Raw genomic sequence first — 115,343 nt, 5'->3', positions numbered from 1 at the left:
TGTTTCCACACCTGCATATACAGGTATGGTAGTACATGATGAACACAGAGAGGATGACGTCCATGTATAGGTACCCAGGGCAGGGATCCAGCCAGAGTTCCCAATGGTCCCCACAAAGCCCGTATTGGTCTGCACAAAGTCCCTATCAGCCGGCACAGCAAGATTACTATCGTCCCCCTTACAGACGCAGATTTTGTCCGGACCATTGTCGCCGCTGCCCCCCGGAATGCTGCCGTCGTCGTCGATACTGATCGGACAGGAAACAGCTCGAAACTTATGCATTTCTATTCTTTGCTCATCGGCCGATAGCAGCGATCGGGGAACGGCCATCTTTTCTCTTCAATGAAAAATTGCTGTCTTCCATCTGGAGAAGAAGGGAACGGACTGTTTTGAAACGTAAACCGATCATCATCGCAGTGACCGGCAGTGCAGGCAAAACGACGACGAAAGAAATGATCGCCTCCATCCTGCGGAGGAAATGGCCCGTCTACAAGTCTCCCGCCAACCGCAATCTCATGGTGCACACCCGTGCTCATGCCCGCCGCATACGGCCGACCCATAAGGCTGCGGTCCTCGAATACCGCATTCCCAGGCGGGGCAACCTCCGTCAGCACTGCCGCATCTTCCAACCGTCAATCGGCATCATAACCAATATCGGTACGGCCCATCTCGGCCATTTTGGCGGCTCCCAGCGCCGACTGGCGATGGCCAAATCGGAGCTGATCCGCCATATGAAGCCACACGGCATCATTTTCCTCAATGCCGATTGTCCCTACACTCGCCAATTCGGCAAGCAGCCATATCGCGGCCGTTTTCGAGGAAGAATCATTACCGTGGGGATCAAACGCCGCGCGATGTATGCCGCACGCAACATTCGCCATACCCCATCCGGCTTGACCTTTACCTGTGTTCTAAATGGGGTGAACGTCTCCTTTTCCATCCCCATCCCGGGGACGCATAATATCATAAACGCCTTGCTGGCTATCGCAGTCTGCCATCAACTCGGACTTGCCGCCCAGGACATTCAGTCCGGACTTCTCAACTATCCCCGCCCCAAGCGGCGTCTGACGGTGACCCGGCATCGCCATCAGATTACCGTCATCGACGATACTTACAGCGCCAATCCCTCGGCTGTAATGGCCGCGCTGAATGTGCTGAGGCAGATCGGGGCTGGGCTCGATGCTGGAGCTCGGCAAGTATACGCGAAAGGGACACGCTCTCGTCGGCCGTTACGCCTCGAGAAAACGCCTTCACGCACTCTATCTCCTCGGCCCTTCCACGAGATTTACGTACCGGGCGGCCATCCGCTCCGGCCTCTCCAAAAAGAGGGTCAGATATTGCAAGAGCCTTCTGCAGCTTCACCGGTTATTGGCCAAAAACCTGACGCCCCACTCCACCATCCTCGTGAAAGGCTCACACCGGCTTCACATGAATCGAACCTCCCGATTTTTGCGAAGGCTCGCCAACCGTATGCCAGACGTGCTGGCCCCGAACCCGTGCCAATCTATCATGCCGAAGGCTCTGCACCTTTTATGGAAAATGTGCATGCGTCTTCCGGTTTTACGCCGCAAGAGGCGGATTACTCCGCGCCGCTGAGCACGGAGCCCGACTTTGTACCGGCCGTCGAGCTGTTACCTGACGAGACGAACGAAACTTCTCCCTGAACGGCCACAACCCTTCCTCATTGAAGGGTTGTTTTTCGTTTTGGCGGGAAAGACATCTTTGGTATGATGGAGAGAAAGGAGCGTGGTTAGATGGACAAATCATTTTATTATCAAGTCGACCAGCAGCAGGTTGAGGAATACCGGAAGATCCTGGATGTAATGAAAATCCCCTACACCATCGAACCCCCCGTGGCTTTGCTCAGGGATGGGGCCGATCGGTATACCATCGTCTTTCCCAGCATGTCAGGCAGATTGTATGAGATGGTGCGCAAGCTGTTTCGCGGAGACGGTACGGCTTATCCCGGGTAGGTCCCGTCTTCCGCAAAAAAACCCTTCGACGGTTTCCCGCCAAAGGGCCAGATCCATTTGCTTATTTGTTATCTACGTTGATAAAGGGCGTGGCTCCCCCCGTAACGTTCGGAAGTTTGCCGTCCCAGCGGCGGATCGCTTCCAACTGCGCTTCGATCTGTCTCAGCTGGATCAGCTCGGGCGTCACTTCCTGCTTTTGCAGGCGCAGCGCTTCGGCCTGGGCCTGGGCTTTCGTTATTTCCTGCTCTTTCTCGATCTTGATCCGCTCCAGATCCAGCTTGGATTTGAGCGCTTGCTGCTCCGCTACCTGCTTCGCTTCGATCGCCCGGTCAAACTCTTCGCTGAATTTGAATTCACGGATGTTGATTTCATCCAAGATAATATAGTAGGAAGAGAGCTTAGCGGCGAGCACCTCTTTTACCTTGGTGCTTACTTCGGAGCGCTTGGAGATCAGCTCTTCCGCCGTGTACTGTGCGGTGACGGCCTTCAGGGCCTCCGCTATCGCCGGATCGACAATCCGCGTGGCGTAATCCATTCCTACTTCTTGATACAGCTTGTTTACACTGTTGGCGTCCAGATGATGGTTGACGGCAATCGTGGTCGCAACCGTCTGTAAATCGCGGGAGGCTGAGGTCTGGCTGGTCTCCGATTTCTGCACCCGCACTTCCATCGGCACCACTGTCTGAATAAACGGGATACGGAAATGAAGACCTTCTTCAAAGACCTGTGGCTGAACGGCCCCCAATTGCAGAACGACACCACGATGGCCTGCCTGAATAATCGTGACAGATTGAAACACGAGAAAACCGACAAGAAGAGCTAGAACAATGGTAATGATCGCTTTGGGCGTCCCCATTTTGGGATTTAATTTGGTTACATTTTGAGTTTCCATTCTCGTCTCCTTTTCATTTTCTGATCCTCATGTCTTTATACGCTCCTCCATCCTTTTCGTTTCAAAATTTCTGAATCTTACTGAATGGTAAAAAAAAGACCGCCCAGGTCCGGGCGGCTGAGGGGTAGTGTTGTGATGCGACGTTACCCTCTAGACAGGAGAAAGCTTGTCCAATGTTACAAATTTGCATGAAAACAGTCATATTTCCTTAGGGAATGGCCGCTCTTGGGAAACCACAAGATGCTCTATGCTTACATCTGCACTAGGAAGATTTGCCTGAATAACAAGACGCCTGCTCGCACACTGTAAATCGTTGAGGAGGTGAAATCCCCATGGCGGATCAAAAGCGAGAGCAGCGCCCCGGCGCAGGGCATGATCAGGTGCACACGGTCAAATCTACGCTGGATGAGAGCGAGATTGACAAGCGGCATGAATACCAGATGTTTCCCACCCCGGACCAGGGCGAAGCAGCCGAAGAGAGCAGAAAGCTGGAGATCTGAAAGTCCGTCACCTTCACGATTGTGGAGGTGTTTTTCATGCTGCTCGTTCTACCGCAGCACGTACTCGGCGAGCACACTTTGTACCGCGTAAATGTTCAGGCTTTTTGTAAACTGCTTTTGAATCGGCTCCGCTTTTCCCGAGACCCAGATTTTCAGTTCGGCGTCCAGGTCAAAGTGACCGGCCGTCTCAATGCTGAAATGAGTGATGCTTTTGTACGGAATCGAATGGTACTCCACTTTTTTGCCGGTTATCCCTTGGCGATCGACCAGAATCAGGCGCTTATTCGTAAAGATAAACAGATCACGGATCAATTTATAGGCGGCTTCCACCTGTTCGGTTTTGGCCAAAACATGTCCAAACTCTTTCTGCACCTCGGCCGTATTCATTTCCGACGCATTTCCCAGAAAGCCATCGAAAATCCCCATATTACCCGCTCCTCCTTGCTATATGGCCGGTTGCCATCCGTCCATACATACGTTTTTATCCATGCTTCTATGCTAAGGTTTTTCCAAAATTAACCAAAAGAGATCTCGCCGTCGATCGAGCGTCTTGCTGTCGACCCAAAATGCGTGGTGGCACGTCCTTTTGAGGTAGAGGGGGCAACGCGGTCGCTTCGCCACAATCACCGGAGTCGACGGGGCAGACTATGTTTTTCGGGCTCACGCAAATCTGCTTCCATTATATCAGAATTTCCAATACTGCCTGTAAATTCTTGTGGTGCCAGATCCCCCTTGCAAAGAGGGGAAGAGCCGTATCCGCGTCGCGCGACGAATTCCATCTCCTCGTAGCAAGAAAAAATAGCGGCTCGAAGTGGACGAGAGGAAAAGATGCCGCATAACCTCGCGGGGGAAACGGACATAATATCCGTAATCATCCATACAAAGGAGTGAATGGAATGAACCGCTTTTTGCTAAAGCTGGTCTTGAACGGCATCGTTTTAATCCCGCTACTATACTGGTTTACGGAGATCACCATCTGGCAAAGCATCCTCGCCTCCGTGGGCTTGACCATTATCGCCTATTTTATCGGCGACCAATTTATTTTGCGCGCGTCGAATAATTTGGTGGCCACCATCTCGGACGCGATTTTGGCGGCTGTCTACCTGTGGGCGGTGGCGGTCATTTTCAATTGGGATCTCAATCTGGGCGAAATTCTGTTTACGGTAGCCATCCTCGGTATCGCGGAGTTTTTCTTCCACCGCATTCTGGGCAGAATCGACCAGCCCGACCGACAAAATACCTGATCCCGAGAATAACCTGATCAGGCGAAAGGCTTCTCTCCCGTACAGCCATCGGACTGTACCGGCGGGAAGTCTTTCTCTATTTCCGCAGCCATGTACGCCAAGCAAAAAACAGCAGCAGATAGATAATCAGCACGACCAGAAACGTAACCCCTCTCTCCCCGATCGTACCGTCAGCGAACAAAATCGGACCCAGCCCAAAGAACGTCACCAATGCGACGACGATGATCATCAGAACGTACCCAATCCCTCTTTTCATCGGAAATACCACTCTCGCTTCCTCTTCGATTTAACTGGACCATCCCGTACCCGCCCTGTTGCCCATCCATGCACATATGGAATGACCCTTCCGTACCTCATACGGGAAGGGTCTGGTGAAAGCCATTTTTCGTGTCGGTTGTCGCTGCCATTGTCGCTTCCAGCGCACTAATAGCCGTCTGATTTATGTCCCATCTTCTCTGCTTGTTCCATCGCCTGGTCTGATGCCGCCGAGCTGGTATGCGCCTGCATGTCCTGCTTCGCTTTTTCCAGCCCTTCGCGCACGCGTCTGCCGTACTCGGGATCGGCTTTCGTAAAATACTCCACCATCTTTTCCTGAATCTGAGGCTGACAGATCTTCAGCGCGTCCACGAGATTGGCGATCAATTCATTTTTCTCTACTTCGTCAAAAGCGCGATAGGTCTCGCCTGCCTGGGCAAAATCATTGGCGCGTTCGATTTTTTGCCGCACCAGCCGGGCCTCGTAATACGGCTCGTGATCCTTTCCGCGCTTGGGGGCTTCGGTCAGTCCACCCAGTGTCGACGGTTCATAATCGACGTGGGGATTTTGTCCCGGTGCCATGTCGACTCGGTACTCCATCTGCCCGCCCCGTTGATTGGTCGCCACATGCTTTTTCGGCGCATTGATCGGCAGCTGCAGATAATTGGTTCCGACACGGTACCGCTGGGTATCGGAATAGGAGAAGGTGCGCCCCTGCAGCAGCTTGTCATCGGAGAAGTCCAAACCATCCACGAGCACACCTGTGCCAAATGCCGCTTGCTCCACTTCGGCAAAGTCGTTCTCCGGATTTTTGTTCAACACCATCTTTCCGACGGGCAGGAAGGGAAACTGCTTGGGATCCCACAGCTTGGTCGGGTCGAGCGGATCGTAATCCAGTTCGGGATGCTCACCGTCGCTCATGATCTGGACCAAGAGCTCCCATTCCGGATAATTTCCTTGTTCAATCGCTTTGTAGAGATCCTGGGTGGCGTGATTATAGTTGGTCGCCTGAATTTGGTTTGCCTCTTTTTGCAGCAGATTCCGGATTCCCTGCTTCGGCTCCCAGTGGTATTTGACCAGCACCGCCTCGCCATCCTGATTGACCCATTTGTAGGTGTTCACGCCCGACCCTTGCATTTGCCGATAGTTGGCGGGAATACCCCACGGGGAGAACAAAAAGGTGATCATATGGGTCGCTTCAGGCGACTGGCTGACGAAATCAAACATCCGCTCCGGATCAGGCAGATTGGTGACCGGGTCCGGTTTGAAGGCGTGCACCATGTCCGGAAATTTTAACGGATCCCGGATAAAGAAAATCTTCAAATTGTTTCCGACCAGATCCCAGTTTCCATCCTCGGTATAAAATTTCACGGCAAAGCCGCGCGGATCACGGAGCGTTTCCGGAGAATGCGCGCCGCCAATCACCGTGGAAAAACGAACGAAGACAGGGGTTCGCTTGCCTGCCTCCTGAAAGAGCTTGGCCCTGGTATATTTGGACACCGGCTCGTCACCCACTTTTCCGTAGGCTTCAAAATAGCCGTGCGCTCCTGCGCCTCTGGCGTGCACGACCCTCTCGGGAATCCGCTCGCGGTCAAAATGGGAGATTTTCTCCAGGAAGTGGTAGTTCTCCAAGGTCGTGGGTCCTCTGTTTCCCACCGTCCGCACATTTTGATTGTCCGTGATGAGATGACCTTGCCGGTTGGTCAGGGTGTTTTCGTTCTCCCCTTCGGCAAAACGCTTGTCATGCGAGCCTCCGACGCCGGTAACGGCTGTCCCGTCCTCATTTCTGTTGACATCCATGCGTAAGCGACCTCCATCCCTTTCTTTTCGCTTCTAGATTGTCCATCGGTCTGCCCTGCTATGCAGAAATTGCCAAGGATAGAGGCAGGGGCAGAGGTGCAGCACCGACGATTTGCCCAGCCGTTTCCACTGTGTCGATCCCTCGTCCCGTGTTAGAATAAAAGACTTGCCGAACAGATGTCGGCAGGAATCTTATAAAAATCAAGGAGGTCGTATGGCAAAGAAATCGAAGCTCGTAAAACAACAGCGCCAGCCGAAATTTAGCGTTCGCGCTTATACCCGCTGTGAGCGATGCGGTCGTCCCCACTCGGTGCTTCGTAAATTCAAGCTGTGCCGGATCTGTTTCCGCGAGCTGGCCTACCTGGGACCAATCCCTGGTGTGAAAAAAGCCAGCTGGTAAAGGGATGATTGGTCAGTGGATGAATGGTCCGCAGAGAGTGTTCCAGATGAATAACCGTTCTGCCAGACAGAACGTGAACCGATAGAGATTGTACGTGCAGCACCCGTTTTGGGTGCTTTTTCTTTTGCGCTTGCCCCTCTACTTCGTCCCTAATCGGTATAATACCAGAGAGCCAGAAGTGAAAAGAGGAGCACTGCCAGAGAAGCCGCTAGCAACTTCCATTTGTCCTCTCTTTCACTATGCAGCCAACGGCCAAATAAAATGAAACTTAGCGCAAAAAGTGAAAAAAGGACGATATTCATGAGTATAAAGATATGCATAGTCCCACCCCGCTTGCCATGAAGTAGATCCGCTCCCTGTTTTCCACTATTTTCCTCACACTTCTTTCTGCAGAACTCTCCGATATCCTGCAACCGAGAACATGACATCACACACGCGCGACACGTATGGACGTGCGCTGTTCGAAGACATTCAAAAGCAACCGAACCCGTTTGCCAAAAAGGGAACGAGCGAGCGGATCGCCACGCTACTATCTCTGCTTATCATCGGATTCTCGCTTGCGGGATTGGTGGCAGGTGTGTACGGACTTATCAAGTGGAACAACAGTCCTCTGATCATTTTCATTTGTGTGTTGATTCTATTGATATCATGGCTGTCACGTCCACGTCCCAACCGATTATCCAAGCAGGTAATGAGTCTTGCTGCTGCTAGCCATCCTCAGATACACAAAATTTTTAACCATATTGCAAAAGAGATGGGAATTGACCAACCTATCCAGTATGCTCTTTCCCCCAATTTTGAGGCATATATCACGGAAATCGGTTGGCGTAGAACACCAGTCGTTGTCATCGGTTATCCCCTCTTCTTTGCATGTACGGCCGAAGAAATGACTGCTCTTGTTGCCCATGAATTGGCACATTGCCGAAACAGAGACATCAGGCGAAGCGGATGGGTCGCCCATGCCTGTCGCATTCTCATTAACTGGAGTGACATGTTGAATCCTGACAAGCATGAAAACGAATCGGGCTTATTGCATCTCATCACCAATGGGATCATGCGAATCCTCTTTTGGATTCCCTACAGTCTGTTATATCTCCTCATCCATCTCTTTTGGAATCAAAGTCAGCGGGCTGAATACGAGGCGGATCGTATAGCTGCGCAACTTGCGGGGAGTGATGCGATGATCTCGATGCTACAGACCGTTCACCTCGATCATGTGTATAAAATGGTCGTGGGAAAACTCACTCTGCAAAAACAAAACGCTAACATGTGGGAACGCTTGCTTGACACGTTTTCATCGGTGCCGGAAAAAGAAAAAACGAGAATCCTGCGAATCCTGGAAAAAAGCGACATGAGCTTGGATACCACCCATCCTTCTACCTTTTTGAGGATCGCCATGATACGACAGGATCCACACCGTCCTTTGTACCAGATTTCGAAAGAAGATTACGAACGGATGTGCTCCGAAATCAATACTCCCGCCATAGAGAAAATGGAGCATCGGATCATAGAGACCTACCGCGCTCAATATTTGTCTGGATAGTAAACATTCGCTAGCCCGTGCTGCCATTTCCATGGCGAAGAGAATCGTTTGGCTCCCTTCGAGGGGGCTTTTCTATTTTATCGTAATTGGCGCCAGTCTCTCCCACGCATCACCTCTGGGCTAATCCCTGTATAACATATGGTCAAAAAGTGATTCTCTAGGGGATGAAAATGATCAATGACTCTTCACTAACGCAAGCACAGATGATTTCTTACATCAGAAATGGGTTACCCAAAACGTCCACTCCCAAAAACATCGTGATTGTAGGAGCAGGCATGGCAGGACTTGTTTCGGCCAGCTTGCTTAAAGAAGCCGGACATCAAGTAACGATCCTTGAAGCCTCCGAACGGGTTGGAGGCAGGGTACTCACGCTTCGTTCTCCTTTCGGTCATGGCCAGTACATGGAGGCTGGCGCGATGCGGATACCCAGCACCCACCCTCTCACGATGGAGTACATCTCCAAATTTCGTCTCCCTCTCAGCGAGTTTATAAATTTTACGCCAAATGATATTTTTTACGTTAATGGCGTCAAGACACGTCGGTGGATATATGAAAGATTTTATTTTGCAAGACCCAGAGAAGCATTGGCCGATGATCATCAAAAAGCGTATGATCAATATTCGATGGAACTTTTTATGCGAAACAACCCTGTAGGCCCGTCATTATCTCCAGCAGCGGTCAATTTGATCAATGTACTCACCGGTTTCGAAGGATTTCCGGAGCTTTCCTTCCTCGAGATTCTCGGCTCCCTCTACTCGGTTTTACGAAATAACCGGTGGTTTTGATAAACTTCCGAACGCCTTTCTTCCGTATTTACACAAAAATATTAGGAAGGCTATTCGTCAGCTTCATTACGTATCCTCGACGAAAATAGGTGTTCAATTTTCGCGCAGATTCTGGGAAGAACATGGTTTATATGGGGGCCAAAGTGTTACAGATTTACCCATTCGGCTTTCTTATTACCCTAGTCATCGCTACGGGGACCAAGGCGGAGTTGTCTTGGCTAGCTATACATGGGAAGATGACGCTTTGCCTTGGATTAGCATGTCCAAGGAAGAACAAGTGATGATGGTGCTTAAAGAGATGTCACGCATATTCGGTGATGTTGTGTACAAAACCTTTGTCACTGGATATGCTCATAATTGGGCGCTTCACCCGTTTTCCGCAGGAGCCTTTAGCTTGTTCAAACCGTTACAAGAAACGAATATAGGCCCATACATTTCTACTCCAGAAGGCAGAGTTCATTTTGCAGGCGAACATGCTTCTGATGAGCATGGGTGGATTCAGGGGGCAATTCAATCCGCCATTCGTGTCGCACATGAGATCAATGTAATATGCCCCTGATCAGTCCAACCCAAGCCGTAATCGATGTGGGAGGCTTTTCTTGTAATCGCCGTTATTCATTTCTATTTCTTTCCCTTACCGAAGGGAAATCGCATCAATGAATCGAACAAATATTGAAAAAAATAACGAAAGGCTGTGTACCTGATGCCCACCATTGACATTACGATTGGCCCCTTAGAAGAAAATCAAAAACGTCAGATAGCCAAGGGTTTTTCAAAAGTGCTGACGGATAACGGAATCCCCGAAGAAGCGATCACGATCCTGTTCAGACATGTCACAGGCCAGGACGTGCGAAAGGTGGAGGCTATTTCCCGTATTGGCCGGAAAAAGATAATTCTAGCGAGAAGTGAGGGAAGTCAGTTACCCTCACTTCTTTTGCGATTACCGACTTCTGTTCATATTTTGTAAAATTCTGTTAGGAGCGCGTTGTCCAGTTGTGATACAATATCCAAAAAGTTTAAGGAGTTATGCATGCCCGATATCCAACACCTTCTGCAAGAAAATGAGATGGCATATGAAATCATCAAGCACCGTAAACCGATTCGTTCAGCCAAAGAAGGGGCTGTATATTTCGGGATCGAACTTGGTCAAACAGCGCCAATTTTCATTTTGGAAACCGAGAATGGGTGCGACTTTATCGTAAATATTCTAGGAATAGGTGAACCTTTATGAACGACTTTCGTCAACACCAGAAACCAAAAGTAGTAACTCTATGTGGTTCAACAAAATTCAAGAAACAATTCCGAGAAGCAGAAGCGAACTTGACCCTGAAAGGCAGAATTGTGCTTAGTTTAGGTTTTTTCGAGCAAAGCGATCATATTGAAGTAACCGAAGAACAAGTTCAACTCTTTGAATGGCTTCACTTTCACAAAATCGATATGTCAGACGAGATCTTTGTTATCAATGTAGACGGGTACATTGGCGAAAGCACCAGAAAAGAAATTGAATACGCTACGCAACGGGGTAAGAGAGTAACCTATCTTGAGCCGATGATTTAAGAGTAAACCTATCACATATGGCCATCCCTAAGCTGAATCGGGTTTCACCAATCTCCTTCCAAGGAAATAGATTCCTTGGTGGCTCAAAACAAGCGATACCAGGATGTTCCATTATACATGCTAGGACGATTTAGGATAACCTGGTAATACTGAAGAAATTTCTTGGTTTTGGGGCTGGTCAAAATGAAAAATATGTATAAACTCCTCATTTTTTCACTAGTCATTCATCTATTGGTCTTATTATGTATATACGCTGTGGAGAAGTACGAAGAATCTAAGGTAATTCAAGAGCTCAATATGGAGTATGTAGCTACGCAAAAGGAGAATCCTGAAGCCTATGTCGTGTATTTCTTCTTCTCCTCACCTGAAGATGAGAAAGAGATCTATACATATTTCGTCATTACGATTCCTGCTGCGATGGGGATGTTTGTTTTGTTTAGAAAGCTACGTCAATTATGATTCGTTCAATTGCGGCTTCTCTAGCTGAATTCGCTACTATCGAGCTTATTCCAAACATTGAATGGAGAGATCATTGTGAAAAATTTAGACCGATACAAAGCCTTTATTGATGATCTAGTGAAGCTGCGCCCATGTGTAGAATCTGTTTGGGTTCAAGAAAATGCTTGGCCGAGGCTGCCGCAGAACGAGCCGATCAATCAGCTTTTGGACGTTCTCACTTCGGAACAAAAAAGCATTCTCTCCGCGATGCTGCAACAAGCTCGGGACGGAGGCATTCACGACACTCTTGCATACCTAAATGAGCGTATCACACTAGATGGTCTGCAAATTGTTGTTCAAGGCTCTGAGCTTCCAGTAGAGCCTTTTGATACCGAATTACACTACGACTGGGTATGTCGTACTCAAGGCGATGAGTGGCCAGATAATAAGTGATCGCTTTTACTGCTGTGACACTCCTTCTTGACGCTGGAGGAGCTCAAAAAAAGAAAAATAGCCTCCATTATCAAGGCTTTTTTATAGAGAGGATTGGTTATTACCCACTTGCCAGTCACCTCTTTCACCTAAGCGGGATCTGAAATTTCCTCAATGCACTCCGGGACATCGTTCTTAGGGCTACCCACCATCGCCGATACCGGATATGCCCTCATCTGTTCCGCATCATAAGGAACGAGCAGGGATTGCAGCAGCTCAGCGTCAAAGGTATCGCGGTCCAGCCAGATCGCTTCATCCTCCGGTCCGCGCAAAATAACCGGCATCCGATCGTGTATGTCTCTTACGACCTCATTGGGTCGAGTGGTGATAATCGTGCATGTGTGCAGCTTTTGACCGTCCGGCCTCGTCCACGTATCATACAGGCCAGCAAAAGCAAACAGCCCCTCGCTTTTCATCATGATGCGCATCGGTTGCTTACCCTTCTGCGTTTGCCGCCATTCATAAAAGCTGTCAGCCGGAATCATGCATCGTTTGCGGGCAAATAGATTCCGGAAGGCTGGCTTCTCGGTCAATGTCTCCGCCCTCGCGTTTATCATCTTATAGCCGATCTTCTCGTCTGATGCCCAAGATGGAACGAGACCCCATTTTAGTTTGCCAATCCGCCGCTTTCCTTTATCCGCTATAATGGCGGGAATCATCTGGCCGGGGGCAACGTTGTATCGTGGCTCGAGGTGAAATGCTATCTCATCGAGAATAAAGCGCTCCATCATTTTCACCGGGTCGGTGATGATCGTAAAACGTCCGCACATCGTTATCCCTCCTATCCTCATCTTATCCGATACAGAGATAAAATGAAAACGTGACTATCTCGACTCTCCCCCCTATTATCCTGCAGAAGTAGAGTAGAAAACTGAAACTTTTGGGCGACCATATGGTCGCCTTACTCATTTCAGCTCCCCCTCATCAAACCGTACGTGAGGTTTTCCCTCATACGGCTTTCCGATGCTCTTCTTTCTTTGGCATTCGGTAGTCCTCTCCGGCAAGTTTCACCAATGATCCCCGTGTGGCTTTCATTACCTCCCCGACCCTGGAATGCTTGTTTCGCACATTCCTTTTCTTGTTAACGAATAGCGTCAGCCTTTCTATTACATACCAATCAATTTTGTTTAACCATCTTGCTGCTATAGTTGAAATTGAATAGTAGTTCTTGAATCCCTTAAGCTTTCGATTAAGCCCTTGTACCACCTCATGCAGCGGCCAGTACAACTTGCTGCGCGGTTCGGTGTACATCTTAATTTTCCGTCTCATTTCTTTCATTGCTTTCTTGCTTGGAATATGTGACATGACATATATCCTTTTTCCACCTTTAATGAGAACGGGAAATTTTCGATGATGAAAACCGAGGAAGTCAAAGCCTGCGGTGTTGTCCCAGATATTGATCAATCGAGACTTTTCCTTGCTAAGAGTCAGGTCAAGTTTGCTCATAATGGCCTTTATAACCTGAATGCTTTCCAAGGCATCCTTTTTCGTCTTGCACATGACCACGAAATCATCGGCGTATCGAACTAATTTGCCAAGATGAGAAAATTGTTTCTCCCAGATTGTATCCATGTAGTTGAGGTAAATGTTCGCAAGCAGCGGCGAAATTACTCCTCCTTGCGGAGTTCCCCAATCCGTTTCATGGAACTGTACACCTTCCATGACACCTGCTTGCAGCCATTTTCGAATCAGTTTTAGTACTCTGCGGTCCGAAATCCTTTGCTCAACCAGTTTCATCAGCTTCTCCTGATTGATGTTGTCAAAGTACCCCTTGATGTCTACATCAACTACCCAATATGCCTGTTTGCTCGCTTTTCTGATTTGTGCAATCGCCTGGTGGGCATTTCGTTTCGGTCGGAATCCATATGAGCAATCTTTAAAGTCCGCCTCGAAAATTGGCTCAATGACCATTTTGGTTGCCATTTGGACAACTCGATCTCGTATCGTCGGGATGCCAAGCGGTCTTTGCTTCCCATCCGCTTTTGGAATGTACGTGCGTCGAACTGGTGCCGGATGGTACCGTTTTCTCTTTAGGTCGAGGTAGATTTCATTGAGGAATTTACTCTCTCCGTATTCATGTACAATTCTTTCGATTGTCTGTCCGTCCACTCCGCCGCTTCCTTTGTTGGCACGCACTCTGCGCCATGCTTCGGCGAGGATGTCAGGACGATACACCTTGTCATACAGAGCATGAAATCGCCGTTTTGGATTTTCCTTGGCACAAAGATATAGGGTTGTCCAAAGTTGTCGAGCTTTTGCATCGGTGTAGTTAGCAAGTTTACTTGCATTCACTCACTCTTACCTCCTTTCAACCCGTGAACAAAGCAGGGCTCCTTTCCTCCATGGAGTTTTGTTGTCTCCACTTCTCTGGTACTATGAGCCCCTCCGACTCCCTCTCTGCCGTCCACCACTTCCCTTACGGTTATAGGTTTCCGCTTTACACTCCGACGGAGTGTGCAAAGTAGGGTCTCCCCAGTTCCGTTCCTTACTTTCTCAGCATACCGTTCCCCTTACCCCGAGAGGTTCTTGAGTGCTGCGATCCAAGTTCTACACACCTTCCGTGGCCTTCGCCCACTTCCCCCAGGCTCGGCTCCTCCTTGTCCATCTTACAATGGTCTTTCTTAACGAGGCGGCAGGATTCACTTTATGTTACGGTCTGCTGATTTGCTTGCACCCTTTCGGGTTACTTTGTCACAGGGCTTCAACCTTAGGATCACTCCACCAGTTGCCTGTCAGCTACGAGGCGACTTGGCTCTTACCTCGGTTGGACTTTCACCAACTAGCAATTAACGGCTTGCTGGGCACGCAAAAAGAAAAAACCTTGATTTCTCAAGGTTTCTACGGTCTAGAAATATGGAGCGGGTGATGGGAATCGAACCCACGCCGCTAGCTTGGGAAGCTAGAGTTCTACCATTGAACTACACCCGCATAAGCGCCTGTCCGCCCTTCCACAGAAAAACCGATCGGCGCTTTTTTAATCTATCACAGAAAAAAATCTCTTGTCAATACGTCATGTCAGCCGGATAACAATCATTTTTCACTGCTCTCCAGCTGATGCAAAATCTTCTCCGCCCACTGATGAAAGACAGGAAGGGCGCGCACGACATCCGGGAATACCAGCTCTTCTTCGCACTGGTAGTCGGGGAAATCGGTGATCTTGTTTCGCCGAATGCGCACTCCATCCCCCTCACACCGGATCTCCAAAAAATACGGAACGGCATCGTCCAATCCGTACTGGTTCTCCAGGAATTCGTAGCTGCGCACCCATTCGAGGATTCTTACTTCATTCGGACGCAAGCGAAGCACTTGCTCCAATGACATGATGGTTTCATTTCCGTAGTAATGCAAAGAGTCTCATTCCTTTTTCGACGACTGGCTGACACAGGTCATGCATCAGATCGAGGACAGCACCTCGCGCAGCTCCTTGACAATCACCTGCTGATAGCCGGTGCCTTCTCCGTACTGAGCCAGCATCTCTGCCCGCGCTACCTTGATTTTTTCTTCATAGTCCGGTGCAGTGCGATCCGGATTCTGCTCTTTGAAAGCCGTCATGACTGCCTGGACGTGCTTGGGACGCGGGCCCCACTTGGCCAATACATGGCCGCCTGTATCCGCGAAAATGACGACGGGGATGGCGCGGCCGCCCATGGTGAGGAATTGATCCATCAAATCCAGATGCTCTTCCATGATCATGATCTCGACAGGCATCTCCGTCTCTTCCAACGCGCGGAGAACGACAGGCACATTGCGCACGACATCTCCGCACCAATCTGCCGCCAAAATCAAGCAGCGCAGATCGTCGCGGTGGCGCAGCGACGCAAAAAACTGGCGATCTTCCTCGCTCTCCCAGGAGAACTTTTGATACCAGTCCTGAAAAGCCTCCTGGTTCTTCGTCATTCCCTGGATAAAATCTTGCGGCTTTACGCCTTTTCGAAATTTTTCCGCTACATTTGCAGACATTTTCTTCCCTCCACTGGATAGGTTTTGATCGTTTGATTCACCACTGCCCTCTGAAAATCCTTTTTGCAGCGGCGAATGTCGGCACTTTCGCACCGCATGCTCGGGCGGTAGGGGCCATCGTTACTCCCCTGCATCCTGCCCATCTTGGCTAGGCTGGCTTTCCTTCTCCTGCTTGCTTGCCGATTCGGCCTGGGCCAGCTCCATCATTTTTTGCAGCAGGATATGCTGCGGCATGTGCATCAGCCGCTCAAGCGGAACCTGCAGCGCTTCTGCCAGCTTGACAGCCGTCTCCGGAGAAATGGCGAGTGGTCTCATGGACGGACATCTCCCTTTTTGATGTATGTACCTAGTATAATATAGCACTGTCCCCCTTGCCAGATGCGTGGAGATCGGCGTTTGCACAAAAACAAGGCATATCCATCTCTGGATGTGCCTTGTTGTGTTAGGGATCATTCAATCCATGTATATCCATCGTAAGTCTGGTGCGGGACCGAGTGGCTGGCGATGGCTGGCAAGCAGCTGGAAAGCAGCCGGAGAGCCGCCGTTTATCGTTCGCTGCGGGGTTTGGTCAATATGCAGGGCACGCCAAAGCCAATCGCCCCAGGCTGGGCCATTTTCTCCACGTACTCCATTCCCCTCGAACAAGGCTGCTTGCATACCAAGCACGTCCCCGACGTGACGATTTTTAGATTGACCTGATGAGGGTGCTGCTTGGACTCTTTCTTCAATCTCCCTTTTTTTGGCTTGGACACTTCGATCCCCCCTCTGCCTGAATGTCGGAATATCATATGTAGGTGAGGGGGATATGTCCGTAGGCAGCGGCACAAAACGACCATCTCTCCGCAAATTGGGCCAGGACGTTTCGCATATTCGTTTTTCCATTTTCTCCATGCTATAATTATCTGTATGTTTTGAAGAGAGCTGCTCCGCTATGGCAGTGGAAATCAATGAGGGAGAGCCATGTATTCGACTAGAACAGAACGTCTAAGAGCCAAGCGGCGTCGAACCCGGAAATTGTTGACGTTGCTGTTGTCCACCATCGTTTTTACCCTTGCCGTGCTCGCTGCCTGTCTCCTCTATATCATGGGAAAAGGCATCTGGAGCAACGAAGCCAAGCCACCCAACCAACCCGTCCAGCAAGAGCCGGATGCTGCCATCACCCCGCCATCCGTGGTCCATCTCTCCTTTGTCGGAGACATGATCTTCTCCGGCCACGTCGAGGCAAGACTCATGGAAAATGGCTTCGACTTCCCGTATGCCCATGTATACCGACTGTTTCAACAGGATGATTACACGATCGCCAATCTGGAGACGCCCATCACCGAAAACGGGAAAACTGCCGCCAATAAGCAGTACGTCTTCAAGGCGGCTCCGGAAGTGGCGCCCGCGATGAAGCGCGCAGGAATCGATCTGGTCAATCTGGCCAACAATCACAGCATGGATCACGGAGAAAGCGGACTTTTGGACACATTCCGCATCCTGGATGAACATGAGCTTCGCTATATGGGTGCCGGGCGCGATGCCGAGCAGGCCTATGCGCCCGTCTACGTCGAGCGCAACGGGATCCGCCTGGCATTTTTCGGCTTTAGCCGGGTGGTCCCGGAGGTGAGCTGGTATGCAGGCAATAACAAGCCGGGCATCGCCGCCTCCTACGACCCGAGCAAAGCTGTGGACGCGATCAAGCGCGCTCGCAATCAAGCCGATCTGATCATCGTCGTGGTCCATTGGGGCAAAGAGCGGGAAGATTACCCGGTCGATCATCAGATCGAGCTGTCCCGATCCTACATCGAGGCCGGCGCCGATCTCGTGGTTGGCGGCCATCCCCATGTCCTGCAAGGGTTTGAAGCCTACCGGAATAAATGGATTGCCTACAGCCTCGGGAACTTTATCTTTACCCGCTCCCATGAGCCGAAGACGTGGGAAACGATGATCCTGCAGGCCTCCTGCACCAAGGACGGCGACTGCCAGCTCAGGATGCTCCCCCATCACGCGGAGTTGGGCCAGGCGGTTCCCATGGATGAGGAAAACGGGCAGAACCTGATCAAACGGATCGAATCGCTGTCCAAAGACGTGCGCATCCTGCCGGACGGCCGCGTCACATCTGTTCCAAGCGAGCGCGACTGACTCGCCGTAGATCGGTAACGAATGAAAATACTGACAGTTCTTTTTAATTAAAAGTGGTAGCCAGGTGTTTTATTCCTGACTACCACTTTTAATTTCCACTTAGATACCGAAATCAATTTTGTACTCCGTAACAAAACCGTATTCTCTACCGCAGCGGTCCTTTGTCTTCCAGCAATTTTTTCAGTTCGGCTTCCAGATACTTCGCGTCGACCATTCCGATGATCTTCTTCCGCACGATACCCTGTTTATCTACGAGGTAGGTGGTGGGGAATGCCTGAACCCAATAGCGACTCGCTACCTGTCCGGTCAGGTCCATGGGAATGGGAAAAGTCAGCTCGTACTGCTTGACAAATGCCGCGGCACTCTCCGGGCTGTCGCTGCTGGTGACGTTGATGCCATAGAAGTCGATTTGCAGCCCGTACTTTTCATGCAGCTTGCGAAGGTCTGGCGCTTCCATTTTACAAGGACCGCACCAGGATGCCCAAAAATTGATGAGCAGCGGCTTCCCCCGCTTGCCGCTTACTTCATAGGTTTGCTGATCCAATCCTTTAAGCGAGAAATGAGGAGCTTCGAAGCCAACCTCCGGCTTTTGCTCCGCCACGACGGCACGCGTCTCCTGGGACGGCTGCCAGATCGCGGCTCCTGCGAGGATGATGACTAGGACGGCGACGACAAATCTGTTCATGGGCTCACCTCGTCTTAGAATCCGGTAAAGCCGCCGTACATTCTGATCAGGACCTGGGTGATGTCTGTCATCTTGTCGGTGTAGAGCAAGACGCCAAACAGGATCATCAGAGCACCGCCCAGCTTCATCAGCTTGTCAGAGTATTTCATGATCGCTTTGACTTTGCTGATAAAAAAGGTCATGACGAAGAAGGGAATGGCAAAGCCGGCGGTATAGGCGAGTGTGTAGGTAAGCGCTCTTCCCGGATCGTTGACGCCGAGAATAATAATGCCGGATAAAATCGGCCCTACGCAAGGAGTCCAGCCGGCTGCATAGGTGATGCCTACCAGTGTTGAGCCTGTATACCCCAATGGCCGTGATTTCAAATCGATTTTCCACGTCTTCATCATCCAGTCCATCTTAAATACCTGCAGCATTACCAGACCGATGATCACTAGTAATATGCCCCCCAACTGGCGGATCAAATCCTTTTGGGATGCAAAAAGCGAACCCAGCCAGGAGGTTGAGAGTCCGAGCGCGATGAAAACGATAGAAAACCCGAGGATAAAAAACAGCGTGTGAAGCAGTGCCTGCCGCTGGAAAACGGCTCTGCCCTTTTTGATCTCATCCATCGTAATCCCGGTAATGTAAGAGACAAATGACGGATACAGGGGCAGACAACAGGGGGAAATAAACGATAAAAAACCCGCGCCAAAGGCTAGAAATACGGATAGATTTCCACTCATAGATACCTCCGAGGGGTAATGGTACTTCTATTGTACCGAAACTTCCCGCCCGTCAAAAGCGAATCGGGCACTTTGTCTAAAAACGTTACCATTTTGTTTACATAATAATTGTTATGTAATCTATTGGCGCAGTCCATTTCCAATCCGGTGCATCCCGATTCGGTTTTACCCGCATTTCCTGAGAAAGTGTGCTCACGCCTGGGAAATCGGCAGCCTGACTTCAAAGCGCGCTCCCCCGAGTTGCGAGGAGTTTTCCGCAAAGATCTCTCCGCCGTGGTCGAGGATGATTCTTTGCGTCGTCGACAGGCCGAGGCCCGTCCCATCCGGCTTGGTCGTATAGAACGGAACGAACAAATTTTTCAGCACCTGCTCCTCCAGACCCGGACCATCATCCTCTACGGTCAGTACGACCTGATTAATCGATGCGTATACGGTGATCCGCACCATCGTGCCTTTTGTCGCCAAGGCTTCCATCGCATTCTTGAGAATATTCAGAACTACTTGTTTAATACGCGCCCGATACCCGTAGATGTACCACTCTTCTCCCGACCATTTCAATTCGAGCCGGATGCCGCGCCGATTGGATTCCGGCTCCAGCAGACGGATCACCCCCAGCACCTCGTCCATGATCAGGAAGCGCTCGGCATTCATCTTGTCGTCCCGATAGCGTGCCAGGACCAGAACATCATTCAGCAGGCCGTCGATCCGTTCGATTTCTGTCAAAATCACGGAAAAATAAGAGCTGTTCTCAGGGGTTTCCGACTGTTCCTTCAACAATTGGATAAACCCTTTTATGGAGGTCAGCGGATTGCGGATTTCATGGGCCATCCCGGCCGCCAGCTGCCCGACCGCAGCGAGTGCCTCCCGCTTGCTCAGTTCATCATCATATCGTTTGCTGTCCGTGATATTGCGCATCACGGAAATGGCGCCCCACAAATCGCCCTTGTGATAGATCGGACTGGTGCTGACGGTGGTCAGCGTCCCGTTGATCTCCGCCACATAATGACCAGACTGTCCCCGTTCGATCACCCACTGGACAAACCTTTCATTTTCCCGCGGACGGAATATCTCGTCGATGTGCTTGCCGATGATTTGCGCGCGATCCACCTGTTGCAGTTCGGCGAAAGAATAGTTGGCTTCGACGATGCGCAGATGGCGATCAATGATCAAGACGGCGATATCCGTGGATTGGAGCACGAGCTGCACCAGTTCCTGCTCGGCTACCTGGGAAAAGCGTTCTTTCGTCGATTCATCCTGAAGCTCTAGCTGTTTACGCTGTGTTTCCTCCTCCTCGAAGATGTGAACAAACACATCCATCAGGGCATCCACCAGTTCGTACAGGTCCAATTGAATCTGGTACAGCTCCAGTCGCTCTTCCTCGGTAAAAATCAAACGATGGCCATCCCGCCTGATTTGTTCAATCAGGGTGTCGCGACACAGGCGCACTCGTTCCAGCACACAGTCAAGGGGGATTCCCTGTTTGGCGCGAAACCGGGCAATTTCTGTGGTCTGTTCCACAGCTCTTTCTCGAGAGCCTGTCTCCATAAAGTCGACAAGGCTTAGGATGAACGTTTCCAATAGAGACAGAGTGTAAGAACGTTCTTCTAAAATCATGGCAGATATCCGATTATGATCCGATAATAAGTCATAGGCTTTAGCTGCCAGTCCAGGGGCCAGACTGGTTAAGTGCTTGCGTATTCTCTTTTTCACTCTACTGGCTCCTTTGTCTCTTTTCATTTATTGGAAAAACATTCATATATATTTATTCCATAAACATGCGAGAATGTAAAGCGGCGTGACCATCCCCTTTCGGAGCCATTCACGCCGCTGACTGATTCCCTTATTCGCTCAAGAGACGAAGCCCGTTTTCGATTAATTGCCGCTGCTCCGGAAGCTTCTCCATGAGCGCTTCCAGAGATGTGACGAGTCGGCTCTGTTCGCTCTCCGTCCCCTCTTCCGCTCGCAGAAGTTCCAGAATCTCCAGGCGAATCAACCAATCCTCCTGATAGGAGGCATCGACCTCGCCGATGATGGCAGCCAGCTCATGTTGTACCTGATCCCGCTCCTGCGATTCCTCGCGAAGCTGCCGAACTCGCTGATACAGCTGATGCAGTCTGAGCAGCTCAGGGGAATAGCTGGGCATTTTGGCCGTGATGGCCGATGGTCTGTGCGTCCCCGTCGCAAATGCTTCCCTGTCTGCGGCGCCGGCAAAGACGGAGACGATCCGCTCCCCGACGGCCATGTCAAAAACCCCCCATTCCGCCTGGAACAGCACCTGATCCCGATAGGTTACCGTGCACGGGTCGAATCCGATCAGCACGACCTTGCCGCGCTCACGCTGAATATAGTGGACAATCCCTTCCACGTGAACACCCGAAGCGAAGGCGAGGGTGCATCTCTGTCCTGGGGAAATCCCGTACTCCCGCAGTTTTTCATCTGAAAACAACTCCAACGGCTCCGCCTCTCCCGCCAAACGACCGATCGGCGAGCCGAATCCCTCGCGGTGGTATTCCTTGCCGTGTCCGGGCAGTTCTTTGTCCGAAACGGCCAAAGCGGTTGGGCCGGAGGTTTTGAGATAGATGGCTTCCCCTGTCTCATCAAATACCAGCTCCGATAAAATACCGCTCACCTGAAGGCCCGAACTGTAGACGGACGTCGTGGTCTGCGGCATCTGGCTGGCCTGAATCAAGCTCTTGGTACCGCCGACGGTTACGGCCATGCGCTTGGCGTACTCCTCAACCGCATCGATCAGCTCCTGAAAATTTTTGCAGACAAACAGCTGCGGCTGCGGCTTGGTGATGTCATAGTCCGTGGCGATGCAGGCTTCCAGCGAAAAAGGTATTTTCTTTACGTCCTCTTTCATACAGCTGATGCTCTCGCCGACGGATGAGAGTAGCCCTGCTCCGTATATGCGTGGATTCTCACAATCCCCGATCAAGCCGTACTCGACCGTCCACCAGTAGAGGCGGGCCAGTTCATTCGCCTCGGAGACCCGGTGCACCGCCTGCGCTTTGCGTTCCAACTCCTCTTCGGCCTGGCGAATCACGTCCTCGGTCGAATCCGGATCTTCCTTGACGATCGACAGATAGCGAATGGCTTCATATAGCTCATAGTCTTCCCGGGAGGACAGCGCCTTCGAGCCAATCTCGCCAAATCGCTTCAAGAACATGCGATACGTCTCGTCGAGAATGATCGGCGCGTGGCCGGCTGCTTCGTGAATGATGTCGGGCGCAGGGGTGTAGGCGATGTGATCATACTGTCGTATATCGCAGGCGATCGGCAGAATCTGGTGTGCTTGAAAATCGAAAAAGGCGACGGCAGGGATGAAACCGTCGATGGTCACAGCGCCCCAGCCTATCTTTGACAAGCATTCGTTCATCTCCCGGATATTGGGGATGCGCTCCACACTGATGCCGGAGAGACGCAATCCCTCCAGATACGCAGAATGCGCCCTCGTGCCCAGATAATGATGGTTTTGACGCATCACATATCGCCAGACCGCATGATCAACCGGCGTGTATTTGTCGTAATCCTGATCGACGACGAACTCACGCAGATGAACAGGCACCTGGACTAGTGAAAAATCAGGTTCTACGCGACTCATACTCACTGCCCCCTAAAAAGGATAGTAACCATGTAAGCGTTTTCTTTTGCTCACCCTATCATATCATGAATTGGTAACAATTTGTGAAAAAATGTTTATCGCGCAACTTATCTGAAAACAAAAAAGGCACTCGCCTGCTTGAATCGCAAACGAATGCCAAGCGTTTAGCTGGATGCTTTGACGTGGTAGGTGCGAAGTTCCGACTTCACGGGACTATTGGGATTGCTGCCTGCATGGGAACGCTTGAAAGCCTCGCTCTGGGTCCAGTTGACGTAGTCCTGCTCGCTTGTCCACTTGGTAAACACCGTGTATTCATCGCCTTCGGTCGGCGCGAGAAAGAGAAATTCGAGGAATCCCGGCACTTCTTTCATCCGCTCTCCGCCCTGGCTGAACGCCCGCTCCAGATGCTCGCGATAATCTGCTGGCACCGTTAAACGATTCATTGATACATACATTTTTATCCACTTCCTTTTTCGTCATGATTTTTTTCGATTCTATGATTCCCGCCTGCGGTTCACCTGCTGTTCGAGCATGATCTCCATCAGCAGCACGTCCTGCAGCGGATCACGCGGATCAGTCGTCAGGAGAGACGCGACAGCGGCAATCGAACAACGTACGGCATGGTACGAGTAAAAGGCATCTCGCTCATCGTCATTGGACAACGAGAGATCGGATATGTCCTGTATCGGATAGGGAAAGTCAGCTTCCACGCCAGCTCTGTCGAGCACGACGAGAGCCTGCTTGATTGCCAGGAGAGCCGCGCTTACACTGATGCCGTATTCCTGGCGCACCTCATCCCACACCTGAAAAGCAGACCGCTCCACGCGCTCCTGATTGGGCCGGGTAATGATCCCGGATTTCCTGCCTTCCTTGAGCAGCCAGTCAACCAGAATATCCTCCCGCGGCGGAAAGGCAAATACCTGCAGTTTGAGCTCCAACTCGGTCGGATGATCCTTGGCAAAACGGGCATGGGCCAGCGACATTTCATAGCGCCGTGACGGATGGCCCGGCACGGTAACAAAGACGGTCTCCTGCCGGATGGCCGCCACCTGCAGCTTGGTGCGGGCAGGGATGCGGGCTTGCGGCGCCTTTTCCCTGCGGATATTGCCCGGTATCAGCTCCGTGCCAAACAGATGATACTCCAGCGGGGAATCAATCCAGGGTATGGGCTCGCGCGCAGAGATTTCATACAAGCCGTTAAACGTGATCCATTCGCTCGGTCTCCTCTGAAATCGCACCAGAACCGCATGTCTTTCCTCCTCCGGAGAGACCATTTCCGCATCGGGATGCGCGGCGGACGGTGCCAGCCGCCTATGTTCCACCAGCGCACAATCTTGCAGCTCCAAACGCTCCAACAGCTCTCGTTTGCTCACCCATTCATAGCCAATCCGATAGTTGCGTTGTTTCATCTGTTTCACCTCTCATACCAGGTACAGCCATTGCTGCTGTTTTTTTGTAAGGTATGTTAGCTTACTTGGGCGAGTGCTTGATCCGATCCACCAGTCGTTTGAGCTCTCTGGCTGCTTCATCCGGCGCAGCCGCCTTGCTGATCGCACTGATCACGGCCACCCCATCGGCTCCGGCGGACAGGACGCTTGCGGCATTGCCAAGCGTGATGCCCCCGATTCCCACGATGGGCAGATCCGCCCCGACCGACTCCCGAATCGTCCGCAGTCCGGACGGCCCGATCGGCTCTCCTGCATCTGCCTTGGATGCGGTCGCGTACATGGCGCCGACACCGATACAGTCCGCTCCGCCTGCCAGCGCTTCTCTCGCCTCCTGCACTGTGCCGGCAGACACGCCGATGTACATCTCCGCACCCACCCGTGCGCGAACCTCTTCCAGCTTCATGTCATCCTGTCCGACATGCACGCCGTCGGCTTTCAGGGTGATCGCCAGTTCCACATCATCATTGACAAAAAACAGCGCCTCGTACTGGCGGGCCAGCTGCTGCATCTCCCTGCCCAACTGCTCCTTTTCCGGCTGGGTCAGCCGGCTCCCCTTGTCCCGCAGCTGCAAGGTGCCGACTCCCCCCTGCAGGGCTTTTTTGACGATGTCCAGCGTGCGTTCGGCCGAGTAGTCGCAGTCCTGGGTGCCGACGACGAAATAGACCCCCAGCTTTTCACGCAGCCGCTTAATATCTCTCACATTGTTTTTCATGTGTTTTCCTCCCTCCAACGGTCCAGCGCCTCCCGATAAGCCTGCGCAGCCCGCTTGCTGTCCGGAGCCTCGGTTATTCCGGACAAGACTGCTACACCGGCACAACCGGCCGCGAGCACTCGACCGACATTGTCCGGTTTGATACCGCCGATCCCGATCACGGGTATATCCAGCGAACAGGTGATCTCGCTCAACTCTTCCGTTCCTCGCGGCGCCACCCCTGGCTTTGAGCCGCTTGCGAAGATATGTCCGTAAAACAGGTAGTCCACTTTTTGGGACAGCGCCGCCTGCGCTTCCGCCATGGAATGAACGGAGCAGCCGATCTTCTGTCCGGGCTTCAGCACGGTTCGCGCGGCGGCTGCGGGTATGCTGTGATAGGCGAGGTGAGCGCCGCCGCATGATGTGGCGGCGGCCACGTCCACGCGATCGTTGATAAAGATGCGATCCCGCGGCATGATTTCGGCCAGCGCGACGGCCCACTCCATGATTTCACGGGCCGTCCGCTGCTTTTCCCGTATATGTAAGTACGTGATTCCCCCGGCGTAAGCGGCCTCGGCGATTCGCAGCAGCGAATCCCGCTCTTGTCTCCCGCTGGTGACCAGATGCAGTTCAGGATAGCGGTTGTCCATGCTCCTGACCGCCTCCCGACAGGGCTGTCAGGCATTCCCGCAGCCATTCTGCTGTTTTGCCCTGCTGCTCTTCCGGCATCCTGAGCAAGAGCTCGGACACCAGCCTGCGCAGGAAATAAGCCTGCGGCAAGGTGAGCGGAAAGGTAATCGTTTTCGGCTTTTTTTCCTGCTCCTCCAGCTTTTGTACCCCAGCCAGCAATATATCGGCGATGGATTCGACCAGTTCACCTGTATGCTCCTGTCCGCGCAGTTCGTCATAGCAGCCGTCCAGCATTCTGCACAGAATCAGAAAAGCCTGCGATGACATAGTGATCGGCTCAACATCCTGCAATGGTTCTGACACGTTAGTTCCCCTCCACTGTCCTGCTTCCTATCTGCTTTCCGCAAACTGGGGATATTATAGCATATTCTCGCATCCAGCCTGTAACGGGATGCGGCTCGGTACGAAAAAGAAAAACGAGCCGCTCCAGCGTGACGGCTCGCTTCTTAGGCCACCTATTCCTGTTTGTTGCGGTCGTTGTGATTGGATTGGCGGAGATTGGTGTTTTTATCGTTCTCGTCCAATGTTTTTCCGCGATGTTTGCCAAGGTCCTTGCTGTTGTTGTTCTTCCCCACAGGCCCACCTCCCTTTTGCTGTCGTCAACAGGTATCGTCCCCCGTATCAGGCAGATTTATCAGCAGACAAAAGGGAGCTGCCGCAGCGATTTTACCGCCTCCTGCGCCAGGCGTACGCAGCGGCAAATGGAATGCGCCACGCGAGCAAAAAGGCGAGCATGACAAAATACGCGACGGCGATAAACAGCCAGGTGGGGGGCTGTCCCTGCCACAGGTAGCGAATTAGGATGCCGATCGGCGCGGCCAGTGTCCACATCACGAGAACATTGCCCAGCTGCCTCGCCGCCCTCTCCAGCGTCTCCCTGCGATACGGTTGCAGCAGGAGGCCAGCCGAGATCCATCCCAGCAGAAATGGAGCCATCGTCTCCAAAATACCAGCCCAATGCGTGGGCAATCCATGCGCAATTTTTCCATAATAAGTAAACAGTATAAAAGCGGCCAAATCTCCCGCGAGCAGGACAATACCGGCCGGGCAGCTAATGCGCTGTACCATCGAAGCAGCCCTCATCTCTCTGTATCATTCAGGCGTCATGCTGCCACGCATTCACGTCGACAGGCTGACATGCCCATTGTATACATCGCCGCCGCTTGTCCACAATCCCTATCCCTCCTTATTCACCAAACAGCAACAATTGCAGCTTCTCCTGCACCTTTGGCCATTCTCTGTCCAGGATGCTGAAAAAGACGGTATCGCGGATATAGCCGTCGCGCACGATCATATGATTGCGATGCAAGCCCTCGTAGACGCCCCCGATTCTCTTGATCGCCCGCTGAGAATTGAGGTTGCGCGCATCGGTCTTGAGCTGGACCCGGATGCATCCCAGCTCTTCGAAACAGTGGCGCAGGAGAAGCCACTTGCACTCCGTATTGACTTTCGTCTTCCAGACGGACGGCGTCAGCCAAGTAAAGCCGATCTCCAATCCGCGGTCCGCTTTGGCAATATTCATAAATCGTGTGCTTCCCACCACAGCCCCTGTCATTTTATCGATAATGGCAAAAGGCAGCTCTCTGCCTTCGCCTTGCGCCTTCAAGGCAGCGTCCACAAACTGGCGCGCGTCGTCTGGCTGCCGCATTGCCATAGACATGTACGTCCAAATCTCCTCGTACCTCCCAGCCTCCCACAATCCCTCGCCGTGATGCTCGGCAAGCGGCTCCAGTCGCACGCCTTTTCCTTCCAGCACTACCGGTTTGATCGTCAGCATTATACTCGCTCCTTTGCTGTTCTGCTTTTTATATGGAACAGAACAGTTCTCGTGAATTTTTCCAAGAATAGTTTCCTGCCTCCCTGCTGTCAAGTGACTTTTTTTCGCAATGAAAAGATTTCGTCACAGGAGATCGGGGAAAAAAGTAGATTCGACCGGGTATCTCGTGTACAGTAGAAGAGGAATTATGGGGATGTGGAGGTAAGATACATGCACGCAAACCTGCGTTCGTTCTTGGAACAACTGCGCCGTCACGGACAGTTGGTTGAAATTGATGCAGCGGTCGATCCCTATTTGGAATTGGCTGAAATACATCGCAGGGTCATCCAGGAGGAAGGGCCCGCCTTGCTCTTTACCAATGTGAAAGGAAAGTCTTTTCCTGTCGTGACCAATCTGTTTGGCACCGCCGAGCGGGTAGACATGGCTTTTGGCCCCAAACCGGAAAACGTCGTGCGCGAACTGGTACATGGAATGGACAAGCTGATGCCGCCCTCTCTCTCCGGCCTGTGGGATTTGCGCGGGCCTTTGCTGGAGGTCATGAAGACAGGGACGAAAACCGTCTCGCCCAGTCAAGCGCCGGTCACCCAGATCTCGACGACAGACGTAGACATGACAGCGCTTCCCGCCCTGACTACCTGGCATCTGGACGGAGGTCCGTTCGTCACGCTGCCGCTGGTCTACACCGAGCATCCGGATACCAAACAGCATAATTTGGGCATGTACCGGATTCAGATATATGACAAAAATACGACAGGCATGCACTGGCAGATTCACAAAGGAGGGGGCTTCCATTATCACGAAGCGGAGCGGCAAAATCGCTCGCTTCCGGTCACTTTGACCATCGGCGGTCCGCCTGCGCTCATCTTGGCGGCGATCTCTCCCCTGCCGGAAATGGTGCCCGAGCTCGTATTCGCTTCGCTGGTGATGGGTGAGAAATTAAAAATGGCCGAAGTGCCAAACCATCCGCACCGCATTGTCGCCGATGCCGAATTTGTCTTCACGGGAGAGGTTCCGCCTCATATTCGCAGACCGGAAGGCCCGTTTGGCGATCACTTTGGCTACTATTCGCTGACCCACGATTTTCCGGTGTTCAACGTCAAACAGATGTTTCACCGCAAAGACGCGATTTATCCCGCGACCATCGTAGGAAAACCGCGTCAGGAGGACTACTACATCGGCGAATACCTGCAGCGGCTGCTCTCTCCGCTCTTCCCTGTCGTGATGCCGGGCGTCAAGGCGATCTGGGCCTATTGTGAAACCGGTGTCCACGCCCTGGCCGGTGCCATCGTCCGGGAGCGCTATTATAAAGAAGCGATGGCCAACGCGTTTCGCATCATGGGCGAAGGTCAGCTGACGCTGACAAAGTTCCTGATGGTGACCGACGTGGATTGCGATCTCGCCAACTTCCGGGATTTCCTCGAAATCGTACTGGCCCGCTTCCAGCCGGAGCGCGACCTGTTGATCGTCAACGATACCTCGGGCGATACGCTGGATTACACCGGGCGCAAGTTGAACCACGGTTCCAAAGGGATCATGCTGGGGATCGGCGACCCCGTCCGCGAGCTGCCGCGAGAGTACAAGGGCGAAGGCATTCCGAGCATTTCCAACATTCAGCCGTTCTCGGCCGGCTGCCTGGTCATCTCGGGTCCTTCCTATGAAGACCGTCCGGAGTTTGGTGAAGAAATTCTTCCCTACCTGTATGAGAATTGCCGCGAATGGCCGATGATTTGCATTGTCGATGACGCCTCGATCGCCCAAGACCAGGCTGCGTTCTTATGGACCGTGTTTACGAGATTTGACCCGGCCCATGACCTGTACGCCAAATCGACGATTGTCCGCAACAAGATCCGCTACGAGGGGCCACTGGTCGTGGACGCCCGCATGAAGCCGTTTTATCCGGACGAAGTAGAAGTCCTTCCGGAAATTGCGGAACTGGTGGATCGCCGCTGGAAAGAGTATTTTCCGAAATAAATCGCTTTGATCAAACGAAACAGTGCCTGGCGTTTGCCGGGCGCTTTTTCTTGTCATTATGCGAAAATTCTGTAATCAGCGGTTGGCCCGCCCAATATAATGTAGCATCCTGTGTCCGAGTCCCTGCCTGATTCGGGCACTCATCTTCCCACAAAGGAGGGATATACCCATGAAGACGCAAGTAGATGCGGGCGGGATCGTCACATTGACGAAAGAAGGTGAACATCTGATCAAGGACAGTCCGCTCTTCAACGAGGGACTTCGGCCCACGACGATGGAAGAGCATAACTGGACCTCTTACAACTTTGCCAGTCTTTGGATCGGCATGTCCATCTGCTTGCCTGCGTACTCGCTCGCCGCCGGATTGATCGCCCTGGGGATGAATTGGTGGCAGGCCATATTGACCATTATCCTGGGGAACTGTATTGTCCTTATTCCGATCCTCCTCAATTCCCACGCAGGCACCAAGTTTGGCATCCCGTACCCCGTCTATGCCCGCCTCTGGTTCGGCTCCAGAGGGGCCCACATCCCTGCCGTCGCTCGCGGATTGGTAGGAGCCGGCTGGTTTGGGATCAACTGCTGGTTCGGCGGCACTGCCATTGACACGCTGCTTATGTCGATGAGCGGATGGGAAAATGTAGCCGGGCATACCTGGATCGCCTTTTTCGGATTCTGGGCGCTCAACGTATGGATTGCCTACAGAGGACCAGAGGCCATCAAGAAAATGGAGTTCTGGGCCGCTCCTATCCTGATCATCATGTCCCTCGCACTGCTGGTCTGGGCGCTCACCACTGCTGGCGGATGGGGACCGATGCTGTCTGCCCCTTCCAAATTCAATACCGTCGGTGAATTCCTCATTGTCTTCTTCCCCTCCCTCACCGGAGCCATTGCCTTCTGGGCGACCATGGCGCTGAATATTCCCGACTTCTGCCGCTACGCGAAAAGTCAAAAAGCGCAAATCGTCGGACAGTCGACCGCCCTGCCGACGACCATGGGAGGCTTCTCGTTCATCGGTGTGGCCGTCGCATCCGCTACGGTCGTCATCTACGGAGAAGCGATCTGGGATCCTGCCGCCGTCCTGGCCAAATTTTCTCCTTTTGCCATCTTCCTGGGCACTATCGGCATTATCCTCGCCACGCTGACCACGAACGTCGCCGCCAATGTCGTCGCACCTGCCCGGGCCATCGAGAATCTGGCGCCGCGCAAGATGACCTTTGGGGCCGGCGCGATCATCACCGGAGTGGCAGCGCTTGCGATGCAGCCCTGGTACATTCTCGACAATTTTGGCAACTACATCTTTCTGTGGCTGGGAACGTATGCCGCCCTCCTCGGCCCGATTGACGGCATTGCCATCGCCGATTACTGGCTGGTGCGCAAGCGGCGGATTCACCTGACGGAGCTGTACCGGACAAACGGCATCTATTCGTACACGGGCGGATTCAACTGGAGTGCAGTGTGGGCCATGGCCATCGGGATTGCCGTCCCATTTATCAGCAAGCTGATCCCCGGACTCGGTTTCATCTGGGATAACGCATGGACCATCGGATTGTTGATCTCGCTTGCCCTGTACACGCTGTTCATGAAAAACAACAGCAGCCTGATCAGCGAAAAAGAGTATGAGGAGATCACCGCGCACCAAGCGGAGTCCCGCGCATCCTGAGGGGGTTGCCATCGAATCGTTTGCACAGCCCCATAAAAAGAGAGGCCCTCGAAAGAGCCTCTCTTTTTCCTATGTGTTCGGCATGACATCATTCATACGGCATGGCTTTGTTCGATTGGTTCTTCGCCGCCATTAGATGTTAAAACGGCTGATCGACTCTTGCAGCTCATGCGACAGCTTGCTCAAATTTTCGCTGGAGTAGGCAATTTCCTGCATCGCCGCCAGCTGCTCCTCCGAGTTGGCCGCCACACCCTGGGTATGATCCGCAGCTTCTTCGGACAAGCGCTTCATCTCATCCATCGAAGAGACGATCTGCTGGATGCTTGCCGACATTTCTTCCGTGGCTGCGGATACTTCCTGTACTTGTCCCGCAATCGTATGGGAAGAAACCACGATGCGCTGGAACGCCTCCCCTGCTTCCCGTACGATGACGCTTCCTGCCTCGGCTTCCTGTGTTCCTTGGTCAATCGCGCTGACGACTTGCGCTGTTTCCTTCTGGATGTCTTGGATCAGGCGCTCGATCTCGCGTGCCGACTGCTCGGATTGTTCCGCCAGCTTGCGCACTTCATCGGCAACTACGGCAAATCCGCGTCCCTGTTCTCCGGCCCGTGCCGCTTCGATCGCGGCGTTCAACGCGAGCAGATTGGTTTGCGAAGCAATCCCGGTGATCACCTGCACGATCTCGCCGATGGCATCCGATCGCACACCCAGTGATTGCACCAGCGCAGAAGCGCGGCTTACGGCTTCATTGATCGCGCTCATCTGCTGAACAGCGGACTGAACGCGCTCATTGCCCTGCTCTGCTTCCTTGGCAGCTTGTCCGGAAAATTCCGATACGGTGCCGGAAGTCTCCGCGATACGCTGTACGGCCAGCGCCATTTCTTCCATGACGCGTACCCCTTCAGCTGTGCGCTGACTTTGCACTTCGGTGCCAGAAGCGATCTCTTCGATCGCTTCCGCCGCTTGCTGCGCGGATTGCGCGGTCATTTCCGCACTGGCATGGAGTTGCTGGGAAGAAGAAGCCACCTGTTCGCTGGCGATCTTTACCTGTTCGATCAGCTGTCTCAGCTCTGCCGCCAGGCGATTGAAGGCCGCCGCCAGGACGCCTGCTTCGTCTCGACCGAGGTCGTCGATCGGCTCTACATTCAGGTTGCCCGATGCGAGCTCCTCCAGTCGAGAAGCGACCTCGCGGAGAGGATTGGCAATCAGGCGCGCAATCGTAAAGCCGAGGCCCAGTGAGAGGACGATGGCCATGATGGCGATGACGGCCATCAACATTTCAACGGTCTTCGCCTCTTGCGTATTCGTATTGTTCATCTCTTCCGCATAGGTCTCTTTGAAACTGGCCCACCCTTTTAATTCCTGGTTAATTCCGTTCAGCGTCGATTCTGTCGCGCGGAAAAAGGCAAATGCTTCATCCGCATTCCCCTCGTCGATCAGCTTGATGACCACATTCTGATCGCTGCGGTATTTGTCCAAAAGCATGCGAAGGGTTTCCAGGATTTCTTTTTCCTTATCGCTGTTCCCAGTCGCCTCGAGCTGTGCCAACAACTCGTCCGAACGGGTAACCAGATCGCCATACTGCTGCTTGTAGTCGCGCAGCTTGGACGGGCTGGATTCGAGCATCATTTTATAGATGAGACCTTCGATCTGCCTGGTTTCGGTGCGGAGCTCATTGATCCATTTGACCGGCAGGAGCTGATCCTCGTACATGGTCGTCATGCGGCTTTCCGCCTTCATCAGGTTGAACAACCCGGTCGCGCCAACAGCTGCCATAAATACGCCCATCAATACAACCAGACTGATCAATTTCGTTCTGGTTTTTAGATTGCGGAGCACATTGAGTCTCATGTTTCCGAGCTTCTTCAGCTTCTGACTGCGCGGAGCGTCCTGCTTTTTTCGTGGCTTGAACTTGCTAAATAGTTTTTTCATGTCACATCTCCATCTCCTTATTACCAAAATCTTTTTATATTTGATGAAATTAGTCGAATAATGTCTAATTCTACCAAAGGGAGATGGACAAGTCGATAGTTTTACGACGAAACTCCCAAATCGAATACAGAATAGAGTGAAATATTTGCGATTTGCCGCTCAGGCCTATAGCAAATGTAATAGGTCAGCTCATCGGAAATCCGGTAGCTGATTCCTTCATACCCCTTGGCCAGCAGGTAGCGACGAATCGCTTCTCCTGTCCAATCCAGCCATTCGCGGTGAGACAGCCCCTCTGCCTTTTGGATCAATTCCTGCTCCGTATAGAGCTCGCGCAAAGCGTCGGTGCGCAGCTGATTTTCACCGTAGCCCTCGTGCAGGCAAAAAAGTTTGTCCGTATCCAGCTCCTGCGCGAGAATCGCAGCCTGGTCCCAGGTCGTCTCGGCATGGCAGATCGCATATTGCGCCGCGATTTTCTTGCTGCTGACGAGATAGACACCGGTTCCGAATACGGCCTTGGCAATGGCGCCATTAACGAATTGCCTGCGCTCATGCCTCTCGTACCGCTGCGATTTGACCACGCGGACGGCTTCCTGATATTCGACTCCCCGATAGACGATTTGCTTCATCTCTTACCCTCCTACTTCCCGTTTCCTGCCAACTGTAAACCTCAAAAGGAAAAAAAGGGGGCGTAATTTCTCACGCCTCCCTGCTTCTGGGCGAACCTCTTGTCTTTCCAACCCATTTCGGCCCGATCAGGGCAACAGCTTCACCATATCCTCGTAGGTCTCCGGTCTGCGGTCCCGGTAGAATTGCCACGTATCCCGCACCTGGTGGATGAGATTTCGGTCCATCTCCCCGATGATCACTTCGTCCCGATCTCTGCTGCCGATGGCGACAAACTGACCGCGCGGATCAACCAGATAGGACTGGCCGTAGAATTCCCCCATCGCCCATGGCTCCTCCACGCCCACCCTGTTGATCGCGGCCACGTAGTACCCGTTGGCTACCGCGTGGGCAGGCTGCTCCAGCTTCCAGAGGTACTCGGAGAGTCCCGCTACAGTAGCCGACGGATTGAAGATAATCTCTGCGCCGTTCAGGCCGAGCAGCCTCGCTCCCTCCGGAAAATGACGGTCATAGCAGATGTAGACGCCGATTTTGGCAAAAGCGGTCTCAAAGACGGGATAACCCAGATTGCCCGGTTTAAAATAATATTTTTCCCAGAAGCCGCAGCCCTTTTCTCCTACGCCCACATGGGGAATATGCTGTTTTCTGTACTTGCCCAGGTAGCTGCCGTCCGCGTCGATCACCGCCGCCGTATTGTAATAAGTCCCGATGCCCACACGCTCGTAGATCGGCAGGATCAGCACGGTTCCGAGCTCTTTTGCCAGTTCCTGAAACTGCCTGACGGTCGGCCCATCCGGTATTTCTTCAGCCGCTTCATACCATTTGGTGCTCTGTTCTGCACAGAAATACGGGCCGTAAAAGATTTCCTGCAGGCAGATGATTTGCGCTCCTTTGGCCGCAGCCTCCCGCATCATGCTCACATGCTTTTCGATCGCTTTTTCTTTGTGCACGTGTACGGGTTCATCACCGTGCACCTCATTTTTTGCCTGAATCAGGCCGATGGTCACCTTGTTTCCCATCGCCGCCCCCTCCTTCTTGCATCTGTTGCGAGCCGCTGCCTGCCACATTTACGGCTGGGCAAATGTCGACCGTTTGATGAACTGGCCGCTGCCTGCCTGGCCGACGAATTGCTTGTCGCGCACGACAAACGAACCCCTGGACAGGACAGACACCACTTCGCCGTATACCTCTTTCCCCTCGAAGGGATTGTAATCGACGTTCATATGATGGGTCTTTGCCGAAATCGTCCGCTTTACCTGCGGATCAAAGATCACGATGTCGGCATCGGAACCTACGGCGATCGTTCCTTTGCACGGAAACATCCCAAACAGCTTCGCCGCCTTTGTCGAGCAGACGTCGACAAATTGGTTCAAACTGATCCTGCCCTCTCGCACGCCGTCGGAGTAGAGGATCGCCATCCGGTCTTCGATGAGGGGTCCGCCGTTCGGGATCTTGGTGAAATCGTCCCGGCCCAGTTCCTTTTGCCCCGAGAAATTAAACGGACAATGATCGGAGCCGACCGTTTGCAAAATGCCGTTTTTCAAGGCGCTCCAGAGAACCTCCTGATTCCATTTCTCGCGCAGCGGCGGCGACCAGACGTACTTGGCTCCTTCGAAGTCAGGCTGGTCCATGACGCTGATGTCCAGCGCCAGGTATTGCGGGCACGTCTCGCCGTACACATTCCAGCCCTTTTCGCGCGCCTCCGCGATGCGCTGGACCGCCGACGCGCAAGAGACGTGAACGACGTAGAGCTGGGAGTCGGCCAGCGCCGTGAGCGCGATCGCTCTGCCCGTCGCTTCGCCCTCCGCTTCCGCCGGTCTGGTGTAGGCGTGGTAGATCGGAGCGGTATTCCCCTCGGCCAAGGCCTTTTTGGTCAAGTAGTCGAGTACGTCGCCATTCTCCGCATGCACCTGGACCAATGCCCCCAGCTCTTTGGCCCGGACCAGCGTCTTGAACAATGTCTCGTCATCGGCTTGGAAGACGTTTTTGTAGGCCATGAATACCTTCAGCGATGTGACCCCCTCGGAAGCGATGACGCTCTCCAGCTCTTCCAGCACCTGGTCATTGGCTTCCGCGATCATCAGGTGAAAGCCGTAGTCGATGACTGCTTTGCCGCGGGCCTTTTCATGCCAGGTGGCGATCGCGGAGCGGAGCGTCTCCCCCTTTTTCGTCAGGCAAAAATCAACGATGCTGGTCGTTCCGCCAAATGCCGCCGCCCTGGTTCCGGTGAAGAAATCATCGGCCGTTACCGTACCGCCAAACGGCATGTCGAGATGCGTATGCGGATCGATCCCTCCCGGCAGGACATAGCATCCGCTGGCGTCGATCACTTCCGCATCCTCGACGGGCAAATGATGGCCGATCGCGCTCACTCGCTCTCCTTCAATTAACACATCCGCTTGATAGGTATCGGCTGCCGTCACCACCGTACCGCCGCGAATCCATTTTTTCATCGCTACCCCTCCTTATTTTCCCGGCCCCATAGGGGCATATTGCCTGTTGCCTGCTGAAAGAGGCTCCATCCGGCTAAAACTTATGACTCGCTCTCGATCCCGCAGCTTTTGCCCGCCGCCAGCGCTGCCTGACGCTGGTTCCAGGTAAGCGGCGGCTCTCCCGTGGGAATCTCCACCATCTCAATCGTTCCCTCGACCGGGCAGACGATGGAGCAGAGATTGCAGCCGACGCAATCCTCTTCCCGGACGACCAGCTTTTCCTTGCCGGTGCGCTCATCCCTGACGATGTCGATGCATTGATGAGACGTATCCTCACAGGCGATATGGCACTTGTTGCAGTTGATGCAGGTCTCTTCGTGGATGCGTGCGACGATCTTGTAGTTCAGATTCAGGTTGCCCCAGTCCGAATAGGTGTGGACGGCTTTGCCCACGATGTCCATCACCGAAGCGATGCCGCGCTGATCGAGATAGTTGTTCAGACCGTCGATCATGTCTTCGACGATGCGGAAGCCGTGATGCATCGCCGCTGTACATACCTGTACGCCGCTGGCACCCATGAGCAGGAATTCTACCGCATCCTGCCAGGTGGAGATGCCGCCGATACCCGAGATCGGGATGCCGACATGGGGATCGCGGGCGCACTCGGCCACCATGTTGAGTGCGATCGGTTTGACTGCAGGACCGCAGTAGCCCCCGTGGGCTCCTTTTCCATCGACATGCGGAATGGGCAGCCAGGAATCCAGATCCACCCCCATCAGGCTGTTGATCGTGTTGATCATGCTGATCGCGTCCGCGCCTCCCTCCGAGGCAGCCCGTGCCGTATAGCGGATGTCTGTGATGTTCGGCGTCAGTTTGACGATGACGGGCGTCTCGGCCACTTCTTTGACCCACTCGACCTGCTGCCGGATCAGATCGGGATGCTGTCCGACTGCCGAGCCCATCCCCCGTTCCGCCATGCCGTGCGGACAGCCGAAGTTCAGCTCCAGCCCATCGACGCCGACCGCCTCTACCTGCTTGACGATCTCATGCCAAGCCTCCCGCTTGTGCTCTACCATGAGCGAGGCGATCAAGGTGTGCTTGGGGTAGAGCCGCTTGGTCTCTTCCATCTCTCGCAAATTCTCTTCAAGCGGCCGGTCCGTAATCAGCTCAATATTGTTGAAGCCCATCACCCGCTGCCCGCCGTAATGGAGAGCGGCAAAGCGGGAGGTCACATTGATGATCGGCTCCCCCAAGGTCTTCCATACGGCCCCGCCCCAGCCCGCTTCAAAAGCCCGCTGCACCTGATAACCGGAGTTGGTGGGCGGTGCCGAAGCGAGCCAAAATGGATTCGGCGACTCGATACCGGCCAAATTGATGCGTAAATCTGCCATTTCCCTACGCCTCCTTCTACCTGGCAAAATCCTCTAGTGGACAGCCGTCCCTCAGACGGTCTGTCTCTGCTCGCTCAACGCCGCGTGTATGGCCTGGGCCGCCCGCACACCGTGATTGGCTGCATCCACGACCATGGCATCGGTTCCGCCGCCGCCGAAGATCACATCCCCGGCCGCGTAGACGCGAGGATCAGAGGTGCGGTACGTGCCTGATTCAACGGCGACGATGCCGTTATGGTGTTGCAGGCCAAAGGCTTCGATCAGCGGTACATGCCGGGTCTGTCCGATGGCTTTGACGACAAAGTCCGTCTCCACTGTGAACTGGCTGTCCGGTACCGGGACCGGCTTTCTCCTGCCCTTGGCGTCCGGCTCGCCCAGCTCCATGCGCATCAGCTCCAATCCGGTCACCTTGCCGTTTTCCCCGATGATCCGCGTCGGTGCGACCAGCCAGCGGAATTCAACCCCGTCCTGCTTGGCGAATTCATACTCAAACTGGTAACAGGTCATCTCTTTTTCGGTGCGCCGGTAGAGAATCTGCACCTGCCCGGCTCCCAGCCGCTTGGAGCTGGTGGCAGCGTCGATCGCGGTATTGCCCGCACCGATGACCAGGACCTTTTTTCCGAACATTCTGTCAGGCAGCGGTCTGGTTTTCGTCTCCTCTACCAGCGAGATGGCATCGAGGACGCCGTCCAGCTCCTCTCCCTCGATATTCAGCCGCGGCACTTCCCCCATCCCAACCGCGAGGAGGACGGAGTCATACTGCTCCAACAGCTCCTGCGGCTGCACATCGATCCCGACCTTGGTATTGGTTCGGATCCCGACGCCGAGCTTCTCCACCTGCTGTACTTCCCACAGGGAGATTTCCTGGGGCAGCCGGAAAGAGACGATGCCATACGTGTTTAATCCTCCTGCCTTTTCCCTGGCTTCAAAAACAGTGACCGCATAGCCGAGCCGGGCCAATTCCCTGGCTGCGGAAAGCCCCGCCGGACCGCCGCCGACGATGGCGACGCGCTTCCCGTTCTTTTCCCCCGGCTGAAAGAGTACCTGCCGGTTTTTGATGGCCCAATCGGTCGCGTGCCGCTGCAAAAGGCCGATCATGATCGGCTTGGACGCATGGTTGAGCACGCAGGCCCCCTCGCACAGCTCTTCTGTCGGACAGACTCTGGCGCAGCTGGCCCCGACCGGATTGGCTTCCATGATCGTTCTGGCCGAGCCGAGAAGATTGCCGGTGGCGATTTTTTTGATAAAGGACGGGATGTCGATCGAGGTGGGGCAAGCCTTGATACAGGGGGCGTCGTAACAGAAAAGGCATCGGTTCGCTTCGTCGATGGCCTCTTTCGGCTTCAAGGCGGGAACCACTTCTGCAAAGTTGGCTTCCAACGAAGCAGAGGTCTGGGTCTGTTCGCGGTGAACGCTCATTTTCGCAACTACCTCCTCGGGCGTTCTATAATCGCTTCCTTGCTATTAATCAATGTAGGGAACCAGCCTTTTATGATTCTTTCATCTCATTTTTTAGGTAGCCGTCTGGCGGAATGAAAAACACTTCCCGGTCATGAATGATTTCAGCTGCGAATACGCTGGTAACAGAAGCGACAGAAGAAAGGGAGAATGGCATGAAGAACTATCCGCAGCTGATTGCCAGACTTCGGCAGCAGATCGAAGAGTTGACCGATAGGCTAGGGGCACTGGAGCAGGAATGGGAATCGTTCGAAGCCCAGCAGCGCCTCAGGCAAACATACATTTCTTCCCGTGAAATTCTGGAGTTGCTCGCCACCCGCTGCGGCCGCACCGGCAGCATGGCCTCGATCAAACGCTGGGCGGACGAAGGACATCTCGGCCAGGTTGTCGAGGAAAGGGAGGCCTTTCCCTTGCTCGCCGGAAAACAGGGGAAGAAGCGCCATCTCTACCCGCGAGCCGACGTGTTTCGGTTTCTCTATCAAAAAGGATGGCTCCACCCCCGCTACGACGTGCTGGATCGGGTACTGCTAAAGGTCGGCGAGGATGTGAAATGGGCGGTCATCACCGCAGTGAACGCGAGAGAGGCCGATTCCATCGACCAGCTGTTCGTCTATCAAGCGCAATTGGAAGCAAGCGGCGAAGTGATCGAGGAGATCGCGGAGAACGCCTTACTGAGCGCCAGTAATACGGAGGCAACCGCCATGGCGGACCCGTCGTAAGGAGGAGTTATGGAGACGGTTTCCATTCGCTTGCCAAATACAATCGAAAACCAGGACTATTCCCGGCAAATCCGCGATTTCCATAAAAAAAAGGGGCAGCCCCTCAGCATTCGCTTTAGTGAGGAGCTGACCCATATTGTGCTGGAAGCGCCTTGCTTGTATCTCCCACAGCGTAAAGCCCTGGGAAAAGGGGCGATTGTCGATGGCGTACTGAAAAAAAACGGCAGCCATTACGAGATCCATCCCCGAAGCAAGGGCAAGACGATCAATCTGCATCTCGACTCGGAACTGGTAGCGGAGCTGGAGCAAATTCGGATGAAAGTGTCCAGCAAGACCCAGCACGAAGTGATCCTCGAGATGTTCATTCGCGGCCTCCGCGCTTATCAGGCGGAGCGGGACGAGCGAGAGTCCCGCAAAGAGGAAGGGCAAGAGTGACCTGTTACTTGTAATCGCCTTTCAAATAATTGTGGAACGGCTGGTCGACCCAGAATTGATAGCTCTCTACCGTGATCGCCGGATTTACTTTTTTCAATCCCGCGATGACCTTTGCCGATTCCTCGTTCAAGGTAAAGGACTGGGCCAGGTATCTGCCGTTTTTCAAAACGTGATTGGTAATCACCGGGTAGTCCTCCAGCTCGGTCAGCGAGTAATAGAGCGGCTGCCACCAGGAGGATTTCAAGAGGCCTGCCGCGTTTTCCTCGTTCTTCTTGGCGTACTTGAGCACCAGCGGCTGGAATTGCTCCTTTTCTTTGACTGACGCGAATTCTAGGCTGAGGTCGTATTCTTTCGCGTAGGCGATATGATTTCCGTTTTCAATCGAAGCGACCTGGTAGTTGTCGGTCTCAACCGGCTCGCCCCACTCCTTGAGGTAGACGAAGGCGGAAGTTTTCGGCTCCAGCTGGACTTTGGCCTCGATGCCCTCACGCTTGAGCAGCCCGATCAGCTGGACGGCATGGATGATGTCGCTGTGACCGTAGGTAATCGTGCGGGCCGGATCAAAATGCGGATCATACTGCGTGTCCTTCAGATTGTAACCGGTGATCAAATTTTGTTTCAGCGCCTCATCAACGGTCTTTTGGAGCTCCTCGGACTTGATCAGCACAGATTCGTTCCAGGCCTGCACCAGCTTGCCGTAAATGTCAGGCTCGCTGATGTATCCAAGGAAATGTTGCTGCTCACCCAGGAATTCAGCCACTTTGCCGAGGAGCTGGTAGCCGAGCTCCGCGGTGAGGGCGGCATCCAGTTTATATCCGCCCGCATGGGGTACGGTCAGGAAACCGGTATCTAGCGCGGCGGCAATCTCCTGGGCGGCTTCTTTTGCGATGGACCCTTCCGGCGTATAGCTCCAGCCTGCAGTTTTCCAAGCGGCCGCGATCTGTTCATCCGTGTAGGTGTAGGCGAGCTCCTTCAGCTCAGCCGCTTTTACTGCTGCACTGACGGCCTCCCAGACCTGAAGGCTTCCGCTTTTGTCCGCTCCCTGGAAAAAGGCGGCCTCTCCCTCCTCCGAAGACAGGATTGCGGATGAAGCGCGCACCTTCAGGAGTCCTTTTTCAAACTGCGGTTTTGTGATGGTGCCCGAGAGCTTGATACCGAACTGCTGCTGCAGGTATGCCGCCGTCTCTTGGGCAGAAGCGGACTGTGCCGGTACAGCGGCCAGATACGGGGCGGTTGCGGCTGCATGCACATGTGCGCCTGTGGACAGGGCCAGAGCAGACAGCAGGGCTGCGGAAGCGGTCAGATGAACGATGGTACGTTTGGTTTGCATGGTTTCTCTCTCCTCGCTTGTTGGAAAAGCAACAATTCCTACTAATTTACTATACTTTCATTGAGCCTTACGTTACCATGTTCAACCAGCGGCGTCAATCCCTTTCCGGACAAGTAAAAACCCTGCCCCTGGCGCCAGCTAAAAGCTGGACGGACCAAAGGGTAGGGTTTTTTTGATGATCGGGCGAGACTCTTACTGGTTCAGCTCGTCAAATGCTTCCCGCAGCACCTGGGCGATGAAGTTGATATCCTCGCTGGTGGTCGAGAACGGCGGAGAAAGCGTCAGCACGTTGTTGAACCCGGGTACCGTGTCTCCATTGCGGCCGATGATCAGACCGCGCTTCTTGCAGGCACCGATGATCTTGGCCAGTTTGTCAGGGGCGGCCGGCTCCTTGGTGTCCCGATTCTCTACCATCTCGATTCCCATCAGGAATCCGAAGCTGCGGATATCGCCGACATTCGGATGCTCTTCCAGGAACGCGAGCTTTTCGCGCAGCTCCTCGCCCAGCCTGCCCGCCCGCTCGATCATCTGCTCCTCTTCCATCAGCTCGAGGTTTTTCAGTGCGAGCGCACAGGCTGCCGGATTTCCGCCGAATGTATTGACATGGCGGAAGTGCAGATTGACGCCTTGCTCGTTGAATTTATCGGCGATCTCTGCCCGCACCGCTGTGGCGGAGAGCGGCAGATACGCACTGGTAATGCCTTTGGCCATCGTCACGATGTCCGGTTTGACGCCAAAATTCTGGTGGCCGAATTTTTGACCGGAGCGGCCAAAGCCGCAGATGACCTCATCGACGATCAACAGCACACCGTATTTGTCGCAGATCTCCCGCACTTTCGGCATATACTCCGGCGGCGGGACGATGACGCCGCCTCCGGTAATCGTCGGCTCCATGATCACCGCAGCGACGCTGCCTGCGCCTTCCCAGTTGATCACTTCATCATAGACCTGGGCGCACTCGAGATTGCAGTTGCCGTAGGTTTTGCCGAACGGACAGCGGTAACAATACGGCGGCGAGACATGGAGGAAGCCCGGCGCGAGCGGCTCGTATTTCTGCTTGCGGATGGACTGGCCAGTGGCGGCCAATGCCCCCATGGTATTTCCATGATACGCGCGGTGGCGGGAGATAAATTTATAGCGTCCCGGCTCCCCGTTCTGATGGTGGTATTGGCGTGCGATCTTGAAAGCGACTTCATTTGCCTCCGAGCCGCTGTTGGAGAAAAAGACGCGGTACTCGTCCCCCAGCCACTCGCTGACTTTTTCCGACAGCTTGATGGCCGGCACATGGCTTTGCGTCAGCGGGAAGTAGGCCATTTCCTTCAGCTGCTCGTAAGCGGCGTCCGCCAGCTCCTGACGACCGTAGCCGATGTTCACGCACCAGAGGCCGGACATCCCGTCCAGGTATTTATTCCCATCGATATCCGTCACCCAGGAGCCGCTTGCTTCCGTCACGATCATGGGGTTGGGGTTGAAGGGCGACATGTGATGCCACATATGGGCGCGGTCTTTTTCCAGCAGAGCTTCTTTGTCAACGGTGCGGATTTGTTGATCTTGGCTCATCTTCGTTCCTCCCTTTCGCTATTTCACGAATACTTTTTGAGAACCGATACTGGTGTCGCCGTCGTCGAACCAACGGGAAGTGATCGTCTTTTTCTTGGTGAAGAAGTCCACGCCGTCCTTGCCGTTGGCGTGCAGATCGCCGTAGAAGGAATTCTTCCAGCCCGTGAAGGCGAAGAAGCCCATCGGTGCCGGTACGCCTACGTTGACGCCGACCATGCCTGCTTCCACCCGCTGCACGAACTCCCGGCCCCATTTGCCGTTTTCCGTATAGATCGTGGCGCCGTTTCCGAAGCGGGATTTGCTGATCGTCTCCAGTCCCTCTTCAAAATTCTTGACGCGCATCACGCTGAGCACAGGGGCAAAAATTTCATCGCGGACGATGACCATTTCCGCATCTGCTTTATCGAAGATCGTCGGCCCGAGGAAATAGCCATCCGGCTGCGCTTTGGCATCTTCCCGCCCGTCGCGGACCAGCTCGGCGCCGGCAGCAAGCCCCTGCTCGATGAAGCCGTGCACTTTTTCCAGATGGGATGGACGGATCACTGGACCCAGATCGACTCCTTCTTCCAGCCCATTGCCCATCTTCAGTGCGTTGGACTCGGCGATCAGATGCTGGATCAGCTCGTCGGCGATCTCCTCGACCGCTACGACCGCGCTGGCGGCCATGCACCGCTCGCCGGCACAGCCAAATGCGGAGCTGACGATGGTTTTGGCAGCGCGCTGCAGGTTGGTGTCCGGCATGACGAGATGATGGTTTTTCGCGCCAGCCAGCGCTTGTACCCGCTTGCCATGCGCTGCTGCCGTCTTGTAGACGTACTCCGCGACCGGCTGGGAACCGACGAAGGAAATGGCTTTCACATCCGGATGCTCCAGCAGTCCATTGACCACGTCATGGGCGCCGTTAACCACATTGAACACGCCGTCCGGCAGCCCTGCTTCCTTCAGCAGCTCGGCGATGCGGATCGAAGAGAGCGGGGTGCGCTCCGAAGGCTTGAGGACAAAGGTATTCCCTGCCGTAATCGCGATCGGGTACATCCACATCGGCACCATCAGCGGGAAGTTGAACGGGGTGATGCCGCCGACCACACCGAGCGGGAAGCGGATGACTTGACAGTCGATGTTTTGCGCGATGTTCGGCAAGGTCTCGCCCATCAACAGGGTTGGCATTCCTGCCGCGAATTCGACCATCTCGACAGCGCGCAGCAGCTCTGCGTGAGCCTCGGCCAGATTTTTTCCGTTCTCCAAGGTGATCATTTGCGCCAGTTCATCTTGATGCTGCCAAAGCAAGTGTTGGAAGCGGAACATGATCCGGGCGCGATCCACGGCGGGCGTCTTGCTCCATGCGGGAAAAGCAGCCTTGGCCGCCTGAACAGCCTTGTCCACGTCTTCTTTCGTCGAGAGCGGCACGCGGGACAGCAGGTCGCCAGTGGCCGGATTGGGGATGTCCTCATAGCGGTCGGAGGCGGATTCGACCCACTCGCCAGCGATGTAGTTTTTCAGTGTGGGACCAACAGTTGTCATGCTCATAACACCTTCAGCTCCTTTGCGAACCTTGATTGATAATTCCATCTTATCTGAACATTCCATCCCTCTTCACTAGACAAACTGACAGGAGTTCGCTAGTATTCATGTTACATACTGTCTATAAGGAGGGCGTAAATGAACAAAGAATGGCGCTTGACCGTGGCAGATGTCGTGAAGCGGCCGCTGTTTCAGCACGCGGTGGTGGTAGCGGGCAGCCGCGGATTATCCCGTGCCGTCCGCTGGGTGCATGTGCTGGAAGCCGCCCATACCGTCCAGTACTTGAACGGCGAAGAGCTGATTCTGTCCACCGGTCTGGGATTTGGCGAGGCAAAGGAAAAACGGCTGGCCTACCTCTCCGAGCTGATATCGCGAAAAGCCGTCGGACTATGTATCGAGCTGGGCGATTATATCCCCTCTGTACCAGAAGATATGCTGGAGCTGGCAAATCATCACGACTTTCCTCTCATCGTCTTTACCAAGCCCGTTCGATTTGTGAATATCACCCAGGATTTGCACGAGCTCTTGATCAATCGCCAGATGCAGGCGCTGCGCAACCTGGAGAGCTACTCCCGCAGCCTGCAGCAGCTCAGTCTGCAGGCACAGGGGATACCCAAGCTCCTGCAGCATTTTCAATCAAACGTGCACACACAAGTGTTCTTCTTTCCGCTAGACGGCCACCCGCTCTATGTGCCGCTCTTGCCGCAGGCGGTGCAAAGCGAGATGTCCAGCCTCATCCGCTCCGTGCTGCCGCAGGCGGGTGAGATGGATGTGCAAAGCGGCGTCATCGCCCTCTCAGACAAAAAGAAGCTGGTCTACCATCCGATCACAGGCATGGGTCATCTGCTCGCCTACGTCGGACTGATCCTGTTCGACCGGGACCCCGATGAATACCTGCTGCTGACCCTCGACTACACCGTCAGCGCCATGGCCCAAATCCTGATGCGCAAGATGTTTGCCGAAGAACAGATGCTCGCCGCAGAAAATCGGCTCTTTGACGATTTGATCGCAAACCGGACGCTCCCCGAAGAGCAGATCCGCTCGCTACTCGGATTGACCGGAAAAGGAAAGACGCCGACGTACCATTCCATGATCCTCTCCCTGCATCGGGGCATGGAGGACGCCTCTTCTCCCCTGCCGCCGCATGAATTGACGGGGGTATTCCGCTCCCTTTTGACCAGGCTGGGATTCCGCCCCTTTATCCGTTGTCTCGGGAACCGTTTTTATCTGCTCTTGATCAGTCCGACCCACCCGAGCGATATCCGAAAAAATCTGGACAAAGCGATGTCGGAGATGAAGCGGGTATGCCGACAGGCCATGGGCCCCGAAACGGAGGTATTCTTTGGCGTCAGCAGACCTGGGGAACAACTGTCGGATGCCGGGAAGCATCTGGCCGAATCTGAGCAGGCGCTCATCTTTCAGCGTGACACCGACAGCCCGTACTTCTCGGAGCTGGGCCTCTTTCGTCTGCTGTTCCACGTCCCGCAGGAGCCGGTTCTCACCCATTTCATCCATGATTATCTCGGTCCGCTCCTCCGCTATGATGCGGAAAACAACACGCAGCTGGTCAAAACGCTGCGGGTCTATCTGGACAATCACCTCTCCAAGCAGGATACTGCGGACAAGCTGTTTATCCACCGGCAAACCCTCTACCACCGTCTGGAAAAAATAGAGGAATGCCTGGGCGTGGAATTGTCTCAGCCAGATAAGCGGCTCTGCCTGGAAATCGCCTTGCGCGCTTACGAGTGGAAGCACGGCATCACGGGCAGCGGCCTGGCAAACGGATTGCATGAAAAAAAGGCGCAACCATCTCGTTAGAAGATGGATGGCGCCTTCTTGTTTGGCCGTACCTATTCGTCCGGGTAATTGACTTCCATGCGATAGGTCGTATCATACCCTTTGTCCAGTTGAATCTTGATCTGGTAAGTCCCCGCATCTGGCAAGGGCAGCGCGATCGTTTTGCCCTTTTTCAATTTGGAGACGACCGCAATCGGCATCCCGCTGTCGTCGTAGAGCGTCAGACTGAGGGTCGCGCCGCCCCTCCAGGTCGTATTTACCCGCAGTCTTCCCTCGCTCTTGGCCTCGATGGTGTGCCAGTCGGATCGATTGACGCTCCTGTCCGTCTCCAGACTGCCTTTCAACACGTGCGACCCTTGCGCTTCCCGGGTGATCTTTCCCGATGTAGCGATGGCGTACGGCTGCGGCCCGTGCGGAATGTTATGAGCCTTTACCCTGACCGTATAGGTGCCCCAGTCCGGTTCTGGAATCCATACCTGCTCGACATTGTTCAGATTGTCTACCTCATCGTCGTACGGGTAGCGGAAAAAGTCGTTGCCGTTGTACGTCTGCCCGTCCGGTGCGGTGACCGTCAGATTCAGGTCGTTTACCAGCGCGCGATTCGCAGCGAGCGAAGGCGGATGATCGGTCCAGGCCAGCGTAATGGCAAGCGGCTTGGAGCGGTCCTTTACCTCCACCGTATAGGTCGCTCCCTCGCCGGTCAGGAGTCCTTCTTTTTCATCGACAAAATCGGTCTCGATGGCAGCGCGCAGATTGGCCCGTCCAAAGCCCTGCATGCGCATGTCCTCGTCCAGGTCGTCTGCGCCGCTGATCAGCATCGCTTTGATCAATGCCGCGCTGGGATCGTCGTAGTCCAGATCTTCCCGGAGAAATTGCCGGATCTGCGCCACGCCGCCGGCGAGCAGCGGCGTCGCCATGCTTGTCCCGCTGTTGTACGCGTACTCATCGTCCAGCACCTGAAGATAGGCGTCCTCGTCGGGCACCAAGGAACGCGCTGACAGGATATAGCTGCCCGGCGCCACGAGATCGGGCTTCAAGCGTCCGTCAATCGTCGGACCCCTGCTGCTGAAATCAGCGACTGCATCAGGATCGTCCGCTTCCTCGCCGCCTATGCGGGGGCGATCATTCTCGGTAGCGCCCACCGCAATCACATTTTTGGCTGTCGCCGGGCTGCCGATCGTTTCGTACCCTTCGTAGCCCGCATTTCCAGCGGCAACCAGCGCTGTCATGTCCTTGTGTTCCCACAGGAACTGATCGAATAGATAGGAATCCAGCCCGTAATCGCCAAAATCGTCCGCCCCCCAGGAATTGGAATGGATCCGGGCTCCGTCCTCATAGGCTTGGCTCATAATCTCCCGCGGGTCGCCTACCAGCTCCCCCTCTTCGTTCATCATGGAGTGGAATACCAGCTTGGCTTCGGGTGCGGTTCCTTGGTAGCGACCGCGCGATGCCTTGCCGGTACCGAGCGCCGACGCCGTTACATGCGTCCCGTGGCCATCGAGATCGCTGGCGTCGCCTTTGCGGCCGATCGCATACAGGCTCAGGACCTGGCCGGCCAAATCGGGATGGATGTCCTCCGCGTCCCCTCTGTCCAGTCCGCTGTCGGCGATGCCGATGATTTGTCCCCGCCCGGTGTAACCGGTCCGCTCCAGTTCGTCCGCCTTTATGATATCCGCTGCCCGGTCATTATGCAGCTTCCTTTTGCTCACCGGCAGCACGGCGATCACGTCCTCGGACTGGATCACTTCTTCCAGCCCTTGTCCGCTGATCCTGGCGACCGAAATATGTTTTGCTATTTTCAGCGGTTCCACATCGCCGCTCAGCTCGTCCTTGGCGATTCGACTGACGGTCCGGCGCATGTCTACCCGTTTGTCAAAACCGACAACAGCTACCTCGACCTCTCTGTTGGTGCCGAGTGACTTGCGAAGCTGTGGCGCTACCTTGGACACCGGGTAGAAAGGGACGATGTCCTTCACAAAGTCCAGACGCTTTACCTTCCTCAGATCGCCCCGGTCCGGCAATTTTGCCACAAATGAATAATCAGGCAAATAATCGCCCAGTTTGATCCCGAAGGATTCGACTTCATCCTTCCATTCCTGTTGGATCGGACCCTCGAAGCGAATGACGTAGAGGCTCGTCTGGCCCGACCGCTTCGCTTGGGCTTTCAGCGACAGCTCTTCGCTGGCTTCGATTTCCAGGTCGCCTTTTCTCTCTCCGTAATGCTTGGCCCCCGCCTGATATTGACCAGCTGCCAGGGACAGCATGATCGTCGCAGACAGAGCGGCAATCCACTTCTTTCTCAATGAAAAATCCCCCTCGTTTCTGTGTGGAATAACCATGTTCATTATAGCAGTGGATTGTTAGATATTGGTGAAGTTTTTTGAAAGATTTTCCTTTTTGGAATCGAGGGTTCATTGAGATCATGGCACCAATCGTGTCATGCATTCGTTCAGACCAGATGACAAGCCACAAAGTGGTTATTCCCCGCATCGCGGTATTCGGGCACCTGTTGACCGCAGATTTCCGCAGCCATCGGGCAACGGGTATGAAATTTGCATCCGCTGGGCGGGTTTGCCGGGCTGGGAATGTCGCCCTTCAGCAGGATGCGCTCCCGGACTGCCGTCGGATCCGGGATCGGCACAGCGGACAAGAGAGCTTTTGTGTAAGGGTGCAGCGGGTTTTGAAAAAGCTCTTCCCGCGAGGCCATTTCTACGATCGAGCCGAGGTACATGACGGCCACGGACGTGCATATATGTTCCACGACGCTCAGGTCGTGGGAGATGAACAGGTAGGTCAGATTGGACTCTTGCTGCAAGTCGGACAAGAGATTGATGATCTGGGCCTGGATCGAGACATCCAGCGCGGAGACGGGTTCATCCAGCACGATAAAATCCGGCTGCAGGATCAGGGCGCGGGCAATTCCGATGCGTTGCCGCTGCCCTCCGGAAAACTCGTGCGGATACCGGTCGTAGTGGTAGGGAGCCAGTCCGCAGATGCGGAGCACCTCCATCACGCGCTCGCGAATCTCTTTGGGCGAGCAGAGCCCGTGGTCGACGACCGCTTCGCCGATCGATTCGCCCACCTTCACCCGCGGATTCAGCGAACTGAACGGATCCTGAAAAACGAGCTGCATCTTCGGCCGCAGGCTGCGCAATTCCTTTTTGCCGAGCTGATGAATATCCTGCCCTTTGTACAGGACGGTGCCGTCGGTCTTGTCGTACAGCCGAATGATCGTCCGTCCAACCGTGCTCTTGCCGCAGCCCGATTCGCCGACCAGCCCCAGCGTCTCTCCGCGAATGATGGTAAAGCTGATCTGGTCCACAGCCTTCACATGACCGATCGTTCTCTTCAATACACCGGTGCGGATCGGAAAATACTTTTTCAGGTCTTTCACTTCCAGGATGACGTCACTCATCTCGCTCCCTCGCCTTCGTACAGCCAGCATGCCACTTTCCTGTCTGCGCCGTCCGCCATGAGCCGCGGCTGCTTGACCGTGCAGATGTCCATCCGGTGCTCGCAGCGTTCGCTGTAGTGGCAATTCTCACCGAGTCCGATCGGATTGGGAACCTGGCCGGGTATCGTAAACAAGCGCTCCTTGCGTTGACCGATGATCGGTTTGGCGAGCAGCAATCCCTTGGTATACGGATGGCGCGGATTTTTGAAGATTTCGACCACGGGACCTTGCTCGATGACTCTCCCCGCATACATCACGATCACGTAATCCGCCATCTCCGCAACGACTCCCAAATCGTGCGTGATCAGCATCAGCGACATGTTTCGCTCCCTTTTCAAGGTCCGCAAGAGATCGAGTATCTGCGCCTGAATCGTCACGTCGAGCGCAGTGGTCGGCTCGTCGGCAATCAGCAGTTTCGGGTCGCAGCAAAGCGAAATGGCAATCATGATCCGCTGCCTCATCCCCCCGCTCAATTCATGAGGGTAGCTGTCGATAATGTCGCTGGCACGGGAAATTCCCACTTGCTCAATCAACTGGATTGCCTTTTTCCTCGCTTCCTGTTTGGAGAGAAATTTATGTTCCATCAATGGTTCCATGATCTGGTCCCCCACCGTCAAGACGGGGTTCAGCGAAGTCATCGGCTCCTGGAAAATCATCGCGATCTCATTGCCGCGGATCATCCGCATCTCCGACTCCCTCAGCTTCAGCAGATCGCGTCCCTCAAACCAGATTTCGCCGCTTTCGATCTTACCCGGAGGCGAAGCGATCAAGCGCATCATCGACAGGGCCGTGATGCTTTTGCCGCAGCCCGATTCGCCGACGATGCAGACGGTTTCGCCGGAGCGGATCGAAAAACTGACGTCATTGACAGCCTGGACCACGCCAGCCTCTGTATAAAAATAGGTGCGCAAATTGCGAAAATCTACGAGTGTCTCTGCCATATCCAGCTTCTCCTATCTTTTCTGTTTGGGATCGAGAGCGTCGCGCAAGCCATCCCCGATAAAGTTGATGGAAACGACCGTCAGCAGAATACATATCCCGGGGGGAAGCCACAGCCAGGGTCTGTTCTGGAAATCAATCATATTGTTGGCGGCCGAGATCATCTGTCCCCACGACGGTGTTGGCGGCACTACGCCCAGCCCCAGAAAGCTCAGGGTGGATTCGAGCAGGATGGCGTTGGCCACACCCAGCGTCGCCGCCACGATGATGATCGGGACGGTATTGGGCAGCAAATGTCTGAATATTTTCCGTCTGTCGCGCAAGCCGAGGACTTCATTCGCCAGCATGAACTCCCGCTCTTTGAGACTGAGCACCTGACTGCGTACCAGACGGGAAAGACTCATCCAGGCGATCATCCCGACGATAAACATCACGAGATAGATCCGCTTGTCCGGCGGGAACTTCAAATCAGACAGAATCGCCCCGATCGCCACCAAAATAGGCAAAGTGGGGATCGCGTAGAGGATATCGGCAAAGCGCATGATGAGCGCATCGACGAAGCCTCCGTAGTAGCCTGCGACGGACCCCAGCGTGCCGCCGATGATGACGATGATCGAGGCGGCGACGAGCCCCACGAGAAGAGACACTCTGCCCGCTTCCATCGTCCTGAGCAGAACATCCCGTCCCAGTTTGTCTGTCCCCAGCCAATGCTCGGCACTGGGGGGCTGGTTCGCATTGCGGACGGAAATTTTGGCATCGGCATGCGGGGAAAAGAAAGGACCGACGAATGAGAACAAGAACATCAACGCCAGGACGATGAAGCCTGTCACGGCCATTTTGTTCCGGAACAAACGGCGAAACGCACTTCTCCAAGGGGAGTCAGAAACGACTTTTGTTTTCTGAACAGGTATTTGAATATCTGCGAGATTCTGGCTCACATTGTATCCCCCCTATCGATTCCGCACGCGCGGGTCGGCTACCCCGTAGAGCAGATCCGCCACGATATTGGCGACGATCGTCAGCACGACCAGCAGCATCGTAAAGCCCATGAGCAGCGGGTAATCACGCAGAAAAATGCCGTCCAGCACCACGCGGCCAATCCCCGGCCAGTTGAATATCTTCTCCGTGATAATGGCGCCGGAAAACAGTCCGGGAATCTCCAGCGCAAACAGGGTAATCAGCGGCAGCAGAGCGTTGCGGAGGGCATGCTTGAAAATCACAACCCGCTCCTTTAACCCCTTGGCGCGCGCCGTCCTCACATAGTCCTGTCTGATCACTTCCAGCATATTGGTGCGGACATAGCGGGTTACCGAGCCGATATTCAGCATGGTCAGGACAATCACCGGAAGCGCGAGATGCTTGGCTACATCCCAGAGGTCTGCCCAACCGGACAGCGTGCTCCCCGTACTGCGCATCCCCCCGAGAGGAAAGATCTGATAGTCGACCGCGAGAAATTTGAGCATCAGCAAGCCGAGAAAGAAGGACGGGAACGACATGGCGATAAAGACCAGGAGCGTCACCCCCGAATCGAACAGCGAATACTGTTTCAGCGCGGCGAAAATGCCGACCACGGAAGCGATCGTCCACTGGATAATCAGCACGATGATGGCGATCAAAAACGAGTTCCACATAAACGTCTCGATGACGCTCGTCACCGGCTGCCGATGAAGCACCGATTCGCCAAAATTGCCTGTCACCAGATTGCCCATCCAGGTCAGATACTGCTTGTAGAGCGGTTGGTCCAGTCCGTGCAAAGCCCTGATCTCATCGATCCTCTCCTGCGTCATATTGGGATCGGCTCCTGACATGGAAGTGACAAAATCGCCGGGAGCCAGGGTAAAGACGAGAAAAACGAGAATCGATGCACCGATGAGGGTCGGGATGCTTTGCAAGAGTCTCCGGATAAGCAGCTGCTTCATGTTTTCCTCCCCTTTTATACAAGCAATATGCTCAGCCTGTCGCCGAGCATATTGCCGATCGATGCGTTATGCAAAATCGTTAGTTAATTTGTACGCCATGAAGCGTTTCAGAGAAGTATTTATACGGAGAAATCACGAAACCGGAAAGTCTGGCGCTGATGGTATTCAGATTGTAGCGCTGGTACATGAAGATAACCGGCACATCGTCGTTCAGGATTTGATAGACTTCCTGGTAAATTGCCTTTCGTTTGGATTGGTCAAACTCTTTCAGGCCCTCCATGATCAATTCGTCCACCTTGGGATTGGAGTACCCGTCCTTGTTGGATCCGCCATTGGTGTGGAACAGGCTGTACGGATCGGGGTCCACACTCAGGCCGACCGCGAGAAACGCCATCTCGTGCTCGCCTTTGTTGCGCTTTTCTACGACAGCGTTAAACTCCAGCTGCTCCGGAATAAACTCGATGCCCAATTCTTTGTAGTTCTCCACCGCAATCGGAATCAAGGCATCGTTCACCTCGTTTGGCGTAGAGGCGGAGAATTGAATGGTGAATTTTTTCCCATCCTTGTAGCGATAGCCGTCGCTCTCCAGTTTCCAACCGGCTTCATCGAGCAGCTGCTTTGCTTTTTCCAGGTTGTATTCGTATTTGGTAATCTTCGATTCATCCGGATAGCTCCAGGAGAGCTTGGACTGCGGCACGTCGATCACATTGGCGTAGCCTTGCGAATAGGCGTAGACCACTTCTTCCCGGTTCAGACCGTACATCAGCGCCTGTCTGACCCGTTTATCCTGAAATTTCGGATTTTTGTGATTAACGGCGATGTAGCCGTACCCGTTGTTGAGCAGCATGTCGAGATCGACGAAGCCGAGCTCTTTTAACGCTTCCACGTTGTCCGCGTTGACGGAGATGCTCGAGTCGAAGTCGGTGACGCCCGTCTTCAAGCTCTGAATCTGCGTTTCTTGCGTCGTGGTTTTGAAAATCAGGTTTTTAACCTTGGGGGCCCCTTTCCAGTAGTTCTCATTGGCGACGAGGCGCACTTCCTGTCCGGGAATGTATTCTTTCAGGATGTAAGGGCCGCTGCCTACCGGCTTTTGATGCAGGCTCTTGATGTAGTCCAGTTTCCCTTTGGCAAAATCCTTGCCGTAAATATGCTTCGGCAGGACAAAGATATTGGCGCCAATTTCAATCAGCGTGGTGGCATTGGCCTCTTCGACCTCTACCTGCAGGGTGTGCTGATCGATCACCTTTACCCCTTCGATGCTGGTGGCGTCCCCTTTTTTGTATGCTTCTCCGCCCTTGATTTTGGCCAGCGAGAGATTGGAGCGGCCGTCATAGGTCGGATCCAGCAGCACATGGTAGGCAAAAGCAACGTCCTCTGCCGTTACAGGCTTTCCATCCGAGAACGTTGCCCGCTTGTCGATGTGGAAGGTGTAGGTCAGGCCATCATTGGAAATCTCCCACTTCTCCGCCAGACCGGGAATAAGAGAGGCATCCTTGTCTACGGACACGAGGCGTTCGATCATGGATTCTATGACATAACGGTCATAGGCACTGTTATAGAACCAGTAGTTGAATATGCCTTGCGGGTCTGTAATCCCAAGTACCATCGTGTCGGTCCGGGTCTTTGCCGCTTCCGGCACTTTGGATGGATCTGTCGCCTTTATATAACCGAGCTCGGGCATCTCGTTTTGTTCCTCTGGAGTTGTATTTTGCTCGGTCTGGTTCGGCTGGGCTTGTATATTGTCATTTATAAAGAAAATCTTTTTTTGATAAAGATTTATGGATAAAAAGAAAACATCCCACTGAATCAATCAGCGGGACGTTTGGTCTAATATTGAACAGCGGAGGCAGTCATTTCGACTCAGTCAAGCCGAAGTCACGCCGAAGTCACGCATTCTCCTCGTTTGCCGTATGACGCTTTTCGGGCTGCTCATCGGCGGACAAGTCTGCGAACAGCGGTGCAAAGTCCTCCCACTCCAGGCTGCTGAGCTGCTCCCGGCTCCAAGCGGAAGGAGGCTGGGACGTCAAGCGGATAGCCTGGTTTTGCATCGCCTCCTGCAGCAGATTCTGGACGAGGCGTCCATTTCCATGTAAGAGGTGCCGGATGGCGGCCTTGCGCAGAGAGAGGCGGAGCTGTGCTTCTGCCTGTCCGCCCAAGATATACCCATGCTTTTGGAGCGCGTGGATGAGCATCAGCAGCAATTCATCGGCCGTGTAGTCAGGAAAATAAATATACTTTTTAAAACGGGAAGAAAGTCCCGGATTGCTTGCCATAAATCTGCTCATTTCCGCCGGGTAACCCGCGAGGACGACGACCAGATTTTCTCCATGCCTGGTCATCTCTTCCACGAGCGTATGGATCGCCTCTTGGCCGAAATCCCGCTCGCCTCCTTCGGCGAGCGCGTACGCTTCATCGATGAACAGGACGCCGCCCAAGGCTTCTTGTATTTTGCGCCGGGTGAGCGCGGCCGTCTGCCCGACATATCCAGCCACCAGATCTGCCCGTCCCACCGACACCAGATGTCCCCTTTTGAGATAGCCGATCTCTTTTAACAAGGCAGCGTACAAGCCGGCCACCGTGGTTTTGCCGGTACCCGGATTTCCCGTGAAGACGGCATGCAGCTCAATCGGAACAGCGGGCAGGCCCAGCTCGTTTCGCCTCCGCTGCACGGAGACAAACGCCGCGATTTTTTCCAGCTCGGTCTTTACCTCTTCCAGCCCGATCATCTCGGCTAGCTGCTGCTTTGCACTTCGAGACTCCTCCGCCTTTTGTCTCGGCAGGACATCCTCGGGAGACAGGAGGGTGAAGTCATGCCAGTGAAGTTCAGTCTGGTCGTCCAGCTCTCTGCCCTTGGCAAAGATGGCATCCAACACGATATTTTGCACGGTGCGGGCATTGCCAAAGGTGTGATCCACCTGTGCCTGTTCAATTCTCGCTCGCAAGGCATAGCGGGCTTGCGGCGTCAAGGCGAAATCATTGCGTGCGGCTACCTGCTCCGCGATCTGCAGCAGCTCATCTGCCTGGTAGTCCGGCAGCAGAAAATGTCCAGTTTCCGGAAAACGGCTGCGAAGTCCGGGATTGGCGTACAAAAACTGTCTCATCTCCTCGGGATAGCCCGCCAGCATAACCACAAACCGGCCCGCATACTCCCCGCCCGTCATCGCCGCCACCAACGTATCGATGGCCGCTTGGCCGTAATCCGCTCCAGAGCTGTCTGCCCGCTTCAAGCTATAGGCCTCGTCGATGAACAGGACGCCTCCCTCGGCGCGCCGAACAGCCTCCATTACTTTCTGCTCGGTTTGTCCGACGTAGGCTCCGACCAGATGGGAGCGGTCCACTTCCACTACTTCGCCCCGCTCCAGAAAGCCCAGCTCGTGATAGAGCCGCGCGATCAGCCGTGCCAGCGTCGTTTTTCCTGTGCCGGGGTTCCCCATCAGCACCAGGTGCAGCGGCAGCTGGTCGCGCATCTGCCAGCCTTTTTCCTCTCGCAATTGGCGATAGCGGAGGAATTTGGCGAGAGAACGGACGCGCTCCTTGATCTCCTCCAACCCGATCAGCGACTCCAGTTCATCCAGAGCCGAGAGGGAACCTGCCGGCTTTTCTCCCTCCTCGCCTCTCTCGTACTCATCCGCAAAAAGCTGCTCTATTTGCTCTTGCTGGACTTGCAATGTGCGGATTGCATCCTGGAGAGACGCCAGAGATTCTACCGAGTAAAACATCCCGTGCAGAGACTCGGCATATTCGCGAGCCCGATCCAGCAGCTCCCGGATCAGGATGGCTCTGTTTCGATACAATTCCTCCAGCGCCGCCATTTTCTCCGCTTGGGCCGATGCGCCGGCCGATTCCGCCGCCTCTTTTGCGGCAGCCGCCAGTCTTTGCCACTGGGCAAGTCCCCGCTCTTCCTGCTCGCCTGCCAGCTGCAGCAGCTCCAAATTTTTCCGGCGGCTCACAGCATTGTCCGTTTCGCGGATGAGTGGGTAATCTTGGCTGAACCGATGCTCTTTCAGCCGTTTTTCATACAAGCGCAGCAGCCATCCCCGCGCCAGTGCCAAGGCCGGATCCAGCGTGATCGCCCGGTTTAGCCACTCCTCGGCTAGCGTATGCCCGCCCGGCTTTTCCATTCTTTTGGCGGCAAGCAGGGTCAGAATGAGCGCCTCCGCCTCATCCATCGCATTCGGATTTTCTGTTTTGCGTCCGTCCTCAATCGATTGAAGCAGGGCAAACAGCTCCCCTTCGCTTACTTCCGCGATCACAGGAGGCTGCTCTCTCCATGCTCGAATGATTGTCCATCTATCCGTTCCATGTGTTTGTTGCTGCATGCAAGGTCCCTCTCCTATCCGTTCTTCCAGCATTCCATCCTGTTTTATCATATTTCGGAGTGGAAGAAAAGACAGGTTTGCTGCCAAAGTTTCATCCTTTGATTTTATTCGCACCATTCATTGGTACAGATGATGACAATAGAGAAGGACAGCCCTCTTGAGTAGAGCGGCTGCCCTGTTCGTTCCGCCTGTTACAGCTGGATATTCCCCATTTCCACGTCTGCCTGAAAATGGGCTTTTGCAGCTGGGAATACCTCTTCTTCCGTCTCAGCCGCAATTTTGAACATGGTGATCAGCTTGTCGCCGCTGCGCACCTGCACATTGTATTGAGCGTCGCCGTCATAGGTTGTGGCGAACTGATACTCTCTCCCGTTTACTTCCATGTATTGTTCCATCCTCGACACACCTCCCGCTATAGTGTGTCACTTTTTGCTTGCTGCCATGTATCGCCCAAGCCGTCACGCGCCTGTTTCGCGGCTCGGCCCGATGCTTGGGCCGGAGACTGACGGACGCGGCCGGCTCCCTGGGCTGAGAGTAACCGTGCAGACCCCTGCGATAACCATGCAGATGCCGACTCCCTGGATCCAGGTCATCTGCGCGCCGTACAACAGCACAGCGATCCAGCAGGCATTGATCGGCACCAGATTCATATAGATGCTGGCCTTGCTGGCACCGAGATGATGGACGCCCTGATTCCAGAGAAAGAAAGCCAGCACCGTCGCAAACAGCGTCATGTAGGCCATCTCTGCCCAGGCTTGGGCCGACAAATGGGGAACCTGCCGCCAACCATCTTCAAACAGCGACCAGAAAATCAGAAAAAATGAGCCGATTGCCGTCGTGACCGTGGTCGTAAGCAGCGGAGAGACGCCTTTCATGACGACTTTCCCCAGCAATCCATAGAGCACCCAGCAGAAGAGAGCGGCCAGAAACAACAGATCACCGGCATTCAGCGTAAACGAAGCCAGCGTCTCCCATGAACCGTTGATGATGACGAGAACCACGCCCGACAGGGAGAGCAGCAAGCCGAGGCCCAGCTTTCGGTTCCAGGCTTCCTTTAGGAACAAGACGGCTCCCAGCGTGATAAATACAGGGGAATTGGCCATAATCAGCGACCCGTTGATCGCCGAGGTATAGGACAGTCCGTAAAAGAAAAAGGCGTTGTACGCAAAGATGCCGGTCACGGCCATCAGGATGAGGCCGCGCCAGCGCTTCCGCAGCTCTGCCAGCTGCCATTCGCCCCTCAGCTGCGTGATGAAAATGAGCAGCAGGCTGGCCGCGCCAAACCGAAGCGCGGCGGCGGTAATGGGAGGAATCTCGGAAATCACATGCTGGGCAGCGCCAAACGCTCCGCCCCAAAAGAGGGGTACCGCGAACATCCAGACATACATGCCATAGCCCTTATTCATACGCCTATCCGTCATCACGCAGGATCTCCTTCTGTCTTCGGCTTCGTATCGGCAAACGTCTTTCTATCGCTTTGCACCAGGATCTGGTAAACCTCCCGCATGGGGCGGAGCCAATTTTCTTTCATGATCGCGGCCGCTTCCTGCGCCTCGCCTCTCTCCATCGCCTGAATCAATCGCTCATGCTCCTGGACGGACTCGGCTTTGATCCGGATCGGCTGCTGAAAGAAGAGGTATTTCATGCGCATGACATGCAGCTGAAGCAAGGAGGAAAACTGCGTGATGTAGGGATTGTCTGCGATTTCCAGAATAACGTCGTGAAACTGCTCATCTTTTTCCATCGCGGCAAACAGCTGTGCATCGGCGATGGCCGCACGGTAGCTCTCATTGAGTTCGCGCAGTTTCCGGATATGCGCGGCTGTGACATTAGGCGTAGCTTCCTCCGCTGCCAGCGCCTGCAGGGAGGCAAGCGGCGGATAGATTTTTGGCACATCTTCTTTGGTCAGCGTCGTCACGATGGTCTGGCGGCCAGGATACATCTCGACGAAGCCTTGCGACTGAAGCAGCTGCAGCGCTTCTCTGACCGGTGTGCGACTGATGCCGAGCGCATCCGAGAGCTCGGCATCGTACAGTTTTTCGCCGGGCTCCAGTGTGCCATCGATAATCCACCGCTGGATCTGTTGGAATGCCTTTTCTTTGGCCGACATGCGAACCGGCGACTGAAAATTCTTTGGGATGGGCATCTGATAGAACCACCTTTCTAAGTTGTCAGAAATATATCGCATACAGAGAAACATTGTCAAGATGCCGTCCGATGCCCATTCTTATGTAGAGATTGATCCCTCAAGAAAATGGAAGACACAGCAAAGCGGCCTTCGGACCCCTGGTTAGATCAGGATCGAAAAGGCCGCTTTTTTTCTTTTGTGCGGTGTTCTAGACGAGGACCAGTTCACTGCTCAGACCAAGCGTCCGGGCCGTGGAAGTTTGAATATCGTCCAGAAGTTCCGGATGATTCAAAAGTGACAAGCCATAGGAAGGGATCATTTCTTTGATTTTCGGTTCCCACGCTTGCAAATGTTCAGGGAAGCATCTGCTGATCACGTCAAGCATGACGGAAACGGCTGTAGACGCACCCGGCGAAGCGCCGAGCAGCGCGGCGATCGAGCCGTCCGCGGCACTGATGACTTCCGTACCAAACTGAAGCGTCCCTTTCCCGGCAGGAGTATCTTTGATTACCTGCACGCGTTGGCCCGCTACCACGATATCCCAATCCTCGCTTTTGGCGTTGGGGATAAACTCGCGCAATTCTTCCATGCGTTGGTCTTTCGACAGCATCACTTGCTGGATCAGGTACTTCGTCAAAGGAACGTTTTTGGCGCCTGCCGCCAGCATCGTGGTCACATTATCGGGTTTGACGGAGCATAACAAATCGAACATGGATCCGGTTTTTAAAAACTTGGGCGAGAAACCGGCAAACGGTCCAAAGAGCAGCATTTTTTTATTGTCGATAAAACGGGTGTCCAGATGCGGGACAGACATCGGCGGAGCGCCAACCTTGGCTTTTCCGTATACTTTTGCATGATGCTGCTCAATGACATCCGGATTGTTGCACACCATAAAGAGGCCGCTTACCGGGAAACCGCCAATATGCTTCCCTTCCGGAATGCCGGATTTTTGGAGCAACAGCAGGCTTCCTCCACCGCCGCCGATAAAGACGAATTTTGCCGAATGGCGTTCGACGGCACCGCTGTCTACGTTCCGCACTTTCAACTCCCACACGCCGTCGCTCGTCCGTTTCAGATCATCCACTTGATGTTTGTAGTGGATATCGACGCCTTTACGCTGCAGGTGGTCAAACAACATGCGTGTCAACGCGCCAAAGTTGACATCCGTACCCGAATCGATTTTTGTTGCCGCAATCGGTTCGTTCACGATACGGTCCTTCATAATAAGCGGAATCCATTCCATCAATTTTTTCGGATCATCGGAGAATTCCATCCCTTGAAACAGAGGGTTGGCGGACAGCGCTTCAAACCGTTTTTTCAAGAACGAAACATTTTGCTCTCCTTGCACAAAACTCAAATGAGGCAATGGTCTGATAAAGTCTTCGGGATTGCGGATCAGATTGCTGTTGACCAGGTACGACCAAAATTGCTTGGAGACCTGATACTCCTCATTAATTTTCAGCGCTTTGCTAATATCTACGGAGCCGTCCGGTTTTTCGACGGTGTAGTTAAGCTCGCACAATGCTGCATGCCCCGTACCGGCATTATTCCATTCGTTCGAACTTTCCTCTCCTGCGTTTGCGAGCTTCTCAAAAACTGTAATGTTCCAGTCCGGTACTAATTCTTTCAGCAGCGTTCCCAAAGTCGCACTCATAATTCCTGCACCAATTAAGATAACGTCTGTTTTGGATTGTCTGATGCTCATTTTTACCGTCCTACCTCGCTATTTAAAGAAAAGGTGCAGACGCTCCCATTGGCTTCACAATTAAGTCAGGGTGCGATTTCGCTACACACCTTTTCCGTTATAATAATAACCCTATATAGTGTAACACTATTATTTATAGATTAAAATATTAGGGATCAATTAAAAGCCGGTAATTTTCTGTAATAACATATGGTTGCGATGAGAAAGACGTTCACAAGCCTTGGGAATGCGCCTTCTCCCAAATGAACCCATTCTTTCCCCGTTCAGCAGCATCCCGCAGTAATTTATTTTCTAAAAATTATTTATATTTCATAAACTTTTGTTGCTGGAGAAACAGAAAATCCCTCCGGCATCAAACACCGGAGGGATGGTTGTCAAACTCGATTTCGATAGATCGAAACTGCCAAATATCAGCTGGGCACCGGCTCCGTGATAGAGTGATCGATCTTATCGGAGCGGCCTGCCCGGTTTTGCTACACCGGAGAGAACCGGGAAAGCACCGTCGATTGCCGCAGCTCGCTGCCGTCTGGAAAGCGGATGACGAGCGTGCCTTCCCCGTCGCTCTCCCCCGCCTCCCAACGGAAGCCAAAAGTCCGCGTCTCTCCTTCGGCCCCTTCCGGATACGCTGCCAGCATTCGGTTCACCGTCTCCGGCAAAATCGGAACGGCCACGCGCTGACCCTGTTCATCCGGGATGGACAGGAGCTTGGGGCTATCGGCAAAATACTGGACGGTATCCGCCAATAGAGATACCTGCAGACCCGTCAACTCTGACGCAAACGATTCAAACGTGACTCCCATCGCGATCAATCCTCTTCCTCTGATGAATCTTCAAACAAACTCGGCTGCACCAGTTCGTCTGCCGGAGCGGCCGACGGGTCCGCCTGTCCTTTGGGCTCGGCAGTCTGACCTTCTTCCTCGCCCGGCAACACGGTCTCGTACGCGACGCTGCGCACTTCCCCTTCTACCGCTGTTCTGCCGATGCCGCCCTGGTCCGTGATGCCGATCTGTTCGGTCTGTAGCTGCACCCACTCCTGTTTCCCCGTGTAGACATAGAGCGTCTCTTCGATGGCCAGCGCGACCAGCTGATGCGGATGTGTCTTCCGCTTGCGGATCAGCTGTACGCCCTTGCCTGCTCTGCCTTGCAGGGGTATGTCCGCGATGTGGGTCCGCTTGAGCACGCCTTCTGCCGTCAAAATGCTGAATGCCCGGGTGTCTTCTTCCTCCACAGGCTTCACGCCGACCACCGCATCGCCCGCCGAAAGCGAGATCGCCTTCACCCCGCTGGAGGCTCTGCCGGTCGGGCTCACTTCGCTCTTCAGGAAGCGGATGCCCATCCCGTCCTGCGTGACGACGAGAAACGCGCCTGCTTCGTCGGTCGCAAATGCTGCGACGTACTCATCCTCTTCCGACTTGAGCTTGGCCGCCACCAGAGCGCCGGAGCGGTTGGTCTCGTATTCGCTGAGCACGGTCTTTTTCACCAGGCCCATGCGGCTCATGTGGACGATTGTCAGAGGCTGCTGGAAATTCTCCACAATCGCAAAGCCTACGATCCGCTGGTGTTTTTCCAGCGGGATGACATTGACGAGAGCCGAACCGATGTCTTTCCACTTGTCATCCGGGATGGCGTGGACGAGTGTCGCAAAATACTTGCCGTCCTGGGTAAAAAAGAGGGCCGTATGCGACGTGTTGGTTTCGATAAAGTAGCGTACCCGGTCTCCCTCTTTTACCCCGCAGGTCTCGATCGTGCCGCCCATCGATTTGAACGAGCGCGGGCTGGTGCGCTTGATATAGCCCTCATTGGTCAAGGTGACGATGCAGTCTTCCGCATTGATCTGCATGGCGATGTCGACCTTGATTTCCTCGATCTCCCCTTGGATTTCCGTCAGGCGGGGCTCGGCATACTTTTTCTTGATCTCGCTGAGCTCGGCGGTAATCACCTGGATCAGCTTCTTCTCACTCGCGAGAATCGCGCTCAGCTCCGCAATCTCCTTGGCCAGCGCCTCCAGCTCTTTTTCCAGCTTGACGATGTCGAGGCGGGTCAGAGACGCGAGCTGAATGCTCAGAATCGCATCGGCCTGCGGGTCGGTGAACCCGTATTTTTCCATGATGTTCTTCTTGGCATCGGCCCGATCCTCCGAGTCCATGATCGTCTCGACGACCTGACGCAGGATGGATTTCGCCCGAATCAGCCCTTCTACCACATGCTCGCGCTTTTGTTTGCGGTCCAGATCGTACTGGGAGCGCCTCGTCACGACGTCCTTCTGGTGATCGATGTAGGCCGCGAGCAGCTGCTTCAGCCCCATTTGGCGGATGGTGCCCTCGTGGATCACGTTCATGTTGTAATTGTAGTAAATTTGCAAATCGGTGTTTTTGTACAGGTAATTGAGAATGGCCGTCTCATCGGCATCCTTTTTGATGTCGACGACGATGCGTACCTTCTTCTGCTCCGCTTCTTTGCGCCCGGTTTCGTCTCGGACGGCCAGGGCTCCTTCGATTTTCCGCTCCATCACCAGCTCGTCGATCTGCGCCACCAGCTTGGATTTGACCACATCGTACGGAATTTCGGAGATGACGATTTTCTTTACCTTGGCGCCCTTGGGCTCTTCGATATGCGTTCTCCCGCGGATGATAAATTGGCCGCGGCCCGTCTCGAAGGCCTTGCGGATCCCCGATAACCCTTGGACGATGCCGCCGGTGGGAAAGTCCGGCCCCTGGACATAATTCATCAGCTCGTCCAGGCTGATTTCCGGCTTTTTCATCATGGCGACGGTCGCGTCGATGACCTCCCCCAGGTTGTGTGTGGGAATATCTGTCGCAAATCCGACGGCAATCCCGGAGGCCCCGTTTACCAGGAGGTTGGGAAAACGGGAAGGCAGGACAGCCGGCTGCTCGGCCGAGTTATCGTAGTTGGGGATAAAGGTAACCGTGTCCTTTTCGATGTCGCGCAGCATTTCATTGGCCAGCGCGGACAAGCGGGATTCCGTATAGCGCATGGCCGCCGGCGGATCTGCATCGAGACTCCCGAAGTTGCCGTGCCCTTGGATCAAGGTCTGGCGCATTTTCCACCATTGGGCCATGCGAACCATCGTTTCGTAGATGGCGCTATCCCCGTGCGGATGGTAGGTCCCCATCACGTACCCCACGGTTTTTGCCGATTTCCGGTACGGCTTGTCATGGGTATTGCCTTCCTGGTACATGGCGTACAAAATGCGCCGCTGCACAGGCTTTAAGCCGTCGCGCGCATCGGGGATCGCCCGGGACAGGATGACCAGATTGGCATAGTCGCCGAATCGCTTGCCCATGATTTCCGCAAAGCTTTGTTCAATAATTTGATTGGACAGCATGCTTACTCATCCTCCCCCACTTCAAAGGTGACGTGACTCTCGATCCACTCTCGGCGGGGTGGAACCTTGTCTCCCATCAGGACGGTCACCAGTTTTTCGCAGTGGGCAAGGTCTTGCAGTTCGACTTTGATCAGCTTGCGGGTCTCCGGATTCATCGTCGTCTCCCAGAGCTGATCGGGATTCATCTCGCCCAATCCCTTGTAGCGCTGCACCTCTGCGCCGCGTCCGATCTTCTTCAGCGCCTGCTCCAGCTCATAGTCATTCCAGCAATAGATGCTCTCAGACTGTTTGCCGCGGCTCTCTTTTTTCACCTGATACAGCGGCGGCTGGGCGATGTAGAGGCGGCCGGAGGCGATCAGCGGCTGCATGTACCGGAAGAAAAAGGTGAGCAGCAGCGTCTGGATATGCGATCCGTCCACATCCGCGTCCGACATGATGATGATCTTGTCAAAAGCGCAGTTGTCGATGGAAAAATCCTCGCCGATGTCCGTCTCCAGCACTTCCAGAATGGTGCGGAACTCTTCGTTGGACAGGACATCGGAGAGCTTTGCTTTTTCTGTATTCAGCGGCTTCCCGCGGAGGCCAAAGATCGCCTGAAACTCGGAGTTGCGCGCTTGTTTGGCGGAACCGCCGGCGGAATCCCCTTCCACCAGGAACAGTTCGTTGCGGCGGGGGTCCTTGTATTGGGGCGGCGTGAACTTCTCCGAGATGGACTTGCGCTTCTTGGCGTTTTTGCTTTTCTTGTCGCCGCGCAGGGCTTCCTTCTGTTTGCGCAGCTCTTCCCGGATCTCGGCGGAGCGGATGGCCTTGTCAACCAGCAGCTTTCCGGTCTCCGGATTCTCTTCGAGGAAAAAGCCCAGCTTTTCCGAGACGATCTGCTCGACAATCGTCCGCGCTTCCTCATTGCCCAGCTTGTCCTTCGTCTGCGATTCAAACTGGACGTCTGCCATTTGCAGGGAGAGCACCCCGAGGAACCCCTCGCGCAGATCATTGCCCGTCAGATTGGCGTCTTTCTCCTTCAGATAGCCTTTTTTCCGGGCAAACTCGTTGAAAACCCGGGTGGTTCCGTTGCGGAAACCGGTGACATGCGTACCGCCATCCGTCGTGGGGATGGAGTTCACATAGGAGACCAGCGTTTCGGTATAGCCGTCGTTGTATTGAAAGGCGAGCTCGACGTACACATTGTCTTTCTCCCCTTCAAAGTAAACCACCGGGTGGAGCGTATTTTTGCCCTCATTCAGATAGGTGACATAAGACTTGAGGCCGTCTTCGAAGTAAAACTCTTCTTGCTTTTTCTCCGGGCCCCGTTCGTCAATCAGCACCATCCGCAGTTTTTTCAGGAGAAACGCCGTTTCGCGAAATCTGTCGCGAATCGTTTCGTAATCAAAGCGGGCGGAACCAAATATGGCTTCGTCCGGGAGAAAGCGGACAGTCGTCCCGGTCCGCTTCGTCTTCCCGACCACGTCCAGCCCCGTGACAGGCTTTCCGACATGCTCATTGCCTGCCTCATCGACGACGTAGGCGAACCGCTGCCGGTGAATCTGGCCGTCGCGGTGAATCTCCACTTCCAGCCACTCGGACAGCGCCACGACGACACTGGAGCCGACTCCGTGCAAACCGCCGCTCTTCTTGTATCCGCCGCCGCCGAATTTGCCTCCGGCATGCAGTGTGGTGAAAATGACTTCCGGCACGGGTCTGCCCGTTTTATGCAGACCGGTCGGGATTCCCCGGCCGTGGTCGACTACGCTGACACTGCCGTCTTTATGTAAGGTGACGATGATCGTATCGTTGAATCCGGCCAATGCCTCGTCCTTGGCATTGTCCACGATTTCCCACAGGAGATGGTGCAGCCCGCGGCTTCCCGTAGACCCAATGTACATCCCCGGCCGCTTGCGTACAGCGATCAACCCTTCTAGCACCTGAATATCGTCTTCGGTATATCGGAGTGTATCTGTTTCCTTCAATCGCTTTCTCCCCTCTGCTTCTTTCCCTTTCGGCTGAGACGCCGCACCCACCTCTTCCCGGCGTGCGCGAGCAACCGAAAAAAGCGAACACTTAATCGCTATTGTACCGTATGGAAACCATTGTATTCAATCTTTCCCTCTGTTTCGGGCAGAAAAGTCGTGAACGCCCCCTGGTTTCATGGAAAAGCCATCTCACGAAAAGTGCGAGATGGCTGGTGGTTCCGCATCGTATTACTGGAGCAGCCGCTCCATTTCTTCATCGTCAATCTCATAATTGGCATAGACGTTTTGCACGTCGTCATTTTCCTCGAAGGCTTCCATCATTTTCAGCATTTTGGCTGCGTCATCGCCGCTGATTTTCACGCTGTTCTGCGGCAGCCACTGCAGGGACGCATTGGCAAAGGTGTAGCCCTCCGCCTCCAAGGCGTGCTTGACCTGATCCAGCTCATGCGGATGGGTCAAAATCTCGTAGCTGTCCTCGTGCGTCACCATGTCCTCCGCACCGGCCTCGAGCGCCTGCATCAGGAGCGTGTCCTCGTCGACATCGAATTCTTCACGATCAATCGTGATCACACCTTTGCGGTCAAACATAAAGCTAACCGATCCCGTTTCTCCCAGGTTGCCGCCGCGTTTGTTGAAAATCGCACGGACGTCGGCAGCGGTACGATTACGGTTGTCCGTCAAGCATTCGACGATGACAGCCACGCCGCCAGGTCCGTATCCTTCGTAGCGGATCTCATCATAGTCGTCGGCATTGCCAGCATCGGTTGCCTTTTTGATGGCCCGCTCGATATTGTCCATGGGCATGCTGATGGCCCGGGCATTGGCAATAATGGCTTTCAGCTTCAAATTGGCGTTCGGATCAGGGCCGCCTTTTTTCGCCTCTACATAAATCTGTCTGGCAAATTTGACAAACTGATTGTTCTTCTTCTGGTCCGCTGCGCCTTTTTTCGCTGCAAATAATTTAAACTTGGGCATCACAAACTCTCCTCGTCACTGCGGAAATACCACTTTCTAGTCTAGCACTTGTGCGGAAGGCAGGTCAAAGAAAAAGCGAGGCAGGTGCGCAAAATTTATCCATGATGAACTTCTCTGCGGCAGGGAAAGCTACAAGCAGAATGACTACGAAGGCAAAAAGGGGGAGTTTCCTTGATCAGCGCAACGAAACCGTTCGTCAAGTTCCACCGCTATGACCAGGAGCTGGTCTCCGATATACAAGCCCTGAATTCCTCGGGGTATCACAAGGACGATATCTGGGTGCTCAAATGGAACCCGGACAAGAATCACTCCAACCAGCGGGACAACTACTACAAATACAGCACCCATTTTGAGAGCGCTGTCGGCCATATTGACAGCAAGGCCCATTTTTTTGACAACGGCGGAGAGGAATTGCGCACACGCCTGGAAAAGCTCGGTCTGACCAAGGATGAAGCTTCCGCCCTCGTCCGCGAGCTGCAGGAAACAGACTACACCTGCCTCCTCGTGGTTCGCGATTTGAAGGACAATATTATCAAGATGAACGACTAGCAGCCCATCGAAGCGTCTTCGCCATACGCACGAAGATCGAGTAGGAGGGGGTGACTAACCCCCGTCCTCTCACACCACCGTACGTACCGTCCGGTATACGGCGGTTCATCAAGCTTGACGAAGTTTGAAATATCGCTGTACCAAACTCAACAGCCCTTGTTGTTGCCAGTAGGCGACGCCAAGGGCTTTGTGCATATGCGGAGTTTTCGTTGTCCGCCATGCCCCCTTGCGGGTGTTTGCAATTTCCAGTGCTTTATTATGGGAGAGACCTAGCGAACGAAGTTCGCGATATCGCGTTCGAACTCGTTTCCATTGCGTCCACAGACAGAGCCGGAGCCTTCGGCGAATCCATTCCTCTATTCGCAACAGGTGCTTTTTCGCCTCGGCCAACGCAAAATACCCAATCCATCCCATAAGGTATTGGTTGAGTTTCCGGATTCTCTCCTGCATGGAAATGCTCCAATGAGGGTTAGTCAGTTGACGAATCCGTTCTTTCAACCGGGTAATCGATTTGGGATGTAGCCGTATTCGCGCCTCTTTTCCTGGAACAAAACTAAATCCAAGAAACTTTCGCTTGTACGGCTGATCCACCGCACTTTTCTGTTGATTTACCTTGAGTTTAAGTACCCTGGTCAGGTATCGCTCCACACTCTCCTTTACCCGTTGCCCCGCGCGTTTCGTGCGTACATAGATATTGCAATCGTCCGCATAACGGCAGAAACGGTGCCCCCTCTTTTCCAACTCCTTATCCAAGTCATCCAGTAGAATATTGGCCAAGAGCGGACTTAAAGGGCCACCTTGCGGTGTGCCCTCCTCCGTTGTGACGCACACCCCGTTGACCATCACCCCGGATTGCAGGTAAGCACGGATCAGTTTCAGGAGACGCTTGTCCTTCACCTTCCGTGCTACACGACTCATCAAGATGTCGTGGTTCACTCGATCAAAGAACTTCTCCAAGTCGATGTCGACCACGTACCGGTATCCTTCCTCAATGAACTGCTTCGCCTTTCGCACGGCGTCGTGGGCACGACGTCCTGGGCGAAAACCGAAACTGGAGTTGGAGAAATCCGAGTCAAAGACGGGAGTCAATACTTGCAGGATAGCCTGCTGGATCAGGCGATCCACCACAGTAGGGATACCTAGTAGCCGCACTCCTCCGTCAGGTTTCGGGATTTCGACCCTGCGGACAGGAGATGGTCTATAAGTTCCCGCCTCGATCTGCGACCGAATGGTCGCCCAGTGCTCGCGAAGGTAGTCGCGCAGTTGTTCGGTTGTAACACCGTCGATTCCCGGAGCGCCCTTGTTGCCTTCGACCCGTTTGAGGGCAGCCGTGAGGTTCTCCCGTGACAGAACCTTCTCCAGCAGATCCATAACGATACTCCTCTCTCCGCACACATGTCACCAGTCTTGCCGTACAATGCTCAGCCCTTCTCTGTACCCTCGGGGCTTCACCCCTGCTATCCAGAGGAAGTTCCAAACTGGATTTCTGCTTCGCTGCATCGTATCGAAAGGAGTTGGGAACATGTGTTGACTTGATGTTCAGCCCTTCCCCACCGGGTGTCCCCGATTGGGTACTATGGCCTCTGCTGACTTCTGCATGTTCAGCGCCTCCTCACGGAGGCGGTTGCCAACAGCAGTAGGCATTCCATGCAGACCTCCCCGGGTAAGAGCGGTAACTTTCATCCCATGTACCTGCCCGATATACTGCTATACCCCTTGGCTGTATAGGGCTTTACCTTGTTGCGCAGGCTCACCCGAGTACAGCAGCCTCGAATCGGGTTTGTGTACCTCAGGTCGGGACTTTGCCGCCGGCTTCCTTCAGATTCCGCCTCACGGCGGACACCCTTGCCTTGAGCTAACGGTTGGTACAGCCAACCCCCGTTCAGGACTTTCACCCTATAGCTACCGCCCATGCCGGGCGCACACAAAGTAAAACCGCTGGCATCGCGCGCAGCGGTTTTTCACATTTTGAAGGATGGGACTAGTCCTTTTCGATCAATTCGATGCCTTCCAAGACCTCGTTCAGCTTGGCGTATACGGCACCTTCCTCGTCCTCTTCAAGCGGCACCATTTCACCGCCGTCTAACTGAAATACGAAAATGTCGACTTCCTCTTCGAGGTCCTCGTCGCCGTCCTCGTCTTCCACTGCCTCTGTCAGGGCAATATACTGTTTGCCATTTTGGTCAAACATCGCGATGACCTCAAAATCGCCCAACGGTTCGCCATTCTCATCGTCCAGCGTGATGATATCGCCCAATTCCAGATCTTTTTCTTCAGTGGTCAATGTGTTCACGTCCTTATGTTAAATTGACTGCCTACTTCCTCATCATACCGTTTTTTTCCTCGGGAAGCAAACAGCCTCCGGCAAAGAAGCTGGAGGTGAGGCCAGCTTATTGCTCTACTTCTTGTATGATACCCTTTTCCTTCAAAAATGCTTCTTCCGCCTCTAAAATCATAATAATGGCATCACGCTGGACGTATCTCCCGGCTTCGGCCAGACGGCGCTCGACGAAACGGAGCATTTCTTCAAAGTCGATGATTTGAATGTCTTGATCACTCACGATGAACTCCCCCTTTTTTTACCTGCCCTCTATTGTACATGAATGGGTCACTTCTTCCAACTCCACCGCTTTCGTCTGATCGGCGCCAGCAGATAGGCGCTCCAGAGGACGAGCAGCAGGCTCAGGACGAGGTAGACCGACGAGAAAAAGAGCCAAGGCGTAAAGTCAAAGCCGATCTGGACGAAGACGCCCTCACCCAGGATCGAAAACAGGACAATGATCGGATTGGTGCCCGCCAAATACTGCATGTGCGGCTTACTCCAGACCTCGGCCGAAAGCGACTTGTCCGGACTCAACTGAACCAGCATCTCTCCCACGAAATAAAAAATCAGGCCCGTTCCCACGACGAAGAAAAAGGCGATGCCATAGGCGATGACGGTGCTGACGGCCGTTCGTTTGATCCAGGTCGAGCAGAATAAGCCCAGCGTGCCGAGAAACAGGATATTGACCGCGAAAAACAGCGACAGCTTGAGCAATTGCCCCGGCGAGACGCTGCCGTACAGCATCACCATGCTGTAGAGTGGCATGGAGGCGACGAGCAAGAGAGAGGTAAAAGCCAGCGAAGTAAACAGCTTGCTCCAGACGATGGACCTCGGCGACAGTTGTGTGGTCAAGAGGATGTTCAGCGTCTGCCGCTCCCGCTCCCCGCTGATCGCACCGGCGGTCAGCGCGGGCGCGAAGAAACAGATCATCGCGTAATGGATCGTGGCCGAGATAATGAACAGATCTTTGCTTTGGCCGAGATGATCCGCCTTGATCGGATTGACGATTAAAAAGCCGAGCGGGATGCCGCCCATGATTACGAGGAACAGGGCCAGTGTCCAAAATGCCTTTTTCGACCGGAAGCGCTCCCGCAGTTCTTTGACGATAATGGGATTGGTGAAAGAGCTTTTCACAATTTAGCCACCCCTTCCGTAATGGCAAGGAAGACGGCTTCCAGATTTTCGCTGGACTCGCCGAAGTAGGAAACGGCGACGCCCGCCCCGATCAGATCACGCAGCAGCGCCGCTTTCTCCTCATCCGTCCCGATGAAACGGAAGCGAAACCCGTCCATCTGTTCCTCCAGATCCTCGACGTACAGATTTTCCGACAGGAGGACGGCGGCCCGGTGGTGATTGCTAAGCGTCCTGACCATCATCAGCGTGACGCCGCTGGCTCGGACGCTGACCTCATCGATGTCGCCGCAGGCGATCAACCGGCCTTTTTCGATGATGCCGATCTCGTCGCACAACTCGGCCAGCTCCGGCAAGATATGTGAGCTGATCAAAATCGTTTTTTTCATGCCGCGTAGCTGCTTCAGAATCTCCCTCAGCTCGATTCGTGCCCGCGGATCCAGTCCCGATGCCGGTTCGTCCAGGATCAGGACCTGCGGGTCGTGAATCAGGCAGCGGGCGAGACTGAGACGCTGCTGCATCCCCCGCGACAGGGAATCGACATATGATTCCGCTTTGTCGGACAGATTGACCAGCTCGAGCAGGTCGGCGATCAGGCTCTTGCGCCTGGACGACGGAATCTTGTAGGCACCGGCGTAAAAATCCAGGTACTCCACAGCGGTCAAATTGTCATAAACACCGAAAAAGTCCGGCATGTAGCCCAGCGACTGACGCACAGCGGCCGGCTCCTTGCGCACGTCGTAGCCGCTGACGTAGGCTTCTCCCTCAGTCGGCTCCAACAAGGTGGCCAGGATCATCATCGTGGTCGATTTTCCCGCTCCATTGGGGCCGATAAAGCCAAACACTTTCCCCTGCTCGATGCGCAGCTGGAGATCGACCAGGGCATGCAGCTTCCCGTAGCTTTTACTGAGATGGATGGTTTCAATCATCGAGTCCGCGCTCCTTTCCCTCCACCTGGAAATACGGCATGGAAAATGCCAGTCGCTCTTCGCCCGGATGGGACAGGCGGATCTGGATCGCACCTTCCGGCGTCAGGTATTCGCGCAGCTCTTCTCCCAGCACCAGCCGCTTCTCCCGATCCAGCGTCTTCCACTTCCCGCTCTTTTGGTGGAAAACTTCTTTGACAAAGGGGCGGTACATGCTGTGATCAAGCGGCACGACGATCCGCTCGGCCACATTGATCGCTTGCCCCAGTTCGAGCGAAAACGTCACACTGCCCTTGGAGATTTCCCACAGACCCGACGGATTGACGTCGAGATCTCCTTTTGTCTCCAGGATATTGACGCGCAGCATGCCATAGGGGAAGGTAATCTTTCCGCTTCGATCCGGCTTCAGCTCGATATTTTGGCTGATGACGTTGTAATAATGGGACCGGTGCGGCAATTTTGCCGTCACCAGGGAGAGCGGGTCCCGATTGATCCCGATCACCCTCACCGTATCGGCCGATCCGTACGTAAGGACGGCATCCTGCAGCCGCATCAGCCTCTGCTCCGGCGTCTCTTCCCCCTCTATATACGGCTGGCGCGGCGTATAGAGCGATTCCAGCTTGACCTCTACGCTCTTTTTCTCCCCTTTTTGCAGACTCCCGATGGGGATGCGCTGCAATCCGATCTGCACATACGTCTGATCAAAAGAATAAGAGCTGTTGTTTTGAATCACGCCGCGCATCCGGTCACCCTCGACATGCAGATCCACATCCATCTTCCCGGCATGTTGCACCAGACCAAAAGCAGACACCTGGCGAGGCGTCAAGTAAGGCACTTCTTGAAAAGCAAGGATGCTCCCGTCGTCTTCTTTGGCGGTCAACCTCGTGCCATCCAGCTCGTAATCATTGCGCCCGACCATCAACGGCAGCGCGATGGCACCCGGTTTCGTCTCCAGCAGGAGCTCTCCTCCGCTCACGGCGAGAACGGTGGAAGCGGTCATCGCTTGTGCGGTGTCTTTGTCCAGCAAGTGGATCCGGGTGACGGCGTAGCTCACGTTTTCCGCGACGACCAGCGGCTTGCCGAGAACGAATACACCGGTGCCCAGCAGGACTGCCGCCGCCGGAATCATTCCCCACGCCCACGGCCGTTTGTCTTTGCGGCGCAAAACCAGATAGAGAGCAGGAGCCACGAGCAGCACGTATCCTCCCCAGATGCCGGCCATAACCCAGGGATTGGGCGTCTGTACCCCCGGTATCTGCCGGCTCAACTCCAGCAGGGGCCTGCCCAGTTGGTCGAAGTAGATAGTGTTGTTGACCTTCTCCAGAATGCCGTGCCGCTGAAAGACACTTTGCCACAACTGTCCATTGTATTGCCAAGAGGCCATCGGTTCTTGGGTGACGTCATAGTTAACGAACAAGAAATACCCCTCGCCCGATTTTTGGGCGAAAAACAGCGGCAATTGATCGCTGTAAACGGGGATGCTCCATTGCGGCGTGATTTTATCTGTCAAATAGGGCCGCAAACCTTTCTCCGCTTGCACCTGGCCGCCTAGCCTGAGATTGGGCGGCAGGAGCTCGGCGAAGCGGCTGACCGCGCTCTCCTGGCCGGGCCCGGCGGAAAGGATCACGATGCCTCCTGTTTTGACCCAGAGCTTGATGGCCGCGAGCTGATCGTCTGTCAGGGCGGTTACGTCTTTCCCGCCCAGCGCCAGCATGTTGAGATTGCGATAGAGCCACGGTTCTGTCGGCAAGGATTCCTGTTTGACATGCTGAACCAGATAAGGGGCTCGGTATCTCGCATGAGACTGGTTCATGCTCAAAAAGTGATACGCATTGTCCGACTCATGCAAGACACCGACGAGAATACCGTCTCGGGGATAGGACAAGCGGATTTTTTCGCTTTTGACGGTCCGCTCTCCCTCCAGCAGTCGCAGCCGCAAGTCATTCATCATCATCTCAACCGGGAGCTCAAACGAGACCTGTTTCGTCTCTCCTTCCTCCAGGGTCAAGGGTTGTTTGAGACTGGCTTTCCGCGGCTGCATCTGATTCCTGTCGGTCCCCAGCTCCACATAGCCGGAGAAAGGCTGGCCGCGGCTCGTCACTTTTACATCCAGCCGCATCCACGAATCGTATTTGATGATTCCATCCATCGGCTGATCAATCTGTATGTCATACGTTCCCTCGGCGGCGGCTGCCGAGGGCATCGCCCCCGCGCATAAGACCGCCAAGGCAAGCAGCCATTTCCATCTCATTCTCTCTCCTCCGCTCGTCATCGAGAAGCCGTAGATATAGTCACGCTCTTTTCCCCTTTTTTCTTCTGGGCCAGCAGCACATGCTGGCGATCGCTGGACCAGTGGGCCCTGAGCATGTCGCCCTCGCCCAATCTGCGGATCGGGACCGGTTTGGCTTCAAACGGGGACTGCCCGATTTGCACCTGCTTGATCCCGCCCTCTGCCACGGCGTAGGTAAGCTGCTCGACACCGCTCCACGATGGCCAGCTCCCCGCTTCTACTTCCGTGACCTCGCCCGTCCGTACTTCCAGCACGTTCACATGATCTTTTTTGACAAAAGCCAGCAGCCTTCCATCCGGCGACCATTCCGGCTGTGTCCCTTCGACCAGCTTCCAGTCCTGCATCGCCACCGTGCTGCTCACCCAGATTTCCTCCGCTCCATCGCTCGTCCTGCGGGTATAGGCGATGCTTTCGTCATTCTGCGACCAACTGGGGGCGCCGTAGGAGACCCCGCGTTCTTCCCGCAGGAGCCTTTTGCTTACGGGTCTGTCCTTGGTCGCCAGCTCTACTACCCATATCCGGGAGAAGCCCTCTATCTGTTCCGTCACGGCCAGCTGCTTTCCGCGATTGGACCACGACACAGCCGTATACAAGCCGCCCGATGCCGGAAGAACCAGTGTCTCATTTGCTTTTCTATCCTTTAGTGACCGGATCTTGAGCTGGGTATGGCCCGCCGCATAGACAATCATCGAGCCGTCCGGATTGATGTCGACTGCCTGCTCCAGCCCCTCGTCGCCTGCGATGAGGGCATGCTGCTGGACGGCGGGCTCATCATGCGTCCAAACGCCCAGGCCGATGGCCAGCGCGAGGAGCAGCGCACTCCCCCCGGAAATCAGCCAGAGGCGAAGGCGCTTTTGCTTGATCTGCCTGTTTTGCAGCTTCTGTCTCTCCCGCTGCTGCTCCTCCATGCGCTGCAGCAGCTGTTTTTTCAGTTTTGCCTTCAGTATGTAATTGACCGGCACTGCGCGCCGCATCTGTTGCAGATGGGAAAGCAGCTGAGCAATGGTACCATCGTCCGGACCGCCATTGGGGAAGCGTTCTTGGTCTCTCATTCGACGTCTCCCCTTTCGTACATCTTCTTGAGTTGATGCAAAGCGCGATAGGAGATCATTTTTACGCTGGACTCGGTTTTCCCCAATACTTCTGCCACTTGTACGATTTTCAGATCGGCAAAATAGCGCAGGGTCAGGACATCGCGCTGATCCTGCGTCAACAGCTCCAGCCGGTCGCGCAAAATGCTGATTTCCTCATTCGTCAGCGTCTGAAGCTCCGGCTGCCAGGTATCGTCTGCTTCGCCGCCCAAGAAAACCTCCTGATCAACAGGAAATTCCCGGTTTTTTCGCATGAAGTCCACATAGGTATTGTGGGCAATACGAAAAATCCAGGACGCAAAGGGACTGGTTCTGCTGTATTGTTCAAATTTTTCAAGCGCTTTTAAAAAAACTGTCGTCGTCAAGTCATCGGCATCCCAAGAATTGCGAACCCGGCACCGGAGATAGCGGTTTACCCGGTCAAAATACTCATCGTAGAGCTCGCTGAAGTCACGCGCTTCGAAGTAGGAATTCGATGACTCGGAGGACGGATCAGCATTGCGTTTCATCGCCATTTCCATCACTGTACCATCACCTGCTGCGCATGGCAGATCCGGCGATCCTGCATACCTGCATGGGCTCGGCAGAGCGGAGCAGGTAGATGCGAAGCCGAATTGACAGCCAGAGGCTTTCCCCCTTTTGTACTACATCAAAGTACTACGATTCAGATGGGCAAAATGTTACAGTTTTGGCGATAAATCTTTGTAAAAAAACGTAAAAAATGATAACTACACACCAAGCGCCCTCTCCAGCTCTTCCTGAATGTCCTCGACGGCTTCGATCCCGACCGACAGACGAACCAGGCCCATCGTAATCCCGCTGGTGGTCCGCTGCTCCTCCGACAGGGCCCGGTGCGACGTGGTCACCGGATGGGACAGACTCGTCTCCACGCCAGCCAAGGAAGGAGCCAGCTTGATCCACCGGAACGCCCGGTAGAAATCATAAATCTTGCTCTCGTCCGCAAGTTGAAAGGAGACCATCGCCCCCTGCTTGGGCCGGGTGAAAAAAGAGGTATCCGCCGCGTCCGGATAGTAAGTTTTCAGAACGGCCGGGTGATTTTTCAGAAACTCGGCGATACGGCTGGCGTTGTCGCATTGTTTTTCCATGCGGAGCGCCAGCGTTTTCAAGCCCCTGGCCGTCAGCCACGCTTCAAAAGGACTGAGAGAGGCGCCATAGCCAGTGACGACCTCACGCGCCCGCGCGATCAGCTCGTTTTTCCCGACCAAGACCCCTGCCGTCACATCGCTGTGGCCGCCGATGTACTTCGTCGCAGAGTGGACGATCAGGTCAGCGCCATACTGGGCGGGCTGAACCAGATACGGGGTGGCAAACGTATTGTCGATCATCACGGTCAGGCCGTAGTTCTTCGCCTGGGCAATCCAATAGGGCATGTCCGCTACGGTCAGCAGCGGATTCGTGATGGTTTCCATGAAAAACAGCTTGGTATTGGAGCGAATATGCTTGTCCAGGGAATCCAGGCGGCTGAGGTCGATGCACTCAGCGGTGATGCCGAGTCGGGACAGTTCGTTGAACAACAGGCTGTATGTCCCTCCGTAGATCTCATGGGAGGCCAGCACGTGATCCCCCGGTCCCAGGACAGACAGCAGCCCGCCCATAATGGCCCCCATCCCCGATGCGGCACTCACTCCTGCCTCCGCCCCCTCCAAACGGGCTACGGCATCGGCAAGCTCATGCTGATTGGGATTTCCATTACGGGTATATAGGTACTCCCCTTCCCCCGCATAGTACCGTTCGATATCCTCTAAACTGGAAAAAGCGAAGACAGATGTCTGATAAATTGGCCTTGCTTTTCCTTTGACCTGTCTCAGTGGTTCATGTCCTAGATGTACGGTTTTTGTTTCAAAGCGATCTGCCACGCTTATCCCTCCAATGTCACATTTCCTCACATTATAACACGCACATTCCGTATTTCGCCAAGTCCCCGATTGCATGAAAAATCCCCTCCGGGATCCATGCAGGCTGCTGTTGTGCAGCGGCTTTTCGCATGGATCCCAAAGGGGAATCTTTGGAGTTACACCGTAACGGAATCTACCAGTGCATTCGAAGTGATGCCGAGGAAATCATACGCTTCTTTTTTCATGACTTGCGGATCGTCGTTCCAGAAGCTCTTTTGGACTTCGGAAATGCCGGATGAACGAGCGATCCGGTCCATTTGCATCTTCATAATGACACTGCAGCAGAGTACGGCGCATTTGGCCAGCTTGGGAAAAATCTCTTTTTGCGTTTGCTCCCAGATCTCGTTTACCTCTGGTTTAAACACGATGGGCTTCCCATTCACCATCATGCCGCGGTTGTCGATCAGCAGGTTGACTTCGCCGTTGTTAAACTTGGAAACGGCGTTCAAAATCATGTCTTTTGCCTTTTTGGAATCCTCGACAGACAAGTCATCGCTGACTCTCCAAGAGACAACCTTTTTTGCACTGTCCACATTCAATGTAAATTTTTTCTCGAATGACAAGTTGTTCACTCTCCAAGATGATGTATTTTCCAGGATTTGGTTAGAACCAGGAAGCCAGCATTTCGTTGAGCACATGGATGGTGTAGCGCACCTGATGATGTTCTGCTTCTTTCAACTCGCTCTCGGACATATCCGAGATGTAGTCGTAGACATCACTGTGCTCCTCATCCGCCTCCGTGTGAACTTCCCAGTATTCGGCGTGATCCTTCTCCTCCAGATAATGCGTCTCATACACGTCGTGAGAAACATCTGGAAAATGATCCCAGCGCAGTTTCAGCAGGTCCCTTCACTCCCTACATTTATTGGTCAGTGATTCGTTTCTTGGAAAAACTGTCCGCCAGATGGAATCACCCCCACACTCTATGTCATCGTTACAACGAGAAGAATTTTAAGTATAAATTACCCATATTTTTCGTTGTCGTTTCAGTTTCCAGCCATTCCTCAACTTTTCCATTATTCTTCCGCATTTTGACGAGATAGAAAGTTGTATTATAATGTTTGATGTGATTTCGATAGATCGAGAAAGAAAGGATCGATGCCAACCATGAAGAAATCCGTACTGGCGCTCTTCACGATTGTGCTTTCCGTGGGCCTGCTTTTTGGCTGCAGCTCTGCCAATACTGACATTTCGTCTCCGGAAAACACGAATAACCAGCCGAACCAAGTGAAACCAAAGGAAGAGGATAAAACACCTGCACAGCCAGCTCCTCCGGGTAAATACACCGCGTATCCGCCGATGACGATCGATACGAACAAGCAATACACGGCGAAGATTTCGACGACGCTCGGGGATATTACAATTGAGCTGTTCGCCAAGGACGCGCCGAAGACCGTCAACAACTTCGTCTTCCTGGCGAAGGACAAGTTCTACGAAAATATCAGCTTTCACCGCGTGATCAAAGGCTTCATGATCCAAACCGGCGACCCCAAAGGCGATGGAACCGGTGGACCTGGCTACAATTTTGAGGATGAATTGAACAACGGCCATAAGTACGAGGCTGGAGTTGTCGCGATGGCAAACGCCGGCCCGAATACAAACGGCAGCCAATTCTTCATCGGATCCGGGAAAGACGTGGAAGGCCTGAACCACACGCCGGACTACACCATTTTTGGGAAAGTGGTAAGCGGCATGGATGTCGTCGAAAAGATCTCTTCTGTCAAAGTGAAGAAAAACCCGGTGATCAATGAACTCAGCGTTCCGGAAGAGCCGGTGACGATCAAATCGATCACCATTGAGGAAAAGTAAAATAGCCAAAGAGCCGTCGGAGACCCCGGCGGCTTTTTCATGCACAAGCAGGGCTTGGCAAAACTAGCAAATGGTGCAATGGAACCAATCTCCTATTGCTCCCCTTCCAATTGGCAGGTAAACTGGCACATGACCGATTCGCTTCCGCGCCGTAACAGGAAAAGCGAAAAGGAGTGATTTGTTCGTGCTGACACGGAAAGCGCAGATGCGCTTTTTCTTCTTTACTAACAGCCTGCTGTTTCTTTTGTTTTGCTTGCTGGTCACCCCTACCAAGGCTTCCGCTCCGGCGATGATCCTGTGGGGGCCCCTTCTCCCGACATCCGAGTCGAAGAAGGCGGCCGACGTGACAAAACTGCAAGCTTCGATCGGACGAGAACGAACATCAGCCATCCAAGCATCAACCATCCATAAGGACAGAGCGGCTGTGCAAGTGAGCCGCAATGAACAGCGCACCGCCGTTCGGAGCGGCAAAGCGAGGATTTCGAAACGGGATATCGAATTGTTATCCCGGTTGGTTTACGCGGAAGGTCGGGGCGAGCCCTACGAGGGACAAGTGGCAATCGCCGCTGTCGTCTTAAATCGTGTGGAGTCTCCACAATTCCCGAATACGGTACCGGGCGTCATTTTTGCCCGAAATGCGTTTTCACCGGTTCAGGACGGTCAACTGTCCCATCGGACAAATGATACCGCTCGAAAAGCGGTGATGGATGCGATCAACGGCAAGGATCCTTCAGGGGGAGCACTGTACTTTTTCAATCCGAAAACAGCTACATCCGATTGGATCTGGTCGCGGAAGCAGACGCTTCGCATCGCGAACCACGTATTTGCCCATTAAGCCGTCCATCATTTTTGTAAAGAAAAATTTAATATTACTTTATTTTTATTTTATCTACTGTTAACTTTTCTTTGTTACAGTGATTACGTAAGCACTTTTCAACGCAATGAGAAAAGTATCGGATATTCCTCGGAATATTGTCGCAGTACGCATGAGTAGGTTAAGACAAGATCTAGTTATGCTTACTGCGAAAATGACTGGCGACGCCATTCATTGCTTTGGGTGAGAGCAAAGCAATTTTTGGCAGCTACTCGACATTTTTCTCAATTGCCCCCAAACCTTGGCATTCCCTCGTGGAATGTCCTTTTTTTTATCTTTTGCGCCCAGCTCTCTTGCCGTTCATGGTCAATGACCGGGATACCTGCTACAATGAATGGCATGGAAAGGAGGTTGTCCGCATGCGTTTGTACAGTCAAATGACCTTAGCCGAGCTGCAGGAAGAGATGGAGCGTTTGCGCATCCTGATCGAAGAACAAAAAAACCGGGGTGACTCCTCCCAGCTTGCGATCTATCAGCAGAAATTTTTTATGGCGAAATCGTATTACGTGGGTACCGATGAGTTCCGCATCGGCGGCACCTATCGGGTCTTCCAACACGATCAGCCCTTCACGATTGAATATTTCAACGGCGTATTTGCCTGGGGACGGTTCCCCGATTCCGCTGAGGCGGTCGGTTACCCGGTTGGCATGCTGGAATTATGGATCGAAACCAGAAAGTGAGTAGAGAATATCATGGATATGACCAACCTCATGCTGTTAGGCCTGCTTGCACTGGGAATTCTGGGAAACAACACGGCTGTCTCGATAGCTGTGGCCATCCTGCTTCTGCTGCGGCTGCTCCACCTCGATAGAGCGGTTCCGTACCTGGAGCAGCACGGGCTGCAGATCGGGATCATCGTCCTGACCATCGGCGTGCTTGCCCCGCTGGCCAGCGGAAAAATTACGCCGCAGACGATTATTTCGATCTTCACCCAATGGCAGTCGGTGCTCGCGGTCGCGATCGGCATTTTCGTCGCCTATCTGGGCGGCAAAGGAGTTGGCTTTATGTCTGCCAACCCCCTCGTGGTTACTGGAATCCTGCTCGGAACGATTATCGGCGTTACCTTTTTCCGGGGCGTGCCCGTCGGCCCCTTGATTGCCGCCGGGATGCTGGCTCTCTTTTCTCAGTTTCTACCGAAGTAGTTACGCCCATCTCTCTTTGGTGCGCAGGCCGTAAGCGATGATTTGCTCCGGGCTTACCAAGCGATATCCCTGCTGATCCCGGTAATCGATCAGCAAGGAATCACTGCCGATATAACCCGCCGTCTCGGCGTCCAGCAATAGGACGATCCCTCCCAGTTCCGTGATCATATCGCCGGGGGCCGGATCATCCCAGAACAGTCCGTATTCCACATTCATGCCGCAACCCCCTACCAGTTCGCCATTGATGCGCAGGGCTTGGGCATGCTCGCTTGCTTCTTGTTCCAGACGGATCAGTGCCGCCTCGGTAGCTGTCATTTTCATCTTTTCTTCTCCCCTTTCTTCGGTCTCGGTCGTCATTTGGATGCATCAACCTTTCAGGGTAAGCATAGAATGGTTGAAAGGCTTTACGGAAGGGACGATCACATATGTACATTTACGAACAGGATGGCAAGTATATAGCGGAAACGGAATATCTGTCCGAGCGTGTCATGAAATACGGAGAAACCTGGGAAGAGGCGAAAGAGAAGCTGCTCGTCCGTCTTCTCGTATTGGAAATGATCGGGTAAAGCAGGTCGACAAGAGGCCTGCTTTTCTTCGTGTCAGACCCCAGCAACCTCCCCCGCAACCGGAATGGGCATGGAACTCCCTTTTCGGGGCACATAATAAGTTTGCCCTGCCGTCAGGCAAACCGCGAAGAATAAGGGAGGCTCGACACTGTTGAAACCGATCATCACCAAAGATCGCGAACTGGTAGCGGAGATTCGCCGTCTCACCAACCGGGCGAATCGCAACAACCTCACACGCACCCGTGCCTATCTGGCCTTTTTTCAAAAGCATCCCGAGGTTCACTGGGCACTCCTGGCCCATCTCGTCTCCCGCAACGGCGGATGGAATATGACCGACCTGAAGGGCGAATGGCTTCCCCGCGTGATGGAGCCAAAACAGATTGAGGATTATTTCTGGTTTCTCGAGAGATGCAACTGGCTTATCTTCCACGACGCCTATGCCCAATTGCTCCTGTATGAACAGATGAAGACGACCGGTCAGGATATGACCCCGCTGCTCTCCCATTTAGGCGTCTCGGCTTTTTTGGCGCCGATCTGGAAATCGTTTCTCCTGGAGCGTGACAGCGTGCGGCTGACGCGCGCGCTGATCGTCAACGAGCAGCAGTACATCGAGCAAAGAGTCGTGGACAAGCCCTTTGCCCAGGAAAAGATCTTTGATCGTCTCGCTTTCTTTGCCCAATCTTTCTTCTCCTTAAATCAGGTGATCTTTCCCTACAAGGAGCATCCGACAGACCGCAAGCTACGCGTCTGCGGAATGACCGTCCAACGCTTCCCCTCGCTCACGCAGCGGATCGCCATCGGGAAAAACCTGTACCAACTGCTCTTCGACAATCCCATCCGTCTCCATAAAATCTATGAATGGGCGAGACGTATCCCCCATACCGCCTCGCGGGCCGACTACTGGCCGCATCTGTTTACGCCGGGCCATCCCCGTGAGGCGGACACTGCCCGTTACATGCCGAGGATCGAGAGAAACGGCCTCAAGCCAGGGATGCCCAAGCTGTACAGTCCCGCTCTCTCCGCTGTCTGGCCCGATCAGGAGCATCCGCCCGCAGATGGCACGGACTGGTACCGGGACGAGCAGTGGCAGGCGGAGCTGGAAGAGCGGGCCGACATGCCGACCCTGGATGATGAGGCGTATATCCGCTCTCTGCAAAAGCAGGAATGGGGCGTAGCGATCTTTCAGCCCCTTCTCTCCTAGCTTCACCTCGGCGGCGCGGCCGCCCTCGCCTTTCCCATCCGTACCCAGCACGTGTGAGCGGCCCGGTCCTGTCTAGCTGTCGGCCGGTGCACGCCCCGGCTTCCGGTCATGGGAGACGGTCAGGAAGGGAACCAGCTCCCCGCCCTCGTAGAAAAAGGGCAGGAAAGAAAGAGGCCGCGAGCTTTTGGAGGCAAAATCGTACGTGAGCCGGGCCAAAAGATCTGCACCCGCCTTTCCGTGCAGATCGGCGATGATCAAGACATCCCCGTGTGGAATGGCGATCCCCAGCGCATCCCCCTGCGCTGTCCGCCTCATCTCTTCCAATAGCGGCGCAAGCAGAATGCGGCTTGCCGCATAACCATCTCCTGGAGCGATGAAGGTAATTTGGTTGGGCCCTACTTGTTGCCGTTTTTGCGGCACCGGGAGTCGCTGCAGATTCCGCATCGCATGCTGATGCAGCTCCTCCCCTGTCCATCCTGCCTGAGCGAGCAGCCCTTTTTCAATCAGGTGATACCCCTCCTGATCGTCAATCGCATACAGGATCGATGTTTCTTCCGTATGCGGCTGAAACACCCAGCGATCCGGATCCCTTTTCACAAAGGATGCATGGCGCAGTACAGGGTATACCCGCTCCTGTGCACCCTGCAGGCTTCGCTCGGCCAGCTGGCCGCGAACGATCGCAAGCACCCGTTCTGCAAAAGCCACCACCAGAGATGCCGCTTTTTCGGGAGACTTCTCGGCGCGGGCATAGAGCGGAGCGAGCGGCACTTCCACCAGTTGACCTTCCTCTGGCGCTGTGCGCATGATCTGCAGGCTCGCCTCTCCCGCTGTACAGCGCAAACCGTCAGGCAGTCTGCTGCTTATGGCATCCACCACACTCTGCATGATGGTATTTCGGTCGATCTTCATTTCTGACTCATCACCCTTTCCCCCATACTCCGATTATTCCCAGGGCGGAGCATCTCCTTGCGCAGAAGGCTGAATCGAAGCAGGTGCATGCTCTCTCGCTTCCAGCTCGCGGATAATATCATGGATATCTTGGGGCTTTAGGAACTCGACAGGAGAGACGCCTTTTTCAAACTGCAAAAAGTCCCCCTCCAAAAGCAAAACATACCGTCCCTTTACCTTTGCGATATAAAAATTCTTCCCGTAGTCCGAGAGCAGCGCCTTGACCTGCATGTGATCCAGCTTGCACTTCAGTTCGATCTCCGGCTGTTTCTCGGTAATGATCTGGGCGGCTTCCATCACCGTTTCATGATCCCATCTCTCCGACAGCTCCCGCTTGGGGCTGGCTGCGATCAGCTCGATCTCTTCCTCTGCCCGCAGCCGTTCCTCCGTCGGCTCGGGATAGACGTGCTCGATATGCTGCCGGGCCAGATTCAACACTTCCTCGGAGATGATCTGCGTGATCGTCTGCGGGTATTCGACGAAGCGCAGGAACTCTTCAAAATAGCGCGCATGAGAAAATTGGTGAATTTTCACGTGGTACGGATCATTCATCCCCTCTTCGATCATGTGGGGATACATCAGCGATTTCATGTTTTTTGCATTGATCGCCATCTGCACATTGGCGATCAGACTCTGCTCATCCGTGATCACAGCCGTTTTTTGTTCAAAATCACACTTCAGGATAAAGACGTACGGTTCATTCAGCGATTCCAGTCTGGTCCTGGCCACGATCAGCACACCGCCCCTCACCTGCGAGGTACGCACATATGATTGCAGGATCTCTTGCGCAGGCGCCTGTCCTTCTCCGGCGGTCTCCGCCCGCAGCAGCCGCTGGAGCAAGGCGTAGTTGGGATTCGCATCCAAGGGATGGCCGGGCTCGATCACGAATTGCCCCAGCTTGGTGGGACTCGCTTCGCTTTTCGGATTCAGCTCGGTCTTCCGCTTAGCGATCCGGGCCAGTTCGCCGTCCAAAAAGGAGCGCAACTCGCTTCGCTGGAACTCGTCTCCAGTCAGATGGCGCGTCATCCGCACCCGCTTGCTTCCGCTCTCTTCCTCCTGTTGTTCGATTAAGGAAAATGACAACCAATCCACGATAAAATTCATAGTTTCCGCTCCTGTCTGACAAGTAACAGAATTGATTATATCAAATGCCGGAAGAAACGGGGCAGTCTCATTTGCAGGCAAAACATCAGAATAGAGAAGAAACGTCTCATCGAACATGCGAAAAAGAGCAGTGCCCCTGCGGTATCGCCAGGCTGCCTGCTCTTTTTCTGCTCATTCGCGGATCGGTTCCTTTTTCGCTTGCTCCATCGCCTGTTTCCGTTCTTCTGTCTCGCCTTTCAGGACCTGACGCTCTTCTTTGGAGAGCACCTCTCCGCCGACAGGACCATTTACGAGCAAGGCTTCTTCATCCAATCGATCTTTGCGCATAGGGAACCTCCTGTGAAAAGATAATGGGTCTCTCCCTACTTTGATTCAAAACGGCGTTTCTTATGTACCGGCCGCTTGGCAGGTGCCGGCTTTCGCCTGGCTGCCTCCGGGTCCAGCAATTGTCCGTGGGTCATTACCTTTTCGGTGAGGACAAGTCCCGTCTGCTTGGAGAATTTGCGCAGGATGAACAACTCCTGTGGGGTGATGATGGAAAAGACCAGTCCGGCCCTCCCCATTCTGCCGGTCCGTCCGCTGCGATGCACGTAGGCATCGGCATCCGGCGCCGGGTCAAAATGTACGACGCATTCCACCTCGGCGATATCGATGCCGCGGGCCGCTACATCCGTCGTGATTAACACCTGGACCGCCCCTTCGCGGAACAACTGCAAAGAGCGTGCCCGCTCCTCCTTGCTGGTGTCCCGGTGCAGCAGTCGGCAGGGCAAGTGATGGTATTCCAGCTTGGATACGATCTCCTCCACTTTGTCGATCTGGTTGACAAAGACCATTGATCTTTGCACATGGATCATGCGGAGCAGGCGGCGCAGCGTATCCACCTTCTTGCGCGGCTCGCACACCAGGTACATGTGGGCGACGCCCAGGCCATTCTCCGGCGCGGACGCCTGTACTACGGCCGGATCGCTGACGAACGACGACGCCAGCCGGATCACATCCGGCGGCAGCGTCGCCGAGAAGAACAGCCGCTGGGTATCGCGCATCACTCTCCGCATCACTTCCTGGACAGGACGGAGAAAACCGTCATCGAGCAAGCGGTCGGCTTCATCCACTACGATCGCCTTTACCTGGTGTACCTTCAGTTTGCGGCTCTCCAAGAGCTCCACCAGGCGACCCGGAGTCGCCGCTATGAGCGAGGGACGTTTTTTCAAGCGTTCGAGCTGCCGTTTCACATCCACGCCGCCGATGATGGCTTGTGCGGTCAGATTCTTTTTCGCCAGCAAGCCCTCCGCGACGGTGGTGATCTGCATCACCAGCTCATGTGTCGGCGCCAGCACCAGCACCTGAATTTCTTTGGACTCGGCATCGATTCGATCGAGCAGCGGGAGCAGGTAGGCAAGCGTTTTTCCCGTCCCGGTGGGAGATTCCACGAGGACATCGCGTCCGCTCTGAATCAGCGGAATCGCCTCCGCTTGAACCGGGGTAGGCTTCTCTATATGTTGTTCGCGCAGCGCTTCCAAAAGCGGTGCGCTCAGTGAAAAATCAGCAAATGTGGTACTCACAGAAACCCTCCTGGCATGGATAATCTTGCTTGGGTAAGCTTACCACAATTTGCCCCAACGCGAAACAATCGGCCAGGGTCCAATCCAGCCGTCCTCGCAGAGGCGTCACCCTCCGCATAAAAAGAGCGAAACCCCGGAGGTTTTCGCTCAAGCCATCAGCGGTTATTTGAGTCCAGGCGGGTTTCCCGCTCCTCCATCTTGTCGTGCCGGTCTTTTTCCGTCCGTTGGTTCACAGTTCCGGGAGGGTTTTGCCGATACGCCTCCACTTCATTTTGAAACTCAGCATCATAGCCGCGCATCCTCATCACCTCCTGCCTGTATTTTGCCCGCAAAGTTCCTTCTCTACTTCTCTATTTGAACGAAACTTTTTGACCCGGTGATCGTCAATGTAAATAGAACTTTTGATTCATAGATGGGAAGGATCTTGCATGCAGACATTATCCCGCACTCGTACAAGAAGGAGACAACAGCGCCGCAATCGGCTGTGGCGGATGCTGAAACGAATGCTGCTGGCTGGGACGATGACGTTTGTCACCTGTATGCTGCTCGGCATCACCTTTCTCTTCGCGACGGAAAAAGGCGAAGAGCTGCGTGAATGGGCAGCGGGCACGCTGTTGACCACCCAGCATGATTACTGGGCCCCGTATACGTTTTTACCGGAAGAAAAGCTGGAGGAGCTTCGGCAGCAAATCCGCAATCCGGTCGTGATTAATTCCGCCGATGCAATCGCCGCTGCCGAAGAAAAGCCCAAAGTGACAGAGGAGCCGCTCCCGCAGAGAGAACTGATTGAAATCGAAGAAATCGATGAAAAGCGCGGCAATTATTATTTTAAAGGGAAACTCATGTATATCAGCGACCCCAAGCGGGTCCAGCTGCTCGTCACGACACGGACGGACCGCGGCGATTTGCTGGATGAGTTCGTCAAAAAGCACAACGCCCTGGGCATCGTAAACGCCAGCGGCTTTCACGATCCCGACGGATACGGCAAAGGAGCCAAAGCAAACGGACTGGTGATCAAGGATGGAAAGATCCTGCAAAGCTACAACGCCAAAGGAAGCGAGACCGCGCTCGGCATCACCTTTGACGGAAAGCTGATCACGGGCAATTATACGGCACAGCAATTGATCGAGATGGGCGTAAAGGACGCAATGAGCTTCCGTCCGCAGCTGATCGTAGACGGGAAGAACCTGTTTGCGGACAAGCCCGCGAAGAGCTGGGGCATCCAACCGCGTACTGCGATCGGACAAAAAGAAGACGGAACCATCGTCTTTCTGGTGATCGACGGGCGACAGCCAGGCCACTCGATCGGAGCCAGCATGAATGATGTCGCTGATATTCTGGCGGAACGCGGCGTGGTGACAGCGATGGCGATGGATGGCGGTTCCAGCTCCATGATGCTGCACAATAACGAAGCGATCACCAAGACCTCCTGCCCCTACTATCGCGGCCGTTTTCTGCCCAATGCCTGGGCGGTGCTGTAGGTGGGCGGGCAATCCAGCGCTTCTTCACTTCACCCGAGCCGCGCAGGCTCCACCTCATATATCCGGCCACATTTTTGCTGCGTCGGCCTCTGCCCACAAAAAAACAGGCTGCCTGTATACGGCTGCCTGTTTTTTATTTGTGTTCCTTACAGCTTGATCGCGGTCTTCGCCTGATTGTGGCTCCACTCTTCCACATTCCAGACTTGCGTGACCCAATCCTCATAAAACTCCGGTTCGTGGCAAACCAGCAATATGGTGCCTTTGAATTCACGCAAGGCCCGCTTCAGCTCTTCCTTGGCGACGACGTCCAGATGGTTCGTCGGCTCGTCGAACACCAGCCAGTTGGATTCCCTCTGCAACAGCTTGCACAACCGGACCTTCGCCTGCTCGCCCCCGGACAGCGCCGTCATCGCGCGATTGATATGCTCGTTTTTCAGACCGCACCGCGCCAAGGCTCCGCGCACTTCGTGATTGTTCATGTGCGGGAACTCGTTCCACACTTCATCGAGCGCAGTGATCGGCCTTGCCTTTACCTCCTGCTCGAAATACGCGGGATGCAGAAAATCTCCACGATCCAGCTTGCCGCCGAGTGGCGGGATCAAGCCGAGGACGGTCTTCAGCAGCGTCGATTTCCCCACGCCGTTCATCCCCACTACCGCTACCTTTTCCCCGCGCTCGAGACTGACCGTCAGCTTGGGCAACAGCGGATGCGTGTAGCCGATCGCCAAATCCTCGGCGGTAAAGACAAAACGGCTGCTCGCCCGAGATTCCTTGAAGATAAAGGTCGGCTTGGCCGCCGTTTCCGGCTTGTCGATGCGCTCGATTTTCTCCAGCTGTTTTTGGCGGCTTTTTGCCCGTCCGGAGGTAGACGCCCGTGCCTTGTTGCGCGCGATGAAATCCTCCATCTTGGAGATTTCCTCCTGCTGCTTTTCATAGGCGTCAAAATGCTGGGAACGCTTCATCTCGGCCTGAGCCAAAAAAGACTCGTAGTTGCCGGTATAACGGTTCAATTTGGTGAATTCCAGATGGTAAATCACGTTGACGACTTCGTTCATAAAGGAAGTGTCATGGGAAATCAGGATAAAGGCATACGGATATTCCTTCAAATAGCCTTTGAGCCAGACGATGTGCTCTTCGTCCAGGTAGTTGGTCGGCTCGTCGAGAAGCAGGACGCTTGGTTGTTCCAGGAGCAGCTTGGCCAGTAGCACCTTGGTACGCTGACCCCCGGACAGGGAAGCGACATCCCGATCCAGCCCGATCGCGCTCAGGCCGAGCGCATTGGCGATTTCATCCACCTTGGCATCGATCAGGTAAAAACCGCTATTCTCCAGCCGATCCTGAATTTCTCCCATCCGCTCCAGAAGCTCTTCCAACTCTTCTGGCGTGGCATCCGCCATCTTCTCCCCAATCGCCAGCATCTCGGCCTCTTCTTCCAGCAACGGAAGAAATGCCTCTTTCAATACATCGCGAATCGTTTTGCCTGCTTGCAGCTTTGTATGCTGATCCAAATAGCCGTATTGGATTTTGGGCATCCATTCGATCTTTCCGGAATCGGGGATCAACTGCTTTGTCAAGATCCCCATCATGGTCGATTTGCCCGTCCCGTTCGCGCCTACCAGACCTACCCGGTCATTGGGCTGCAAACGGAATGAGACATCGCGGAACAATACGCGATCCGCAAAACCATGCGATAAATTTTCGACGATTAACACACTCATTACGGGTCCTCCTGCCTATCAGCTGTCAAAGGTGACATTTTCAAAAAAAGCGGGTTTGTAGCGAAGCGCGTAGCTGGTTCCCGCCAAAACCTGTTCATCCAGGCGCTTGCGAAGCTCATGCAAGGAAATTTTTTCCATTGCCGTATTTAAAATCACAGCGCGAGCCATCTGCCGAAGCAGCCTTACCTCGTTAGCCAAGCCTTTGCCCAGCTCTTTTCCGCTGTGGACCACTTCTGAACGATGATTGTACGACTTCCGGACAAATTCCGCGATCTGTTCCCGCTTTTCCTGTGTCTCTCCGAAGTAATACGCCATGCGGAAGCGCAGCTTGTATGTGATTTCGCCCTTCTTCCCATCCGGGGCAAAGAGCGATTCCAGGGAAATCCACAAATCGAGCAATTGGTCTTCCAGACTCTTTTTTTCCAGTGACAGGGAGTAGCGGCGCACCGCCAAGGAAGGCAATGACCGTCCCTCTTCCATCAATGCCAAAAAGATCGCCTGTTCCTGATCGTCGAATAGGTATTTCGGGCCGTCAAAGGAACGCTTGAGATAGGTAATCCCAAAAACCGGGGGATTGGCTGTAATCACGTAGGGGATCGAACAGATTCCGCTCGTCGTGCTGGCCAGATTGAGCTTGTTCTCAATCTCCTCTATCCAGTCTTTTTCATCCGAAATCATCATTTCAGGATACTCCGCCACGAGAAAGAGACTGGTTTTGTCTACTTTCCGATCAAATAAATGGCGGCTCTCATCCATCTGGTTGCGCAAATAGCGCGAGGCTACATTATAAGGTTTTTCTACGCCTGAAACAAGATGGAACGGTTTGCGAAGTTCGATGTTTATCGCTTTCGCCGTCGTAGTATTGAAGATGGGAGCAATCAATATCGGCATACAGTCATCTCCTTTCCGACGTAAACCCCATATTCTTTACATTCATCCTAAGTCAATCAAGCCTGTCCGCCTATAACAAAATATTTCCCAGACCGCGGGAGTGTTGCGGGCTATGCCCCACGGACAAACACTTCCTTATAGAATACCAGCATTTCCTATGGTTCGTCACTAGCGGATTACGGCATGATAAACGAGGAAGGAGCTGATTGATCATGAGAGAAGATCATATGCTGGATGAAAATCCGCACGAAACCTACAACAACACCTACGAGCCGATAGAACGGACCGGCGAGCCTATGCCCGGCTCCAAAAAGGTGAAACAGGAGAATCACAGCCGTCAAATCAAAACCCGGGAAGGATAACCGCTATCCTTCCTCTTTTTTGCGGCATGAAGATTGAATTGTCCCACAAAAATGAACTATGATGGTAGAAGTATCCAGGATGGAGGTCAACAATCATGATTTCAGTTCCTCTCTCGGGCAGCGTCCCTCTTTCTCATACGATCACGTACAGTATCTCTCCTTTATTCGAACTCGCAGCCAGTCTTCACCTGTTGACCCGCAGTCCCGCAAGCAGTCGGCAGGCTTCTTGGGCCGAGGAGATGCGAAGCGGCTTTCGTGAGGAACGGATTTGGACGGAATGGGAGTATTTTTCCCCCTTGTTCCGGAGCGGGGTGCCCGATTTTCTCAGTCCGCTCCAGACAAAAGGAGTCACGTCCATCGAAGATCAATATGACTATTTTGTCCGGTTGTCTCCTCTAACCGTATTACATAGCTTGGGCTCACTGCGGGACGGAAGCAATTCGAGCGACTCTGCCGAACCTATCTTCCAGGACGCAAAAGAGGACGCCGATTTTGTAAAAGGACGCTTTTCCCTGTTCCTCTCCAGCTACTGGCAGCTATTCTTTGAAACCATATGGGAAACGATCGCGCCGCGGTTCGTTCAGGAAGCGGAGCGGATTACTCTCGCGCTTTACTCACCGGAAGAATTGGTCGCCTGCCTGAAGACGATCACACCCGGCTTCTTCATGACGGAGGAGGAGACGCAGCAGACGCTCGTCTTCGACGACGGTTCTCCCGAGCAGATGACCGTTCGGCAGTTCACCTTGTACCCCAGCTATTTTTCTGAAGGGATATCCATTCAGGCAAACGAGAGGGCACTCCATCTGATCTATCCCCTGAACAAGTGAAAAACGCCCGGCTATGGGCGTTTGGAATCCTGCGTCATATGAGCCACGATTAGTTTATCAAGCTGCTGACTGATCTTGACGATTTCCGGATCGAGAAAATTATATCCTGATTCTCTCACGGCTACTTCAAGCTGTTGACGGACATCATCGATCATTTTCTGCGTGATTTCCATGCTGCCAACCCCCACCGGACTATCCTGCCACTATTTTACAATAATTGCGAAAGTGTGGAAAGGGGTTGCAAAAAATATCCCCCTGCATCTACATCAGATACAGGGGGACTATTCAATCGTTACTTCATTACGTGGATCGGACGTCCCAAAGCCAGTTCAGCGGCTTCCATCGTCACTTCACCCAAAGTCGGATGAGCGTGGATCGTCAGTTCGATGTCTTCCAGCGTAGCGCCCATCTCGATCGCCAGCCCAATCTCGGCGATGATGTTGGATGCCTCTGGTCCCACGATTTGTGCGCCCAGCACGATCTTGGTTTCTTTGTCAGCAATCAGTTTGACAAAGCCTTCGCCTGCATTGACGGACAGCGCGCGGCCATTGGCTGCAAACGGGAACCGTCCCGCTACGTAGTCAATTCCTTGCTCTTTCGCCTGGCTCTCGCTGATGCCGACGCTGGCAATCTCCGGATCAGAGAAAACGACGGCCGGGATGGCCTTGTAATCGACTTCTGCTGGATGACCCGCGATCGCTTCCGCTGCGACCTTGCCCTCATACGATGCCTTGTGAGCGAGAGCCGGTCCTTCGACGATGTCTCCGATCGCGTATACATTCGGAATGCTGGTTTGACCCTTTTTATCCACGACGACATAGCCGCGGTCGGTCAGCTTCATCCCGATGTCGCGCAGTCCGAGCTCATCCGTGTTCGGACGACGGCCGACGGTGACGAGTACATACTCCGCTTCGAATTGCTTCTGCTCGCCTTTTACCTCCGCCGTCACGACGACGCCGTCTTCTTTTTCTTCCATGCCCTGCGCCAGCGCTTTCGTGTTGATCTCCACACCCAGCTTTTTCAGTTTGCGATCGACGAGACGAGTCATCTCTGCTTCGAAACCCGGCAGGATTTGGTCAGATCCTTCCAAAATGGTCACCTTCGTGCCGAATTTGGCGAAGACGGTGCCCAGCTCTACGCCGATGTAGCCGCCGCCAATGACGACGAGGCTCTTCGGAATCTCCGTCAGCGCAAGCGCCTCCGTCGAAGAGAGCACGCGTTTGCCGAACGGGAATGCCGGCAGTTCGATCGGACGGGAACCGGTCGCGATGATGCAGTGGTTGAAGCGGTAGCGGTTTACATCATAGCCGTGGAAGACGCGGACTTCGTTTTCGTTGACGAACAGCGCTTCGCCCGGGATCACTTGGATTTTATTGCCTTTAAACAGCTTGGCTACGCCGCCAGTCAATTGATTGACGATGCCGTTTTTCCATTCTTGGACTTTGGCAAAGTCAACCTTGACGTTCTCCATGGTAATTCCCATGCTCTCGGTATGCTGCGATTGCTCATAGGTATGCGCAGCATGAACCATCGCTTTGGAAGGGATGCAGCCTACGTTGAGACATACGCCACCCAGGTTGGCCTTTTCCACGACAGCCACTGTTTTGCCGAGCTGGGCAGCGCGGATCGCTGCCACGTAGCCGCCGGGACCTGCACCAATGACGAGCACGTCAACTTCTGTGGTAAATTCTCCTACTACCATCGCTTGTTATCCCTCCATGACGAGCAGCGTCGGGTTTTCCAGCAACTGCTTCACGTAGTTGATGAATCGCTGTGCAGGTTCGCCGTCAACCAGACGGTGGTCAAAGCTGAGAGAAAGCGACAGCACTTGGCCAACTACGATTTCTCCGTTTTTCACGACCGGCTTTTCGCTGATCCGGCCTACACCGAGGATCGCTACTTCCGGATAGTTGATGATCGGCGTAAAGAACATGCCGCCTGCAGATCCGATATTGGTAATGCTGAAGGTAGAGCCTTTCAGCTCATCGGCCGATGCTTTGCGATCGCGCGCTTTGACTGCCAGTTCCGTGATTTCTCCGGCGATCTCAAAAATGGACTTGCGCTCGGCTGCTTTGACGACCGGCACGAGCAGACCTTGGTCGGTCGAAGTGGCAATCCCGATGTTATAGTATTTTTTGTACACAATTTCTTGTTTTTCGTCGTCGATGGACGCGTTCAGTTCCGGGAATTTTTTCAGACCCGCCACGACGGCCTTCACGATAAACGGCAGATAGGTCAGCTTCACGCCGCGATCTTCCGCCAGCGGCTTTGCGTCTTTGCGCATGGCGACCAGAGCGGTCACGTCCACTTCGTCGAAAATCGTCACATGCGGAGCGGTGTACGCGGATTTGACCATCGCTTTGGCGATCGCTTTTCGGATGCCTTTCAGCGGCACGCGCTCTTCCACTTCGAATGCTTGTGCAGCGTAGTGAACGGTCGGGGTCGCCGCCGCTTGCTCCACGCCCGTCGCCTCTTGCGCTTCTGGAGCTGCTGCAGGAGCGGTTGTTGATGCTGCCTGTGCTGCAGGTGCCGCTGCTGCCTGTACTGCAGGAGCTGCTGCGCCGCCAGCGAGGAAACGGTCAATATCTTCACGGGTGATGCGGCCCAGTTTCCCTGTGCCCGGCACATTTGCCAGCTGCACGCCTTTTTCGCGAGCGTATTTGCGCACGGATGGCGTAGCCAGTACGTGTTTGCGCTCGATCGGTGCGGCTGCAGGAGCGGTTGCCGTCGCTTGGGCAAGCGGCGTGTCGAGGGCCTGATTGGCATTGGCGCTCACTTGCGAACCGATGTCGCAGCCCGGTTCCATTTTCTCTTCAGCCGCAGGCTCCGCTGGCTGGCTGTCGCCATGGCCATGGTCCGGCAGATTCGGAATCTCGCCTTCCACTTCGAACTCGATGAGCGGATCTCCCACGACAGAGACCGTTCCTTCTGTCACTTTCAGCTCGAGCACTTTCCCTTTTACAGGAGACGGAACTTCCACTACTGCTTTGTCATTTTGCACTTCCATAATGACTTGGTCTTCTTCTACGGTATCCCCCGGCTTTACATGCCATTTGACGATTTCGCCTTCATGGATGCCCTCGCCAAGCTCCGGGAGTCTGAATGTAAAACGACTCACGTAATCTCCTCCTCAATGAGGTTGTTTATAGGTTTGCCAAAAGAAGGCGGAAAGGAACGCTTTCCGCCCGTTATGCTGATGGTACCTTAGAAATCGAGTACGCGGGTAAGACCGTCTACGACGCGCTTCACGTCAGGCAGCCAGATGTCTTCCGCTTGCGCAAACGGATAGACGGTATCCGGAGCGGTGATGCGGAGTACAGGCGCTTCCAGGTGAAGAATCGCGCGTTCATTGATTTGAGCGATGATTTCGGCAGCGACGCCGGATGTTTTTTGCGCTTCTTGGACTACGATCGCACGGTTTGTCTTCTTCACGGATTCCACGATCGTCTCGATGTCGATCGGATTGATGGTCCGCAGGTCGATGACTTCTACCTTCGCACCGCGGGCTTTTTCCAGCTCTTCTGCCGCTTTCAGGCTGGTATGAACCATTGCGCCGTAGGTGATGATGGTAACATCACTGCCCTCTTTCACCACGTTGGCTTTGCCGAGCGGGATGGTGTACTCGCCCTCCGGCACTTCTTGGCGGAACGAACGGTACAGCTTCATATGCTCCAGGAAAACAACCGGATCATTGTCGCGGATCGCGGAGATCAAGAGTCCTTTCGCATCGTAAGGGTTGGACGGGATAACTACTTTTACCCCTGGCGTTTGCAAGATCAGACCTTCGAGAGAGTCTGCATGCAGCTCCGGCGTTTTTACCCCGCCCCCGAATGGAGAGCGGAAGGTAACCGGGCTGTGGTAGCGTCCGCCGGAACGGTAGCGCATGCGGGACGCTTGGGAAGCGATTGCATCGAAGGTTTCAAATACGAATCCAAAGAACTGAATTTCCGCTACAGGACGGAAGCCGTTGACGGAGAGACCCACAGCCAGACCGCCGATTCCGGATTCCGCAAGCGGCGTGTCAAATACGCGCTGCTCGCCAAATTCTGCCTGCAAGCCTTCTGTCGCACGGAATACCCCGCCGTTTTTACCCACGTCTTCACCGAAGACGAGAACGGTTTCGTCGCGCTTGAGTTCGACGCGCAATGCATCCGTAATGGCTTGAACCATTGTCATTTGTGCCATGGGTTACTTCGACTCCTTCGCCAGATATTCCGCCTTTTGCTCTTCCAATTCAGGCGGCAGTGTTTCGAACATCACATCAATCAGTTCGCTGACTTTCATCTTCGGTGCTTCGTCTGCCTTTTTGATGGCATCCGCAACCGCTTGTTTTGCTTCTTCAATAACTGCTTCTTCGTCTTTTTCGCTCCAGAGGCCCTTGTTTTCCAGGAACTTGCGGAAACGAATCAGCGGGTCTTTTTGCTCCCACTCGCTCTGCTCTTCGCCTGTGCGGTAGCGCGTCGGGTCGTCGCCAGCCATGGTGTGCGGTCCGTAGCGGTAGGTCATGGCTTCGATCAGAGTAGCGCCTTCGCCGTCGATTCCGCGCTGTCTGGCTTCCTGTACCACGTGGTAAACAGCCAGAACGTCCATACCGTCTACGCGCGCGCTGGCAATGCCGGCCGCTTTTGCTTTGACGGCAACGTTTTCGGCAGCGGTCTGCTTTTCAAACGGAACGGAAATCGCGTAGCCGTTGTTTTGCGAGAAGAAGATGACCGGCAGCTTGTATACGCCGGCAAAGTTCATGCCCTCGTAGAAATCCCCTTGGGAGGTCGCGCCGTCACCGAAGTAGTTGATCGCGACGCGCTTTTCTCCGCGCAGCTTGTAGCCCATCGCTACCCCTGTCGCTTGCGTACATTGGGCCGCGATGATGATTTGCGGCATCAGCACATTGACATCCTCCGGGATGCGTCCGCCTTCGATATGGCCGCGGGAGTAGAGGAATGCTTTGTACATCGGGAAACCGTGCCAAACCATTTGCGGGATGTCGCGGTAGCTCGGCAGAATGAAATCTTCTTTGGCCAATGCAGACTGGGAACCGATCATCGCCGCTTCCTGTCCCGCAACCGGCGCATAGAAGCCCAGGCGGCCTTGACGGTTCAAGCTGATGGCACGCTGGTCCCACACGCGGGTAAAGACCATTTTGCGCATCAATTCGCGCAGTTCATCATCGGACAGCTTTGGCATGAGATCAGGACGAACAACAGTGCCGTCCGGAGCAAGAATTTGCAGCGGCGTGTTGTTGCCCGTTTGTTCTACAGCAGTGGTAACGCTCATCACATTCACCTCGTCACTGAATTTAAAAAGCGGAAAGGCAATCGTGCGGAGATCCGGTCTTTCGGAACATCTTAGCTGAAAGTGCTTACAACCGTTTCCACACGCCCTGTTATACCTCAGGGGAAATACTGTTTTCTGTGTTATAGTATTGATATTACAGGGTTTATTTCCTTCCTGTTATCATTTACTATAAGATCTGTATCAGTTTTTTTCAAGGATTACTTTGGAATTTTGTACACATGGAGGTGGTGCTCATGTCAGAATATGTAAAGAGGACAATCGTCAAAGAAGAGGTGCCGAGCCGGTATGTAGACTCCCCTCGCTCCGTCAAAGTGTATCTTCCGCCAGGCTATAATGAGCTTTTGTCCTACCCGGTCGTCTACTGTCAGGACGGCAACGACTTTTTTACGATGGGCCGAATCGCCACCATCGCTAACCAGTTGATTCTGGATGACGGCGTACCGCCCTTCCTCGTCGTCGGCGTATCCGTGGACCGGAATAAACGGACAAGCGAATACTCCCCCGTCGGGTCGCGGAACGAGGGGTACAAGCGTTTCTTTATCGAAGAACTGCTCCCCTATATCGAGGAGCGCTATCCCGTCCGCCAAGGTCCGGAGGCACGCGTCCTGGCGGGAGACTCGCTGGGCGGCACCGTCTCCTTGCATCTCGCCCTCGACCAACCCGCTCTCTTTCCCAATCTCCTGTCGCTGTCCGGCGCTTTTTTTCAATCCACGCTGGATGATCTGGAGAAGGCGGACGATCTGTCCTGGCTGACAGCCTGGATGGTGGTCGGCCTGGATGAAACGGCCGTAGAGACGCATATCGGCACCTTTGACTTTGTGGACTGGAATCGGAAAACCAAAGCACTGCTGGAAGAAAAGAAAGCGTGCCTCTCCTACCGGGAGAAGCCGGGCAACCATGTCTGGGGATTGTGGCAAAAAGAACTGCCTGACGCCCTACGCTTCTTCTTTCCCCCCTCCGACTGGTAGCGCATCTACTCTTCCTTATAAACCGTTGATTTCGCGAATATCGGCATAACGATAATAGCTGCCATCTGTCAGGAATACACCCTGATGGGTGGCTCTGTCTATTTCTCCCGCCACTTGCCTCGCATCGCTCAGCACAATGTTAACGATTTTGCTCTCGTCACGCTGCATCTGGTTTTGCACCAGGTTCCTCTGATTCGCAGAGATCATCGGCATCCCTCTTTCCCTTTTGTTGGATACCTCTAGTATTCCTTGGCTGCGGTTGAAATACTCCCTCCACATGGCTGGTCCACCCTGCAGGCGAACCGATTGGAAAAAGAGTGAGGTGGAAGGCTTGCTCAGCCAGGTCAATGCCCATCCCGAGCAATACCGCCAGCATCTGGAATCGTTCACCAGGGATGCCAGCACGTTTGGGAGCATCTCCCAGGTGACCAGCGTTGAGCAAACACTCTCCAAGATTTTGTACGGGAATACCTGCGTGCTGTTTGATCAGTCTGCGCAGGGCTTGGTCTTTGGAACAGCCAAGGAAGCCTCCCGCCAGCAGGAAGAGCCTCCCACCGAGGTGCTGGTCAGGGGGCCGCGCATCGGCTTTGTCGAAGCCATCAGCGAAAATACGGCGATCCTGCGGAGACGTATCCATGATCCGCATCTGACTTTTGAGTCGATGACCATCGGCAGAAGGGGCCGAAAGGAAGTCGTGATCTGTTATCTCCGCGGTTTGGCCAATCAGGAGCTCATCGACGAAGTCAGACGGAGGCTGGGCAGCATCGACATTGATGATCCGATCGAATCAGGCTACATCGAGAATTACATCCAGGACAACAAACACTCGCCTTTTCCCCAGGTGCAGAATACGGAACGGCCCGACCGCGTGGAAGGTGCTCTGCTGGAAGGCCGCATCGCCATCCTGATCGAGGGCACTCCCTTTGCGCTAATCGTTCCGGTGACATTCCCGATGCTGATGCAGTCACCTGAGGATTAGTATGAGCGCTGGATTCCTGCGTCGCTCATCCGCGCGCTCCGCTACCTGGCTCTGTTTTTTGCTCTCTTTCTGCCTTCCTTGTACATCGCACTGGTCTCTTATCATCAGGGGCTTTTACCGACGAAGATCGGCCAATCGGCCGTAGAAGCCGGTATCGTCAGTCCCATTATGGTCGTGGTCGTGGCGCTCACGGCGATCTCCAATTTCGCCTTTCCGCAGTATACAGCAGCTATTTCTATTCGCTTGCTTCGCTTTGTCATGATGCTGGGCGCTTCTGTATGGAGAAATCTGTTTGTTCGCACTTCGATCAATCGCTTGTTAAGCAAACGCCCCTCGATGTTTCACCCGCTTGACCGAAAACGTTCCGATCCATCTAAACCATAAGGAGAGTGGTGTCCGTGGCCCTCTTTCCACCGTTTCAGTTGACGATCACAGTCATCTCCACTGTATTTGGGGTCGCCATCCTTACCCTTCCTCGCGTCGTCGCGGAGGATGTCGGGACCCCGGACGTGTGGATCGATGTCATTTTGGGAGGAATCATCTCCAGCGTGGCGATGTGGATTTGTCTGGTGCTGAGCAATCGTTTTCCCCACAGGATTCGCACCGCTCGCACCCGGTGTGCTCTCCACTTCGCAGGCATTTTCGGGCTTCGAAATCATCCTGTTTCTGCTGGCCTACACGAGACATGCAAAAAAGGCGTTTTGGCCCCTGTTGGCAGGCATGGCTCTCGTCACCATCATCTACATGATTATCGTCATCATGGTCATTGGCTCCCTGACGCTGGAGGAGGTAAAGACACTGACATGGCCGACGATGGAGTTCGTCAAACAAATTGAGTTTCCCGGCGCCTTTTTTGAACACTTCGAGATCTTTTTCATCAGCATATGGATCCTGAATATGTTTACGACATTTTTTATCAATCTCTACCTGGCCTCCCTGGGTATCCACCTGCTATTCGGTTGGAAAAAGAAGCGCGTGATGCTCCTGCTGATCCCGGTGATGTACGGAATCGCCCTGTATCCGGAGGATCTGAACGAAGCTCTGGGACTGGGGCTTATAATCGGGAATGCTTCCTTGCTAACCTCTTTGCTGATCCCGTTGTCTTTGCTCCTCCTGGCTGTGCTGCTTCGGAAAAGGCAGGATCAACAAAACGGTTCGGGAGTGGAAAAAGCATGATGCTCCGGAAAAGATACCTGTTCACGCTGCTTTTGCTGCTGGGCAGCTTACTTTCGAGCAGCTGTTGGGATCGACGCGAGATTGAAGAACTGGGCATCACGATTGGCATGTCTATCGATTCCCATACGGCCCAGGATCGGCCAAACGAAACAGAGAGCAAACACCAGCACAAAAAGTTGATTCCCTTGTCGCTGACCTTTCAGCACGTCAATCACAAAATCGTCGGCGGCGGCAATAGAAGCAACCCTTCCAACCAAAAGCCGTATTTGAATGTAACCAGTACGGGAGACACCGCTTTTCAGATCCTTCGGGAAACCTCTACGCGGACCGGCCGTCCCCCCTATTTCATGCATCTCAAGATCGTCATTCTCGGCGAGGACGTCGCTCGTCGAATCAATATGGCCCAATTGTTGAACCTCTACCTACGCAACAATGAAATGCGCCGGACGGTCTACCTGACGATTGCAAAAGGACGGGGCCAGGATGTGCTGGAGGCCCAGACAAAAAATGAAGACCTGCCTTCTCTGGAATTGCTCAATCTGGTCAATAACCTGTCGAAGTCGAATCATATCGCCATGCCGATCTCCGTGGGAACCGCGTCAGAAAACTTGGCGACCAAACGCTGCTTCCTCGTCCCCCGGGTCGTCGTCCATCAAAAGGAGATGAAATTGGCGGGAGGGGCCGTCATCAACGGAAAAACCGGGAAAATGCTCGGCTGGCTGAGCGAAGCGGAGACTGCCGGCATCAACCTGATCCAGGGAAGCGGCAAATCGGAGGAATCGCATGTGGGCGGGATCATCGAATCCGCGATTGAAAAAGGGGGAGAACCCTTCTCTTTTGAAATTGATAAAGCGAAGAGCAGGATTATTCCGCAAGTCAAAAACGGCCAAGTCTCCTTTACCGTCAAAGTGGATGCCGAGGGGAGTCTGGGAGAAGATTGGAATCTGAAGGAAAACGCTTTTGATCGTGCCTATATGAAAAAAATCGAGCAGGCAACAGCCGAACAGATAAAAAAACTGATCGAGAACAGTCTGCAAAAAATCCAGAAGGAATTCCAAGCCGACGTGGCGGGATTTGGAAAAAAACTGCATATCCGTTACCCGGAAGTCTGGCGCAAACTGGAAATGGACTGGGACGAGCGGTTCAGCAAGATTCCCATTCATGTCGAAGTGAAGGTGCAAGCGCTGGATTTCGCGCTCAAGGGGAAAGAGAAGGGATGAGGTGGCCTCCCAGCAGGAACAGGGAAGCGGAAGTATGGGGAGAGGGCGAAGCGGATGCGGTACGCCCGAAGCAGTACCGCATCTTCTCCTGCCCCATTTTTTCCAGGTCTGAAAGATGATCGGCCTATGCCGGGAGAATCGCCTCCACGGCGGTAAGCGCGGCTTGGATGTCCTGATCTGTGATATGGCGATGAGTCGTAAAGCGGACCAATGACTCGTCGAAATCGACCGCGAGCACACCTCGCTCTGCGAGCTGTTCCAGAAATTGGACAGCATTCATCCCCGCACGCTCGGTATGTACCAGTACGATATTGGTTTCGACGGGCTCAACGGTCAATGAGAGCTGGCGCAAGCCCTCCGCCAAACGCTTTGCGCGATGATGGTCTTCTTCCAGTCTCGGCACCATCTCGGTTAATGCGAGGATTCCGGGCGCCGCGATATACCCGGCCTGGCGCATGCCGCCGCCCAGCTTTTTGCGCCACCAGCGGGCTTCTTCGATAAAATCCCGGCTGCCGGCCAAAACGGAGCCGATTGGCGCACTCAATCCTTTGGACAAACAGACTTGCACCGTATCCGCATAGCGCGTAAAGTCGGATATCTCCCGCTTAAGCGCCACCGCAGCATTGAACAGCCGCGCGCCATCCAGATGGACAGCGACACCTCTGCTGTGCGCAGCCTCATAAGCCGCTTTCATTTGTTCGGGGCTGATGACCGCTCCGCCTGCGCGATTATGCGTATTTTCCATGCAGAGCAAGCGTGTCCGGGGGAAGTGTATATTCCGGCTGCGGACGGCTCTTGCGATGGCCTCCGGGGTAATGACGCCACGCTCGCCATTGATGGTTCTCGTCTGAACTCCCGCCAGCGCTGCAACCGCCCCGCCCTCGGAGTAAAAGATATGGGAATCCGCTTCCATAATCACCTCATCGCCATTGACGCAATGGGTGAGCACGGCCAGCTGGTTGCCCTGCGTACCGCTGGTAACGAACAGCGCAGCCTCCTTTCCCAATATCTCGGCGGCCAACTTTTCCAAGCGATTTACTGTCGGGTCTTCCCCGTATACATCGTCACCGACTTCGGCTTCGAGCATGGCACGCTTCATCTCTTCCGTGGGCTTGGTTACGGTATCACTTCTGAAATCGATCGGCATATGTTCCCTCTCCTCTCTCGCTTGGAATATTGTAACACTTTCTTGCGTTGCATCAAGATTTACCGGTTTGCTAATATGAAGAGGTACGATACCAATGACAAGGGAGACTGACTGATGAAGGTAAAAATTACCCGAAACGCCGCCAAGCAGCTTAGCACTGTGCTGGAACAGGAAGCAGACAAGGAACTGAAGCTCCGCGCCTACATAACCCATGCTCACGGCGATCACGCCCATTACGGCCTGGCACTGGACAAGCCGACTGAGGACGATGTCGTCATCGCCACGGATAAAGAGATTGATGTGATTTTGAAAAAAGACGAACCGTTGCTGGACGGCATCGTCATTGATTACCTCTATACCCCGCAGGAAGGCTATGTCATCACCAACCCTTCCAAGGGAAATCACGGCGATCATTAATGTCTCCCTGGCCCCCGCTCGCATACAAAGCAAGCGGGGGTTTTGCATGTTCATGCAAGCAAAATAAAAAGCCGATGCCTGCTCCTTACTTCGACAGCTCACTCTGCTTGTAGAGCGCGGGCGGAATTGCAGCGATGAGCGGACTCATCCGGCTCGCGCGATGCAGCAAGACGAGCCGATGCACCGGCCTCGTCATCACCACGTACAAGAGCTTGGTATCCCATTCCGTCTCCTCGTACTCCTCGCTGTCCAAGACGATCACGACGTCAAACTGCAAGCCTTTTGTCAAATAGGCCGGCATCACGACGATACCGCCGGGGAACTGTGCATCCTTTACGCCCAGCAGCTGGATGCCTTCGATGTGAGAGCGCAATGCTTTGTACGCTTTTTTGCTGGCCTCCCCATTTTTGGCGACCAATGCGATAGATTGGAAGCCTTCGCTTCGATATGCCTCCACGCGCTGTGCCAGATATTCCACCGGCAGTCCATTCCCGTCCCAGGAGATTCGTTCGGGGACTTCTCCATGTCTTAGGACCGGCTTTGCCATCACGGTTTCCGGCAAGCGGATTTTGCGCAGGACCTCGTTTGCGCAGCGCATGATCTCGATGGTAGAGCGATAGCTCTGGGAGAGGGTGTAATAGACCCCTTTCGGCTGTACAAATACGCCATCCAGCAGCTCCTCCCAGGATTGCAGCCCCCTGTAAGCATGGATTCCCTGCGCAATATCGCCCACGACGGTAAGTGAATCCCTCTTGGTGACGAGGCGGATGACGGCCAGTTCCATCGCGCTCAGGTCCTGTGCTTCATCGACCACGCTGTGATCGAAGTAATCCTCCTGCTCCAGCCCTTCGATTAAATGGCGAAGATACAGCAGAGGAGCGACATCCTCCGGCTCGATCCGCTCGGCGGCAAAAATCTCCGCGCTCGACGAAGAAATATCCTGGATCACTTCCGCTGTCATTTCCTCATGTCCAGCTCCACCTGCCAGCTGCATCAGCAATGAGAGATCGGTCAAGAGTTCCTGATAGGCTTCAAAGGCCGTCAGTTCCGGGAAAATGCCAAAATAGCTGTCGAGCAGCTGGTCAATCATTTTTTCAAAGCGAGCGAGACCCTGTTTGTCGAGATCGATCTTCTGATCCCGCAGGTGGGAAAACAGCTGCTTGTTCACTTCCTGCTTCACATGCTTCCGTACCGCTTCCAAGCGCCGCCGGTAAGGAAGATGGGCATAGGTGCGGGCAAACAGCTCCCGGATCTCCTCTCCCGGAATCGCAAAGACATGGTTCGTCCGCTTATAGACAAAGCTCAGTTTTTTATAGGCAATTCTCGTCTCCGCCACATGGAGCAGATACTGGTGCAGCGCTTCGCGGAAGGCCAAGGATCCCTTGAAGCGAAGCCTGCGAAGGGCGATTTGCCTCTCCCGCTCGCTGTGGCCGTCTTCAAAAAAGAGGTGCAGCGGCTTGTGCGGGTCCATGATACGCCAGCCTTTGGGCAGAAGCGCTTTCACCAGTTTGGCGGCCCAATCGAGAAAAGTTGACTGCTGGACGTCCTCTACGCCCAATTCGGGCAATACGTCGGAGATATAGGTGAGGAACAAGCGGTTCGGGGCGAAGACCATAAATTTCTTTGACAGCATGGTGTCCTGATCGTTGTAGATCAGATAGGAGAGGCGATGAAGTGCGATCGTTGTCTTTCCGCTTCCAGCGACGCCTTGGACCACCACGGGACGGTCCTTGTCCGCCCGAATGATGTCGTTTTGCTCGGACTGGATGGTAGCGACGATATCTTTCAGTCTGCTGTCATTGGTTTCGTTCAGATTGGCCGCCAAAAATTCGTCGATGTAGCCTTCTTCCAAAAATTCGTCGGGATGGCCTACCTCGCGTTGAATGCTCTCTTTGAGCGCCCCATCGTAAATTCCGGTGATTTTGCCGTTTTGCATGGAAAAGTTGCGTTTCAACCGCACTTCTCCGCGCACGATGTCCCGGCCGTTGCGGAAATAGGCGTCCTTGCTCTCGCCGCTGTAGTAGAGACTGGCAATCGGGGCCCGCCAGTCGACGACGATGGAATCAAAGGTGTCCTGGCGAACGATCCCCCTCTTGCCTATGTAAACACGGTCCATTTCATAGGTCTCGTCCTTCAGAAAATCGACACGCCCAAAATACGGCTTCTCCAGGCCCTGGTCCTCCAGATAGCGTAGCTCTTTTGTCTTCTTGTAGTTGACGACTTGCTTGACGTAGTCGTCGGTGACCTCTTTTACATCCCTGCGCAGGGCATCGATTTCCTTTTGGATGATCATCCGTGTCTCATCCAAGCGCTTTTGCTCGTAATCGTAATCAGGATGACGGATCGTCATCTGCATCCCCCCTTCTCCGCTTCCTTATGGATTGCCATACCTGTCCGGTTTACCATACCTGTCTGCCCAGCCAGATCCCGGCCGCGCAAGCCAAAAGCCCGAGCATGATGCTGGCGCCTGCGTAGAGGAGTCCACGCACGAGCAAGCCCTCTCCGACAAAGCCGACAACCTCCAAAGAAAAGGTTGAAAACGTCGTAAATCCGCCCAACAGTCCGGTCGTGAGCAAGAGATATACATCCGCCGGGAGCAGACCTTTTTCTTTCCCCCATACATAAAAAAGCCCGATTGCAAAGGAACCAAGCACATTGGCTGCCCACGTCCCGGCGGGCCAGCCAGGCTGGTTGAGCGCCTGACCTATTCCATAGCGGAGTGCCGAGCCCACTGCCCCGCCGATTGCCACTGCCATCCATGCCATCATGCCGCAGCTCCCCCTTCCTTTCTCCATATGGAACAAAAAGACACCCAAGCAAAAGCATGGATGTCGTGTTTTTATGTGAATGCGGCTCTCTTAGTGTTTGGGTTTGCCGTTGTTCTCCTCTAGGTCTTCAACATAACGAATCGAATCCAGATTGGAGCACAGCGACAGTTTCACGGCATCAATATATTTCTGACGCAGCACTTTTTGCTCCTGCTTCTCTTCATCCGTCAATCCGGTTTCACGGGATTTTTTGGCCAGTTCATTGATCCGTTTGATTTCTGTGTCTGATACCAAAGCCGATTCCCCTCGCTTTCAATGAATGCCGTTTTATTATACCATAACGCGGATGGGAAGCAAGGAGGCGGCGGAAAGCCACAGCCGTCGCAGCAGGCGGCCAAAGCCCGAGTCAGGGCTGAAGCGGAATCTCGATGGTCTGTCCCGGATGAATGATCGCCCCGTCCAGCTTGTTCCACTTCTGAATTTGATAGACCAGATCGCGCACGTCTTTGGTGGAGTCACCCTGGTATGCGACCGCAATCGTCCACAGACTGTCTCCCGGCTGGACAGTCACCTCCACGACAGGCTGCACCTCTTGTACCGCATGTTGATCATTTTCCTCTGACGCAAACACTAGTTCGGTCAATGTATAAAAAAAGAGAGTGAAGGCAGCGAAGAACAGAATGGCTTGTCCTCGCGTAATTCCCCAGCGTACTTTTCGGACCGGCTGTTTCGCAAATCGATTCGTCATCGTTCTTGTGCTCATAATTTCATCCCCCTGCAAACGTACGTTCTATCATCTTGTTCTCATCATAATGCGAACATTTGTTCATGTCAAGAAAAAAGTCGAACTTATGTTTGTCGAACGCAAGATCCCATGGTATAATATAGAAAACATGTTCGAGAAAATAGAGGTGTGGTCTATGTCCAAACTATCAAATAGACAGCAAGCCATTATCGATTTCATTCGCAAAGAAGTGCGGGACAAGGGTTATCCCCCTTCCGTTCGCGAGATTGGCGAAGCTGTCGGACTTGCTTCCAGTTCTACTGTGCACGGTCATCTTGCCCGGCTGGAGAAAAAGGGATTGATTCGCCGAGATCCTACCAAGCCGCGTGCGATTGAGCTGTTGCGAGAAGAAGAGCGGTTCCAGGATGACTTTGACGTCTCCGTCGTTCGCGTGCCGGTGATCGGTAAAGTTACCGCCGGCCAGCCCATTACGGCCGTGGAGCAGGTCGAGGAATACTTCCCCCTCCCGGACAGCATCGTAACATCGGACAAGGTGTACATGCTCCGCGTCTCCGGCGACAGCATGATCGAAGCCGGCATCCTCGACGGGGATTACGTCATCGTCCGCCAGCAAAGCGTGGCCAATAACGGAGACATCGTCGTCGCCATGACAGAGGAAGACGAAGCGACCGTGAAGCGATTCTTCAAAGAGAAACATCACTTCCGCCTGCAGCCGGAAAACTCAACGATGGAACCGATTATTCTGGATTCGGTGACCATTCTGGGGAAAGTGATTGGTGTCTACCGTCTCATTCATTAAGAAAAGGAACGAAAAAAGGCGTCCGAGTGCATGCTCGTGACGCCTTTTTATGCGATTGGACACTGACTTAGAACGCGGCGATAAAAAACCAGATGATCATGACAACCTGCAAGACCACCTTGACCACGGCGCTCCCGAGAAAACCGACGAGCGATCCCACTCCGGCCTTCACCGCTCGCTCCAATGGCTGCTTCTGGAGCAGCAGCTCGACCAGGACGACGAGGACGAATGGCATGATCAGCATGCCAAACGGCGGAAACACAAAGATGCCGAGAAAGATCCCCAGAGCCGCGGCCCATGAAGACGCCTTCGAGCCCCCGTACCTCTTGACAAAATACATATTCGTCAACAAATCGGCGCCGTACAGCAGAATGCTTAATACCGCCATGCCCCACCAAAAGGAAGCCGGCAATCCGGAGCCCGGGTCTGCGACAAAGAAGTGGTACAGCAGAAATCCGCCCCACAGCAAAAGCGTGTCAGGCAGTACAGGCAAAAAGATTCCCGCGATACTGAGCACAAAGAGAATGATGATGACCAACCACAGCAAAATATCCATTCCGTTGACACTCCCTTCTGTATAGGGTATACGATAAGGGACAACTTTTGTTTCTCTCTTGGCAGGAACTTTTCTATCAGTATTGCCCTGTGCGCCCTCTCCATAGCAGCGGAGCCGCACATTACGACGATAAAGAAAGGGGCCAGCTCGCGATGTATCCGATCTTTCCGCGACTCGAAGGCGATTTTCTCGATCCCCTCTATCTGAAAACGGGTACGCCCCGACAGCAGGACGCCTGGCAGGCGATTGACAGCCTCGGCATTTTCCACACGCTGCGAGAGTTTCAGCCGGTACTGGCCGGGACGATCCCTCTGGCGATCGATCTGGCGGAAAGCGATTTGGACGTGGTTTGTTATGCCGAGGATCTGGACCGGTTTGACCAAGCGATCTGCCTCCATTACGGCGATTTGGATGGGTTCGAGCACGGCCGCACGCTTGTCAGAAGCGTTCCGACCAGCATTGCTTCTTATTGGTACCGCGGTTTCTGCTTTGAGTGTTTTGCCCAGCCCATCCCGGCGACCCGCCAACAGGCCTATCGCCATCTGATCATCGAAGCCAGGCTGCTCCGGTTGGCCGGCCCCTCCGCCGCCCGGGAGATTCATCGGCTCAAGCAAGCGGGCTGGAAGACCGAACCGGCTTTTGCCCACTACTTCGGCATCTCGGGGAGAGACCCTTATCAGGCTTTGCTGGAGCTGGAGGCCTGCACGGATGCGGAATTGCTGGAGTTGATCCGGAATCGGAGCGGACAGCGCAACGATTAAGATGGGCCAAAGACATAATCGGCTGCGCAGTGGACGATCAATCGGCAACTCCATGGGCAAACCATCAGCTACGCAGATGGACCATCCAACAAAATAAAAAAGAGGGTAGGAGTCTCCCCCTTCCCCCATCCTCCTGCCTGTATCCGGCGGCCCCGTTTTCTCCCATCAGCGCGTGGACTTCGCCTTGTTTGATCTGGATGGATACGCCTTTCAGCGCCTTCACGCCTGAAAACGCTTTACAAATGTTGTTCATTTGCAGAATGCAGGGCTGATCCAACATGCATGCAGCTCCCTTCATCGAGGATAGTTCCGATTATAAGTTGCCGAATGATTGAAGGACATGGACATATTTCGGAAAATTCGATGAATTATTTCGGCTTTCGGTCTTTTCCGGACAGCAAAAAACCCCGGTATCAACGGAATCGGGGGGAATCTCGTGGCTTCTATATGCGGGCTGGCCTGGCTCGCTCCCGCATATTGAAACGAGACCCAGGCTGTAACCGTATTATTACTATCAGCAACATTCGAGGTGATTCGATTTATGATTAATGTCGGCTATGACCCCTTTCATGTTGGTCCGCCCTGGTGGTTTTTGGTGATCGCTGGACTGATTCTCACGATGATCTTGATTGCCATCATAAAGGGTATAGCGAATTGGATGAAAAACAACGCTTCTCCCATCCTCTCCGTTCCCGCAAAGGTGATCGCCAAACGAACAAGAACAAGCGGGGGTTCCGGGAATTCGAGCGTCTCTACGCACTATTACCTCACTTTTCAATTGGAAAACGGCGAGAGACAGGAGTTTCATGTTTCAGGCAGAGAATACGGACTCCTGATTGAAAACGACACGGGCGTATTGACTTACCAGGGAACCCGGTATAAAAAATTCGAGAGAAAGCCCGACATGACTTAGGCTGTGTCAGTAACATGCGCTCTCCTCAATCCCCCGGCGCGCATGTGTTCCATCGAGTAGGAGGGGGTGACTAACCCCCGTCCTCTCACACCACCGTACGTACCGTCCGGTATACGGCGGTTCATCAAGCTTGACGAAGTTTGAAATATCGCTGTACCAAACTCAACAGCCCTTGTTGTTGCCAGTAGGCGACGCCAAGGGCTTTGTGCATATGCGGAGTTTTCGTTGTCCGCCATGCCCCCTTGCGGGTGTTTGCAATTTCCAGTGCTTTATTATGGGAGAGACCTAGCGAACGAAGTTCGCGATATCGCGTTCGAACTCGTTTCCATTGCGTCCACAGACAGAGCCGGAGCCTTCGGCGAATCCATTCCTCTATTCGCAACAGGTGCTTTTTCGCCTCGGCCAACGCAAAATACCCAATCCATCCCATAAGGTATTGGTTGAGTTTCCGGATTCTCTCCTGCATGGAAATGCTCCAATGAGGGTTAGTCAGTTGACGAATCCGTTCTTTCAACCGGGTAATCGATTTGGGATGTAGCCGTATTCGCGCCTCTTTTCCTGGAACAAAACTAAATCCAAGAAACTTTCGCTTGTACGGCTGATCCACCGCACTTTTCTGTTGATTTACCTTGAGTTTAAGTACCCTGGTCAGGTATCGCTCCACACTCTCCTTTACCCGTTGCCCCGCGCGTTTCGTGCGTACATAGATATTGCAATCGTCCGCATAACGGCAGAAACGGTGCCCCCTCTTTTCCAACTCCTTATCCAAGTCATCCAGTAGAATATTGGCCAAGAGCGGACTTAAAGGGCCACCTTGCGGTGTGCCCTCCTCCGTTGTGACGCACACCCCGTTGACCATCACCCCGGATTGCAGGTAAGCACGGATCAGTTTCAGGAGACGCTTGTCCTTCACCTTCCGTGCTACACGACTCATCAAGATGTCGTGGTTCACTCGATCAAAGAACTTCTCCAAGTCGATGTCGACCACGTACCGGTATCCTTCCTCAATGAACTGCTTCGCCTTTCGCACGGCGTCGTGGGCACGACGTCCTGGGCGAAAACCGAAACTGGAGTTGGAGAAATCCGAGTCAAAGACGGGAGTCAATACTTGCAGGATAGCCTGCTGGATCAGGCGATCCACCACAGTAGGGATACCTAGTAGCCGCACTCCTCCGTCAGGTTTCGGGATTTCGACCCTGCGGACAGGAGATGGTCTATAAGTTCCCGCCTCGATCTGCGACCGAATGGTCGCCCAGTGCTCGCGAAGGTAGTCGCGCAGTTGTTCGGTTGTAACACCGTCGATTCCCGGAGCGCCCTTGTTGCCTTCGACCCGTTTGAGGGCAGCCGTGAGGTTCTCCCGTGACAGAACCTTCTCCAGCAGATCCATAACGATACTCCTCTCTCCGCACACATGTCACCAGTCTTGCCGTACAATGCTCAGCCCTTCTCTGTACCCTCGGGGCTTCACCCCTGCTATCCAGAGGAAGTTCCAAACTGGATTTCTGCTTCGCTGCATCGTATCGAAAGGAGTTGGGAACATGTGTTGACTTGATGTTCAGCCCTTCCCCACCGGGTGTCCCCGATTGGGTACTATGGCCTCTGCTGACTTCTGCATGTTCAGCGCCTCCTCACGGAGGCGGTTGCCAACAGCAGTAGGCATTCCATGCAGACCTCCCCGGGTAAGAGCGGTAACTTTCATCCCATGTACCTGCCCGATATACTGCTATACCCCTTGGCTGTATAGGGCTTTACCTTGTTGCGCAGGCTCACCCGAGTACAGCAGCCTCGAATCGGGTTTGTGTACCTCAGGTCGGGACTTTGCCGCCGGCTTCCTTCAGATTCCGCCTCACGGCGGACACCCTTGCCTTGAGCTAACGGTTGGTACAGCCAACCCCCGTTCAGGACTTTCACCCTATAGCTACCGCCCATGCCGGGCGCACGCAAAAAAAGCCCTCGCACCAATCGGTGCAAGGGCTCTTTTTTGACTGATTAATAGGTCTTCATATACTGCGTGCGCTCCCACTCATGTACGCGGGTGCGGAACATATCCCATTCGATTTCCTTGGCGTCCACGAAGTGCATCATGGCATGCTCGCCCAGGGCGTCGCACATAACCGGATCGGCTTTCAGGCATTCGATCGCCTCTTTCAGCGTAGCCGGCAAGCTGGAGATGCCTGCTTCTTCGCGCTCGGCTTCGTTCATGATGTAGATGTTGCGATCGACCGCCGGCGGTACTTGCAGCTTGTTTTTGATCCCGTCGAGACCTGCGCGCAGCATCACGGCCAAGGCCAGATACGGGTTGGCAGCCGGGTCTGGATTGCGCACTTCGATCCGGGTGCTCATGCCGCGGGAAGCCGGGATGCGGACGAGCGGTGAACGGTTTTTCGCCGACCATGCTACATAGCAAGGCGCTTCATAGCCGGGAACCAGACGCTTGTAGGAGTTCACCAAAGGATTGGTGATGGCGGTAAAGCCGCGCGCGTGCTTCAGAATGCCCGCCAGGTATTGCTTGGCGATTTCGCTCAGGCCGAGTTCGTCTGCCTCGTCATAGAACGCATTTTTATTGCCAATGAAGAGAGATTGGTGGGTATGCATACCGGAGCCGGCCACACCGTACAGCGGTTTTGGCATGAAAGTGGCGTGCAGCCCGTGTTTCCGTGCGATTGTCTTGACCACCAGTTTAAACGTGAGAATCTGATCAGCCGCCTCGATGGCGTCTGCGTACTTGAAGTCCACCTCGTGCTGTCCGGGAGCTGTTTCATGGTGAGATGCTTCCACCTCGAAGCCCATCCGCTCCAGCGTCAGAACGATGTCGCGCCGGCAGTTTTCGCCCAGATCAAGCGGTGCGAAGTCGAAGTAGCCGCCATGGTCGTTCAGATCGAGTGTCGGCTCGCCATTCTCGCCCAGTTTGAACAGGAAAAACTCCGGTTCCGGTCCGACGTTGAAGTTCGTGAAGCCCAATTCTTCTGCTTCCTTCAGAGCCCGTTTCAGGATGTAGCGGGGATCTCCTTCGAAAGGCGTGCCGTCTGGATTGTAGATGTCGCAGATCAGACGCGCAACATTTCCATGTTCATTTCCCCAAGGAAAGATCACCCATGTGTCCAAATCCGGCACCAGATACATGTCGGATTCCTCGATGCGTACGAAACCTTCAATGGAAGATCCGTCAAACATCATCTTGTTGTCCAGTGCCTTGGGCAGCTGGGAAACGGGGATTTCGACGTTTTTGATGGTTCCCAACAGGTCTGTGAACTGCAGTCGAATGTAGTTGACATTCTCTTCCTGGGCTAAACGAAAGATGTCTTCTTTGGTGTACTTGCTCACGAATCTCTCCTCCTATATACTCTGGGATGTATCAGTGGAAGAAGCGGGATAGCTCCCCACGTATTAACGCAGTCTCGCCTTGGCGATTTGCGTTGGTAAAGAAGATTTGCTGCTTGAGGAGCTGGTGGAGTTCCTGTTCGGTCAGTTCTTTTCGTTTGGCCTCCGATTTGGCAGTAATCTCCGTCTTTTCCGGGGCCGGCTCCTGCAACTGAAGCACTTGCTTAATTCCGGCGATGTTCAATCCTTTTTCGATCAATGCCTTGACTTCAAGCAAGCGGTCTACGTCATTAAAGGAAAAGAGTCGCTGCTTACCTTCTGTTCGTGCAGGCTGAATCAATCCATTTTGTTCATAGTAGCGAATCTGCCGAGCCGTCAGGTCCGTCAGCTTCATCACGATACCAATGGGAAACAGCGCCATGTTCCGACGAAGGTCATCACTCACGACTTGTCCCTCCTTTGAAAACTTCCTCGCTTTGTATTGTATGATTCTCCAATTTATCTGTCAACGCATGTTAGAAAAGTTTACACAAAATATTTTTGAAAAAAAGCATCTCGCGCAACAACTGGCACAAGATGCTTTTTTGTTTGCTAAGCGGCCACCGTTTGGCCGTTCTCTCGGACGGAGACGGTGCACCGCTCGATTGCTTGCATCGGCCTCGGTCCTCGCTACTGCCTTTCGTTCGTAGCAGAAGGCGCGGGAAGCTCCAGCAATCCCTTTTCCAAAAGCCCGTCCAGCGCGGTCAGAATCCCCACTTTTACATGGGAATAGGTCAATCCCCCCTGGACAAAGCCGAGATAAGGGGGGCGTATCGGCCCGTCTGCCGAGAACTCGATGCTGGCGCCCTGAATAAACGTCCCCGCTGCCATGATGACCGGATCGGCGTAGCCGGGCATCTCGCTTGGCTGCGGCGTGACATGGGAATCCACCGGCGCGCTTTTTTGAATGCCCTGGCAGAAAGCGATCAGCCGCTCGGCGGAGCCGAATTCGACGGATTGGATCAGATCGGTCCGCGGATCATTCCACAGCGGATTGGTGCGAAAGCCCAGCCGCTCCAGCAGGGCGGAGGAAAAGACCGCTCCTTTCAGGGCCTCGCCGACGACGTGCGGCGCGAGGAAGAAGCCCTGATACATCTCCAGCAGCGAGTACAGCGAAGCGCCGCCTTCCGCGCCTATTCCCGGGGCCGCCATGCGGTACGACGCTTGTTTGACGTACTCCTTTTTGCCGACGATGTAGCCGCCCGTCTTCACCAGACCGCCGCCCGGATTTTTGATCAGCGAGCCCGCCATGATGTCCGCACCGACCTGCAGCGGTTCCCGCTCTTCGGTAAATTCTCCGTAGCAGTTGTCCACAAAGACGATCAGCCCGGGATTGATTTCCTTCACAAAGCGGATCATTTCCTCCAGCTTGGCGATCGTAAAGGATGGACGGTCGGCGTAGCCCCGCGAACGCTGAATCCCGATCATTTTGGTCTTCGGCGTAATCATCGCCGCCACCTGCGGGAAATCGATCTCTCCCGCTTCGGTCAGCGGAACGTAGCTGTAGCCGATGCCGTACTCTTTGAGCGAGCCCTGTCCCTCGCCGCGCACTCCGACGACCTCTTCCAGCGTGTCGTAAGGCTTGCCGGTGATGTACAGCAAGTCGTCGCCGGGACGTAGCAGGCCAAACAGGCAGATCGCGATGGCGTGGGTGCCGGAGATGATCTGCGGACGGACCAGCGCATCCTCCCCGCCAAAGACATCGGCGTAAATTGATTCCAGCGTGGCCCGGCCGCTGTCATCATAGCCGTAGCCCGTCGAGGGGGCGAAGTGAAATTCATTTACCTGATGCTTCTGAAACGAACGAAGCACCTTCAATTGATTAAAGTCAACCAGGGCAGCAATCTCTTGATGCCGCCCTGCGATCATCTGTTCTACTTCCTGTACGATGGGGCGCAGCCGCTCCCCGTGTGCAAATAACGAAAACATCTTTCTCTTACCAACTCTCTTCTACAGTCTCTGGTCTCTCCAGGAGAAACGGAGCGATTCTGCCGTAGATCGGATGATCCCGGTTGACGCGGACAGAAATCCGGTAGGTGGATTTTTCTTCGTCAAACTCTTGCTCCATTTCCACGCCTTCCCGGTGCAAAAGCGACAAAATATCGCCGCGCTCCGCCGGAACAATCAAGGTGTACCGGTCAAAGGAGGCATATACATAGCGTTCGATCCGCTTCAACAGCTCCGCGCGGTCCTCCTCGCGCAAAGCCGAGATGACGATCGAGTCCTCGGCAGGGGGCAGGTATGTCCCGGGCAAGATCATGTCTGCTTTGTTGTAGACGACGAGCTGCGGGATCTCTTCCGCTTTCAGCTCGCGCAGGATGCGATGCACCACTTCCATATGGATCTCCAGGTCGGGATGATGG

Annotated in this window: 116 protein-coding genes, 1 tRNA gene and 3 pseudogenes (1 of these 120 cut by a window edge); 38 read left to right on the top strand and 82 right to left on the bottom strand. The window is 54.1% G+C overall.

Annotation, left to right across the window (positions count from 1 at the left end):
* Positions 1–389 precede the first annotated feature (389 nt).
* Both JD108_RS22920 and JD108_RS11025 read left to right on the top strand, forming a co-directional pair.
* Positions 390–1,664, top strand: a complete 1,275-nt coding sequence (locus JD108_RS22920; RefSeq protein WP_323958417.1) for a UDP-N-acetylmuramoyl-tripeptide--D-alanyl-D-alanine ligase — start codon at positions 390–392, stop codon at positions 1,662–1,664.
* A 90-nt stretch (positions 1,665–1,754) separates the two neighbouring features.
* Positions 1,755–1,973 (top strand): hypothetical protein, encoded by a 219-nt coding sequence (locus JD108_RS11025; protein ID WP_198829851.1) that lies wholly within the window; start codon positions 1,755–1,757, stop codon positions 1,971–1,973.
* 61 nt (positions 1,974–2,034) lie between these two features.
* Here the strand turns inward: JD108_RS11025 and JD108_RS11020 are convergent, their stop codons facing one another.
* On the bottom strand, positions 2,035–2,865 hold the full coding sequence (locus JD108_RS11020) for a prohibitin family protein (RefSeq protein ID WP_198829850.1): 831 nt from the start codon (positions 2,863–2,865) through the stop codon (positions 2,035–2,037).
* Between the two features lie 332 nt (positions 2,866–3,197).
* On the opposite strand from JD108_RS11020, the gene JD108_RS11015 reads away from it, so the two are divergent.
* Complete coding sequence (locus JD108_RS11015) at positions 3,198–3,365, top strand: hypothetical protein (protein ID WP_198829849.1); 168 nt, start codon at positions 3,198–3,200, stop codon at positions 3,363–3,365.
* Between the two features lie 48 nt (positions 3,366–3,413).
* Here the strand turns inward: JD108_RS11015 and JD108_RS11010 are convergent, their stop codons facing one another.
* Positions 3,414–3,791, bottom strand: a complete 378-nt coding sequence (locus tag JD108_RS11010) for a PH domain-containing protein (protein ID WP_198829848.1) — start codon at positions 3,789–3,791, stop codon at positions 3,414–3,416.
* A 470-nt stretch (positions 3,792–4,261) separates the two neighbouring features.
* Here JD108_RS11010 and JD108_RS11005 point away from each other — a divergent pair, with 470 nt between their 5' ends.
* Entirely contained in the window at positions 4,262–4,609 is a 348-nt protein-coding gene (locus JD108_RS11005) for a DUF2512 family protein (protein ID WP_198829847.1), read from the top strand.
* Between the two features lie 76 nt (positions 4,610–4,685).
* On the opposite strand, the gene JD108_RS11000 is transcribed toward JD108_RS11005, so the two are convergent.
* Positions 4,686–4,865, bottom strand: a complete 180-nt coding sequence (locus tag JD108_RS11000; protein ID WP_198829846.1) for a DUF6954 family protein — start codon at positions 4,863–4,865, stop codon at positions 4,686–4,688.
* 167 nt (positions 4,866–5,032) lie between these two features.
* Positions 5,033–6,664 (bottom strand): catalase, encoded by a 1,632-nt coding sequence (locus tag JD108_RS10995; protein ID WP_198829845.1) that lies wholly within the window; start codon positions 6,662–6,664, stop codon positions 5,033–5,035.
* Positions 6,665–6,878: 214 nt separating this feature from the next.
* Between JD108_RS10995 and JD108_RS10990 the strand changes: the two genes are divergently transcribed.
* The 8 genes and pseudogenes from JD108_RS10990 to JD108_RS10955 all read left to right on the top strand — a co-directional run bounded on the left by JD108_RS10990 (position 6,879) and on the right by JD108_RS10955 (position 11,840).
* Positions 6,879–7,064, top strand: a complete 186-nt coding sequence (locus JD108_RS10990; protein ID WP_198829844.1) for a type Z 30S ribosomal protein S14 — start codon at positions 6,879–6,881, stop codon at positions 7,062–7,064.
* 421 nt (positions 7,065–7,485) lie between these two features.
* Positions 7,486–8,607 carry a M48 family metallopeptidase gene (locus tag JD108_RS10985; RefSeq protein ID WP_198829843.1) on the top strand — a complete coding sequence of 374 codons (1,122 nt, stop codon included), beginning with the start codon at positions 7,486–7,488 and terminating at the stop codon, positions 8,605–8,607.
* Between the two features lie 170 nt (positions 8,608–8,777).
* A pseudogene (locus JD108_RS10980) lies at positions 8,778–9,951 on the top strand (flavin monoamine oxidase family protein).
* A gap of 144 nt (positions 9,952–10,095) precedes the next feature.
* Entirely contained in the window at positions 10,096–10,359 is a 264-nt protein-coding gene (locus JD108_RS10975; protein WP_198829842.1) for a hypothetical protein, read from the top strand.
* Between the two features lie 63 nt (positions 10,360–10,422).
* Entirely contained in the window at positions 10,423–10,623 is a 201-nt protein-coding gene (locus tag JD108_RS10970) for a hypothetical protein (protein WP_198829841.1), read from the top strand.
* The gene (locus JD108_RS10965; protein WP_198829840.1) at positions 10,620–10,949 is read left to right on the top strand and encodes a hypothetical protein; all 330 of its coding nucleotides are present in this window, start codon (positions 10,620–10,622) and stop codon (positions 10,947–10,949) included. The genes JD108_RS10970 and JD108_RS10965 overlap by 4 nt, the downstream gene beginning before the upstream one ends.
* A 183-nt stretch (positions 10,950–11,132) precedes the next feature.
* The gene (locus JD108_RS10960) at positions 11,133–11,408 is read left to right on the top strand and encodes a hypothetical protein (RefSeq protein WP_198829839.1); all 276 of its coding nucleotides are present in this window, start codon (positions 11,133–11,135) and stop codon (positions 11,406–11,408) included.
* 75 nt (positions 11,409–11,483) lie between these two features.
* Entirely contained in the window at positions 11,484–11,840 is a 357-nt protein-coding gene (locus JD108_RS10955; protein ID WP_228728383.1) for a DUF6547 family protein, read from the top strand.
* Between the two features lie 128 nt (positions 11,841–11,968).
* On the opposite strand, the gene JD108_RS10950 is transcribed toward JD108_RS10955, so the two are convergent.
* The 7 genes from JD108_RS10950 to JD108_RS10920 all read right to left on the bottom strand — a co-directional run bounded on the left by JD108_RS10950 (position 11,969) and on the right by JD108_RS10920 (position 16,591).
* Positions 11,969–12,649: an SOS response-associated peptidase gene (locus JD108_RS10950; protein WP_198829837.1), complete on the bottom strand. Its 681-nt coding sequence runs from the start codon at positions 12,647–12,649 to the stop codon at positions 11,969–11,971.
* A gap of 178 nt (positions 12,650–12,827) precedes the next feature.
* The gene (gene ltrA / locus JD108_RS10945; protein WP_198829836.1) at positions 12,828–14,171 is read right to left on the bottom strand and encodes a group II intron reverse transcriptase/maturase; all 1,344 of its coding nucleotides are present in this window, start codon (positions 14,169–14,171) and stop codon (positions 12,828–12,830) included.
* Between the two features lie 562 nt (positions 14,172–14,733).
* A tRNA-Gly gene (locus JD108_RS10940) sits at positions 14,734–14,807 on the bottom strand.
* A 102-nt stretch (positions 14,808–14,909) separates the two neighbouring features.
* Positions 14,910–15,227, bottom strand: coding sequence for a hypothetical protein (locus JD108_RS10935; RefSeq protein WP_198829835.1), 318 nt, complete (start codon positions 15,225–15,227; stop codon positions 14,910–14,912).
* 45 nt (positions 15,228–15,272) lie between these two features.
* The gene (locus tag JD108_RS10930) at positions 15,273–15,839 is read right to left on the bottom strand and encodes a thioredoxin family protein (protein ID WP_198829834.1); all 567 of its coding nucleotides are present in this window, start codon (positions 15,837–15,839) and stop codon (positions 15,273–15,275) included.
* 120 nt (positions 15,840–15,959) lie between these two features.
* Positions 15,960–16,154: a YycC family protein gene (locus JD108_RS10925; protein ID WP_198829833.1), complete on the bottom strand. Its 195-nt coding sequence runs from the start codon at positions 16,152–16,154 to the stop codon at positions 15,960–15,962.
* Between the two features lie 230 nt (positions 16,155–16,384).
* The gene (locus JD108_RS10920; protein WP_198829832.1) at positions 16,385–16,591 is read right to left on the bottom strand and encodes a hypothetical protein; all 207 of its coding nucleotides are present in this window, start codon (positions 16,589–16,591) and stop codon (positions 16,385–16,387) included.
* Positions 16,592–16,799: 208 nt separating this feature from the next.
* On the opposite strand from JD108_RS10920, the gene JD108_RS10915 reads away from it, so the two are divergent.
* On the top strand, positions 16,800–17,963 hold the full coding sequence (locus JD108_RS10915) for a CapA family protein (RefSeq protein WP_198829831.1): 1,164 nt from the start codon (positions 16,800–16,802) through the stop codon (positions 17,961–17,963).
* A gap of 145 nt (positions 17,964–18,108) precedes the next feature.
* Here JD108_RS10915 and JD108_RS10910 read toward each other — a convergent pair whose 3' ends face one another.
* The 11 genes from JD108_RS10910 to JD108_RS10860 all read right to left on the bottom strand — a co-directional run bounded on the left by JD108_RS10910 (position 18,109) and on the right by JD108_RS10860 (position 27,583).
* Positions 18,109–18,648, bottom strand: a complete 540-nt coding sequence (locus JD108_RS10910; RefSeq protein WP_198829830.1) for a TlpA disulfide reductase family protein — start codon at positions 18,646–18,648, stop codon at positions 18,109–18,111.
* Between the two features lie 14 nt (positions 18,649–18,662).
* Positions 18,663–19,373, bottom strand: coding sequence for a cytochrome c biogenesis CcdA family protein (locus tag JD108_RS10905; protein WP_198829829.1), 711 nt, complete (start codon positions 19,371–19,373; stop codon positions 18,663–18,665).
* 192 nt (positions 19,374–19,565) lie between these two features.
* The gene (locus JD108_RS10900) at positions 19,566–20,891 is read right to left on the bottom strand and encodes a two-component system sensor histidine kinase NtrB (protein ID WP_228728382.1); all 1,326 of its coding nucleotides are present in this window, start codon (positions 20,889–20,891) and stop codon (positions 19,566–19,568) included.
* 322 nt (positions 20,892–21,213) lie between these two features.
* The gene (locus tag JD108_RS10895; protein ID WP_198829827.1) at positions 21,214–22,977 is read right to left on the bottom strand and encodes an aromatic amino acid hydroxylase; all 1,764 of its coding nucleotides are present in this window, start codon (positions 22,975–22,977) and stop codon (positions 21,214–21,216) included.
* A 164-nt stretch (positions 22,978–23,141) separates the two neighbouring features.
* Complete coding sequence (locus JD108_RS10890; protein ID WP_198829826.1) at positions 23,142–23,432, bottom strand: antibiotic biosynthesis monooxygenase family protein; 291 nt, start codon at positions 23,430–23,432, stop codon at positions 23,142–23,144.
* A 39-nt stretch (positions 23,433–23,471) separates the two neighbouring features.
* Entirely contained in the window at positions 23,472–24,386 is a 915-nt protein-coding gene (locus JD108_RS10885; protein WP_198829825.1) for a hypothetical protein, read from the bottom strand.
* Positions 24,387–24,447: 61 nt separating this feature from the next.
* The gene (thiE, locus tag JD108_RS10880) at positions 24,448–25,137 is read right to left on the bottom strand and encodes a thiamine phosphate synthase (protein ID WP_198829824.1); all 690 of its coding nucleotides are present in this window, start codon (positions 25,135–25,137) and stop codon (positions 24,448–24,450) included.
* Complete coding sequence (locus JD108_RS10875; RefSeq protein WP_198829823.1) at positions 25,134–25,766, bottom strand: thiamine phosphate synthase; 633 nt, start codon at positions 25,764–25,766, stop codon at positions 25,134–25,136. Before JD108_RS10875 ends, thiE begins: the two co-directional genes overlap by 4 nt.
* Positions 25,747–26,109 (bottom strand): hypothetical protein, encoded by a 363-nt coding sequence (locus tag JD108_RS10870; RefSeq protein ID WP_198829822.1) that lies wholly within the window; start codon positions 26,107–26,109, stop codon positions 25,747–25,749. The genes JD108_RS10875 and JD108_RS10870 overlap by 20 nt, the downstream gene beginning before the upstream one ends.
* Before the next feature lie 363 nt (positions 26,110–26,472).
* Entirely contained in the window at positions 26,473–26,874 is a 402-nt protein-coding gene (locus tag JD108_RS10865; protein WP_198829821.1) for a DUF3054 domain-containing protein, read from the bottom strand.
* A 118-nt stretch (positions 26,875–26,992) separates the two neighbouring features.
* On the bottom strand, positions 26,993–27,583 hold the full coding sequence (locus JD108_RS10860; RefSeq protein ID WP_198829820.1) for a GNAT family N-acetyltransferase: 591 nt from the start codon (positions 27,581–27,583) through the stop codon (positions 26,993–26,995).
* A gap of 210 nt (positions 27,584–27,793) precedes the next feature.
* On the opposite strand from JD108_RS10860, the gene JD108_RS10855 reads away from it, so the two are divergent.
* Together JD108_RS10855 and JD108_RS10850 are read left to right on the top strand one after the other, a co-directional pair.
* Positions 27,794–29,554: a menaquinone biosynthesis decarboxylase gene (locus tag JD108_RS10855; RefSeq protein ID WP_198829819.1), complete on the top strand. Its 1,761-nt coding sequence runs from the start codon at positions 27,794–27,796 to the stop codon at positions 29,552–29,554.
* A gap of 169 nt (positions 29,555–29,723) precedes the next feature.
* Complete coding sequence (locus JD108_RS10850) at positions 29,724–31,214, top strand: NCS1 family nucleobase:cation symporter-1 (RefSeq protein ID WP_198829818.1); 1,491 nt, start codon at positions 29,724–29,726, stop codon at positions 31,212–31,214.
* A 132-nt stretch (positions 31,215–31,346) separates the two neighbouring features.
* Here JD108_RS10850 and JD108_RS10845 read toward each other — a convergent pair whose 3' ends face one another.
* From JD108_RS10845 to JD108_RS10820, 6 genes are all read right to left on the bottom strand, one after another.
* On the bottom strand, positions 31,347–33,146 hold the full coding sequence (locus JD108_RS10845) for a methyl-accepting chemotaxis protein (RefSeq protein ID WP_228728381.1): 1,800 nt from the start codon (positions 33,144–33,146) through the stop codon (positions 31,347–31,349).
* Between the two features lie 101 nt (positions 33,147–33,247).
* Positions 33,248–33,772: a hypothetical protein gene (locus JD108_RS10840; protein ID WP_198829817.1), complete on the bottom strand. Its 525-nt coding sequence runs from the start codon at positions 33,770–33,772 to the stop codon at positions 33,248–33,250.
* Positions 33,773–33,898: 126 nt separating this feature from the next.
* Positions 33,899–34,789 carry a nitrilase-related carbon-nitrogen hydrolase gene (locus JD108_RS10835; protein WP_198829816.1) on the bottom strand — a complete coding sequence of 297 codons (891 nt, stop codon included), beginning with the start codon at positions 34,787–34,789 and terminating at the stop codon, positions 33,899–33,901.
* 48 nt (positions 34,790–34,837) lie between these two features.
* Positions 34,838–36,223 carry a dihydropyrimidinase gene (gene hydA / locus JD108_RS10830; protein ID WP_198829815.1) on the bottom strand — a complete coding sequence of 462 codons (1,386 nt, stop codon included), beginning with the start codon at positions 36,221–36,223 and terminating at the stop codon, positions 34,838–34,840.
* An 80-nt stretch (positions 36,224–36,303) separates the two neighbouring features.
* Complete coding sequence (gene preA / locus JD108_RS10825; RefSeq protein ID WP_198829814.1) at positions 36,304–37,593, bottom strand: NAD-dependent dihydropyrimidine dehydrogenase subunit PreA; 1,290 nt, start codon at positions 37,591–37,593, stop codon at positions 36,304–36,306.
* Positions 37,594–37,644: 51 nt separating this feature from the next.
* Positions 37,645–39,012 (bottom strand): NAD(P)-dependent oxidoreductase, encoded by a 1,368-nt coding sequence (locus tag JD108_RS10820; RefSeq protein WP_198829813.1) that lies wholly within the window; start codon positions 39,010–39,012, stop codon positions 37,645–37,647.
* A gap of 194 nt (positions 39,013–39,206) precedes the next feature.
* On the opposite strand from JD108_RS10820, the gene JD108_RS10815 reads away from it, so the two are divergent.
* On the top strand, positions 39,207–39,770 hold the full coding sequence (locus tag JD108_RS10815) for a hypothetical protein (protein WP_198829812.1): 564 nt from the start codon (positions 39,207–39,209) through the stop codon (positions 39,768–39,770).
* Positions 39,771–39,779: 9 nt separating this feature from the next.
* A complete protein-coding gene (locus JD108_RS10810; RefSeq protein WP_198829811.1) occupies positions 39,780–40,205 on the top strand; it encodes a hypothetical protein in 426 nt (141 codons plus the stop codon).
* Positions 40,206–40,209: 4 nt separating this feature from the next.
* Here JD108_RS10810 and JD108_RS10805 read toward each other — a convergent pair whose 3' ends face one another.
* From JD108_RS10805 to JD108_RS10795, 3 genes are all read right to left on the bottom strand, one after another.
* Positions 40,210–41,535 (bottom strand): hypothetical protein, encoded by a 1,326-nt coding sequence (locus JD108_RS10805; protein ID WP_198829810.1) that lies wholly within the window; start codon positions 41,533–41,535, stop codon positions 40,210–40,212.
* A 192-nt stretch (positions 41,536–41,727) separates the two neighbouring features.
* The gene (locus JD108_RS10800) at positions 41,728–43,095 is read right to left on the bottom strand and encodes an aspartate aminotransferase family protein (protein ID WP_198829809.1); all 1,368 of its coding nucleotides are present in this window, start codon (positions 43,093–43,095) and stop codon (positions 41,728–41,730) included.
* Positions 43,096–43,113: 18 nt separating this feature from the next.
* Positions 43,114–44,622, bottom strand: coding sequence for a CoA-acylating methylmalonate-semialdehyde dehydrogenase (locus JD108_RS10795; protein ID WP_198829808.1), 1,509 nt, complete (start codon positions 44,620–44,622; stop codon positions 43,114–43,116).
* A 132-nt stretch (positions 44,623–44,754) separates the two neighbouring features.
* Here JD108_RS10795 and JD108_RS10790 point away from each other — a divergent pair, with 132 nt between their 5' ends.
* On the top strand, positions 44,755–46,434 hold the full coding sequence (locus JD108_RS10790) for a PucR family transcriptional regulator (RefSeq protein ID WP_198829807.1): 1,680 nt from the start codon (positions 44,755–44,757) through the stop codon (positions 46,432–46,434).
* A 32-nt stretch (positions 46,435–46,466) separates the two neighbouring features.
* Here JD108_RS10790 and JD108_RS10785 read toward each other — a convergent pair whose 3' ends face one another.
* The 15 genes from JD108_RS10785 to JD108_RS10715 all read right to left on the bottom strand — a co-directional run bounded on the left by JD108_RS10785 (position 46,467) and on the right by JD108_RS10715 (position 67,165).
* Complete coding sequence (locus tag JD108_RS10785) at positions 46,467–48,716, bottom strand: S8 family serine peptidase (RefSeq protein ID WP_228728380.1); 2,250 nt, start codon at positions 48,714–48,716, stop codon at positions 46,467–46,469.
* 146 nt (positions 48,717–48,862) lie between these two features.
* Positions 48,863–49,828 (bottom strand): ABC transporter ATP-binding protein, encoded by a 966-nt coding sequence (locus JD108_RS10780; protein ID WP_198829805.1) that lies wholly within the window; start codon positions 49,826–49,828, stop codon positions 48,863–48,865.
* Positions 49,825–50,808 carry an ABC transporter ATP-binding protein gene (locus tag JD108_RS10775; RefSeq protein ID WP_198829804.1) on the bottom strand — a complete coding sequence of 328 codons (984 nt, stop codon included), beginning with the start codon at positions 50,806–50,808 and terminating at the stop codon, positions 49,825–49,827. Before JD108_RS10775 ends, JD108_RS10780 begins: the two co-directional genes overlap by 4 nt.
* 12 nt (positions 50,809–50,820) lie before the next feature.
* Positions 50,821–51,744 carry an oligopeptide ABC transporter permease gene (gene opp4C / locus JD108_RS10770; RefSeq protein WP_198829803.1) on the bottom strand — a complete coding sequence of 308 codons (924 nt, stop codon included), beginning with the start codon at positions 51,742–51,744 and terminating at the stop codon, positions 50,821–50,823.
* A gap of 12 nt (positions 51,745–51,756) precedes the next feature.
* Positions 51,757–52,725: an ABC transporter permease gene (locus tag JD108_RS10765; protein WP_198829802.1), complete on the bottom strand. Its 969-nt coding sequence runs from the start codon at positions 52,723–52,725 to the stop codon at positions 51,757–51,759.
* A gap of 79 nt (positions 52,726–52,804) precedes the next feature.
* Entirely contained in the window at positions 52,805–54,406 is a 1,602-nt protein-coding gene (locus tag JD108_RS10760; protein WP_198829801.1) for an ABC transporter substrate-binding protein, read from the bottom strand.
* A gap of 205 nt (positions 54,407–54,611) precedes the next feature.
* On the bottom strand, positions 54,612–57,044 hold the full coding sequence (locus JD108_RS10755; protein ID WP_198829800.1) for an AAA family ATPase: 2,433 nt from the start codon (positions 57,042–57,044) through the stop codon (positions 54,612–54,614).
* 191 nt (positions 57,045–57,235) lie between these two features.
* Complete coding sequence (locus tag JD108_RS10750; protein WP_198829799.1) at positions 57,236–57,439, bottom strand: hypothetical protein; 204 nt, start codon at positions 57,437–57,439, stop codon at positions 57,236–57,238.
* Positions 57,440–57,502: 63 nt separating this feature from the next.
* Positions 57,503–58,465, bottom strand: a complete 963-nt coding sequence (locus JD108_RS10745) for a DMT family transporter (RefSeq protein WP_198829798.1) — start codon at positions 58,463–58,465, stop codon at positions 57,503–57,505.
* On the bottom strand, positions 58,465–59,190 hold the full coding sequence (locus JD108_RS10740; RefSeq protein ID WP_198829797.1) for a GntR family transcriptional regulator: 726 nt from the start codon (positions 59,188–59,190) through the stop codon (positions 58,465–58,467). The genes JD108_RS10745 and JD108_RS10740 overlap by 1 nt, the downstream gene beginning before the upstream one ends.
* 190 nt (positions 59,191–59,380) lie before the next feature.
* Entirely contained in the window at positions 59,381–60,877 is a 1,497-nt protein-coding gene (locus tag JD108_RS10735; protein ID WP_198829796.1) for a malate:quinone oxidoreductase, read from the bottom strand.
* A gap of 473 nt (positions 60,878–61,350) precedes the next feature.
* Complete coding sequence (locus JD108_RS10730) at positions 61,351–61,677, bottom strand: hypothetical protein (RefSeq protein ID WP_228728379.1); 327 nt, start codon at positions 61,675–61,677, stop codon at positions 61,351–61,353.
* 5 nt (positions 61,678–61,682) lie between these two features.
* Positions 61,683–64,223: a DNA topoisomerase IV subunit A gene (gene parC, locus JD108_RS10725; protein ID WP_198829794.1), complete on the bottom strand. Its 2,541-nt coding sequence runs from the start codon at positions 64,221–64,223 to the stop codon at positions 61,683–61,685.
* 2 nt (positions 64,224–64,225) lie between these two features.
* Positions 64,226–66,187, bottom strand: coding sequence for a DNA gyrase/topoisomerase IV subunit B (locus tag JD108_RS10720; RefSeq protein WP_198829793.1), 1,962 nt, complete (start codon positions 66,185–66,187; stop codon positions 64,226–64,228).
* A gap of 231 nt (positions 66,188–66,418) precedes the next feature.
* The gene (locus tag JD108_RS10715; RefSeq protein WP_198829792.1) at positions 66,419–67,165 is read right to left on the bottom strand and encodes a YebC/PmpR family DNA-binding transcriptional regulator; all 747 of its coding nucleotides are present in this window, start codon (positions 67,163–67,165) and stop codon (positions 66,419–66,421) included.
* A 171-nt stretch (positions 67,166–67,336) separates the two neighbouring features.
* On the opposite strand from JD108_RS10715, the gene JD108_RS10710 reads away from it, so the two are divergent.
* Positions 67,337–67,714 (top strand): YflT domain-containing protein, encoded by a 378-nt coding sequence (locus JD108_RS10710; RefSeq protein WP_198829791.1) that lies wholly within the window; start codon positions 67,337–67,339, stop codon positions 67,712–67,714.
* A gap of 108 nt (positions 67,715–67,822) precedes the next feature.
* Here the strand turns inward: JD108_RS10710 and ltrA (JD108_RS10705) are convergent, their stop codons facing one another.
* The 11 genes from ltrA (JD108_RS10705) to JD108_RS10655 form a co-directional block, all read right to left on the bottom strand.
* Positions 67,823–69,085, bottom strand: coding sequence for a group II intron reverse transcriptase/maturase (gene ltrA, locus JD108_RS10705; protein WP_198829121.1), 1,263 nt, complete (start codon positions 69,083–69,085; stop codon positions 67,823–67,825).
* A 610-nt stretch (positions 69,086–69,695) separates the two neighbouring features.
* Entirely contained in the window at positions 69,696–69,998 is a 303-nt protein-coding gene (locus JD108_RS10700) for a DUF1292 domain-containing protein (RefSeq protein ID WP_198829790.1), read from the bottom strand.
* A gap of 106 nt (positions 69,999–70,104) precedes the next feature.
* Positions 70,105–70,275, bottom strand: a complete 171-nt coding sequence (locus JD108_RS10695; RefSeq protein WP_198829789.1) for a hypothetical protein — start codon at positions 70,273–70,275, stop codon at positions 70,105–70,107.
* Between the two features lie 47 nt (positions 70,276–70,322).
* Positions 70,323–71,171 (bottom strand): ABC transporter permease, encoded by an 849-nt coding sequence (locus JD108_RS10690; protein WP_198829788.1) that lies wholly within the window; start codon positions 71,169–71,171, stop codon positions 70,323–70,325.
* Positions 71,168–72,097 carry an ABC transporter ATP-binding protein gene (locus tag JD108_RS10685; RefSeq protein WP_198829787.1) on the bottom strand — a complete coding sequence of 310 codons (930 nt, stop codon included), beginning with the start codon at positions 72,095–72,097 and terminating at the stop codon, positions 71,168–71,170. Before JD108_RS10685 ends, JD108_RS10690 begins: the two co-directional genes overlap by 4 nt.
* Positions 72,090–74,345 (bottom strand): hypothetical protein, encoded by a 2,256-nt coding sequence (locus tag JD108_RS10680; RefSeq protein WP_198829786.1) that lies wholly within the window; start codon positions 74,343–74,345, stop codon positions 72,090–72,092. The genes JD108_RS10685 and JD108_RS10680 overlap by 8 nt, the downstream gene beginning before the upstream one ends.
* 17 nt (positions 74,346–74,362) lie before the next feature.
* Positions 74,363–75,436, bottom strand: a complete 1,074-nt coding sequence (locus JD108_RS10675; RefSeq protein WP_198829785.1) for a TolB family protein — start codon at positions 75,434–75,436, stop codon at positions 74,363–74,365.
* Positions 75,433–75,996 carry an RNA polymerase sigma factor gene (locus JD108_RS10670; RefSeq protein ID WP_198829784.1) on the bottom strand — a complete coding sequence of 188 codons (564 nt, stop codon included), beginning with the start codon at positions 75,994–75,996 and terminating at the stop codon, positions 75,433–75,435. The genes JD108_RS10675 and JD108_RS10670 overlap by 4 nt, the downstream gene beginning before the upstream one ends.
* 207 nt (positions 75,997–76,203) lie before the next feature.
* On the bottom strand, positions 76,204–77,352 hold the full coding sequence (locus JD108_RS10665; protein WP_198829783.1) for a trans-sulfuration enzyme family protein: 1,149 nt from the start codon (positions 77,350–77,352) through the stop codon (positions 76,204–76,206).
* Between the two features lie 155 nt (positions 77,353–77,507).
* Positions 77,508–77,954 carry a hypothetical protein gene (locus JD108_RS10660; protein WP_198829782.1) on the bottom strand — a complete coding sequence of 149 codons (447 nt, stop codon included), beginning with the start codon at positions 77,952–77,954 and terminating at the stop codon, positions 77,508–77,510.
* Positions 77,955–77,994: 40 nt separating this feature from the next.
* The gene (locus JD108_RS10655; protein ID WP_198829781.1) at positions 77,995–78,189 is read right to left on the bottom strand and encodes a hypothetical protein; all 195 of its coding nucleotides are present in this window, start codon (positions 78,187–78,189) and stop codon (positions 77,995–77,997) included.
* A gap of 309 nt (positions 78,190–78,498) precedes the next feature.
* Here JD108_RS10655 and JD108_RS10650 point away from each other — a divergent pair, with 309 nt between their 5' ends.
* The 4 genes from JD108_RS10650 to JD108_RS10635 all read left to right on the top strand — a co-directional run bounded on the left by JD108_RS10650 (position 78,499) and on the right by JD108_RS10635 (position 81,216).
* A complete protein-coding gene (locus JD108_RS10650; protein WP_198829780.1) occupies positions 78,499–79,200 on the top strand; it encodes a peptidylprolyl isomerase in 702 nt (233 codons plus the stop codon).
* A 184-nt stretch (positions 79,201–79,384) separates the two neighbouring features.
* Entirely contained in the window at positions 79,385–80,035 is a 651-nt protein-coding gene (locus JD108_RS10645; RefSeq protein WP_228728376.1) for a cell wall hydrolase, read from the top strand.
* A 398-nt stretch (positions 80,036–80,433) separates the two neighbouring features.
* Complete coding sequence (locus JD108_RS10640) at positions 80,434–80,754, top strand: DUF1811 family protein (protein WP_198829779.1); 321 nt, start codon at positions 80,434–80,436, stop codon at positions 80,752–80,754.
* A 12-nt stretch (positions 80,755–80,766) separates the two neighbouring features.
* Positions 80,767–81,216 carry a DUF441 domain-containing protein gene (locus JD108_RS10635; protein WP_198829778.1) on the top strand — a complete coding sequence of 150 codons (450 nt, stop codon included), beginning with the start codon at positions 80,767–80,769 and terminating at the stop codon, positions 81,214–81,216.
* Here JD108_RS10635 and JD108_RS10630 read toward each other — a convergent pair whose 3' ends face one another.
* Positions 81,217–81,537, bottom strand: a complete 321-nt coding sequence (locus tag JD108_RS10630) for an iron-sulfur cluster biosynthesis family protein (RefSeq protein WP_198829777.1) — start codon at positions 81,535–81,537, stop codon at positions 81,217–81,219.
* Between the two features lie 104 nt (positions 81,538–81,641).
* Between JD108_RS10630 and JD108_RS10625 the strand changes: the two genes are divergently transcribed.
* Both JD108_RS10625 and JD108_RS10620 read left to right on the top strand, forming a co-directional pair.
* On the top strand, positions 81,642–81,782 hold the full coding sequence (locus JD108_RS10625; protein WP_198829776.1) for a hypothetical protein: 141 nt from the start codon (positions 81,642–81,644) through the stop codon (positions 81,780–81,782).
* Between the two features lie 151 nt (positions 81,783–81,933).
* Complete coding sequence (locus tag JD108_RS10620; RefSeq protein ID WP_198829775.1) at positions 81,934–82,983, top strand: DUF2515 family protein; 1,050 nt, start codon at positions 81,934–81,936, stop codon at positions 82,981–82,983.
* 72 nt (positions 82,984–83,055) lie between these two features.
* On the opposite strand, the gene JD108_RS10615 is transcribed toward JD108_RS10620, so the two are convergent.
* The 5 genes from JD108_RS10615 to JD108_RS10595 all read right to left on the bottom strand — a co-directional run bounded on the left by JD108_RS10615 (position 83,056) and on the right by JD108_RS10595 (position 86,896).
* Entirely contained in the window at positions 83,056–83,892 is an 837-nt protein-coding gene (locus JD108_RS10615; protein ID WP_228728375.1) for a DUF1444 family protein, read from the bottom strand.
* 33 nt (positions 83,893–83,925) lie between these two features.
* Positions 83,926–85,035, bottom strand: coding sequence for a DUF3900 domain-containing protein (locus tag JD108_RS10610; protein ID WP_198829774.1), 1,110 nt, complete (start codon positions 85,033–85,035; stop codon positions 83,926–83,928).
* Between the two features lie 171 nt (positions 85,036–85,206).
* On the bottom strand, positions 85,207–85,362 hold the full coding sequence (locus JD108_RS10605) for a hypothetical protein (RefSeq protein WP_198829773.1): 156 nt from the start codon (positions 85,360–85,362) through the stop codon (positions 85,207–85,209).
* 35 nt (positions 85,363–85,397) lie between these two features.
* Positions 85,398–86,597, bottom strand: a complete 1,200-nt coding sequence (locus JD108_RS10600; protein ID WP_198829772.1) for a DEAD/DEAH box helicase — start codon at positions 86,595–86,597, stop codon at positions 85,398–85,400.
* 155 nt (positions 86,598–86,752) lie between these two features.
* A complete protein-coding gene (locus tag JD108_RS10595; RefSeq protein WP_198829771.1) occupies positions 86,753–86,896 on the bottom strand; it encodes a hypothetical protein in 144 nt (47 codons plus the stop codon).
* 129 nt (positions 86,897–87,025) lie between these two features.
* On the opposite strand from JD108_RS10595, the gene JD108_RS10590 reads away from it, so the two are divergent.
* Positions 87,026–88,078: a phosphodiester glycosidase family protein gene (locus JD108_RS10590; RefSeq protein WP_198829770.1), complete on the top strand. Its 1,053-nt coding sequence runs from the start codon at positions 87,026–87,028 to the stop codon at positions 88,076–88,078.
* 146 nt (positions 88,079–88,224) lie between these two features.
* Here the strand turns inward: JD108_RS10590 and JD108_RS10585 are convergent, their stop codons facing one another.
* Both JD108_RS10585 and JD108_RS10580 read right to left on the bottom strand, forming a co-directional pair.
* Positions 88,225–89,796 carry an ABC-F family ATP-binding cassette domain-containing protein gene (locus JD108_RS10585; protein ID WP_198829769.1) on the bottom strand — a complete coding sequence of 524 codons (1,572 nt, stop codon included), beginning with the start codon at positions 89,794–89,796 and terminating at the stop codon, positions 88,225–88,227.
* 18 nt (positions 89,797–89,814) lie between these two features.
* Positions 89,815–90,687, bottom strand: a complete 873-nt coding sequence (locus JD108_RS10580) for a HEPN domain-containing protein (protein WP_198829768.1) — start codon at positions 90,685–90,687, stop codon at positions 89,815–89,817.
* 212 nt (positions 90,688–90,899) lie between these two features.
* Between JD108_RS10580 and JD108_RS10575 the strand changes: the two genes are divergently transcribed.
* Together JD108_RS10575 and JD108_RS10570 are read left to right on the top strand one after the other, a co-directional pair.
* Positions 90,900–91,049 carry a small acid-soluble spore protein P gene (locus JD108_RS10575; RefSeq protein WP_198829767.1) on the top strand — a complete coding sequence of 50 codons (150 nt, stop codon included), beginning with the start codon at positions 90,900–90,902 and terminating at the stop codon, positions 91,047–91,049.
* Between the two features lie 95 nt (positions 91,050–91,144).
* On the top strand, positions 91,145–91,876 hold the full coding sequence (locus JD108_RS10570; protein ID WP_198829766.1) for a hypothetical protein: 732 nt from the start codon (positions 91,145–91,147) through the stop codon (positions 91,874–91,876).
* An 11-nt stretch (positions 91,877–91,887) separates the two neighbouring features.
* On the opposite strand, the gene JD108_RS10565 is transcribed toward JD108_RS10570, so the two are convergent.
* From JD108_RS10565 to pdhA, 5 genes are all read right to left on the bottom strand, one after another.
* Entirely contained in the window at positions 91,888–92,049 is a 162-nt protein-coding gene (locus JD108_RS10565) for an aspartyl-phosphate phosphatase Spo0E family protein (protein WP_198829765.1), read from the bottom strand.
* Between the two features lie 119 nt (positions 92,050–92,168).
* A complete protein-coding gene (gene lpdA, locus JD108_RS10560; RefSeq protein ID WP_198829764.1) occupies positions 92,169–93,578 on the bottom strand; it encodes a dihydrolipoyl dehydrogenase in 1,410 nt (469 codons plus the stop codon).
* Positions 93,579–93,584: 6 nt separating this feature from the next.
* Positions 93,585–94,994, bottom strand: coding sequence for a dihydrolipoamide acetyltransferase family protein (locus JD108_RS10555; protein ID WP_198829763.1), 1,410 nt, complete (start codon positions 94,992–94,994; stop codon positions 93,585–93,587).
* 86 nt (positions 94,995–95,080) lie between these two features.
* Entirely contained in the window at positions 95,081–96,061 is a 981-nt protein-coding gene (locus tag JD108_RS10550) for an alpha-ketoacid dehydrogenase subunit beta (protein ID WP_198829762.1), read from the bottom strand.
* A gap of 3 nt (positions 96,062–96,064) precedes the next feature.
* Positions 96,065–97,150 (bottom strand): pyruvate dehydrogenase (acetyl-transferring) E1 component subunit alpha, encoded by a 1,086-nt coding sequence (gene pdhA, locus JD108_RS10545; protein ID WP_198829761.1) that lies wholly within the window; start codon positions 97,148–97,150, stop codon positions 96,065–96,067.
* Positions 97,151–97,404: 254 nt separating this feature from the next.
* Here pdhA and JD108_RS10540 point away from each other — a divergent pair, with 254 nt between their 5' ends.
* The gene (locus JD108_RS10540; RefSeq protein ID WP_198829760.1) at positions 97,405–98,139 is read left to right on the top strand and encodes an alpha/beta hydrolase; all 735 of its coding nucleotides are present in this window, start codon (positions 97,405–97,407) and stop codon (positions 98,137–98,139) included.
* 15 nt (positions 98,140–98,154) lie between these two features.
* On the opposite strand, the gene JD108_RS10535 is transcribed toward JD108_RS10540, so the two are convergent.
* A complete protein-coding gene (locus JD108_RS10535; protein WP_198829759.1) occupies positions 98,155–98,346 on the bottom strand; it encodes a hypothetical protein in 192 nt (63 codons plus the stop codon).
* A 70-nt stretch (positions 98,347–98,416) separates the two neighbouring features.
* Here JD108_RS10535 and JD108_RS10530 point away from each other — a divergent pair.
* The 5 genes and pseudogenes from JD108_RS10530 to JD108_RS10515 form a co-directional block, all read left to right on the top strand.
* Positions 98,417–99,232, top strand: a pseudogene (locus JD108_RS10530) (spore germination protein); the annotation flags it as partial.
* Positions 99,209–99,502 (top strand): spore germination protein, encoded by a 294-nt coding sequence (locus tag JD108_RS22305; RefSeq protein ID WP_267459347.1) that lies wholly within the window; start codon positions 99,209–99,211, stop codon positions 99,500–99,502. The pseudogene JD108_RS10530 and the gene JD108_RS22305, both read left to right, overlap by 24 nt.
* Before the next feature lie 5 nt (positions 99,503–99,507).
* Positions 99,508–99,651: pseudogene (locus JD108_RS22825) on the top strand (GerAB/ArcD/ProY family transporter); the annotation flags it as partial.
* Positions 99,652–99,736: 85 nt separating this feature from the next.
* Positions 99,737–100,294, top strand: a complete 558-nt coding sequence (locus JD108_RS10520) for a GerAB/ArcD/ProY family transporter (RefSeq protein WP_198829758.1) — start codon at positions 99,737–99,739, stop codon at positions 100,292–100,294.
* On the top strand, positions 100,291–101,514 hold the full coding sequence (locus JD108_RS10515; RefSeq protein ID WP_198829757.1) for a Ger(x)C family spore germination protein: 1,224 nt from the start codon (positions 100,291–100,293) through the stop codon (positions 101,512–101,514). Before JD108_RS10520 ends, JD108_RS10515 begins: the two co-directional genes overlap by 4 nt.
* A gap of 124 nt (positions 101,515–101,638) precedes the next feature.
* Here the strand turns inward: JD108_RS10515 and ltaE are convergent, their stop codons facing one another.
* Positions 101,639–102,661, bottom strand: a complete 1,023-nt coding sequence (ltaE, locus tag JD108_RS10510; protein WP_198829756.1) for a low-specificity L-threonine aldolase — start codon at positions 102,659–102,661, stop codon at positions 101,639–101,641.
* Between the two features lie 114 nt (positions 102,662–102,775).
* Here ltaE and JD108_RS10505 point away from each other — a divergent pair, with 114 nt between their 5' ends.
* Complete coding sequence (locus tag JD108_RS10505) at positions 102,776–103,078, top strand: iron-sulfur cluster assembly accessory protein (RefSeq protein ID WP_198829755.1); 303 nt, start codon at positions 102,776–102,778, stop codon at positions 103,076–103,078.
* 85 nt (positions 103,079–103,163) lie between these two features.
* Here JD108_RS10505 and JD108_RS10500 read toward each other — a convergent pair whose 3' ends face one another.
* The 4 genes from JD108_RS10500 to yneA all read right to left on the bottom strand — a co-directional run bounded on the left by JD108_RS10500 (position 103,164) and on the right by yneA (position 106,609).
* Complete coding sequence (locus JD108_RS10500) at positions 103,164–105,428, bottom strand: HelD family protein (protein ID WP_198829754.1); 2,265 nt, start codon at positions 105,426–105,428, stop codon at positions 103,164–103,166.
* 49 nt (positions 105,429–105,477) lie between these two features.
* Positions 105,478–105,846, bottom strand: a complete 369-nt coding sequence (crcB, locus tag JD108_RS10495) for a fluoride efflux transporter CrcB (RefSeq protein WP_228728374.1) — start codon at positions 105,844–105,846, stop codon at positions 105,478–105,480.
* 90 nt (positions 105,847–105,936) lie between these two features.
* A complete protein-coding gene (locus tag JD108_RS10490) occupies positions 105,937–106,140 on the bottom strand; it encodes a DUF896 domain-containing protein (RefSeq protein WP_198829753.1) in 204 nt (67 codons plus the stop codon).
* Between the two features lie 112 nt (positions 106,141–106,252).
* On the bottom strand, positions 106,253–106,609 hold the full coding sequence (gene yneA, locus JD108_RS10485) for a cell division suppressor protein YneA (RefSeq protein ID WP_198829752.1): 357 nt from the start codon (positions 106,607–106,609) through the stop codon (positions 106,253–106,255).
* A gap of 157 nt (positions 106,610–106,766) precedes the next feature.
* Between yneA and lexA the strand changes: the two genes are divergently transcribed.
* The gene (lexA, locus tag JD108_RS10480) at positions 106,767–107,390 is read left to right on the top strand and encodes a transcriptional repressor LexA (protein ID WP_198829751.1); all 624 of its coding nucleotides are present in this window, start codon (positions 106,767–106,769) and stop codon (positions 107,388–107,390) included.
* 67 nt (positions 107,391–107,457) lie between these two features.
* On the opposite strand, the gene JD108_RS10475 is transcribed toward lexA, so the two are convergent.
* Positions 107,458–107,946: a DUF456 domain-containing protein gene (locus JD108_RS10475; protein WP_198829750.1), complete on the bottom strand. Its 489-nt coding sequence runs from the start codon at positions 107,944–107,946 to the stop codon at positions 107,458–107,460.
* A gap of 152 nt (positions 107,947–108,098) precedes the next feature.
* On the opposite strand from JD108_RS10475, the gene JD108_RS10470 reads away from it, so the two are divergent.
* Both JD108_RS10470 and JD108_RS10465 read left to right on the top strand, forming a co-directional pair.
* Positions 108,099–108,707, top strand: a complete 609-nt coding sequence (locus tag JD108_RS10470; RefSeq protein WP_198829749.1) for a DUF4269 domain-containing protein — start codon at positions 108,099–108,101, stop codon at positions 108,705–108,707.
* A gap of 541 nt (positions 108,708–109,248) precedes the next feature.
* On the top strand, positions 109,249–109,620 hold the full coding sequence (locus tag JD108_RS10465; protein WP_198829748.1) for a DUF2500 domain-containing protein: 372 nt from the start codon (positions 109,249–109,251) through the stop codon (positions 109,618–109,620).
* Between the two features lie 124 nt (positions 109,621–109,744).
* On the opposite strand, the gene ltrA (JD108_RS10460) is transcribed toward JD108_RS10465, so the two are convergent.
* From ltrA (JD108_RS10460) to hflX, 5 genes are all read right to left on the bottom strand, one after another.
* Positions 109,745–111,007 carry a group II intron reverse transcriptase/maturase gene (gene ltrA, locus JD108_RS10460; RefSeq protein WP_198829121.1) on the bottom strand — a complete coding sequence of 421 codons (1,263 nt, stop codon included), beginning with the start codon at positions 111,005–111,007 and terminating at the stop codon, positions 109,745–109,747.
* Positions 111,008–111,609: 602 nt separating this feature from the next.
* Positions 111,610–112,944 (bottom strand): type I glutamate--ammonia ligase, encoded by a 1,335-nt coding sequence (gene glnA, locus JD108_RS10455; protein ID WP_198829747.1) that lies wholly within the window; start codon positions 112,942–112,944, stop codon positions 111,610–111,612.
* Between the two features lie 31 nt (positions 112,945–112,975).
* Positions 112,976–113,386: a MerR family transcriptional regulator gene (locus tag JD108_RS10450; RefSeq protein WP_198829746.1), complete on the bottom strand. Its 411-nt coding sequence runs from the start codon at positions 113,384–113,386 to the stop codon at positions 112,976–112,978.
* Between the two features lie 224 nt (positions 113,387–113,610).
* Entirely contained in the window at positions 113,611–114,909 is a 1,299-nt protein-coding gene (locus JD108_RS10445) for a methionine gamma-lyase family protein (RefSeq protein ID WP_198829745.1), read from the bottom strand.
* 7 nt (positions 114,910–114,916) lie between these two features.
* Positions 114,917–115,343, bottom strand: partial view of a GTPase HflX gene (gene hflX, locus JD108_RS10440; protein ID WP_198829744.1) — the 3' portion only. 866 nt of this gene lie beyond the right edge of the window; 427 of the gene's 1,293 nt are visible here — the last part of the coding sequence; its start codon lies beyond the right edge, outside the window; its stop codon occupies positions 114,917–114,919.

Source organism: Brevibacillus composti (assembly GCF_016406105.1).
GTDB classification, from domain to species: domain Bacteria; phylum Bacillota; class Bacilli; order Brevibacillales; family Brevibacillaceae; genus Brevibacillus; species Brevibacillus composti.
This window is presented reverse-complemented; position numbering and strand designations above follow the sequence as displayed.

Coding starts and splice junctions, on each gene's coding strand:
- JD108_RS11025 (WP_198829851.1), top strand. CDS start 1,755: ATGGACAAATCATTTTATTATCAAGTCGACCAGCAGCAGGTTGAGGAA.
- JD108_RS11020 (WP_198829850.1), bottom strand. CDS start 2,865: ATGGAAACTCAAAATGTAACCAAATTAAATCCCAAAATGGGGACGCCC.
- JD108_RS11015 (WP_198829849.1), top strand. CDS start 3,198: ATGGCGGATCAAAAGCGAGAGCAGCGCCCCGGCGCAGGGCATGATCAG.
- JD108_RS11010 (WP_198829848.1), bottom strand. CDS start 3,791: ATGGGGATTTTCGATGGCTTTCTGGGAAATGCGTCGGAAATGAATACG.
- JD108_RS11005 (WP_198829847.1), top strand. CDS start 4,262: ATGAACCGCTTTTTGCTAAAGCTGGTCTTGAACGGCATCGTTTTAATC.
- JD108_RS11000 (WP_198829846.1), bottom strand. CDS start 4,865: ATGAAAAGAGGGATTGGGTACGTTCTGATGATCATCGTCGTCGCATTG.
- JD108_RS10995 (WP_198829845.1), bottom strand. CDS start 6,664: ATGGATGTCAACAGAAATGAGGACGGGACAGCCGTTACCGGCGTCGGA.
- JD108_RS10990 (WP_198829844.1), top strand. CDS start 6,879: ATGGCAAAGAAATCGAAGCTCGTAAAACAACAGCGCCAGCCGAAATTT.
- JD108_RS10985 (WP_198829843.1), top strand. CDS start 7,486: ATGACATCACACACGCGCGACACGTATGGACGTGCGCTGTTCGAAGAC.
- JD108_RS10975 (WP_198829842.1), top strand. CDS start 10,096: ATGCCCACCATTGACATTACGATTGGCCCCTTAGAAGAAAATCAAAAA.
- JD108_RS10970 (WP_198829841.1), top strand. CDS start 10,423: ATGCCCGATATCCAACACCTTCTGCAAGAAAATGAGATGGCATATGAA.
- JD108_RS10965 (WP_198829840.1), top strand. CDS start 10,620: ATGAACGACTTTCGTCAACACCAGAAACCAAAAGTAGTAACTCTATGT.
- JD108_RS10960 (WP_198829839.1), top strand. CDS start 11,133: ATGAAAAATATGTATAAACTCCTCATTTTTTCACTAGTCATTCATCTA.
- JD108_RS10950 (WP_198829837.1), bottom strand. CDS start 12,649: ATGTGCGGACGTTTTACGATCATCACCGACCCGGTGAAAATGATGGAG.
- JD108_RS10930 (WP_198829834.1), bottom strand. CDS start 15,839: ATGTCTGCAAATGTAGCGGAAAAATTTCGAAAAGGCGTAAAGCCGCAA.
- JD108_RS10925 (WP_198829833.1), bottom strand. CDS start 16,154: ATGAGACCACTCGCCATTTCTCCGGAGACGGCTGTCAAGCTGGCAGAA.
- JD108_RS10915 (WP_198829831.1), top strand. CDS start 16,800: ATGTATTCGACTAGAACAGAACGTCTAAGAGCCAAGCGGCGTCGAACC.
- JD108_RS10910 (WP_198829830.1), bottom strand. CDS start 18,648: ATGAACAGATTTGTCGTCGCCGTCCTAGTCATCATCCTCGCAGGAGCC.
- JD108_RS10905 (WP_198829829.1), bottom strand. CDS start 19,373: ATGAGTGGAAATCTATCCGTATTTCTAGCCTTTGGCGCGGGTTTTTTA.
- JD108_RS10895 (WP_198829827.1), bottom strand. CDS start 22,977: ATGAGTCGCGTAGAACCTGATTTTTCACTAGTCCAGGTGCCTGTTCAT.
- JD108_RS10890 (WP_198829826.1), bottom strand. CDS start 23,432: ATGTATGTATCAATGAATCGTTTAACGGTGCCAGCAGATTATCGCGAG.
- JD108_RS10885 (WP_198829825.1), bottom strand. CDS start 24,386: ATGAAACAACGCAACTATCGGATTGGCTATGAATGGGTGAGCAAACGA.
- thiE (WP_198829824.1), bottom strand. CDS start 25,137: ATGAAAAACAATGTGAGAGATATTAAGCGGCTGCGTGAAAAGCTGGGG.
- JD108_RS10875 (WP_198829823.1), bottom strand. CDS start 25,766: ATGGACAACCGCTATCCTGAACTGCATCTGGTCACCAGCGGGAGACAA.
- JD108_RS10865 (WP_198829821.1), bottom strand. CDS start 26,874: ATGGTACAGCGCATTAGCTGCCCGGCCGGTATTGTCCTGCTCGCGGGA.
- JD108_RS10860 (WP_198829820.1), bottom strand. CDS start 27,583: ATGCTGACGATCAAACCGGTAGTGCTGGAAGGAAAAGGCGTGCGACTG.
- JD108_RS10855 (WP_198829819.1), top strand. CDS start 27,794: ATGCACGCAAACCTGCGTTCGTTCTTGGAACAACTGCGCCGTCACGGA.
- JD108_RS10850 (WP_198829818.1), top strand. CDS start 29,724: ATGAAGACGCAAGTAGATGCGGGCGGGATCGTCACATTGACGAAAGAA.
- JD108_RS10845 (WP_228728381.1), bottom strand. CDS start 33,146: ATGAAAAAACTATTTAGCAAGTTCAAGCCACGAAAAAAGCAGGACGCT.
- JD108_RS10840 (WP_198829817.1), bottom strand. CDS start 33,772: ATGAAGCAAATCGTCTATCGGGGAGTCGAATATCAGGAAGCCGTCCGC.
- JD108_RS10835 (WP_198829816.1), bottom strand. CDS start 34,789: ATGGGAAACAAGGTGACCATCGGCCTGATTCAGGCAAAAAATGAGGTG.
- hydA (WP_198829815.1), bottom strand. CDS start 36,223: ATGAAAAAATGGATTCGCGGCGGTACGGTGGTGACGGCAGCCGATACC.
- preA (WP_198829814.1), bottom strand. CDS start 37,593: ATGGCAGATTTACGCATCAATTTGGCCGGTATCGAGTCGCCGAATCCA.
- JD108_RS10820 (WP_198829813.1), bottom strand. CDS start 39,012: ATGAGCGTTCACCGCGAACAGACCCAGACCTCTGCTTCGTTGGAAGCC.
- JD108_RS10815 (WP_198829812.1), top strand. CDS start 39,207: ATGAAGAACTATCCGCAGCTGATTGCCAGACTTCGGCAGCAGATCGAA.
- JD108_RS10810 (WP_198829811.1), top strand. CDS start 39,780: ATGGAGACGGTTTCCATTCGCTTGCCAAATACAATCGAAAACCAGGAC.
- JD108_RS10805 (WP_198829810.1), bottom strand. CDS start 41,535: ATGCAAACCAAACGTACCATCGTTCATCTGACCGCTTCCGCAGCCCTG.
- JD108_RS10800 (WP_198829809.1), bottom strand. CDS start 43,095: ATGAGCCAAGATCAACAAATCCGCACCGTTGACAAAGAAGCTCTGCTG.
- JD108_RS10795 (WP_198829808.1), bottom strand. CDS start 44,622: ATGAGCATGACAACTGTTGGTCCCACACTGAAAAACTACATCGCTGGC.
- JD108_RS10790 (WP_198829807.1), top strand. CDS start 44,755: ATGAACAAAGAATGGCGCTTGACCGTGGCAGATGTCGTGAAGCGGCCG.
- JD108_RS10780 (WP_198829805.1), bottom strand. CDS start 49,828: ATGAGTGACGTCATCCTGGAAGTGAAAGACCTGAAAAAGTATTTTCCG.
- JD108_RS10775 (WP_198829804.1), bottom strand. CDS start 50,808: ATGGCAGAGACACTCGTAGATTTTCGCAATTTGCGCACCTATTTTTAT.
- JD108_RS10765 (WP_198829802.1), bottom strand. CDS start 52,725: ATGAAGCAGCTGCTTATCCGGAGACTCTTGCAAAGCATCCCGACCCTC.
- JD108_RS10760 (WP_198829801.1), bottom strand. CDS start 54,406: ATGCCCGAGCTCGGTTATATAAAGGCGACAGATCCATCCAAAGTGCCG.
- JD108_RS10755 (WP_198829800.1), bottom strand. CDS start 57,044: ATGCAGCAACAAACACATGGAACGGATAGATGGACAATCATTCGAGCA.
- JD108_RS10750 (WP_198829799.1), bottom strand. CDS start 57,439: ATGGAACAATACATGGAAGTAAACGGGAGAGAGTATCAGTTCGCCACA.
- JD108_RS10745 (WP_198829798.1), bottom strand. CDS start 58,465: ATGACGGATAGGCGTATGAATAAGGGCTATGGCATGTATGTCTGGATG.
- JD108_RS10740 (WP_198829797.1), bottom strand. CDS start 59,190: ATGCCCATCCCAAAGAATTTTCAGTCGCCGGTTCGCATGTCGGCCAAA.
- JD108_RS10735 (WP_198829796.1), bottom strand. CDS start 60,877: ATGAGCATCAGACAATCCAAAACAGACGTTATCTTAATTGGTGCAGGA.
- JD108_RS10730 (WP_228728379.1), bottom strand. CDS start 61,677: ATGGGAGTCACGTTTGAATCGTTTGCGTCAGAGTTGACGGGTCTGCAG.
- parC (WP_198829794.1), bottom strand. CDS start 64,223: ATGCTGTCCAATCAAATTATTGAACAAAGCTTTGCGGAAATCATGGGC.
- JD108_RS10715 (WP_198829792.1), bottom strand. CDS start 67,165: ATGCCCAAGTTTAAATTATTTGCAGCGAAAAAAGGCGCAGCGGACCAG.
- ltrA (WP_198829121.1), bottom strand. CDS start 69,085: ATGGATCTGCTGGAGAAGGTTCTGTCACGGGAGAACCTCACGGCTGCC.
- JD108_RS10685 (WP_198829787.1), bottom strand. CDS start 72,097: ATGATTGAAACCATCCATCTCAGTAAAAGCTACGGGAAGCTGCATGCC.
- JD108_RS10680 (WP_198829786.1), bottom strand. CDS start 74,345: ATGAGATGGAAATGGCTGCTTGCCTTGGCGGTCTTATGCGCGGGGGCG.
- JD108_RS10675 (WP_198829785.1), bottom strand. CDS start 75,436: ATGAGAGACCAAGAACGCTTCCCCAATGGCGGTCCGGACGATGGTACC.
- JD108_RS10670 (WP_198829784.1), bottom strand. CDS start 75,996: ATGGAAATGGCGATGAAACGCAATGCTGATCCGTCCTCCGAGTCATCG.
- JD108_RS10650 (WP_198829780.1), top strand. CDS start 78,499: ATGAAGAAATCCGTACTGGCGCTCTTCACGATTGTGCTTTCCGTGGGC.
- JD108_RS10640 (WP_198829779.1), top strand. CDS start 80,434: ATGCGTTTGTACAGTCAAATGACCTTAGCCGAGCTGCAGGAAGAGATG.
- JD108_RS10635 (WP_198829778.1), top strand. CDS start 80,767: ATGGATATGACCAACCTCATGCTGTTAGGCCTGCTTGCACTGGGAATT.
- JD108_RS10630 (WP_198829777.1), bottom strand. CDS start 81,537: ATGAAAATGACAGCTACCGAGGCGGCACTGATCCGTCTGGAACAAGAA.
- JD108_RS10625 (WP_198829776.1), top strand. CDS start 81,642: ATGTACATTTACGAACAGGATGGCAAGTATATAGCGGAAACGGAATAT.
- JD108_RS10615 (WP_228728375.1), bottom strand. CDS start 83,892: ATGAAGATCGACCGAAATACCATCATGCAGAGTGTGGTGGATGCCATA.
- JD108_RS10610 (WP_198829774.1), bottom strand. CDS start 85,035: ATGAATTTTATCGTGGATTGGTTGTCATTTTCCTTAATCGAACAACAG.
- JD108_RS10605 (WP_198829773.1), bottom strand. CDS start 85,362: ATGCGCAAAGATCGATTGGATGAAGAAGCCTTGCTCGTAAATGGTCCT.
- JD108_RS10595 (WP_198829771.1), bottom strand. CDS start 86,896: ATGCGCGGCTATGATGCTGAGTTTCAAAATGAAGTGGAGGCGTATCGG.
- JD108_RS10590 (WP_198829770.1), top strand. CDS start 87,026: ATGCAGACATTATCCCGCACTCGTACAAGAAGGAGACAACAGCGCCGC.
- JD108_RS10585 (WP_198829769.1), bottom strand. CDS start 89,796: ATGAGTGTGTTAATCGTCGAAAATTTATCGCATGGTTTTGCGGATCGC.
- JD108_RS10580 (WP_198829768.1), bottom strand. CDS start 90,687: ATGCCGATATTGATTGCTCCCATCTTCAATACTACGACGGCGAAAGCG.
- JD108_RS10575 (WP_198829767.1), top strand. CDS start 90,900: ATGAGAGAAGATCATATGCTGGATGAAAATCCGCACGAAACCTACAAC.
- JD108_RS10570 (WP_198829766.1), top strand. CDS start 91,145: ATGATTTCAGTTCCTCTCTCGGGCAGCGTCCCTCTTTCTCATACGATC.
- JD108_RS10565 (WP_198829765.1), bottom strand. CDS start 92,049: ATGGAAATCACGCAGAAAATGATCGATGATGTCCGTCAACAGCTTGAA.
- lpdA (WP_198829764.1), bottom strand. CDS start 93,578: ATGGTAGTAGGAGAATTTACCACAGAAGTTGACGTGCTCGTCATTGGT.
- JD108_RS10550 (WP_198829762.1), bottom strand. CDS start 96,061: ATGGCACAAATGACAATGGTTCAAGCCATTACGGATGCATTGCGCGTC.
- pdhA (WP_198829761.1), bottom strand. CDS start 97,150: ATGAGCGTTACCACTGCTGTAGAACAAACGGGCAACAACACGCCGCTG.
- JD108_RS10540 (WP_198829760.1), top strand. CDS start 97,405: ATGTCAGAATATGTAAAGAGGACAATCGTCAAAGAAGAGGTGCCGAGC.
- JD108_RS10535 (WP_198829759.1), bottom strand. CDS start 98,346: ATGATCTCTGCGAATCAGAGGAACCTGGTGCAAAACCAGATGCAGCGT.
- JD108_RS10515 (WP_198829757.1), top strand. CDS start 100,291: ATGATGCTCCGGAAAAGATACCTGTTCACGCTGCTTTTGCTGCTGGGC.
- ltaE (WP_198829756.1), bottom strand. CDS start 102,661: ATGCCGATCGATTTCAGAAGTGATACCGTAACCAAGCCCACGGAAGAG.
- JD108_RS10505 (WP_198829755.1), top strand. CDS start 102,776: ATGAAGGTAAAAATTACCCGAAACGCCGCCAAGCAGCTTAGCACTGTG.
- JD108_RS10500 (WP_198829754.1), bottom strand. CDS start 105,428: ATGACGATCCGTCATCCTGATTACGATTACGAGCAAAAGCGCTTGGAT.
- crcB (WP_228728374.1), bottom strand. CDS start 105,846: ATGATGGCATGGATGGCAGTGGCAATCGGCGGGGCAGTGGGCTCGGCA.
- yneA (WP_198829752.1), bottom strand. CDS start 106,609: ATGAGCACAAGAACGATGACGAATCGATTTGCGAAACAGCCGGTCCGA.
- lexA (WP_198829751.1), top strand. CDS start 106,767: ATGTCCAAACTATCAAATAGACAGCAAGCCATTATCGATTTCATTCGC.
- JD108_RS10475 (WP_198829750.1), bottom strand. CDS start 107,946: ATGGATATTTTGCTGTGGTTGGTCATCATCATTCTCTTTGTGCTCAGT.
- JD108_RS10470 (WP_198829749.1), top strand. CDS start 108,099: ATGTATCCGATCTTTCCGCGACTCGAAGGCGATTTTCTCGATCCCCTC.
- JD108_RS10465 (WP_198829748.1), top strand. CDS start 109,249: ATGATTAATGTCGGCTATGACCCCTTTCATGTTGGTCCGCCCTGGTGG.
- ltrA (WP_198829121.1), bottom strand. CDS start 111,007: ATGGATCTGCTGGAGAAGGTTCTGTCACGGGAGAACCTCACGGCTGCC.
- JD108_RS10445 (WP_198829745.1), bottom strand. CDS start 114,909: ATGTTTTCGTTATTTGCACACGGGGAGCGGCTGCGCCCCATCGTACAG.